This is a genomic window from Streptomyces sp. NBC_01451 (assembly GCF_036227485.1).
In the GTDB taxonomy this organism is placed as follows: domain Bacteria; phylum Actinomycetota; class Actinomycetes; order Streptomycetales; family Streptomycetaceae; genus Streptomyces.
This window is the reverse complement of sequence record NZ_CP109479.1, coordinates 6876015-6991357: the sequence shown is the minus strand read 5'-3', so window position 1 is coordinate 6991357 and position 115343 is coordinate 6876015. Positions and strand designations below refer to the sequence as shown.

At 70.4% G+C, this 115343-nt stretch carries 97 protein-coding genes, 1 tRNA gene and 1 pseudogene (2 of these 99 cut by a window edge); 57 read left to right on the top strand and 42 right to left on the bottom strand.

What is annotated here, in order from left to right; genetic code table 11:
• The 4 genes from OG595_RS30685 to OG595_RS30670 all read left to right on the top strand — a co-directional run.
• Nucleotides 1-983: the 3' portion of a LacI family DNA-binding transcriptional regulator gene (locus tag OG595_RS30685; RefSeq protein ID WP_329277592.1), read on the top strand. 19 nt of this gene lie to the left of the window's left edge; 983 of the gene's 1002 nt are visible here — the last part of the coding sequence; the start codon falls outside the window, past its left edge; its stop codon occupies nucleotides 981-983.
• A complete protein-coding gene (locus tag OG595_RS30680; RefSeq protein WP_329277590.1) occupies nucleotides 980-1882 on the top strand; it encodes an ATP-binding cassette domain-containing protein in 903 nt (300 codons plus the stop codon). The genes OG595_RS30685 and OG595_RS30680 overlap by 4 nt, the downstream gene beginning before the upstream one ends.
• A complete protein-coding gene (locus tag OG595_RS30675) occupies nucleotides 1879-2928 on the top strand; it encodes an ABC transporter permease (RefSeq protein WP_329277588.1) in 1050 nt (349 codons plus the stop codon). Before OG595_RS30680 ends, OG595_RS30675 begins: the two co-directional genes overlap by 4 nt.
• An 88-nt stretch (nucleotides 2929-3016) precedes the next feature.
• Nucleotides 3017-4000 carry an ABC transporter substrate-binding protein gene (locus OG595_RS30670; RefSeq protein WP_329277586.1) on the top strand — a complete coding sequence of 328 codons (984 nt, stop codon included), beginning with the start codon at nucleotides 3017-3019 and terminating at the stop codon, nucleotides 3998-4000.
• 81 nt (nucleotides 4001-4081) lie between these two features.
• On the opposite strand, the gene OG595_RS30665 is transcribed toward OG595_RS30670, so the two are convergent.
• Both OG595_RS30665 and OG595_RS30660 read right to left on the bottom strand, forming a co-directional pair.
• The gene (locus OG595_RS30665) at nucleotides 4082-5905 is read right to left on the bottom strand and encodes a protein kinase domain-containing protein (protein ID WP_329277584.1); all 1824 of its coding nucleotides are present in this window, start codon (nucleotides 5903-5905) and stop codon (nucleotides 4082-4084) included.
• A gap of 403 nt (nucleotides 5906-6308) precedes the next feature.
• Entirely contained in the window at nucleotides 6309-7478 is a 1170-nt protein-coding gene (locus OG595_RS30660) for a steroid 3-ketoacyl-CoA thiolase (protein ID WP_329277582.1), read from the bottom strand.
• Between the two features lie 286 nt (nucleotides 7479-7764).
• Between OG595_RS30660 and OG595_RS30655 the strand changes: the two genes are divergently transcribed.
• The 5 genes from OG595_RS30655 (at nucleotide 7765) to OG595_RS30635 (ending at nucleotide 13840) form a co-directional block, all read left to right on the top strand.
• A complete protein-coding gene (locus OG595_RS30655; RefSeq protein WP_329277581.1) occupies nucleotides 7765-8985 on the top strand; it encodes a cytochrome P450 in 1221 nt (406 codons plus the stop codon).
• Between the two features lie 202 nt (nucleotides 8986-9187).
• Entirely contained in the window at nucleotides 9188-10078 is an 891-nt protein-coding gene (locus OG595_RS30650) for a phytoene/squalene synthase family protein (protein WP_329277580.1), read from the top strand.
• 116 nt (nucleotides 10079-10194) lie between these two features.
• Nucleotides 10195-11244: a helix-turn-helix domain-containing protein gene (locus OG595_RS30645; protein WP_329277578.1), complete on the top strand. Its 1050-nt coding sequence runs from the start codon at nucleotides 10195-10197 to the stop codon at nucleotides 11242-11244.
• A 38-nt stretch (nucleotides 11245-11282) separates the two neighbouring features.
• Nucleotides 11283-11720, top strand: a complete 438-nt coding sequence (locus tag OG595_RS30640) for a hypothetical protein (RefSeq protein ID WP_329277576.1) — start codon at nucleotides 11283-11285, stop codon at nucleotides 11718-11720.
• Nucleotides 11717-13840, top strand: coding sequence for a hypothetical protein (locus tag OG595_RS30635; protein WP_329277574.1), 2124 nt, complete (start codon nucleotides 11717-11719; stop codon nucleotides 13838-13840). Before OG595_RS30640 ends, OG595_RS30635 begins: the two co-directional genes overlap by 4 nt.
• A 21-nt stretch (nucleotides 13841-13861) precedes the next feature.
• Here the strand turns inward: OG595_RS30635 and OG595_RS30630 are convergent, their stop codons facing one another.
• The gene (locus tag OG595_RS30630; RefSeq protein WP_329277572.1) at nucleotides 13862-15916 is read right to left on the bottom strand and encodes a bifunctional glycosyltransferase 87/phosphatase PAP2 family protein; all 2055 of its coding nucleotides are present in this window, start codon (nucleotides 15914-15916) and stop codon (nucleotides 13862-13864) included.
• A 320-nt stretch (nucleotides 15917-16236) separates the two neighbouring features.
• Between OG595_RS30630 and OG595_RS30625 the strand changes: the two genes are divergently transcribed.
• Together OG595_RS30625 and OG595_RS30620 are read left to right on the top strand one after the other, a co-directional pair.
• On the top strand, nucleotides 16237-17118 hold the full coding sequence (locus OG595_RS30625; RefSeq protein WP_329277570.1) for a metallophosphoesterase family protein: 882 nt from the start codon (nucleotides 16237-16239) through the stop codon (nucleotides 17116-17118).
• 72 nt (nucleotides 17119-17190) lie between these two features.
• Complete coding sequence (locus OG595_RS30620) at nucleotides 17191-17862, top strand: O-methyltransferase (protein ID WP_329277568.1); 672 nt, start codon at nucleotides 17191-17193, stop codon at nucleotides 17860-17862.
• Between the two features lie 36 nt (nucleotides 17863-17898).
• Here the strand turns inward: OG595_RS30620 and OG595_RS30615 are convergent, their stop codons facing one another.
• Nucleotides 17899-18291 carry a hypothetical protein gene (locus OG595_RS30615; protein ID WP_329277566.1) on the bottom strand — a complete coding sequence of 131 codons (393 nt, stop codon included), beginning with the start codon at nucleotides 18289-18291 and terminating at the stop codon, nucleotides 17899-17901.
• A gap of 156 nt (nucleotides 18292-18447) precedes the next feature.
• On the opposite strand from OG595_RS30615, the gene OG595_RS30610 reads away from it, so the two are divergent.
• The gene (locus OG595_RS30610) at nucleotides 18448-18861 is read left to right on the top strand and encodes a J-domain-containing protein (protein ID WP_329277563.1); all 414 of its coding nucleotides are present in this window, start codon (nucleotides 18448-18450) and stop codon (nucleotides 18859-18861) included.
• 41 nt (nucleotides 18862-18902) lie between these two features.
• Here the strand turns inward: OG595_RS30610 and OG595_RS30605 are convergent, their stop codons facing one another.
• Nucleotides 18903-19685 (bottom strand): hypothetical protein, encoded by a 783-nt coding sequence (locus OG595_RS30605; protein WP_329277562.1) that lies wholly within the window; start codon nucleotides 19683-19685, stop codon nucleotides 18903-18905.
• A gap of 5 nt (nucleotides 19686-19690) precedes the next feature.
• Nucleotides 19691-20290 carry a hypothetical protein gene (locus OG595_RS30600; protein WP_329277560.1) on the bottom strand — a complete coding sequence of 200 codons (600 nt, stop codon included), beginning with the start codon at nucleotides 20288-20290 and terminating at the stop codon, nucleotides 19691-19693.
• A 175-nt stretch (nucleotides 20291-20465) separates the two neighbouring features.
• Here OG595_RS30600 and OG595_RS30595 point away from each other — a divergent pair, with 175 nt between their 5' ends.
• Complete coding sequence (locus tag OG595_RS30595) at nucleotides 20466-21017, top strand: GNAT family N-acetyltransferase (protein WP_329277558.1); 552 nt, start codon at nucleotides 20466-20468, stop codon at nucleotides 21015-21017.
• Here the strand turns inward: OG595_RS30595 and OG595_RS30590 are convergent.
• Nucleotides 21010-23067, bottom strand: a complete 2058-nt coding sequence (locus tag OG595_RS30590) for an MDR family MFS transporter (protein WP_329277556.1) — start codon at nucleotides 23065-23067, stop codon at nucleotides 21010-21012. The genes OG595_RS30595 and OG595_RS30590 overlap by 8 nt on opposite strands.
• Nucleotides 23068-23252: 185 nt before the next feature.
• On the opposite strand from OG595_RS30590, the gene OG595_RS30585 reads away from it, so the two are divergent.
• Complete coding sequence (locus tag OG595_RS30585; RefSeq protein WP_329277554.1) at nucleotides 23253-24311, top strand: peptidoglycan-binding domain-containing protein; 1059 nt, start codon at nucleotides 23253-23255, stop codon at nucleotides 24309-24311.
• A gap of 107 nt (nucleotides 24312-24418) precedes the next feature.
• On the opposite strand, the gene OG595_RS30580 is transcribed toward OG595_RS30585, so the two are convergent.
• Together OG595_RS30580 and OG595_RS30575 are read right to left on the bottom strand one after the other, a co-directional pair.
• Nucleotides 24419-25126, bottom strand: coding sequence for an HAD family hydrolase (locus OG595_RS30580; RefSeq protein WP_443073188.1), 708 nt, complete (start codon nucleotides 25124-25126; stop codon nucleotides 24419-24421).
• A 179-nt stretch (nucleotides 25127-25305) separates the two neighbouring features.
• Complete coding sequence (locus OG595_RS30575; RefSeq protein WP_329277553.1) at nucleotides 25306-25887, bottom strand: TMEM165/GDT1 family protein; 582 nt, start codon at nucleotides 25885-25887, stop codon at nucleotides 25306-25308.
• Nucleotides 25888-26224: 337 nt separating this feature from the next.
• Here OG595_RS30575 and OG595_RS30570 point away from each other — a divergent pair, with 337 nt between their 5' ends.
• From OG595_RS30570 to OG595_RS30545, 6 genes are all read left to right on the top strand, one after another.
• Nucleotides 26225-26869 (top strand): HNH endonuclease family protein, encoded by a 645-nt coding sequence (locus tag OG595_RS30570; RefSeq protein WP_329277551.1) that lies wholly within the window; start codon nucleotides 26225-26227, stop codon nucleotides 26867-26869.
• A gap of 124 nt (nucleotides 26870-26993) precedes the next feature.
• Entirely contained in the window at nucleotides 26994-28649 is a 1656-nt protein-coding gene (locus OG595_RS30565; protein WP_329277549.1) for an alkaline phosphatase D family protein, read from the top strand.
• A gap of 137 nt (nucleotides 28650-28786) precedes the next feature.
• A complete protein-coding gene (locus OG595_RS30560) occupies nucleotides 28787-30889 on the top strand; it encodes an FAD/NAD(P)-binding protein (RefSeq protein ID WP_329277547.1) in 2103 nt (700 codons plus the stop codon).
• A 101-nt stretch (nucleotides 30890-30990) separates the two neighbouring features.
• Entirely contained in the window at nucleotides 30991-31431 is a 441-nt protein-coding gene (locus tag OG595_RS30555; protein WP_329277545.1) for a DoxX family protein, read from the top strand.
• A 226-nt stretch (nucleotides 31432-31657) separates the two neighbouring features.
• Complete coding sequence (locus tag OG595_RS30550) at nucleotides 31658-32284, top strand: DedA family protein (protein ID WP_329277543.1); 627 nt, start codon at nucleotides 31658-31660, stop codon at nucleotides 32282-32284.
• Between the two features lie 355 nt (nucleotides 32285-32639).
• Nucleotides 32640-34625, top strand: coding sequence for an RICIN domain-containing protein (locus OG595_RS30545; RefSeq protein WP_329277541.1), 1986 nt, complete (start codon nucleotides 32640-32642; stop codon nucleotides 34623-34625).
• Between the two features lie 256 nt (nucleotides 34626-34881).
• Here the strand turns inward: OG595_RS30545 and OG595_RS30540 are convergent, their stop codons facing one another.
• Complete coding sequence (locus tag OG595_RS30540) at nucleotides 34882-35127, bottom strand: DUF2277 domain-containing protein (RefSeq protein ID WP_329277539.1); 246 nt, start codon at nucleotides 35125-35127, stop codon at nucleotides 34882-34884.
• A 138-nt stretch (nucleotides 35128-35265) separates the two neighbouring features.
• Here OG595_RS30540 and OG595_RS30535 point away from each other — a divergent pair, with 138 nt between their 5' ends.
• Both OG595_RS30535 and OG595_RS30530 read left to right on the top strand, forming a co-directional pair.
• Nucleotides 35266-36228, top strand: a complete 963-nt coding sequence (locus tag OG595_RS30535; RefSeq protein ID WP_329277537.1) for a ketopantoate reductase family protein — start codon at nucleotides 35266-35268, stop codon at nucleotides 36226-36228.
• A 98-nt stretch (nucleotides 36229-36326) separates the two neighbouring features.
• The gene (locus OG595_RS30530) at nucleotides 36327-36674 is read left to right on the top strand and encodes a hypothetical protein (RefSeq protein WP_329277535.1); all 348 of its coding nucleotides are present in this window, start codon (nucleotides 36327-36329) and stop codon (nucleotides 36672-36674) included.
• Between the two features lie 50 nt (nucleotides 36675-36724).
• Here OG595_RS30530 and OG595_RS30525 read toward each other — a convergent pair whose 3' ends face one another.
• The 3 genes from OG595_RS30525 to OG595_RS30515 all read right to left on the bottom strand — a co-directional run bounded on the left by OG595_RS30525 (nucleotide 36725) and on the right by OG595_RS30515 (nucleotide 39706).
• Nucleotides 36725-38296 carry a serine/threonine-protein kinase gene (locus OG595_RS30525; RefSeq protein ID WP_329283352.1) on the bottom strand — a complete coding sequence of 524 codons (1572 nt, stop codon included), beginning with the start codon at nucleotides 38294-38296 and terminating at the stop codon, nucleotides 36725-36727.
• 150 nt (nucleotides 38297-38446) lie between these two features.
• A complete protein-coding gene (locus OG595_RS30520; protein WP_329277532.1) occupies nucleotides 38447-39481 on the bottom strand; it encodes a DUF6215 domain-containing protein in 1035 nt (344 codons plus the stop codon).
• Nucleotides 39482-39631: 150 nt separating this feature from the next.
• Nucleotides 39632-39706, bottom strand: a tRNA-Val gene (locus OG595_RS30515).
• Nucleotides 39707-39928: 222 nt separating this feature from the next.
• Between OG595_RS30515 and OG595_RS30510 the strand changes: the two genes are divergently transcribed.
• Nucleotides 39929-40726, top strand: coding sequence for a DUF4097 family beta strand repeat-containing protein (locus OG595_RS30510; RefSeq protein ID WP_329277531.1), 798 nt, complete (start codon nucleotides 39929-39931; stop codon nucleotides 40724-40726).
• Between the two features lie 156 nt (nucleotides 40727-40882).
• Nucleotides 40883-42325, top strand: a complete 1443-nt coding sequence (locus OG595_RS30505; protein ID WP_329277529.1) for a hypothetical protein — start codon at nucleotides 40883-40885, stop codon at nucleotides 42323-42325.
• A gap of 111 nt (nucleotides 42326-42436) precedes the next feature.
• Here the strand turns inward: OG595_RS30505 and OG595_RS30500 are convergent, their stop codons facing one another.
• From OG595_RS30500 to OG595_RS30490, 3 genes are all read right to left on the bottom strand, one after another.
• Nucleotides 42437-43630 carry an amidase domain-containing protein gene (locus tag OG595_RS30500; protein ID WP_329277527.1) on the bottom strand — a complete coding sequence of 398 codons (1194 nt, stop codon included), beginning with the start codon at nucleotides 43628-43630 and terminating at the stop codon, nucleotides 42437-42439.
• Nucleotides 43631-43788: 158 nt separating this feature from the next.
• The gene (locus OG595_RS30495) at nucleotides 43789-45084 is read right to left on the bottom strand and encodes a hypothetical protein (protein WP_329277525.1); all 1296 of its coding nucleotides are present in this window, start codon (nucleotides 45082-45084) and stop codon (nucleotides 43789-43791) included.
• A gap of 44 nt (nucleotides 45085-45128) precedes the next feature.
• Complete coding sequence (locus OG595_RS30490; RefSeq protein ID WP_329277523.1) at nucleotides 45129-47270, bottom strand: transglycosylase domain-containing protein; 2142 nt, start codon at nucleotides 47268-47270, stop codon at nucleotides 45129-45131.
• A gap of 176 nt (nucleotides 47271-47446) precedes the next feature.
• On the opposite strand from OG595_RS30490, the gene OG595_RS30485 reads away from it, so the two are divergent.
• Together OG595_RS30485 and OG595_RS30480 are read left to right on the top strand one after the other, a co-directional pair.
• Nucleotides 47447-47677: an FmdB family zinc ribbon protein gene (locus OG595_RS30485; protein ID WP_329277520.1), complete on the top strand. Its 231-nt coding sequence runs from the start codon at nucleotides 47447-47449 to the stop codon at nucleotides 47675-47677.
• Nucleotides 47678-47747: 70 nt separating this feature from the next.
• Nucleotides 47748-48530, top strand: coding sequence for a DedA family protein (locus OG595_RS30480; RefSeq protein WP_329277518.1), 783 nt, complete (start codon nucleotides 47748-47750; stop codon nucleotides 48528-48530).
• Here the strand turns inward: OG595_RS30480 and OG595_RS30475 are convergent.
• The 3 genes from OG595_RS30475 to OG595_RS30465 all read right to left on the bottom strand — a co-directional run bounded on the left by OG595_RS30475 (nucleotide 48457) and on the right by OG595_RS30465 (nucleotide 52985).
• On the bottom strand, nucleotides 48457-49263 hold the full coding sequence (locus tag OG595_RS30475; protein WP_329277516.1) for an HAD family hydrolase: 807 nt from the start codon (nucleotides 49261-49263) through the stop codon (nucleotides 48457-48459). The two genes, OG595_RS30480 and OG595_RS30475, sit on opposite strands and share 74 nt — an antisense overlap.
• On the bottom strand, nucleotides 49260-51740 hold the full coding sequence (locus OG595_RS30470; protein WP_329277514.1) for a phosphoribosyltransferase: 2481 nt from the start codon (nucleotides 51738-51740) through the stop codon (nucleotides 49260-49262). The genes OG595_RS30475 and OG595_RS30470 overlap by 4 nt, the downstream gene beginning before the upstream one ends.
• Nucleotides 51741-51812: 72 nt before the next feature.
• Nucleotides 51813-52985, bottom strand: coding sequence for an HpcH/HpaI aldolase/citrate lyase family protein (locus tag OG595_RS30465; protein WP_329277512.1), 1173 nt, complete (start codon nucleotides 52983-52985; stop codon nucleotides 51813-51815).
• Nucleotides 52986-53180: 195 nt separating this feature from the next.
• On the opposite strand from OG595_RS30465, the gene OG595_RS30460 reads away from it, so the two are divergent.
• Nucleotides 53181-53960, top strand: coding sequence for a TerD family protein (locus OG595_RS30460; RefSeq protein ID WP_329277511.1), 780 nt, complete (start codon nucleotides 53181-53183; stop codon nucleotides 53958-53960).
• A gap of 110 nt (nucleotides 53961-54070) precedes the next feature.
• On the opposite strand, the gene OG595_RS30455 is transcribed toward OG595_RS30460, so the two are convergent.
• From OG595_RS30455 to OG595_RS30430, 6 genes are all read right to left on the bottom strand, one after another.
• Nucleotides 54071-54808, bottom strand: a complete 738-nt coding sequence (locus tag OG595_RS30455; RefSeq protein ID WP_329277510.1) for a TerD family protein — start codon at nucleotides 54806-54808, stop codon at nucleotides 54071-54073.
• A gap of 132 nt (nucleotides 54809-54940) precedes the next feature.
• The gene (locus OG595_RS30450; protein ID WP_329277509.1) at nucleotides 54941-56089 is read right to left on the bottom strand and encodes a DUF475 domain-containing protein; all 1149 of its coding nucleotides are present in this window, start codon (nucleotides 56087-56089) and stop codon (nucleotides 54941-54943) included.
• Between the two features lie 50 nt (nucleotides 56090-56139).
• On the bottom strand, nucleotides 56140-56715 hold the full coding sequence (locus tag OG595_RS30445) for a TerD family protein (RefSeq protein ID WP_327694567.1): 576 nt from the start codon (nucleotides 56713-56715) through the stop codon (nucleotides 56140-56142).
• 101 nt (nucleotides 56716-56816) lie between these two features.
• The gene (locus OG595_RS30440) at nucleotides 56817-57392 is read right to left on the bottom strand and encodes a TerD family protein (protein WP_329277505.1); all 576 of its coding nucleotides are present in this window, start codon (nucleotides 57390-57392) and stop codon (nucleotides 56817-56819) included.
• Nucleotides 57393-57514: 122 nt separating this feature from the next.
• On the bottom strand, nucleotides 57515-57973 hold the full coding sequence (locus OG595_RS30435) for a peroxiredoxin (RefSeq protein WP_329277503.1): 459 nt from the start codon (nucleotides 57971-57973) through the stop codon (nucleotides 57515-57517).
• Between the two features lie 171 nt (nucleotides 57974-58144).
• Complete coding sequence (locus OG595_RS30430; protein WP_006374702.1) at nucleotides 58145-58582, bottom strand: DUF3052 domain-containing protein; 438 nt, start codon at nucleotides 58580-58582, stop codon at nucleotides 58145-58147.
• Nucleotides 58583-59049: 467 nt separating this feature from the next.
• Here OG595_RS30430 and aceE point away from each other — a divergent pair, with 467 nt between their 5' ends.
• Nucleotides 59050-61782, top strand: a complete 2733-nt coding sequence (aceE, locus tag OG595_RS30425) for a pyruvate dehydrogenase (acetyl-transferring), homodimeric type (protein ID WP_329277500.1) — start codon at nucleotides 59050-59052, stop codon at nucleotides 61780-61782.
• Between the two features lie 142 nt (nucleotides 61783-61924).
• On the top strand, nucleotides 61925-62680 hold the full coding sequence (locus tag OG595_RS30420) for a potassium channel family protein (protein ID WP_329277498.1): 756 nt from the start codon (nucleotides 61925-61927) through the stop codon (nucleotides 62678-62680).
• Between the two features lie 70 nt (nucleotides 62681-62750).
• Here OG595_RS30420 and OG595_RS30415 read toward each other — a convergent pair whose 3' ends face one another.
• Nucleotides 62751-63062 (bottom strand): small hydrophobic protein, encoded by a 312-nt coding sequence (locus OG595_RS30415; RefSeq protein ID WP_329277497.1) that lies wholly within the window; start codon nucleotides 63060-63062, stop codon nucleotides 62751-62753.
• Between the two features lie 303 nt (nucleotides 63063-63365).
• Nucleotides 63366-64982 carry an MFS transporter gene (locus OG595_RS30410; protein ID WP_329277495.1) on the bottom strand — a complete coding sequence of 539 codons (1617 nt, stop codon included), beginning with the start codon at nucleotides 64980-64982 and terminating at the stop codon, nucleotides 63366-63368.
• Nucleotides 64983-65129: 147 nt separating this feature from the next.
• Here OG595_RS30410 and OG595_RS30405 point away from each other — a divergent pair, with 147 nt between their 5' ends.
• The 3 genes from OG595_RS30405 to OG595_RS30395 all read left to right on the top strand — a co-directional run bounded on the left by OG595_RS30405 (nucleotide 65130) and on the right by OG595_RS30395 (nucleotide 68064).
• Complete coding sequence (locus tag OG595_RS30405) at nucleotides 65130-65798, top strand: TetR family transcriptional regulator (protein WP_329277493.1); 669 nt, start codon at nucleotides 65130-65132, stop codon at nucleotides 65796-65798.
• Nucleotides 65799-65910: 112 nt separating this feature from the next.
• Nucleotides 65911-67155, top strand: a complete 1245-nt coding sequence (locus OG595_RS30400) for an alpha/beta hydrolase (protein ID WP_329277490.1) — start codon at nucleotides 65911-65913, stop codon at nucleotides 67153-67155.
• Between the two features lie 57 nt (nucleotides 67156-67212).
• Complete coding sequence (locus OG595_RS30395; protein WP_329277488.1) at nucleotides 67213-68064, top strand: DUF4429 domain-containing protein; 852 nt, start codon at nucleotides 67213-67215, stop codon at nucleotides 68062-68064.
• Between the two features lie 78 nt (nucleotides 68065-68142).
• Here OG595_RS30395 and OG595_RS30390 read toward each other — a convergent pair whose 3' ends face one another.
• Both OG595_RS30390 and OG595_RS30385 read right to left on the bottom strand, forming a co-directional pair.
• The gene (locus OG595_RS30390) at nucleotides 68143-69177 is read right to left on the bottom strand and encodes an aldo/keto reductase (protein ID WP_329277486.1); all 1035 of its coding nucleotides are present in this window, start codon (nucleotides 69175-69177) and stop codon (nucleotides 68143-68145) included.
• Complete coding sequence (locus OG595_RS30385) at nucleotides 69174-69695, bottom strand: MerR family transcriptional regulator (RefSeq protein WP_329277484.1); 522 nt, start codon at nucleotides 69693-69695, stop codon at nucleotides 69174-69176. The genes OG595_RS30390 and OG595_RS30385 overlap by 4 nt, the downstream gene beginning before the upstream one ends.
• A gap of 95 nt (nucleotides 69696-69790) precedes the next feature.
• On the opposite strand from OG595_RS30385, the gene OG595_RS30380 reads away from it, so the two are divergent.
• The gene (locus tag OG595_RS30380) at nucleotides 69791-70261 is read left to right on the top strand and encodes a GNAT family N-acetyltransferase (RefSeq protein WP_329277482.1); all 471 of its coding nucleotides are present in this window, start codon (nucleotides 69791-69793) and stop codon (nucleotides 70259-70261) included.
• Between the two features lie 19 nt (nucleotides 70262-70280).
• Nucleotides 70281-71111, top strand: coding sequence for a serine hydrolase domain-containing protein (locus OG595_RS30375; protein ID WP_329277480.1), 831 nt, complete (start codon nucleotides 70281-70283; stop codon nucleotides 71109-71111).
• Between the two features lie 55 nt (nucleotides 71112-71166).
• Here OG595_RS30375 and OG595_RS30370 read toward each other — a convergent pair whose 3' ends face one another.
• Nucleotides 71167-71820: a pirin family protein gene (locus OG595_RS30370; RefSeq protein WP_329283350.1), complete on the bottom strand. Its 654-nt coding sequence runs from the start codon at nucleotides 71818-71820 to the stop codon at nucleotides 71167-71169.
• 60 nt (nucleotides 71821-71880) lie between these two features.
• On the opposite strand from OG595_RS30370, the gene OG595_RS30365 reads away from it, so the two are divergent.
• From OG595_RS30365 to fabF, 5 genes are all read left to right on the top strand, one after another.
• A complete protein-coding gene (locus tag OG595_RS30365) occupies nucleotides 71881-73086 on the top strand; it encodes a PucR family transcriptional regulator (RefSeq protein WP_329277479.1) in 1206 nt (401 codons plus the stop codon).
• An 89-nt stretch (nucleotides 73087-73175) separates the two neighbouring features.
• Nucleotides 73176-74132 carry an ACP S-malonyltransferase gene (locus OG595_RS30360; protein WP_329283348.1) on the top strand — a complete coding sequence of 319 codons (957 nt, stop codon included), beginning with the start codon at nucleotides 73176-73178 and terminating at the stop codon, nucleotides 74130-74132.
• Between the two features lie 15 nt (nucleotides 74133-74147).
• Nucleotides 74148-75143: a ketoacyl-ACP synthase III gene (locus OG595_RS30355; RefSeq protein WP_329277477.1), complete on the top strand. Its 996-nt coding sequence runs from the start codon at nucleotides 74148-74150 to the stop codon at nucleotides 75141-75143.
• Between the two features lie 89 nt (nucleotides 75144-75232).
• A complete protein-coding gene (locus OG595_RS30350) occupies nucleotides 75233-75481 on the top strand; it encodes an acyl carrier protein (RefSeq protein WP_055525601.1) in 249 nt (82 codons plus the stop codon).
• A gap of 113 nt (nucleotides 75482-75594) precedes the next feature.
• A complete protein-coding gene (fabF, locus tag OG595_RS30345; RefSeq protein WP_329277471.1) occupies nucleotides 75595-76860 on the top strand; it encodes a beta-ketoacyl-ACP synthase II in 1266 nt (421 codons plus the stop codon).
• A gap of 85 nt (nucleotides 76861-76945) precedes the next feature.
• On the opposite strand, the gene OG595_RS30340 is transcribed toward fabF, so the two are convergent.
• Both OG595_RS30340 and OG595_RS30335 read right to left on the bottom strand, forming a co-directional pair.
• Nucleotides 76946-78151: an IS30 family transposase gene (locus OG595_RS30340; protein WP_329273683.1), complete on the bottom strand. Its 1206-nt coding sequence runs from the start codon at nucleotides 78149-78151 to the stop codon at nucleotides 76946-76948.
• Nucleotides 78152-78227: 76 nt separating this feature from the next.
• Nucleotides 78228-78722, bottom strand: coding sequence for a DUF3145 domain-containing protein (locus OG595_RS30335; protein ID WP_006374635.1), 495 nt, complete (start codon nucleotides 78720-78722; stop codon nucleotides 78228-78230).
• Nucleotides 78723-78993: 271 nt separating this feature from the next.
• Between OG595_RS30335 and OG595_RS30330 the strand changes: the two genes are divergently transcribed.
• Both OG595_RS30330 and OG595_RS30325 read left to right on the top strand, forming a co-directional pair.
• The gene (locus OG595_RS30330; protein ID WP_329277467.1) at nucleotides 78994-79896 is read left to right on the top strand and encodes an SGNH/GDSL hydrolase family protein; all 903 of its coding nucleotides are present in this window, start codon (nucleotides 78994-78996) and stop codon (nucleotides 79894-79896) included.
• Between the two features lie 19 nt (nucleotides 79897-79915).
• Nucleotides 79916-80893: an aldose epimerase family protein gene (locus OG595_RS30325; RefSeq protein ID WP_329283345.1), complete on the top strand. Its 978-nt coding sequence runs from the start codon at nucleotides 79916-79918 to the stop codon at nucleotides 80891-80893.
• 130 nt (nucleotides 80894-81023) lie between these two features.
• Here the strand turns inward: OG595_RS30325 and OG595_RS30320 are convergent, their stop codons facing one another.
• A complete protein-coding gene (locus OG595_RS30320) occupies nucleotides 81024-83492 on the bottom strand; it encodes a beta-glucosidase (RefSeq protein ID WP_329277466.1) in 2469 nt (822 codons plus the stop codon).
• Nucleotides 83493-83630: 138 nt separating this feature from the next.
• Here OG595_RS30320 and OG595_RS30315 point away from each other — a divergent pair, with 138 nt between their 5' ends.
• Nucleotides 83631-84917, top strand: a complete 1287-nt coding sequence (locus tag OG595_RS30315) for a pyroglutamyl-peptidase I family protein (protein ID WP_329277464.1) — start codon at nucleotides 83631-83633, stop codon at nucleotides 84915-84917.
• Here OG595_RS30315 and OG595_RS30310 read toward each other — a convergent pair.
• A complete protein-coding gene (locus OG595_RS30310) occupies nucleotides 84890-85705 on the bottom strand; it encodes an EI24 domain-containing protein (protein WP_329277462.1) in 816 nt (271 codons plus the stop codon). The two genes, OG595_RS30315 and OG595_RS30310, sit on opposite strands and share 28 nt — an antisense overlap.
• A 161-nt stretch (nucleotides 85706-85866) precedes the next feature.
• On the opposite strand from OG595_RS30310, the gene OG595_RS30305 reads away from it, so the two are divergent.
• On the top strand, nucleotides 85867-88485 hold the full coding sequence (locus OG595_RS30305) for a M14 family zinc carboxypeptidase (RefSeq protein ID WP_329277460.1): 2619 nt from the start codon (nucleotides 85867-85869) through the stop codon (nucleotides 88483-88485).
• An 8-nt stretch (nucleotides 88486-88493) separates the two neighbouring features.
• Nucleotides 88494-89693, top strand: coding sequence for a serine hydrolase domain-containing protein (locus tag OG595_RS30300; protein WP_329283343.1), 1200 nt, complete (start codon nucleotides 88494-88496; stop codon nucleotides 89691-89693).
• A gap of 119 nt (nucleotides 89694-89812) precedes the next feature.
• Here the strand turns inward: OG595_RS30300 and OG595_RS30295 are convergent, their stop codons facing one another.
• Nucleotides 89813-90841 (bottom strand): NADP-dependent oxidoreductase, encoded by a 1029-nt coding sequence (locus OG595_RS30295; protein WP_329277458.1) that lies wholly within the window; start codon nucleotides 90839-90841, stop codon nucleotides 89813-89815.
• Between the two features lie 112 nt (nucleotides 90842-90953).
• Here OG595_RS30295 and OG595_RS30290 point away from each other — a divergent pair, with 112 nt between their 5' ends.
• Together OG595_RS30290 and OG595_RS30285 are read left to right on the top strand one after the other, a co-directional pair.
• Entirely contained in the window at nucleotides 90954-91403 is a 450-nt protein-coding gene (locus tag OG595_RS30290; protein WP_329277456.1) for a MarR family winged helix-turn-helix transcriptional regulator, read from the top strand.
• A 213-nt stretch (nucleotides 91404-91616) separates the two neighbouring features.
• Complete coding sequence (locus tag OG595_RS30285) at nucleotides 91617-93158, top strand: subtype B tannase (RefSeq protein ID WP_443073371.1); 1542 nt, start codon at nucleotides 91617-91619, stop codon at nucleotides 93156-93158.
• A 184-nt stretch (nucleotides 93159-93342) separates the two neighbouring features.
• On the opposite strand, the gene OG595_RS30280 is transcribed toward OG595_RS30285, so the two are convergent.
• From OG595_RS30280 to OG595_RS30255, 6 genes are all read right to left on the bottom strand, one after another.
• Nucleotides 93343-94200, bottom strand: coding sequence for an SCO2400 family protein (locus OG595_RS30280; RefSeq protein WP_443073182.1), 858 nt, complete (start codon nucleotides 94198-94200; stop codon nucleotides 93343-93345).
• A 159-nt stretch (nucleotides 94201-94359) separates the two neighbouring features.
• Nucleotides 94360-95409 carry a galactofuranose ABC transporter, permease protein YjfF gene (gene yjfF / locus OG595_RS30275; protein WP_329277450.1) on the bottom strand — a complete coding sequence of 350 codons (1050 nt, stop codon included), beginning with the start codon at nucleotides 95407-95409 and terminating at the stop codon, nucleotides 94360-94362.
• A complete protein-coding gene (locus OG595_RS30270; RefSeq protein WP_329277448.1) occupies nucleotides 95409-96530 on the bottom strand; it encodes an ABC transporter permease in 1122 nt (373 codons plus the stop codon). The genes yjfF and OG595_RS30270 overlap by 1 nt, the downstream gene beginning before the upstream one ends.
• Entirely contained in the window at nucleotides 96527-98065 is a 1539-nt protein-coding gene (locus OG595_RS30265; protein ID WP_329277446.1) for a sugar ABC transporter ATP-binding protein, read from the bottom strand. The genes OG595_RS30270 and OG595_RS30265 overlap by 4 nt, the downstream gene beginning before the upstream one ends.
• A 148-nt stretch (nucleotides 98066-98213) precedes the next feature.
• Complete coding sequence (locus OG595_RS30260) at nucleotides 98214-99215, bottom strand: ABC transporter substrate-binding protein (protein WP_329277444.1); 1002 nt, start codon at nucleotides 99213-99215, stop codon at nucleotides 98214-98216.
• A 214-nt stretch (nucleotides 99216-99429) separates the two neighbouring features.
• Nucleotides 99430-100446 (bottom strand): LacI family DNA-binding transcriptional regulator, encoded by a 1017-nt coding sequence (locus OG595_RS30255; RefSeq protein WP_329283341.1) that lies wholly within the window; start codon nucleotides 100444-100446, stop codon nucleotides 99430-99432.
• Between the two features lie 505 nt (nucleotides 100447-100951).
• Between OG595_RS30255 and OG595_RS30250 the strand changes: the two genes are divergently transcribed.
• The 8 genes and pseudogenes from OG595_RS30250 (at nucleotide 100952) to OG595_RS30215 (ending at nucleotide 111338) form a co-directional block, all read left to right on the top strand.
• The gene (locus tag OG595_RS30250) at nucleotides 100952-102109 is read left to right on the top strand and encodes a mandelate racemase/muconate lactonizing enzyme family protein (protein ID WP_329277442.1); all 1158 of its coding nucleotides are present in this window, start codon (nucleotides 100952-100954) and stop codon (nucleotides 102107-102109) included.
• Complete coding sequence (locus OG595_RS30245; RefSeq protein ID WP_329277440.1) at nucleotides 102106-103110, top strand: zinc-dependent alcohol dehydrogenase; 1005 nt, start codon at nucleotides 102106-102108, stop codon at nucleotides 103108-103110. The genes OG595_RS30250 and OG595_RS30245 overlap by 4 nt, the downstream gene beginning before the upstream one ends.
• Nucleotides 103111-103267: 157 nt before the next feature.
• A complete protein-coding gene (locus OG595_RS30240) occupies nucleotides 103268-104236 on the top strand; it encodes a hypothetical protein (protein ID WP_329277439.1) in 969 nt (322 codons plus the stop codon).
• A gap of 141 nt (nucleotides 104237-104377) precedes the next feature.
• Complete coding sequence (gene chvE, locus OG595_RS30235; protein WP_443073181.1) at nucleotides 104378-105490, top strand: multiple monosaccharide ABC transporter substrate-binding protein; 1113 nt, start codon at nucleotides 104378-104380, stop codon at nucleotides 105488-105490.
• A 32-nt stretch (nucleotides 105491-105522) separates the two neighbouring features.
• Nucleotides 105523-107073, top strand: coding sequence for a multiple monosaccharide ABC transporter ATP-binding protein (gene mmsA / locus OG595_RS30230; protein ID WP_329277435.1), 1551 nt, complete (start codon nucleotides 105523-105525; stop codon nucleotides 107071-107073).
• Nucleotides 107070-108314: a multiple monosaccharide ABC transporter permease gene (gene mmsB / locus OG595_RS30225; protein WP_329277434.1), complete on the top strand. Its 1245-nt coding sequence runs from the start codon at nucleotides 107070-107072 to the stop codon at nucleotides 108312-108314. Before mmsA ends, mmsB begins: the two co-directional genes overlap by 4 nt.
• Before the next feature lie 85 nt (nucleotides 108315-108399).
• Nucleotides 108400-109461, top strand: a pseudogene (locus tag OG595_RS30220) (aldose epimerase family protein); the annotation flags it as partial.
• A gap of 188 nt (nucleotides 109462-109649) precedes the next feature.
• Entirely contained in the window at nucleotides 109650-111338 is a 1689-nt protein-coding gene (locus tag OG595_RS30215; RefSeq protein ID WP_329277431.1) for a pyridoxal phosphate-dependent aminotransferase, read from the top strand.
• Nucleotides 111339-111367: 29 nt separating this feature from the next.
• Here the strand turns inward: OG595_RS30215 and OG595_RS30210 are convergent, their stop codons facing one another.
• Nucleotides 111368-112702, bottom strand: coding sequence for a DUF3500 domain-containing protein (locus OG595_RS30210; RefSeq protein ID WP_329277429.1), 1335 nt, complete (start codon nucleotides 112700-112702; stop codon nucleotides 111368-111370).
• Nucleotides 112703-112961: 259 nt separating this feature from the next.
• On the opposite strand from OG595_RS30210, the gene OG595_RS30205 reads away from it, so the two are divergent.
• The 3 genes from OG595_RS30205 to OG595_RS30195 form a co-directional block, all read left to right on the top strand.
• Complete coding sequence (locus OG595_RS30205; protein ID WP_329277427.1) at nucleotides 112962-113573, top strand: hypothetical protein; 612 nt, start codon at nucleotides 112962-112964, stop codon at nucleotides 113571-113573.
• A gap of 192 nt (nucleotides 113574-113765) precedes the next feature.
• Nucleotides 113766-114683 (top strand): hypothetical protein, encoded by a 918-nt coding sequence (locus OG595_RS30200; protein ID WP_329277425.1) that lies wholly within the window; start codon nucleotides 113766-113768, stop codon nucleotides 114681-114683.
• 155 nt (nucleotides 114684-114838) lie between these two features.
• On the top strand, nucleotides 114839-115343 hold the 5' portion of the coding sequence (locus OG595_RS30195) for an intradiol ring-cleavage dioxygenase (RefSeq protein ID WP_329277423.1). It continues 266 nt past the right edge of the window; 505 of the gene's 771 nt are visible here — the first part of the coding sequence; the start codon lies at nucleotides 114839-114841; its stop codon lies beyond the right edge, outside the window.

Genomic DNA, 115343 nt, shown 5'->3' with positions numbered 1-115343 from the left:
GGGAGGTCGCCGCCCTTGCCGGGGTGTCGATCAAGACCGTCTCCCGGTTCGTCAACGGTGACGAGACGGTCTCCCCCGCGATCGCGGAGCGGGTGCGCGCTGCCATAGACGAGACCGGCTACCGCCGTAACGACCTCGCCCGGAGCCTGCGCCCCGGCCAGCGCAGCACCACGCTCGCGCTGCTGGTCGGCGACCTGACCAACCCCTTCTACGGCTCGATCGCCAACGGCGTCATGGGCGTGGCCCGCGCCCACGGCCACAACGTCGTGCTGGCCAGCTCCGACGAGGACCCCGAGGCCGAGCGCCGGGGCATCGACGACCTGCTCGGGCAGCGCGTCGCCGGGCTGCTGATCGTGCCGGGCGCGATGGACTACGGCTATCTCGGCCGCGAGGTCGCCCAGGGCACCCCGGTGGTCTTCCTGGACCGGCCCGCGCTGGGCCTGGACGCGGACACCGTGCTGCTGGACAACCACGGGGGCGCCCGGAAGGCCACCGAGCATCTGATCGCCGCCGGCCACCGGCGGATCGGGGTTCTCGTGGCCGCCAGCTACTACACCACCGGCCGCCGTCTCGACGGCTACCTGGACGCCGTACGCGCCGCCTTCGGCGAGGTCGACGAGGCCCTGGTCGCGAGGCTGGAGCACGGCACCCGGGCGGAGGCCGAGCAGGCCGCCGCCGAACTGCTGGCGCTGCCCCCGGACCGGCGCCCCACGGCGCTGTTCACCACCACCAACTTCCTGACCCACGGCGCCCTGCGCGCCATGGGCCCGGGGCAGGGCCTGGCCCTGGTCGGCTTCGACGACTTCCCGTTCGCCGACCTGCTGCCGACCCCCGTGACGGTCGTGTCCGGGGACGCCTACGAGATGGGCCGCGAGGCCGCCCGACTGCTGCTGGCCCGGATCGCGGGCGAGAGCGGACCACCCCGCCGGGTCGAGCTCGGCACCGTACTGACCCCCCGTGGAAGCGGAGAGCAGAAGCCATGAGCACCCCCACTCCGGCCACCCCGACCCCGGCCACCCCCGCTCCGGGGTACGCCGGCCCGACACCGCACGGGGCGACCGCCGCCGCCACCCCGGTCCTCGAACTGTCCGGCATCGTCAAGAGCTACGGCCAGGTGCAGGCGCTGCGCGGCGCCGCGCTCACCGTCTATCCGGGCGAGGTGGTCGCCCTGGTCGGTGACAACGGCGCCGGCAAGAGCACCACGATCAAGGTCATCTCCGGGGTGATCCAGCCCGACGCGGGCGAGATCAGGGTCGACGGCAAACCGGTGACCATCCCCGACCCGATCGCCGCCCGCCGCCTGGGCATCGAGACCGTCTACCAGGACCTGGCCCTCGCGCCCGACCTGGACCCGGCCGAGAACCTGTTCCTGGGCCGGGAGATCATGCGCCCCGGTCTGCTCGGCAGGCTCGGCTTCCTGGACCGGAAGGCCATGCGGGCCAAGGCCGACGAGGCGTTCGGCTCGCTCGGCGTCGGCATCCAGGACACGGCCGCGCAGGTCGTCACGATGTCCGGCGGCCAGCGCCAGGGCATCGCGGTCGGCCGGGCGGTGAACTGGGCGGACCGGGTGCTGCTGATGGACGAACCGACGGCGGCACTGGGCGTCGTACAGACGGAACGGGTCGGACAGCTGATCCAGCGGGTCCGGGCGTCGGGCGTGGCGGTGGTGCTGATCAGCCACAACCTGCCGTTCGTCTTCGAGTACGCGGACCGGATCGAGGTGCTGCGGCTCGGACAGCGGGTGGCCCGCCTGTCCGGCGCGACGGCCACCAGCGAGAACGTGCTCGGCGCCATGACGGGCGCACTCACCTTCGAGGACGCCTCGGACCCCGCCCTCGACCCGGCAGACAGCTACCCGGCAGACAGCGAGGACCAGTCATGACTCCCACGACCGAGGTGAAGTCCACCGCCGCCGGACCGGACGAGGAGAGCCCCCGCTCCCTGCGGTCGGCGGCCCTCGCCGCCGCCTGGCGCAACATGAAGGGCACCCGGAGCCTGGCCCTGGTGGTCCTGCTGGTGCTGCTGGCGGTGTTCGGCGCGGCCTACCCCGACAACTTCCTCACCGCGTACAACCTGCGCAGCGTCGCCATCGAGGCCGCCTCCTACTGTGTGCTGGCCATCGGGATGACGTTCGTGATGACCACCGGGGGCATCGACCTGTCGGTCGGCTCGGTGCTGATCTTCTCCGGCGTCGTGGGCGTGAAGGTGATGTCGGCACTGGGCGGCGAAGGCCCGCTGACCCTGCTGGCAGGCCTGGTGACAACGATGGCGACGGGCCTCGCCTGGGGTGTCCTGAACGGCCTCCTCGTCACCAAGGCGAAACTCCCGCCGCTGATCGCCACGCTGGCCACCCTCTCGGCGGCCGGCGGCGGCGCCCTGGTCCTCACCAACGGCCTGGACCTGCGCGGAGTCCCCGACTCCCTGGTCAGCGGCCTCGGCTTCGGCCGTTTCCTGGGCATCCCGTACACGGTGTGGCTGGCCATCGGCCTGACCATCGGCGGTGCGGTCGTCCTGGGCCTGACCCGCTTCGGCACCTACACCCGCACGATCGGCTCCAACGTCGAGGCCGCCCGCCGCGCCGGAGTCGCCGTCGACCGCCACCTCATCAAGGTGTACGCACTGTGCGGACTCCTCGCCGGAATCGCCGCGTACGTCAACCTGGCCCGCTTCTCCACCACCACCGTCGGCGGCCACACCGGGGACAACCTCCAGGCGATCGTCGCCACCGTGCTCGGCGGCACCAGCCTCTTCGGCGGGGTGGGCAGCGTCCTGGGCACCGCCTTCGGCTCCCTCATCCCGGCCGTGCTGAGCAACGGCCTGGTCATCATCGGCCTCCAGCCGTTCTGGCAGCAGGTCGCGGTCGGCGCGGTCCTGGCGGGGGTCGTGTACGTCGACCACGTCAACCGGCGCCGCCGCACGCTGCGTTAGCCCCGCCGCCGCCCTGCCGCCGCCCTCTCGAACGCCCCCCGCTGAACGCCCCCCGCCCAACGTCCCGTCGCACCAATGGAGTTGCACCATGAAGACCGCCCACCTCGCCCTCAGAGGCGCCGCCCTGGCCACCGTCGTCGTCCTCGGCGCCACCGCCTGCGGGTCAGGCGATTCCTCGTCGTCCACCGCGAACCCGAAGGTGACCGTCATCCTCGGCACCGCGTCCGACTCCTTCTACAACACCCTCGGCTGCGGGGCGAAGGCCGAGGGCAAGAAGCTCGGCGCCACCGTGGACGTCCAGGGCGCGACGACCTTCGACCCGGCCACCCAGACGCCGATCCTGACCAGCACGGTGGCCAAGAAGCCGAACGCCATCGTGATCGCGCCGACGGACTCGAAGGCGCTGGGCACGCCGCTGAAGCAGGCCAACGAGGCCGGCATCAAGATCGTGACGGCGGACACGGGCCTCGACGACACGAGCTTCGTCTCCTCGGCCGTCTCCTCCAACAACGTGGAGGGCGGCGCCGAGGCGGCCCGTACGCTGGCCGAGCTCGTCGGCGAGAAGGGCAAGGTCGTCATCATCGGCGGCACCCCGGGTGTCACCACGGCCGACCAGCGGATCAAGGGCTTCGAGGACGAGATCAAGAAGTACCCGAACATCTCCTTCGTGGGCGTCCAGCCCTCCACCCCGAGCGGCGGCGTCGTCGAGGCCGCCCGCCTCACCGCCGCGTCCCTGTCCAAGGACCCCGACCTGGCGGGCATCTTCTCCATCAGCACCCCGGCCAGCGACGGCGCCAACAACGCCATCAAGGACGCCGGCAAGGTCGGCAAGGTCAAGGTCGTCGGGTTCGACGCGGGCCCCGCGCAGGTCGAACAGCTGAAGAAGGGCACGGTCCAGGCACTGATCGCCCAGAAGGCCGAGGAGATCGGCGCACAGGCGGTACGGGAGGCGGTGAACGCGGTCCAGGGGAAGAAGGTGACGAAGTCGATCGGCACGTCGTTCGTGTCGATCACGGCGGCCAACCTGGGCGACGCGAACGTGAGCAAGTACGTCTACCGGTCTACCTGCTGACGTCTCGTCACGTCACGTCAGATCCGTGTCGTGTTCCGGCGCCAACTGCCGGGTGACTCCGTTCCCGTTGTCGGGGCGGAGTCACTTCGACGCCCTCAGGTTGTCCCAGGTCACCCGCTTCACGATGCCGTCGACGGTCAGTCCCTTGTCCGACTGGAAGTTCTTCATCGCGGTCTCCAGTCCCTCCCCGAACACGCCGTCCACGCCGGTGCCGCCGATGTCGTACCCGCGCAGCATGAGGATGCACTGGACCTGCTTGACGCGCTTCCCGGTGTCGCCGAGGGCCGTGCGGGCCTTGCCCGCGTAGTACGTGCAGTCGGTGGTCCAGGGCGCCGCCGCGGGCTCGGTCGTGGAGGTGACCGGGGAGGGCGTGGGGGTGGGAGTGGTGGCGGTGCCGCCGTCCGTTCCGGGATCGGGGTCGGTGCCGGGGTCGGTGCCCGTGCCCGCGGTCGTGCCCGTCGAGGTGCCGGGGTCCGTGGGGTCGTTCCCGGCGCCGCCGGCACCGTCGTCGTCAGTGCCGTCGGAGACCTGTGAAGGGTCGGCGGGGCCGTCGGCCGTCTCGGTGCCGTTGCCGGACGTGCTCGGGAGCGACTTCCCGTCCGAGGTGCCCGGCTTCGGCAGGGCGTGGCCCGCTTCCGCGTCGGTCTCGGCGGAGGCCGTCGTGCCGGGACCGGGCGGCGCGGCGGTCGCGTCGGTCGCCGGGCGGGCGAGTACGAAGACCAGCGCGGCCAGGGCGCCGAGGGCGAGGCCCGCCGCGGCGGCCGGTACGGGTCTTCTGCGCGCCCAGGCGAGAGCTCCCGTCGGACGCCGCTGCCCCGGGGACGTCTCGTCGGACGCCATGGCCGGGACCGCCGACCCGGCTGCGGGGACGGGCGCCCCGTCCTTCGCCGGCACCGGCAGCGCCGGGTTCGGGCGGTGGCCCTGCGAGCGCAGTTCGGCCGCCCGTGCGACGGGGACGCGGTACAGGACGTCGTACGCCCGCTGCCGCTCCAGCACCCTGCCGAGCAGCGGTTCCGGCCACCTGGAGGCCTCCGCGGACTCGCCGGCACACTCGCGCGCCGCCTGGACCAGCGCCCTCGGCGTCGGCCGCAGCTCGGGTTCCTTGGAGAGGCAGGCGGCCAGCAGTGCGCCGAGCGCCGGGTCGGTTGCCGTGATCTCGCCGATCACCTCGGCGTCGGGCTCCTCGAAGGCGACCCGGTGCATCACGTCGACACCGGTGCCGTCGCCGAAGGGGGCCCGGCCGACCGCCGCGTAGATCAGTGTCCCGGCGAGCGAGAACACGTCGGACGTGGCGTCGCAGTGGCCGGTCCGCAGGTACTCCGGGGACATGTAGGCGGGTGTGCCGACCCGGTTGCCGGTGCCGGTGATCGCGCTCGCGTCGGCGGCCTTGGAGATGCCGAAGTCGATGACGTGGGCGCCCCGGAGCGACAGCAGCACGTTGGACGGCTTCAGGTCCCGGTGCACGATCCCCGTGGCGGCGAGGTCGGCGAGCGCCTGCCCCAGCTCCGCGACCAACCGCCAGACGACGCCCGACTCCAGGGCACCGTCCTCCCGTACGGCTTCCGTGAGGTCGAGCGCGGCGAGGTACTCCGTGGCCATCCACAGCAGTTCGTCCTGGAACCCCGTGCCGCACAGCCTCGGCGCACGCGGCGAACGGACCCGGCCGTGCACCAGCGCCTCCTGCTCGAAGCGGCGCCGGAACGTCGGGTCCTCGGCGTACTCGGGACGGATCACCTTGACCGCGAACAGGCCGGGACCGTCGTCCGACGGGCGCGCCAGATAGACCCGCCCCATGCCACCGCTGCCCAGCAACGCCAACGGGACGTAGGGCCCGATGTGTTCAGGGTCGGCGGGGCGCAGGGGGGCGGCGCCGGCCTGCCGCAGTGCGGCAGCTTCGTCCGTCACAAAACCCCCGAAGTGATGTTCCACGTACGCCAGTTCGCCTCACTGGCAGAACGAGGCTAACGCAGCACACGCGTACGTACAGGGTTTCGATCACTTCCGCAGGGTAGTTGTGAAAATTCGCATGGGCGCCGACGGGAACATCGGAGCGCGACCGCGGGGGTTCCCCGAGTCACGGACGGGCACGACGGGGAGCTGCCTGCGCCTTCGAGGCCCGTACCGAATCGCGCGCACGTTCGATTCTCTGGCGAACCGCCGGCTCGGCTGCCGACTGCGGCTCGTCGTCGTACGAACGCCGGACGACCCCCTCTACGGGTGAGCCGCAGCCACCACCGCCCCCGGAACCGCTTCGACAACCGCTCCGGCAACCTCTCAACCTCTGCCACGGCGGCCGCCACGGCGGCTCTCAGAGCCGCTGGATGATCGTCCCTGTCGCCAGTGCCCCGCCCGCGCACATGGTGATCAGCGCGAACTCCTTGTCCACCCGCTCCAGTTCGTGCAGTGCCGTGGCGATCAGCCGCGCCCCGGTCGCGCCGACCGGGTGCCCGAGGGCGATGGCCCCGCCGTTCACGTTGACCTTGTCCAGGTCCTGCTCGAAGACCTGCGACCAGCTCAACACCACCGAGGCGAAGGCCTCGTTGATCTCGATCAGGTCGATGTCCTTGAGCGTCATGCCCGCCTTGCCGAGCACCGCCCGGGTCGCGTCGATGGGGCCGTCGAGGTGGAAGTGCGGGTCGGAGCCCACCAGCGCCTGGGCCACGATCCGCGCCCTCGGGCGCAGCTTCAGCGCCCGCGCCATCCGCTTCGACGCCCACAGCAGCGCCGCCGAACCGTCGCTGATCTGGGAGGAGTTGCCCGCCGTGTGGACAGCGGTCGGCATGATCGGCTTCAGGGCCGCCAGGGCGTCGGCCGAGGTGTCGCGCAGCCCCTCGTCCCGGTCGACGAGGCGCCACATGCCCTGCCCGGCGCCCTGCTCCTCCTCCGTCGTGGGCACCTGCACGGCGAACGTCTCCCGCTTGAACCGCTCCTCCGCCCAGGCGACCGCCGCCCGCTCCTGCGAGAGAAGCCCCAGCGCGTCCACGTTCTCCCTGGTCAGTCCGCGGTGCCGGGCGATCCGCTCGGCCGCCTCGAACTGGTTGGGCAGGTCCACGTTCCACTCCTCCGGGAACGGTTTCCCGGGGCCGTGCTTGGACGCCGAGCCCAGCGGCACCCGCGACATCGCCTCGACCCCGCAGCTGATGCCGACGTCGATGACGCCCGCCGAGATCATGTTGGCGACCATGTGCGAGGCCTGCTGGGAGGAGCCGCACTGGGCGTTGACAGTGGTCGCCGCGGTCTCGTACGGCAGGCCCATGGTCAGCCAGGCGGTGCGGGCGGGGTTGGCGGACTGTTCGCCGGCCTGGGTGACCGCGCCGCCGACGATCTGTTCGACACAGTCGGCGGGGATGCCGGTGCGGCCCAGGAGCTCGCGGTAGGTCTCGCCCAGCAGGTAGGCGGGGTGCAGGTTGGCGAGCGCGCCGCCGCGCCTGCCGATGGGGGTGCGTACGGCTTCGACGATCACGGGTTCCGCGGCCATGATGGGGAGTTCCTCTCCTCAGGTCACCCGCGCGGCGCGGGCGTCCCGGCCACCCGCCACGCAGAACTAGTACGCGTTCTAGTTCTGCTTGCAGTCTGCTGACGGCCCGTCCGACACCGCAACCCCCTTGCAGCGCCCGATAGCACAAGCTGTGCCCGGAATTGGTGACGTCGCACCCCTTGCCTCTTCTAGAACCCGTTACTACCTTCGCGACACCCACTCATTCCTGATGGACCGTCAGATACTGGTCAGATGACGGGAGTTTCCGATGGCGTCCTGTCCCGCGATGCCCGAAGGGTTCGACTTCACCGACCCCGACCTGCTCCAACACCGCGTACCTCTCCCGGAGTTCGCCGAGCTGCGCGCCACCGAGCCGGTCCACTGGGTGCCCCAGCACCCCGGCATCGCGGGCTTCGCCGACGAGGGCTACTGGGCCGTCACCCGGCACGCGGACGTCAAGTACGTTTCCACGCACCCGGAGTTGTTCTCGTCCACCACGAACACTGCGATCATCCGCTTCAACGAGCGCATCGAGCGCGACGCGATCGACGCCCAGCGGCTGATCCTGCTCAACATGGACCCGCCCGAGCACACCCGCGTCCGCCAGATCGTGCAGCGCGGCTTCACCCCGCGCGCGATCCGCGCCCTGGAGGACAACCTGCGCAGCCGCGCGCTCGCCATCGCCGCGAACGCCGCCGCCCGCAGCGGCCCCTTCGACTTCGTCACCGAGGTCGCCTGCGAACTGCCCCTCCAGGCCATCGCCGAGCTGATCGGGATCCCCCAGGAGGACCGCCTCAGGATCTTCGAGTGGTCCAACCGGATGATCTCGTACGACGATCCGGAGGTCGCGATCACGGAGGAGATCGGCCAGGAGTCGGCCATGGAACTCATCTCGTACGCCATGAACATGTCCGCCGACCGCAAGCAGTGCCCGGCGAAGGACATCGTCACCACGCTGGTGGCGGCGGAGGACGAGGGCAACCTCGCCTCGGACGAGTTCGGCTTCTTCGTGCTGATGCTGGCCGTCGCGGGCAACGAGACGACCCGCAACGCCATCACCCATGGCATGCACGCCTTCCTCACCCACCCGGACCAGTGGGAGCTGTACAAACGCGAACGCCCGGAAACCACCGCCGAGGAGATCGTGCGCTGGGCGACCCCCATCGTCTCCTTCCAGCGAACGGCCACCCAGGACACGGAGCTGGGCGGCCAGAAGATCAAGGAGGGCGACCGCGTCGGCCTGTTCTACTCCTCCGCCAACCGCGACCCCGAGGTCTTCGACTCCCCGGACGTCTTCGACATCACCCGCGACCCCAATCCGCACCTCGGCTTCGGCGGCGGCGGCCCGCACTTCTGCCTCGGCAAGTCCCTGGCCGTCATGGAGATCAACCTGATCTTCAACGCCCTCGCCGACGCCATGCCGGGCCTCACCCTGGTCGGCGACCCGCGACGGCTGCGCTCGGCCTGGGTCAACGGCGTCAAGGAACTCCAGGTGAGCGCGGGCTAGCCGGAGGCGCGCGAGAAGGCCGCGATACTCGGGCCGGCGGCATCCCGGCGTCGCCGGCCCGTCCCGACGTGAGGCAGGGGCGCACCCCTACGCCCCGCCCCTGCCTCCGCCCACCGCCGGTCGTAGACTGCGAGGGCAAACGCAACTACGACGGTGAGGCGTGCCGGTGCGATCCTGGCAACGTTGTCTGGACGCGGCGGGAGTGACCAGCGGCACCGACCGCGCCGCCTATCTGAAGGCCAAGCAGTTCATGCTGAGCCGGGAACCCGCCGGCCATGTGGCGGTGCGGCTGCTGATGCCCGCCCGCCTCCAGCCCCACATCCTCGCCGGATACGCGTTCGCGTCGTTCACCGACGACCTGTGCGACCGGGGCACGGTGGAGGAGCGGACGCGCCGCTACGAGGGCTGGGCCGAGCAGGTGCGCACGGCACTGGACACCGGAACCGCCCGGCATCCCCTGCTGCGGGCCTTCCTGCACACCGCCGAGGCTCGTGAACTGCCGCGCTCCTGGGTGGACTCGTATCTCGTCGGGGCCGAAATCGACCTGGACTTCGGCGGGTTCACGACCGAGGACGACTACCAGGCGTACATCGACAAGCTCACCTGGCCGTTCCTCATGATCACCTCGGGTCTGTCGATGCCGGGCGGCGGCAGCCGGGCCTACGCGGACAGTTGCCGGCTGCTCGCCGACGCCTGCCAGCGCACCGACTTCCTCACCGACCTGGCCGAGGACCTGCGCGACGGACGCCTCTACCTCCCCACCGACCACCTGGAGAAGCACGGCGTCGTACGGGCCGACCTGGAACACGGCCGGGACCTCCCCGGCGTCCGTTCCCTGCTCTCCGCCACGGCGGCGACGGCCCACGCCACGCTCCGCGAGGCCACCCGGATCATCGCCGAACTCCCCTCCGAGCAGCAGACGTTGACCCGCTTCGTCATCCTCCTGCACGACCAGCGGCTGCGCCGCGCGGCCACCATGGGCGCCGCGGTCACCCGCCGCCCCGTCCGCGACAACCCGGCCGTCTGTCTGCGCCTGCTGGCCCGCTCGCACCGCCCGGACCTCGGCCTGTCGGCGCTACGAGCCGGTTCCTAGTCCGGCACACGCTCTGAACTACGCTTCCGCCCAGACACGTTGAAGCCTGCCGGGTCTCTGTCACCGGGTTCGTGGCGGGCACGGTCCAGCCGGACGGTGACGGGGGTGCGCGCACGATGATCGGAACGGTGTTCCGGAGTGAGGACGTGGCGGCGGAGGACCGGTTCGACCACTGGCGGGAGTTGGTCGGCCGGACCCACGCGCCCAGCGACATGAGCAGCGAGTACGCGGCCGACTTCTGGGCGGAGCAGCGGCTGCTGCCGCTGGGGCCGGTGACGGTGTGGCCGGGGTCGTTCCGGCCGATGCGGTTCCGGCGGTCCGCGCGGATGGTGCGGCAGTCGGACCCGGAGTTCTACCACGTCTCGCTGGTGCTCGCCGGCGGACTGGGGGTCGACCAGGCCGGGCGGGCCGACACCCACGGCCCGCAGGACCTGTACGTGATCGACACCTCGCAGCCGTACGACATACGGCCCCCGGCGGACCAGGAGCGTTGCGTGGTGACGGGGGTGGGTGTCGAGTTCCCCAAGGTGCTGGTGCCGGTGTCACCGGACCGGGTCGGGGACCTGCTGGCCAGACGGCTGTCGGCGCAGGAGGGAGTGGGCGCCCTGCTGTCCGGTTTCCTCACCGGCGTGGTCCGGCAGGCCGACTCCCTCCAGCCGTCCGACGCGCCACGTCTGGGCAACGTGGTGCTCGACCTGCTGCTGGCCTGGTTCGCCCAGGAACTCGGCACCGAGTCGGCCCTGCCCCCGGAGAACCGGCATCGCACCCTGACCGCACACGTCCGGGCCTTCATCCGCCGCAACCTCCACGACCCGGACCTCACCCCGCCCGTGATCGCCGCCGCACACCACATCTCCGTCAGCTACCTGCACCGCGTCTTCCAGGAGCAGACACACGGTGAGACCGTCGCCGCCTGGATCCGCGGCCAACGGCTGGAGGGTGCCCGCCGCGACCTGGCGGACCCGGCCCTGCGCTCCACGCCCGTCCATGTCATCGCCACCCGCTGGGGTCTTCGCCGCCCCGCCGAGTTCAGCCGGGCCTTCCGCAGCGCCTACGGCGTACCGCCCACCGAATACCGGCTCAGGGCGGCGGCGTCGCCAGCGCCGCAGGACATCGTGACGGAGTCCGCCGGGGGACGGGTGGTCCGAGTGCCGAGCGGGAAATAGGGTCTGGTCATCGGCTTGAGGCGAGGGAGCGACCGGGGATGCTGGCAGAGGCGATGGTCGCGGCTGCCGCCGCGGCGGGCACGACGGTTGTGCAGAGCGCGAGTTCGGATCTGTGGGCGGCCTTCCGGGACCGGTGCGCCCGGCTCGTCGGCCGTGGGGATCCCGCGCGGGAGAACGACGCGCTGGAACGGCTCGACCGGACCGCCGCCGTGCTGGACGCCGCCGGCGAGGACGAGGCCGGGCAGGTCCGGGACCTGCAGATCGGCCTCTGGCAGGGGCGGTTCGAGGCGCTGCTGGAGAGCCTGGAGCAACCGGAACGCGACCGCTTCGTCGCCGAACTCCGCGCGCTGGCCGAGGAGTCGACGGCTGAGCAGGCCGGCCGGGGCGTGGTGTCCGGCAACACCTTCCACGGCCCCACGGCGGTCCAGGTCGGCGACCACAACCACCAGGACGTCCACTTCGGACCCACCGGATGACCGGCACCGGCCCGGACGGACCGACCGAAACACCCGACAAGCCGGACAGCCCGGGCGAATCAAGCGAGTTGACGGGCAACGTCTTCCACGGCCCCACCGCCCTCCAGGTCGGCACCGGCAACACCATGAACGTCCGGTACGACGTCACCGCGCCCTCCCCCCTCGACGCGACGGCGGACGAACTGGCCGCCACCGTGCGCCGCCAGTGGGAGCGGGAAGCCGGACTCCGCCGCCTCCTCGAACCCGCCCCGCTGCCCGTGCGCTGGCAGGTGAGCGACCGCAGGATGACCGGCCGGGTCAGCGGCGCCACCGCCGAGGGCGCCCGCGCCCGCTTCGCCCCGCTGCCGGGGCTCGTCCCGACGACCCGTGACGGGCTGCGCGGGGGCGGCGGTCCGGTCGAACTGCACGCCGTCTACGGCGGGTTGGCCTCCGGACGGCTCCTCCTGGTCGGCCCGCCCGCGGCCGGCAAGACGGCCGCCGCCGTGCTCCTGCTCCTCGACGCGCTCCGGTACCGCGCGAACACCGCCGCGCCCGGGCTCCGTCGCCTCGTCCCCGTGCCGGTGATGCTGTCGCTGCACGGCTGGGACCCGGCCGCCGAGAGCCCCGCCGACTGGGCGGCGGGCCGGCTGTCCCGCGAGTACACCCTGTTCCGGGGCCGCAACGGCCGCGCCCGCGCGCTCGAACTGCTGGAGTCCGGCCGCGTCGCGCTGTTCCTGGACGCCCTGGACGAGGTCGGCGGCAAGCTGCGTACGGCCATGCTGAGCGCGCTGGAGTCCGCCGACTTCCGCCTCGTGCTCGTGTCCCGCTCGAAGGAAGCCGTTCTCACCTCCCGGCGGGCCCGGCTGAGCGGTGCCGTGGCGCTGGAGATCCTCCCCGTGCGCCCCGCCGACGCCGCCGCCTACCTCCTCGGCCCGTTGCCCGAACCGTCCCCGCCCGCCTGGGAGTTGCTCGCCCGCACGCTCCTGGACACACCCGACAGCGCCGTCGCCCGCGCCCTCGCCGGCCCGCTCGCCGTCGGCCTCCTGCGTGACGTCTACGGCGACGCCGACCCGGTCGACGAACTCCTCGACCCCGTCCGCTTCCCCACCCCGCGTGCCGTGGAGGACCACCTCCTCGACCACGCCGTCACCGCCGCGTACACCGCCCGGCCGGGACGGCCACGCCCCCGGCACTCCCCCGAGGCCGCCGACCGGGCCCTGCGCCATCTGGCCGTCCGCCTCACCGAGCAGGGCACGCGCGACCTGGCCTGGTGGCACATCCCCAGCTGGGCGGACCGCCGGCCCCGGGCGGTCGCCGTCGGAGCCGTCATCGGTCTGCTGTACGGCGTGAGCTGCTTCTTCCTGATCCTGCGACTGTCCGGTCCGGTGTGGGCGGGCGTGCTGGGGCCGGTCTCCGCGATCGGGGCCGGGTTCGCGGCCGGGTGGCTGAACGTCCGCAGCGGCGATCCTCAGCCGTTGCCGAGCGCCGGATGGCGGGACATCTTCAGCCGGTCGGCCGTACGGACCGGCGTCGTCCAGTGGCTGGTGACGGCGGTCGCCGTCTGGCTGCTCTTCGGGCTCGGGCCGCTGATGGACCCCGGCCTGCCCGCCTGGCTCTGCTTCCTCTCCACGATTCCGGCCGGCTTCGGCACGACCCTCGTCTACGGCCGCGGCTACGAACTCGTCGCCGGAACCTTCATCGGCCACGGCTCGGGGCGCTGGTTCGACGGGGTCAGGGAGGAGCACTCCAACCCGCCCGTGGCGGACAGCCGGTCCGTCGGCCCCCGGGACGTCTGGCTGCACCACATCAGGCTGCGGCTCCTGCTCGGCCTCCTGGTCGGCCTCGCGGTCGCCCTGCTCATCGTGCCCGCCGCGACCTGGCAGCACGGTTTCTGGACCGGAGCCCCGCTCGGCCTCGGCGCGGGCCTGTGGGCCGGGCTCGCGGCGGGTCCCGTGACCAACCTGGGAGTCGCCACGGCCATGACCGCCGTACAGCTCTCCGCCGCCGAGGGCACCCCCGTACGCCTGATGTCCTTCCTGGAGGACGCCCGCCGCCGCAACCTGCTGCGGGCGACGGGCCCGGTGTACCAGTTCCGCCATGCCAGGCTCCAGGAACGGCTGGCCCGGCCGCGCGCCCGGTGACACCGGGGCACCTGTGCCCGGTCAGGTGCGGCTCTTCGCCGCCCAGGCGGGCCGCGGCCGGCCGTCGTCGTCCGCCGCTGCCGCCACGGCCGGACGGGCACGCGGGCCCATGAGCACGTACGACAGTCCGAACCCGGCGAGGACCACCGCCGCCCCGCCCACCGCGTCCAGCACCCAGTGGTTGCCGGTCGCGACGATCGCGGAGACGGTGAAGAACGGATGCAGCATCCCCAGCGCCTTCATCCACCACTTCGGGGCGACGATCGCGATGACGAGCCCGCACCACAGGGACCACCCGAAGTGCAGCGAGGGCATCGCCGCGTACTGGTTGGTCAGGGCCGTGAGCGTGCCGTAGTCCGGCTTGGAGAAGTCCTGGACGCCGTGCACGGTGTCGATGATGCCGAGGCCCGGCATCAGACGCGGCGGGGCCAGCGGGTAGAGCCAGAAGCCGACGAGGGCGAGCAGGGTGGCGAAGCCGAGGGAGGCGCGGGCCCAGCGGTAGTCGACCGGGCGGCGCCAGTAGAGGACGCCGAGGACGGTCAGCGGCACGAAGAAGTGGAACGACGTGTAGTAGAAGTCGAAGAAGTCCCGCATCCAGCCGATCTTCACGACCGTGTGGTTGACCCAGTGCTCGATGTCGATGTGCAGGAACTTCTCGATGTCGTGGATCTGGTGGCCGTGCGCCTCGGCGGTGGTCCGGCCGCCCGTGGTCGTCCCGCCGGTCGCGGCCAGCCGGACCTTCTGGTACGCGGCGTACGTGACGCGGATCAGCAGCAGTTCGAGGAGCAGGTTCGGGCGGGTGAGCACCCGGCGCAGGAAGGGGAGGAGCGGGACCCGGCCGAAGCGGGCGGGGACCGGTGCCGCGAAGTCCGTCGGGACCGGTGAGCGGTAGAACTCCGAGGTCCGGGACAGGAACGGTACGACGGTGGCGGCGGCGACCGCGGCGAGCAGCACGATGTTGTCGCGGACCGGGTAGAGGGCGCCCATGTTCGGGATGACCATCTTGGCGGGCAGCGTCATCACGATGATCACGGCGACCGGCCACATGTAGCGGTCGGAGGCGCGCCTGCCGACGCGGCCGACGACGGCGAGGAGCAGCCACAGCAGCTGGTGCTGCCAGGTCGTGGGGGAAACGGCGATGGCCGCACACCCCGTGATGGCGACCGCCAGCAGCAGTTGGCCGTCCTGGGCGTAGCGCACCGCCCGGCGCAGGCCGAGGACGGCGACGGCCGCGCCGAGCACCAGGAACAGGGTGATTTCGAGGGGTCCCTCGACGCCCAGCCGCAGCAGGGCGCCGTGCAGGGACTGGTTGGCGAGGTCGTCGGCGGCGCCGCCGAGCCCCGCCCCGCCCAGGTGGTGGACCCAGTAGGTGTAGGAGTCGTCCGCCATCGCGGCCCAGGCGAGCGCGGTGCAGGCGACGAAGGTGATCCCGGCCGAGACGGCGGCCCGGCGGCGCCCGGTGAACCAGAGCAGCGGCGCGAACAGCAGCACGGTGGGCTGGAGGGCCGCGGCGAGACCGATCAGGGCGCCGGCGGCCCGTTCCTCGCGTGCGACGAAGCAGCCGAGCAGGACCAGCAGGACGGGAATGATGCTGGTCTGGCCGAGGTAGAGGGTGTTGCGCACGGGCAGCGACAGCATCAGCAGGCTGATCGCGACGGGCGCGGCGAGCAGCGAGGTGCGGCGGCTCACGGGTGCGGGCAGGGCGCGGGCGGCGACCACGCCGAGCGCGACGACCAGCAGCAGCGTGCCGAAGGTCCAGCCCCAGCCGAGGGCCTGCTCGGCGGCCCGGGTGAGCGGCTTGAGGACGAGTCCGCCGAAGGGCGTGCCGGTGAACTGCGTCGAGTCGTAGAGCGAGCCGTTCACATGCAGGACGCCGTCGGGACCCACCCAGGTCTCCAGGTCGGTCAGCCGGTCCGCCTTCGGGGTGCCGAGGACGACGGCCACCTGTCTGACCGCGAGGACGGCGACAACGAGCCAGAGCGCCACACGGGCCAGTCTCAGCCGTGCCTGCGCCGTCCCGGCGGCGCCCGCTCCGAAGGCACCTCCTGCTCCACCACCGTGCTCTGCGTTCGCCACGCCGCGCAGGCCTCCCGCCCGATCCGTCTCATACGCACCATGGGCACCATTTGCCCCACGCGTATCATCCTGTACGAATCCCCAGAGGATCGCACCGCCCCTGATGTGAGACGCGAGCAACCCCCGCTTCACCTGAGGGACCCCGGCCATTCGTCCGGCCTTCTGTCCGGTCGACGATAGTCGGCCCGGGGTACGGATCCGTCCCCCGGTCGCGACGCGGACCGCGCGGAGGCGGGAAACCGGCCGCTTTCGCGCCGGATCGGACAAGGTGCTCCCGAACACGGCCTTGGCCCGTCAGGGCCCGGGGTAGCGTCGCCGGGATGCGGATCCTCCATCTCTCCGACACCCACATCAATCACGCCGGCGCACCCAACCGCCACGGCGTCGACACCACCGGGTCACTGCGCGGGATGCTCGGCGCCGTCCGGCATCTCAGGGGCCTCGGGGCCGTCGTCGTCAGCGGTGACCTCGCGGACAGCGGGGCGCCCGAGGAGTACGCGGTCGTACGGGACCTCGTGGGCGCGTTCGCCCGGGAGCGGGGCATCCCGGTGTTCTGCACCACCGGCAACCACGACGAGCGCGGCGCCTTCGCGAAGGCCCTCGGCAGCGGGCACCTGGACCCGGCGGGCGGCGACCGCGCCGACTCCCGGCTCACGTCCGCCGAAGGCGAGCTGGCGGCGTCGAGCGTGGTCGACGGGCATCGGATCGTCACGCTCGACTCGCTCGTGCCGGGCAAGGTGTACGGCTACCTCGGCGCCGCCCAGCTGGACTGGCTGCGCGAGCTGTTGCGCACCCCGGCACCGCACGGCACGACGGTCGTCCTGCACCACCCGCCGGTCACCCTCGACAACGCGCTCCAGCGGGCGCTGGGGCTGGGCAACCCGGCGGACCTGGCCGACACGGTCCGCGGCAGCGACGTACGGCTGATCCTGTGCGGCCACTTCCACCTCCAGATCATGGGGTTCCTGGAGTCGGTGCCGGTGTGGGTGACGCCGGGGGTGTTCAACCGGATCGACCTGACCGGCCCGGCGGGCACGGAACGGGCGGTGCGCGGGGCCTCGGCGACACTCGTCGACCTGGGCTCGCCGCACGGTCCGCTCTTCCACACACTGCACGCCCGCGATCCCCGGGCCGGCGAGACGGTCTACGACATCGACGAGGCACGGATCACGGACGTCATCGCCCGGGAGGGCTACAAATAACCACGGCAGACCCCCGCACCCCGACACCCGAACACCCGAACACCCAGGTCACGAACGGAAGGTACGGCCCCCATGAGCGAGTCCCAGCGCTGGGAAGACGTCGACGACTACTTCACCACCCTCCTGGCTCCGGCCGACGAGGCCCTGGAGGCGGCGCTGCGCGACAGCGACGCGGAGGGGCTGCCGCGCATCAACGTCGCCCCGAACCAGGGCAAGCTGCTCCAGCTCCTCGCCCAGATCCAGGGCGCCCGCCGCATCCTGGAGATCGGCACGCTCGGCGGCTACAGCACGATCTGGCTGGGCCGCGCGCTCCCGGCCGACGGCCGGCTGATCACCCTGGAGTACGACGCGAAGCACGCCGACGTCGCCCGCCGCAACCTCGCCCGGGCCGGCCTCGACGGCATCACCGAGGTACGGACCGGCCCCGCCCTGGAGACGCTGCCCAAGCTGGCCGACGAGAACCCCGAGCCCTTCGACCTGGTCTTCGTCGACGCCGACAAGGCCAACAACCCGCACTACGTGGAGTGGGCCCTGCGGCTGACCACCACGGGCAGCCTGATCATCGTCGACAACGTGGTGCGCGGGGGCGCGGTGACCGACGCGGACTCCACCGACCCGAGCATCCTGGGCACCCGCGCCGCCCTCCGGCTCATCGCCGAGCATCCGCGGCTGAACGGCACGGCGGTGCAGACGGTGGGCAGCAAGGGGTACGACGGCTTCGCGCTGGCGAGGGTCGTGGCGTAGCGCCGGGAGCCCCGGCCGCCGGACCCCTGGCGGGCCTCAACCCTCGTGGTAGAAGCCCACGTTGACGCTGCGTGGCCCGGTGCGGTCCTGGATGATGATCTCGCCGGAACCGCCCCGGGGCAGCGGCACGCTCCCTCCGTACGGCACGGTCTGGGCGTACTCGCCGACCACCAGCCGGACCTCGGAGGACGGGTCGGGCTGGGAGCCCTGCAACCAGGAGAGGTGCCAGGTGCTGTCGGGGCCGCACAGGAACTCCAGGTGGACCCGTGAGACGAACAGCCAGTCGTCGGGGGTCACGAGACGGCACACCGCCTTGTCCCGGCCCACCCGCATGATGGCCCCCGGTTCGCTGGGCGCCTCGGCCATGAGCATGCCGGCCGTGGCGCCGGCGTCCGTCCCGGAGACGGTGGCCATGGTGAGTTCGAGCACGTGCGCTCCTTCTGAACGGTCACCGAGGGTGACCCGACCGGTCCTCGCGGAACAGTCGTTGCTGAACAGTCCCTGTACGGCAGCCATGTTGCCGTACGACGCCGCATGATAAATCGCCCCATCGTCGGGCAGGGCGAGGTCCGGCACAATGGACACATGACCGAACGCAAGCCGCCCGGGGTGAGTTTCGAGTCCTGGGTCGACCGGCAGATCCGCGAGGCGGAGGCGCGCGGGGAGTTCGCCGCGCTTCCCGGCGCGGGCAAGCCGTTGCCCGACGGTACCGACACGTCGTACGACGAACTGTGGTGGGTCAAGCAGAAGATGGCCCGCGAGGGGCTGTCGTTCCTGCCGCCGACGCTGGCCCTGCGCAAGGAGGCGGAGGACGCGCTGGCGGCGGCGCGCAGGGCCCCCTCCGAGGGGGCGGTCCGCCGGATCGTGACGGAGATCAACGTCAAGATCCGCGACATGATGTTCAGGCCGCCGCCCGGCCCCCCGCTGGGTCTCAAGCCGTACGACGTCGACGAGGTCGTACGGGAGTGGCGGGAGGCGCGGGCGGACCGGGCGGAGTAGACGGGCGGTGCGTGCGCAGGCCTCGGCGGTGTGCCGGGGCCTCAGCTGCGCAGCAGTCGTTCCGCCAGTTCGCGGTAGTCCCGCATGGCGAGACGGAGCCGCTCGGTTTCGCCGCCGGTGTCGTTGGCGCCGGTGGACTGCAGGGTCGCGCGCACGGTACGGCGGCTGCGCGCCACCGCCTCCGTGAACCGCTCGGTGACCTCCTCCAGTACGCGGTCGGCCTCCTCGACGGACTCCTGGGGGCCGTCCACGAACCCGGTGACGGCATGCTGGAGCCGCAGCGTGAGCTTGTCCCGCTCGTCCTGCGCGAGCAGCGCGACCCCGTGGGACGACTGCCCCTCGGGGGCGCGGGTGGGAGCGGGTGCGGAGCCGGGCGGCCGTACGGCGGCGCCGTCGACCGGATTCCTGCTGTCCTGCCGCTCGGTGGCCGGCCGTTCACCGGCCGACTTCCTGACGTCGGACCTGTCGGTGGCCGACCGGTCGCCGGCCTGCCTGTCACCGGTCAGCCCCTCGCGGCCCGCCCTCTCGCCGGTCAGCCTTCCGCCGTTCGCCTTCTCGGCCGCGGACCTCTCACCGGTCGGCCTCTCGCCGGTCGCACTCGTGGTGCCCGGCCTCTCGGTGGCCGACCGTTCGCCGACCGGCCTCTCGCCGGTCGCACTCTCGGTGCCCGGCCTGTCGGCGCCCGGCCTGTCGCCGGTCGCCTTCTCCCCTGCCGCCCGCGCGGCGGCCGACCTCTCCGCGGCCGACTTCTCCGCAGCAGACTTCTCCGGGTCCAGCCTGTCGGTGTCCGGCTTCGTCGTGTCCCGGTTGCCGTTGTCCGTCATGTGCGTCAACTTCCCTTCAGTTGAAGCTTGTTGAGTCGTGACTTCGACTTCGGCCGGTGCTGCTCCGCTTCGCCGACCAGGTCGTCGAAGAAGGCGCGGGCCTCGATCATCGCCGTGCGCATCTCCTCGGTGTCGGCCCGTTCCTCGTGGGCCGCGCTGTGCACGCGCCGGTAGCCGTGCACGTGCTCGGCGTGGTGCACCGAGAGAGCGGCGAACTGCTCCTCGTACTCGCCGCCGGCGGGGAAGCCACGGGCGCCGGCCAGCTCGCTGAGGAGCAGGTCCGCGTCGGCGACCGCCTGGTGCGGCGACTCGACGAACTGTTCCTGGGCGGCGGCCCAACGGGCCGTGAACCGTTCGCGCTCGGCGGGCTCCAACGGCTTTTCCCGCAGGTCACCGTGGCGTTGGACGCGCTCGGCGAGTTCGTGGTCGGCTGCCTTGGTGTCCCCGTCGTGACGGGAGACGACCCGGTCGTACTCGGGTCCGAAGTGCCGTTTCAGGTTGCGTGGGCCGTGGGTGCCGGCGGCCCGCCGGTTCAGGGCGACCGCGCCTATGACGACGGCCGCGACAATGAGCACGATCAGAACGATGAGCACTCCTGTGGACATGAATGCCTTCCGGATTTCTCGACCGACTTGTCGACCGACCCGACCGACGGTCCGAACAGGGCGGTCACAGTCCCGAGTTGCCCCGATGCCGCTCCCCAAACAGGCTGGTGCGGGACTCGCAGGTCACGCATGTCCGGTTGCGCACCCGCCGGGCCGGTTCCCGAGAATGGCGGTCATGACCTGGACCATCGCCCCGGAGCCCTTCGACTCCCCTGTCGCCGCCGCCCTCTGGCGGGCGTACTACACGGAGGTCAGTGACCGCTGGTACCTCCTGCACCAGGGCCGGCGCACGGAGCCCGGCGAGCTGGAGCGCGGGGTCGCGGCCGGTCCGGGTGCCGAACTGGCCCCGCCGGGAGGGCAGTTGCTCGTCGCCCGGTACGACGGTGAACCGGCCGGCAGCGCGGGCGTACGGCTCCTCGACGCCACGACCGGTGAGCTGACCCGGGTCTTCGTGCACGAGGGGATGCGGGGCCGGGGCGGCGCCGCGCTCCTCGTGGCCGCCGCGGAGGACGCCGCACGGGCCCTCGGTGCCCGGCACCTGGTCCTCGACACTCGCTCCGACCTGGTCGAGGCACGCGCCCTGTACACGCGCCTGGGCTACTCGGAGACCGCACCCCACAACGACGACACCTACGCCGAGCACTGGTTCCGCAAGAGCCTGGACGACGACCAGGAGAGGCACGGCCAGAAAGGGGGCGATCAGGAGAAGTCTGAACGCGTCAACTGAGCCTGTCCGCCGAGCCGTTGTGCGGCTGTTCCGCGTCCGAGCCGCACAGCTCCTCGTTCAGCAGCTTCACCAGCTGGACCAGGTCGGTGGGCCGGTCCGGGCCCCACCAGTCGCCCAGCAGCTCGGCCAGGGACTCCTCGCGGGCCCGCGCCAGCCGTTCCGCGGCCTCGCGGCCCTCGCCGGTGAGGATCATGTCGAGGCCCTCGCGTACGACGAGCCGGCGTTCCTCCACCTGCCGGGCGGCCTTGATGATCACGGCCGGCGGTACGAGGCTGCGTTCGGCCAGCACCGCGGGCTCCGCCCAGCCGTACCGCCGGATGCGCAGCAGCAGCCAGCTCGCCGCCGGGTACAGGTCGAGGCCGGCCCGTGCGGTGATCGTCCGGTAGATCTCGCGGCGCCCCTCCCGGGTGCCGAGCACGGACAGCGCACGGCACACCTCGTCGTACGACGACCGCTGGACCGGGTTGCTGGCCAGGGTCTCCGTGACGTCGGGCGCGGTCACCGAGCCGCGCAGCCGGTCCTCGCGCAGGAACCAGGCGAGGACGAAGCCGAGAAGGGCGACCGGGGCGGCGTACAGGAAGACGTCGGTGATGGCGGACGCGTAGGCGTGCAGCGCGGGCGGGCGCAGGGCCTCGGGGAGGGCGGCGATGCCGCGCGGGTCGGACTCCAGCGCGTCCGCCGAGACCCCGGCGGGCAGTCGTACTCCCCGGAAGGCGTCCGTGAGCTTGTCGCCGAGGCGGCCGGCGAAGACCGTACCGAAGACGGCCACGCCGAAGGAGGCGCCGATGGAGCGGAAGAAGGTGGCGCCGGAGGTGGCGACGCCCAGATCCTCGTACGAGACCGCGTTCTGCACGATCAGCACCAGGACCTGCATGACCAGGCCGAGGCCCAGGCCGAAGACGAGGAAGCAGGCGCTCATCCCGCCGGTGGAGCTGTGCTCGTCCAGCCGGTGGAGCAGGAGGAGGCCGAGGGCGGTGACGCCGGTGCCCGCGATGGGGAACACCTTCCAGCGGCCGGTGCGGCTGACGATCTGGCCCGACACCGTGGAGGCGAGGAGCAGGCCGAACACCATCGGCAGCATGTGGACGCCGGACATGGTCGGGGAGACGCCCTGGACGACCTGGAGGAACGTCGGCAGATAGGTCATCGCGCCGAACATGGCGAAGCCGACGATGAAGCTGATGACGGCGGTGAGGGTGAAGGTGCGCAGCCGGAACAGCTTGAGCGGGAGGACGGGTTCGGCCGCCCGTCGCTCGACGTGGACGAAGGCGACGGCCAGCACGACACCGAGCACGGCGAGGCCCACGATCCGCGCCGAGCCCCAGCCCCAGGACGAGCCGAGGGAGGTGACGAGGATCAGACAGGTGGCGACGGAGGCGATGAGGAGGGTGCCCAGGTAGTCGATGACGTGCCGTGCGGACCGGCGCGGGATGCGCAGGACGGTCGCGATCACGGCGAGTGCGACGGCGCCGACGGGGAGGTTGACGTAGAACACCCAGCGCCAGCTGAGGTGTTCGGTGAAGAGCCCGCCGAGCAGTGGCCCGAGCACGCTGGTCGCGCCGAAGACGGCACCGAACAGGCCCTGGTAGCGGCCTCGTTCACGCGGCGGGACCAGATCTCCCACGATCGCCATCGACAGCACCATCAGCCCGCCGCCGCCGAGCCCCTGCAACGCCCGGAATCCGATCAGCTGGGGCATGTTCTGCGCCATACCGCACAGCGCGGAGCCGATCAGGAAGATCACGATCGCGGCCTGGAACAGCCGCTTGCGGCCGTACTGGTCGCCGAGCTTGCCCCACAGGGGGGTCGCTGCGGTCGACGCCAGCAGATAGGCGGTGACCACCCACGACAGGTGATCCATTCCGCCGAGATCGCTGACGATGGTCGGCAGCGCGGTCGACACGATGGTCTGGTCGAGGGCGGCGAGCAGCATGCCGAGCAGCAGCGCGCCGATGGAGACGAGAACGTTCCCGGGTACGTGTCCGGGCCCCGGAGCCGCCGATCGCCCGGCCGCGGCATCCCCCGTCCTGCCGTGCGCTTCCCCGGCCATGAAGTCCTCCTGTGACTCTTGCGACACCCCCATCGTGGTCGGTGTGACCGGTTATGGCCTGTCGAGTCCTCACGAGATTCGAGGGAATCCCGGATTCCGGGGGCGTCCGGGAGAAGGTGTGAAGAGGCTTTGGATAATCTCTGAGATTCGTACGGGGGTTCGTACGTGGAAGGAACCGACGCGCAGTGAACGATCCGAAGGGACACGTGTGTCCGGAGTGCGGCGCGCCCCGGGGAGCCGACAACACGCCCTCCTGCGCCTGCGCCGAACGCGCCGCCGACGCCCACCTCGAAGCACGCTCGGCGGAGGCAGCGGCGGCGGAGGACTTCGACCCTCTGCGCATACGCCCGTACGTGGAACTGACACCGGAAACACCCGCGTCGTCCGGGCATCCGTCCCCCGACCAGGGGGCTCTTGACCAGGCAGCCCTCGGCCAGGCGGCCTTCGACCAGGGCGCCCCTGAGCAGGGGCCCCCTGAGCAGGCGGCCGAGGCCACGATGCCGATGCCGGCGGTCCAGGAGACCGGCTGGGGGGCCGACGAGGCCGCGACCACCGCGATCCCGGCCCTGCCCCGGTCCACCGACGACCCCGCCCGCGCCACCCACCCCGGATACTCCGCCGAGGACGAGCAGCCGAGCGTTTCGGGCCGACGGCCCCGGGTCCTTCTCCTCGGCGCCGCCGGAGCAGTCGTCGTCGTACTGGCGGCGGGCGGACTCGCGGGCGGGATGTTCACGTACGACAAACCGGACCGGAACAACACGGCCGCCCAGGACGTCCGGGAGAGCGTGCCCGCGGCGACGACCAGCGCGGCGTCCCCGACCCCGTCCGACAGTCCTACGCCCTCCGCGTCGGCGTCACCCAGTCCCACCCCGTCCCGCAGCGCGAGCGCGACCCCCTCGCCCACACCGACGGCCCCCTCCTCGGCCCCGTCCCGGTCGGCCACCCCGACCCAGGCACCGACGACCGCCCAGGCAACGGGCACGATCACACCGGCCCCCGGCGGCGACGACAAGGACACCGCCCCGGTGCTGCGGCCCGGCGACCGGGGCGACGAGGTCCTCGAACTCCAGCTGCGGTTACGCCAGTTGGCCATCTACCTGAACGACACCGACGGCGTCTACGACGACAACGTCGAGACCTCGGTGACCACCTACCAGACAACACGCGGCATCGACGCGGCCGAACCGGGCGTGTACGACCGCACTACGCGCGAACGGCTGGAGTCGGAAACGACAGAGCCCTAGGACTGCGCGGGCTCGGTGAAGGGTTGCGCAGGCTCGGCGGGGCATCCGGCACCGGTATCGGTGTGGACGCGGCGGGGGCCGCGCCCCCCAGAGCCTCGCATCGGCCCTCAAGGGGCCTCGCCCTCAGGCGCCGGACGGGCCGAGTGGCCCGGTCCGGCCCCGAAACCCAGCCGCAGCTCCCCGTCCCCCACATGCTCGACCCGCACGCCCGCCAGGTCCGGCACCACCACGTCCGGCCGGTGCCAGTGGGCCCGCGGCCCAACGCCCACCACGCGCATCCCCGCCGCGCGTCCCGCCGAGATCCCGGCCCCGGAGTCCTCGAAGACGACGCAGTCGGCGGGGTCGATCCCCAGCTCGGCCGCACCCTTGAGGAACCCCTCGGGATCCGGCTTGCTCGCGCCGACGGACTCCGCGGTGACGCGCACATCGGGCAGTTCCAGCCCCGCCGCACCCATCCGCGCGGTCGACAGCGCGACGTCGGCAGAGGTCACCAGCGCGTGCGGAAGCCCCCGCAGGGACGCCAGGAACTCGAAGGCGCCCGGTATCGCGACGACACCGTCCAGGTCAGCGGTCTCCTCCGCGAGCAGCCGTGCGTTGTCGGCGTGGTTCTGCTCCATCGGCCGTCCGGGCAGGAGTACGGCCATGGAGGCGTACCCCTGGCGTCCGTGCACCACCTTCATGACCTCGTCACCGTCCAGCCCGTGCCGGTCGGCCCAGCGCCGCCAGACGCGCTCGACGACGGCATCCGAGTTGACGAGGGTTCCGTCCATGTCGAGAAGGAGGGCACGGGCGGTGAACACGGGGGTGGCCGTCATCGGCAGGCTCCAAGGAACAGGTACGGGACCAAGGCGGCCCCGCCCGCCGGTCAGGGAAAACGGGCGGGAGCCACTTTGTTCCTACACGGTACAAAAGAAACCGTGCCTCCCGCTACCGCCCTGGCCGATCGTTCACCGACCGGACACCTCCAGGGACACCCCGGCTCCGGTGGCCAGACCTACCCGGCCACCGCCTCCCAGAGGCTCCACACCCCGAGCGCCAGCATCAGTACCGCCGCGATCCTGGTGATCAGCGCCAGCGGCACCCGCTTCATCAGCGCCCGGCCGCCCACGATCCCGAGCCCGGCCACCGCCCACAGCGCGAGCACCGCACCGAGGCCGACGGAGAGCGGATCGTCGTAGCGGGCGGCGAGGTTGGCCGTCATGATCTGCGTGAGATCGCCGAACTCGGCGACGAGGATGAGCATGAAGCCCGCGCCCGCGACCTTCCAGAAGGACTGGTCCTCGGGACGCCGGACCTCCGCCTCGCCCTCACCCTTCCTCATCAGCAGCACGGCGCCGCCCCCGAGGAACAGCACGCCGGTCAGCGCGTGCACGATCTGCTGCGGCAGGAGTGTGAGGACGCTGCCCGCCGCGACCGCGAGCGCGACATGCAGCGCGAACGCGGCGGCGACCCCGGCGAAGACGTACGAGGCGCGGTAGCGCGTGCCGAGGACGAGCCCGGCGAGGGCGGTCTTGTCCGGGAGTTCGGCAAGGAAGACGACGCCGAAGACGACCGCCGTCACGGTGAAGCTGATCAAGATTCCTCAATCGGTCGGGGCTGCCCCACCGAGAGTGTTACCGCGAAACGACACCTCGGCACGGCAGCGCACAGTCAGTGCACTACTGGCCGAAGGTCTCGCTGGCGGATCACACGCGATCCGCCTCCGGGCGCCGGCTCAGACGAGCTGAGCAGTATGTCGACGGTCCGGCGAAGAGCTACTCCCCTTCTGCACCAACCACGATAACCGACCCCGAAGGGTTGTTATGTCATGCCCACGTCACTAACTTCTTACCGATCGCACATCTCACGGCAATCAAGCGACGCGACGATTCACTCGCTCGCGCTCAACACCCCCATCCCCCGAGGGAGTTCGCATGCCGAAGTTCTACGCGCGTCGACGGCTCAGCATACTCGCGGCGCTCACCGGACTCATAGCCTCGGTCGGCCTTTTCAACGGTCCGACCGCCTCCGCCGCCCTCCCCACCCCGGTCAGCGCCGCCACCGCCCGCACCTACCTCGCCTCGCTCACCGTGGCGACCGAGGACCGCACCGGCTACGACCGCGACCTGTTCCCGCACTGGATCACCATCTCCGGCACCTGCAACACCCGTGAGACGGTCCTGAAGCGGGACGGCACGAACGTCGTCACCAGCTCCGCCTGCGCCGCCACCAGCGGCAGCTGGTACTCCGTCTACGACGGCGCCACCTGGACCGCCGCCTCCGACCTCGACATCGACCACCTCGTCCCGCTCGCCGAGGCCTGGGACTCGGGCGCCAGCGGCTGGACCACCGCCCAGCGCCAGGCGTTCGCCAACGACCTCACCCGGCCCCAGCTCATCGCCGTCACGGACAACGTGAACCAGGCGAAGAGCGACCAGGACCCGGCCGAGTGGATGCCCCCGGTCGCCTCGTACGCCTGCACGTACGTCCGCGCCTGGGTCCAGGTGAAGTACTACTACGACCTCTCGGTCGACTCCGCCGAGAAGACCAAGCTGAGCTCGGTCCTCAGCGGCTGCTGACCGACTGCACCATGCATGGAACCTCCCCGCCGTCCGCCGTCGTTCCGTACCGTACGGGGCGACGTCGGATGGCGGGCCGGAGCGGCCCGCCCGACCATGGAAATGGAAAGGGCCGGGAGATCACGTGGCGAAACTTCGCCTGGGACCGCTGCTGAGGTACGCCGACAGTTCGTCCGCGACCGTCTGGGTCGAGGCGAGCCGCCCCTGCCTCGCCGAGGCGCGCTGCGCGGACGGCGTCGGCGGTGAGACCCGCACCTTCCAGGTCGCGGGCCACCACTACGCGCTGATTCCGGTGACCGGCCTCACCCCGGGCACGACGACTCCGTACGAAGTACTGCTGGACGGCGTCCGCGTGTGGCCGCTGCCCGACTCGCCCTTCCCGCCCTCCGTCATCCGCACCCCCGAGGAGGAAGCGGGCGAAGGAGGGAGCGACGCGTTCCGGGTCGCCTTCGGGTCCTGCCGCTGGGCGGCACCGGCCGCCGGTGACAAGGACCCGGTGGGCGCGGACGCCCTGGACACCCTGGCGGCGCGTATCGCGGCCGACCCCACGGCCGAACGCCCGGACGTCCTGCTCCTGTTGGGCGACCAGGTGTACGCCGACGAGGTGTCCGACGCGACCCGCGACTGGCTGGCCGCCCGCCGCGACCTGTCCGAACCGCCGGGCGCCGAGGTCGCGGACTACGAGGAGTACACACACCTCTACTACGAGTCCTGGCTCGACCCCGAGGTCCGCTGGCTCCTCTCCACCGTCCCCAGCTGCATGATCTTCGACGACCACGACGTCATCGACGACTGGAACACCAGCGCCGCCTGGCTGGCCGACATGCGGGAGACCCCCTGGTGGCGCGAGCGGCTGCTGAGCGGCCTGATGTCGTACTGGGTGCACCAGCACCTGGGCAACCTCGCCCCGTCCGAGCTCGCCACCGACCCGCTGTACGCGGCCGTACGCGAGAGTGCCGACGGCACGGACGCCGTGCGCGCCTTCGCCTCCCGGGCGGACGCCGACCCCGCCTCGGTCCGCTGGAGCTACCGGCGCGACTTCGGCCGTGTACGTCTGCTGATGGTGGACAGCAGGGCGGCCCGGGTCCTCGACGAGGACGAGCGCGCGATGCTGGACCCGGGCGAGGAGGCCTGGGTGCGGGAACAGGCGCTGGCCGATCCCGGCAGTTACGACCACCTCCTCATCGGCACCTCGCTCCCCTGGCTGCTGCCGCACCTCGTGCACGGCGCCGAGGCGTGGGACGAGGCCCTGTGCCGGGGCGAACGGGGCGCGCGCTGGGCCCGGTTCGGGGAGAAGCTGCGCCGCGGGGCCGACCTCGAACACTGGGCGGCCTTCAGCACCTCGTTCACCGCCCTGGCCGATCTGATCGCGGAGGCCGGCTCGGGCCCCGGGGCCCCGGCGACGGTGCTGGTCCTGTCGGGAGACGTCCACCACGCGTACGCGGCCGAGGCCACCTGGCCCGAAGCGGCCCGCCCGGACGCCCGCGTTCTCCAGCTGACCTGCTCCCCGGTCCACAACGCCATCCCCCGCTACATCAAGGTCGGCTTCCGCCTGGGCTGGAGCGGCCTGGGCCGCGCCCTGGGCCGCCGCCTCGCCCGGCACGGCCGGGTCCCGCGCCCACCGGTCGTCTGGCGCAAGACGGACGGCCCCTGGTTCGGCAACATGCTGATGACCCTGACCCTGCACGGCCGTTCGGCCCGGCTGCGACTGGAGCGGACGCGGGGGCAGAAGAACAGCGCCCGGCTGGAGACGGTCATGGAGTCGAAGCTGAGCGGGTGAGGCATCCCACACCGGCGGCGAGCCCCGTCCCCGGTGCTCGGTTCGTGTGGCCGCCGACGGCATGATGAGGCGGACCGTCTGCTTCCGGTTGACGGTCAGCTGCCAACGCGCCCCACACGCCCGGGAGTTCCCCCACCATGTCGCCAACGCCCGTCGAGCCGCCGAGGGCCGCCTCGGAGACAACCCCGGAGACCGCCTCAAGGACCACGTCCGGCTCCCTCTCCGGGTCCGTCGCCCTGGTCGGTGCCGGGCCGCGCGGCACCAGCGTGCTGGAACGCCTCTGCGCCTCCGCTGCCGAACTCCTGCCGCCCGGCGCCCGGTTGACCGTCCACGTCGTCGACCCGGCGGCGCCGGGCGCCGGCCAGGTCTGGCGCACCTCGCAGTCGCCCCGGCTGCTGATGAACACCGTGGCCTCCCAGGTGACCCTCTTCACCGACGACAGCGTGGACTGCTCCGGCCCGGTCCGGCCGGGCCCCAGCCTGTACGAGTGGGCCCACAACTCGCCGGACACAGAGGGCGAGTTGAGGCCGGACGACTATCCGACCCGCGCCCACTACGGGCGTTACCTGGAGTGGGTGTTCGCGAAGGTCGTGCGCGAGGCGCCGCCCGCCGTACGCGTCCGGACGCACCGGGCACGCGCGACCCGCCTCGAAGACGCCCCCGACGGCAGCCAGACCCTCACCCTCTCGGACGGCCGCACCCTGTCCGGCCTGTCCGCCGTCGTCCTCGCCCAGGGCCATCTCCCCCTCGTCCCGGACGACGAGCAGCGACGCCTCGCCTCGTACGCCGGCCACCGCGGTCTGTGCCACATCCCGCCCGCCAACCCGGCCGACGTCGACCTCTCCCCGCTCGCCCCCGGCGAACCGGTCCTGCTGCGCGGCCTCGGCCTCAACTTCTTCGACCATCTGACCCTCCTGACCACGGGCCGCGGCGGCCGTTTCGTCCGCGACGCGCCCAACTCCGGTGCGGGCGGCCTGCGTTATCTGCCCTCCGGGCGCGAGCCGCGGCTCTACGCGGGTTCGCGGCGCGGCATCCCGTACCAGGCGCGCGGCGACAACGCGAAGGGCCCGTACGGCCGGCACACCCCGCTCGTCCTCACCGACGAGGTGATCGCCCGCTTCCGCAAACGCGCCGACTCCGGCGAGGCGCCCGACTTCCGCACGGAGATATGGCCGCTGGTGGCGAAGGAGGTCGAGACGGTCTACTACGAAACCCTCCTACGGACACGGGAGTTGACGGACCGCCCCCTCGGCGCCTTCCGGGACCGCTTCCTCGCCGCCCCGCACCGCGATCCCCAAGAAGCGGCCGTACTCGACGAGTTCGGCGTGCCGGAGGTCGACCGCTGGTCCTGGGACCGGATGTCACGGCCGTACACCGGACAGGTCTTCCCCGACGCCGCCGCCTGGCGGAGCTGGCTGCTCACCCACCTCCAGGAGGACGCCGCCCAGGCCGCGCTGGGCAACGTCGACGGGCCCGTGAAGGCGGCTCAGGACGTACTGCGCGACCTGCGCAACGAGTTGCGGCTGATCGTCGACCACGGCGGGCTGCCGGGCGGCTCGCGCCGGGACCACCTGGACCGCTGGTACACCCCGCTGAACGCCTTCCTGTCCATCGGGCCGCCCCGGCGTCGCGTCGAGGAGCTGGCGGCGCTGGTGACGGCCGGCGTGGTGGAGATGGTCGGGCCCCGGCTCGAAGTACGGGCCGAGGACGGGGCCTGGGTCGCGCGCTCCCCCGATGTGCCGGGCTCCGCCGTACGCGTGACGTCGCTCATAGAGGCACGTCTGCCGGAGCCCGACCTCCGCCGCACGGCCGACCCGCTCCTCGCCCGACTGCTGAGGACGGGCGAGGCGAGGCCCCACGTGAGCGACGGTTACGAAACCGGCGGACTGGACGTGACACCACGCCCGTATTTGCTGATGGACCGTCAAGGCAGGCCGCACGCGAGAAGGCTGGCGTTCGGTGTGCCCACGGAGGGCGTGCACTGGGTGACGGCGGCCGGGGCTCGCCCTGGCGTGGATTCGGTCACGCTTTCGGACGCGGATGCGGTCGCACGGGCGGTGCTGCGACTGGCCCCGACAGCCTCTCCACGTGCGGGAACCGGTGAATCGGCACGGCAGATGGAAGCCCACCCGCAAGCAAAGCCGTGGCCAAATGTTGAACTTGCAAGCGTTGATCGGGCGCCCCTACGGTGGACTACCCGCTCGGTTCCGCCCCCCGGACCGATCCGTCCGCAGTTCTGAATTCCTGGAGTACTTGGGTTCCTGAGTTCTGAGGTTCTGAATTTCCACAGCTCTGAGGAGTTTTCGGACGGAACGATCCCGACCGAAGGAGACATCCCCACATGTCCGCTCGCCTCAACAACGCTCAGCCCTACGCCATCGGCCTCTTCCGGATCGTGGTCGGCCTGCTCTTCGCCTGCCACGGCGCCCGTTCGCTCTTCGGCGTCCTCGGCGGCGAGGAGACCGTCGCGGCCGGCACCTGGCCCGGCTGGTACGCGGCCGTGATCGAGCTGGTCGGCGGCACCCTGGTCCTGCTGGGCCTCGGCACCCGCGCCGCCTCGTTCATCGCCTCGGGCGCGATGGCGTACGCGTACTTCGACGTCCACCAGCCGAGCGCCCTCATGCCGATCCAGAACCAGGGCGAACTGGCCGCCGCCTTCTGCTGGGCGTTCTTCCTGCTCGTCTTCACCGGCTCCGGCGCCTTCGGCCTCGACCGGTTCCTCGCGAAGCGCTCGTCGGGCGCGACGAAGCCGTCGCGGGACAAGTCCCCGGTAGCGGCCTGATCCAGCTGATCCACCGCTCGTTCGTACGCCGGTGCCCATCCCCGCATCCCGGGGATGGGCACCGGCGTACGTCAGGGTGAACATCCTGTGCCGAACACATGCGCCCCCCGTGGATCTCCTGCCGGACCCGCCGCGTACGCTGTATGGCTGTCACAGGCCGCCCGCCGCTCCCCCGCGAGGTAGCGGCAACGGATCGGTCCGACGGGGGAGTTTCGGGGAGTCTGCGGTGCTTGAGAGTGTGGGGTCCTTGACCGGGACCCCGTGGATCTACGCCCTGGTGGGTGTGTCCGTCCTGTTCGACGTCCTGGTGCCGGTGCTGCCGAGCGGCGTCCTGGTCATCACGGCCGCCACGGCAGCCGCCGCCGGTTCGGGCGCGGCCACCGGGCAGGTGCCGCAGGAGGTGCCCGACATCCTCGCGCTCACCCTGTGCGCGGCCACCGCGTCGGTCCTCGGCGACCTGGTGGCGTACCGGCTCGCCTGGCACGGCGGGGCCCGCCTGGACCGCGCGATCGCCCGCTCCCGGCGCCTGACCAACGCGCAGGAACGTCTCGGCCAGGCCCTCGCGCACAGCGGCGGCATCCTGGTCGTCGTCGCCCGCTTCGCCCCGGCCGGCCGCTCGGTCGTCTCCCTCGGCGCGGGCGCCGCCCACCGCCGGGTCGGCGAGTTCCTCCCCTGGTCCATCGTGGCCGGGCTGGCCTGGGCCGCGTACAGCGTCGCCCTCGGCTACTTCGGCGGCCAGTGGCTCGGCGCGACCTGGCTGGCGACGGGCGTATCCGTGGCCGCCCTCTTCGGAGCCGGCGCGGGCGCGGCCTTCCTGATGCGCCGCCCACGGGTGACGGGCGCGCACGGGTAACGGGGCGTGCACGCGTAACGGGCGTGCACGGGCAGGTTGTGCCGTGCACGAGGGAGCCTGCCAACAGGCGCCGCGGAGACGCGCCCCCCATAAGGGGCGCGGGGAACTGCGCGACAAGCCACAGCGCACCCGCACCCGCACCCGCACCCGCCGCACAACAGCACCCCGAGCTCATGAGCGCCCCAACCCCCGCCCGAAATCCCCCGGTTGGGAACCCCACTCCTGCCACACCCGTTGACTTAACCCTCCGGTCGCTCTAATTTCAGCCCGCCCCCTCGTTCGGTTCGCCGATCGCGGTTCGAAATATCGACCAACTCTCCGGGAATCGCAACGCCGCGCCCCGGAAAGGAGCCGCATGTACCCCCCGCCGCGCCCATCCCTCTTCAGACGCACCGCCATCCGCGCCCTCGCCCTGGCCACCGCGGCAACCGCCGCCCTCCTCTTCGCCCAGCCGCAGGCCGAAGAAGCCGCCACCCTCGACAGCACCGCGCCTGTCGCCGCCTCCACGCGCCAGATACCGGTCCCCACCGCCCCCATGGGCTGGGCCTCGTGGAACAGCTTCGCGGCGGTCATCGACTACAGCGTGATCAAGGGTCAGGTCGACGCGTTCGTCGCCTCCGGACTGCCCGAGGCCGGCTACAAGTACATCAACATCGACGAGGGCTGGTGGCAGGGCACCCGGGACAGTGCCGGCAACATCACGGTCGACGAGTCCGAGTGGCCCGGCGGTATGAAGGCCATCGCCGACTACATCCACAGCAAGGGCCTCAAGGCCGGCATCTACACCGACGCCGGCAAGGACGGCTGCGGCTACTACTTCCCGACCGGCCGCCCCGCCGCCCCGGGCAGCGGCAGCGAGGGCCACTACGCCCAGGACATGCTCCAGTTCTCCACGTGGGGCTTCGACTTCGTCAAGGTCGACTGGTGCGGCGGTGACGTCGAAGGGCTCGACGCGGCGACCACGTACAAGTCGATCAGCGACGCGGTGGCGACCGCGTCCGCCACCACCGGACGCCCGCTCACCCTCTCCATCTGCAACTGGGGCTACCAGAACACCTGGAACTGGGCCCCGGGCCTCGCTCCCCTGTTCCGGACCAGCACCGACATCGTCTACTGGGGCAACAACCCGTCGATGTCGAACATGCTGTCCAACTACGACCAGGGCCTGCACCCCACCGCCCAGCACACCGGCTACTACAACGACCCGGACATGCTGATGGTCGGCATGACCGGCCTCACCGCCGCCCAGAACCGCACCCACATGGCACTGTGGGCCATCTCCGGCGCCCCACTGCTCGCCGGCAACAACCTCTCGACGATGACCGCCGAGTCCGCCGCGATCCTCAAGAACCCCGAGGTCATCGCAGTGGACCAGGACCCTCGCGGTCTCCAGGGCGTCAAGGTCGCCGAGGACGTCACGGGCGCACAGGTGTACGGGAAGGTGCTGTCCGGCACCGGCAAGCGTGCCGCCGTGCTCCTCAACCGCACCTCCTCCACCCAGAACATCACCGTCCGCTGGGCCGACCTCGGTCTGACGAGCGCGTCCGCGACCGTCCGTGACCTGTGGAACCGCGCCAACATCGGCTCGTACGCCACGAGTTACACCGCCAGCGTCCCGGCAGGCGGCTCGGTCATGCTCTCGATCACCGGCGGTACGGAGGCTGCCGGCAGCGCGTACGAGCCCGACTCGTCCGCCAGTTACACCGGCGTGAGCGCGGCGAACACGGGTCTCGCGGTCGCCGACTTCACGTACACGAACAACACGAGCACCGCCCGCACGGCGACCCTCAAGGTCAACGGCCAGACGGCGACCACGGTTTCCTTCCCGCCGACCGGCTCGACCCCGGGCACGATCTCCGTCCAGGTCGCCCTGTCCAAGGGCTCCGCCAACACACTCGCGGTCACGAACGGCCCGACCCTGGGCACGCTGACCGTCCAGCCGGTCCCCGGCACGAACGGCAACCTGATCGTCGGCAAGCAGTCCGGGCGCTGCCTTGACCTCTTCAACAGCACGATCACCAACGGCACCCAGGCCGAACTGTGGGACTGCAACGGCGGCTCCAACCAGGCGTGGACGTACACCTCCCGCAAGGAACTCGTGGTGTACGGCAACAAGTGCCTGGACGCCTACGACAGCGGCAGGACCAACGGCACGAAGGTCGTCATCTGGGACTGCCACGGCGGCAACAACCAGAAGTGGAACGTCAACACCGACGGCACGATCACGAACGTCAACGCGGGCCTCTGCCTGGACGCGTACGGCGCGGCCACGACCAACGGCACCCAGATCGTGCTGTGGGCCTGCGGCACGGGCGACAACCAGAAGTGGACGGTCAGTTAGTCAGCAGTCAGGGGTTCAGCGGCTCGGTGGGTCGCTGGGCCGGAGGGCCACTGGCTGACTGACCTAGAGGCTCGGTGGTCCAGTGGCCCGGTGGGTCACTGGACCACCAGCTGACTGGCTGACTGGCTGACTGGCTGACTGGCCCAGAGGCTCACTGGGCTAAAGGTCTGGTGGCCCGGTGGTCCAGTGGCCTTGTGGCTCAGTGGCTCAGTGGCTCAGTGGCTCAGCCAACAACCTCGCAGCCCGGCGCGCGTTCTCAGGACGCGTGCCGGGCTGTCGTCGTGCTGCCACCCCCGCCGCGCACCTCGATGCCGGCGAGCAGCTCGGCCGTGGCCGCCGCGATGACATCCACGGCGTGTTCGAAAACCGCACGGTTGTGGGCGGCCGGCGCCCGGAAGCCGGAGACCTTGCGGACGTACTGAAGGGCGGCGGCACGGATGTCCTCCTCGGTGGCCTCTTCGGGGAGCACGGGCGGACGAAGGGTCTTGATGCTGCGGCACATACCTCCAGTCTCGCGCGTACCCGGCGATCCGCGCCGCCCGCATGGTGAACGGGGACTGCCTTTCGTCCGCACCGGCTGCGATCATGCTCCGCGAAGCGGCCACCGTCAGGGGCCGACCGACGAGAGGTTCGATCAGTCATGCAGACGACCACCCCCGCAGCCGTGAGCAAGGACGCGCTCACGTTCGCCGTACTCGGCCCCGGAGGCGTCGGCGGCCTCCTCGCCGCCCTGCTTTCCCGGGCCGGCCACCGCGTGATCTGCCTGGCCGGGGACGACACCGCGCGGACGCTCCGAGAGAGCGGAATCCACGTCCGCAGCGGCCGGTTCGGCGAGTTCACGGCGAAGGTGGCCGCGACGGCCGAACTGCCGGAGACATCGGGCCCCGCAGACACCGCAGACACCACAGCCGCCGTGGACGCCGTTCTCGTAGCCGTCAAGCACACGAACCTCGACGCGGCGCTGGCCCGCGTCCCGGCGAAGGCGCTGGGCGACGCCCTGGTCGTACCGTTCCTGAACGGTGTCGAGCACCCGGCCGCACTGCGCGCCCGCTACGGCGACGACCGCGTCGCCCCGGCCGTGATCCGCGTCGAGTCGACCCGTACGGCACCCGGCATGATCGAACACGCGAGCCCCTTCGTGGAGATCGACCTGGCCGGCGACCCGGTACCGCGCGAGCGCCTCGCCGCACTGTCCGCCGCCTTCACGGCCGCCGGACCGGCCACTCGCGTCCTGCCCGACGAGACGGCGGCGCTGTGGGCGAAGATGTCGTTCCTCGCCCCCTTCGCCCTGCTGACCACGCTGTACGGGCTCCCGCTGGGCGACATCCGCACCCGCCACCGTGCCGAACTGACCGCCCTGGTCGAGGAGACGGCCGCGGTGAGCCTGGCCTGCGGCGGCCCGGCCGACCCCGGCCAGGCCCTGGCCCGCTACGACACCTTCCCCCCGGCCACCAGGTCGTCGATGCAGCGCGACGCCGAGGCGGGCCGCCCGCTGGAGCTGGACGCGATCGGCGGAGCCCTGCTGCGCGCGGCCGAGCGGCACGGTGTGGACGTACCGGTGGCCACGCGGGTGGTGCGGGAGCTGGCAGCCGGGGACCGCTGACCGCTCTCCCCCGGCACGGTCACTCGTTCGCGTGAAGACAGGGAGGAAGTCCCCGGAGGAACTCGCATCTCAAAATCGAACAGGCGTACCATTACCGCGTGGCGACGACCTATGACTTCCCGAGTGACCTCCTGGCCGGTCAGGAGGAGCTGCATCAGGTCCGGGCCGAGCTGTCCGCCCTCCTGAAGCGGCTCCCCTGGTCGGTCGAGCCGCTGGACGGTTTCAGTGACACCGGCGGCTGGCGCAAGGTGGAGCGCCCCGCGTCACCGGGCTGGTCGGCCGACGAACAGGCCGAGGTGGAGAAACTGCGGCGCCGGGAGCACGAGCTCGCGGTGTTCGTGAGCGGCCACCGCTTCTGGGCCGAGGTCACGGGCCCGGACCGGGTGGACGCACGTACGCGGCTCAAGCACGCGCACGAAGACACGGACGAGGCATCCGAGGCCTGAGGCCCGCGCCGCCCCGGGGCCTCCGTCGTCCTGAGGCCCGCGCCCCGGCCTCAGGAGGTGGGCGTGATGCGGAAACCCTCCCGCACCCGGTCGAAGACCGGCCGGTAGGTGTCCCACGTCGCCTCGGGCGCGGAGACATAGATGTCGTACTCCCGGCCGCCCTCCTGCCCGAAGCCGAGGTTGATGGCGTGGAAGACACGCACCCGGCCCTCGAAGGTGAACTCCCAGACGGCGGCCCTCTGACCCCGGTAGGTCGTCCGCTGGAGGTAGAGCCTGCGGTACTTGTCCCCGGGATAGTTGACCTTCGTGTTCGCCTCGATCTGCCTGAAGTGCGCCAGGGGATCGCCCGCGGGGTCCACCATGCCGATGGTGATGCCGGCCAGCCCGGCCTCGTCGACGTAGACGACCCCGTCGGACTTCCGCTTGTCCAGCTTCCAGCCGTCCGGCACCGGGAAGGCGATGCCGAGCGCCTTCTCCGTGACCAGGTGGTAGCCGACGGGGACGGGCGAGGGCGCGTACGTCGTCGGGGTGGGGCTCGTCGCCGAACCGGCGCTGTGCGTGTCCTCGCCGGACGAGTTCACGTAGTAGAGCCCGCCGGCCGTGCCCCCGGCGACCAGGATCACCGCGACCGCGCTCCACAGGACGGTACGGCGCCCACCCCCGCCGCGGGACGGTACGGGAGCCGCCTTCCCGGTGCCGGTCCTCCTCCGCGTACCGCCGGTCCGGTCGGGATCGGGGACCCTTCCCGGTCCCGACAACGGCACGGACGCCGTCCACGCGCGCGGCTCCGTGTCCTCGGTCACCGACCGCAGCGCCAGTTCCGTCTCCTCCGCCGAGGGCCGCTCGGCGGGGTCCTTGGCCAGCAGGGCCGTGATCAGCGGCTCCAGCGGGCCGGCCTGCTTCATCGGCTCCAGGGGCGCGGTGACGATGGAGTACGCCGTCTCGACCGGCGTGAGCCTGCGGAACGGCGGCTGTCCCTCCACCGCCTGGTAGAGGGTCGCGCCGAGCGCCCAGAGGTCGGAGGCGGGGCCGGGGGTGTCGCCCTGGACGCGCTCCGGTGCCATGAAGTCGATGGAGCCGACGATCTCGCCGGTCCGGGTGAGCGTGCTGGTACCGGTCGCCGTGGCGATGCCGAAGTCGGTGAGGACGACCCGGCCGCCCTCGCCGAGCAGGACGTTGCCCGGCTTGACGTCACGGTGCAGCACGCCGGCCTCGTGGGCGGCCCGCAGCGCGCCGACCATGCCCCGGCCGACACGGGCGGCCTCCTCGGGAGAAACGGTTCCGCTGCTCTTGAGCAGCGCCCCCAGCGTGGTGGAGGGCACGTACTCCATGACGATGCACGGCAGCCCGTCGTCCTCGACGACGTCATGGACGACGACCACGTTCGGGTGCGCGATCCGGGCCGCACTCTGCGCCTCCCGGCGGGTGCGCTCGTACATCAGCGCCAGTTCGTCGTCGGCGAACCGGGAGTCCTCGTGCAGACGCTTGACCGCGACCCGCCGGTTGAGCATCTCGTCGGCGGCCAGCCAGACCGTCCCCATGCCGCCACGGCCGATCTGCTCGGTCAGCCGGTACCGCCCGGCAATGAGCCGCCCCTCGTCCGACACCGCAGACCTCTCCATCCCACCGGCAAGCTGTGGCACACGATATCCGGCGCACATGTGGGGCCGAGCCGAAGGTCGCGCTCACCACACCTCGTCACACCAGGTGACCACACGAAGTGGCCCCTCGGCCAAACCGCCGGGGGCCCGCTCGTCCGGTCCTGCGGTGTCTTATCGAACAGCCCGTTCGGGGAGCGTCGGAAGAACCTTCTCGGCGATGTCGCGGAGAGCGCTGTCGTCCGGGATGGCTCCGGTGTCGCTCCACACGGTGATGTCGTAGTAGCCGCCCCCGTCGGCACGGTCGAGAGCCACGGTCAGTGTCCTGGCCAGGGGGCCGTTCTCGACCGGTCTGGCGGAGTTGCCGCCCCCGAGGTTGAACTCGATCTTCATCGTGTGATCCGAGTAGAGGACCGCGGGCCGACCGAGAACCGTGAGGGTCTCGATGTCCTGCTCACTCCCGTACTTCATCAGCTTCACGTACTGCTCGGTCGTCATGTCGTTGTACGTGGCCAGGAGATTCACGGTGTACGTGTCGAACGCGACCTCGGCCTCCGGCGCGGCGACCTTCTCATCCGTCAGGGGAGCGGTGTTGTTGCCGGCGGAAGCGTTGATCACGGTCTCCTCGGGGGTTCCGAGGAGCGTGGCCAGGTCCGGCCGATTGAGCGCCTCGCACAGCTCCTCGCCGGTCGCGGGCCGGGGCGTCTCCTTGTAGACCTTCGGCAGCTCCTCGCGTTCTCCGTCCGAACACGAGGCGGGCTGTGCGGTGTTGTTGGCGTTGTCGGACGGGAGAACGTGGGGGCTCACCCACACTACGGCGGCGATCAACCCGAACACGGCCACGGCCGCGACGGCCTGACCCCACTCACTGGGCTGCTTCTCCGGAGTGCCCGGACGGGGAGACGGCCCGGCCGGAGCCGGGGCCGAGACCGGAGCAGAGGCCGAGGCCTGGACCTGGGCGACGGCAGCGACCACCGTCCCCGGCGCGGAGACCGCCGGACTCGGGTCGCGGCGTGCGCGCAGGGCCCTGACCACCCTGTAGACGCTGATCGCGGCGACCAGGAGGAACACCGCGCCGATACCGGCTGCGGCCAGATCCTGATCACGGACAGCGACGTACATGATGCGCACGCCGAAGACGAACCCGATCACGACGAGCAGGGGCTCGCGGACCCAGAAGGGCAGGCGGCGGATGAGGAAACCGAGCATCCCGTGATCACACCATGACAAGTGCACGTTGACCATGTGGAAGCCACGGTTCCGTGGGGTGGTCGTGCGACCGGCCCCGGACGCGTAGTCCGGGGCCGGTCCAAGCAGGAAGCCGAATCCTCGACCGCCGGCCAGATGTGCCGGCAATCCTGGTGGGCGCGGACGGTTTCGAACCGCCGACATCCGCCTTGTAAGGGCGGCGCTCTACCACTGAGCTACGCGCCCAGGACGAGTCGTCAGCCTACATTGCCCGGGGCACTGCCTCGCAAACCCGTATCCGCCCCGGAGACCACCGGCCCCGGATCCGGGGGTTTTCCCCACCTTCGATCGGGGAGCGTCCCGGATGCCCCGGCGGGCGCCCGCTCCGTACGGTCGAAGAGTGTCGCAGGGCCGGCTCCACCGATCACCGATCACCGGTCCCGTGTTCGCCTCAGGGGGATTAGGACCATGGCCCGCTCAGCATTTCCGCGCACCCGTACCGGCGCTCGTGCCCGTGTCGTCGCCGTCACCGGCGCGGTGGTCGCACTCGTCGCCACCGCTTCGGCCTGCGCCTCCGCCGGGGACGACAAGGATCCGGAGCAGCGTTCCTTCGCCCTGCAGGGGCGCACGCTCACCGTCGAATCGAACGAGTCGGCGCTCGACATCGTCGCGGTGGACTCCGCCAGGTCGGGCCGGATCGAGGTCACCCGCTGGTTCCAGGGCTCCGTCACCATGGGCAAGGATCCCAAGGTGACCTGGTCCATGGAGGACGACCGGCTCAAGCTGCGCGTGAAGTGCTCGGGCGTGGTCGCCGACTGCTCGGCCAAGCACCGGATCGAGGTACCGCGCGGAGTCTCCGTCGTCGTGCGGAACGGGGACGGGAAGGTCACCGCGCACGGCTTCGACCAGTCCCTCGACATCCGGTCCGAGGACGGCTCCGTCACCGTCAAGGACTCCACCGGCCCGCTGAAGCTGTACACGGACGACGGTTCGATCCGCGCCCTCGGTGTCCGCTCCCGGCAGGTGCGGGCGCACTCCGAGGACGGCTCGGTGCGGCTCGAACTCGCCTCCGTGCCGGACCTGGTCGAGTCGAGCAGTGACGACGGCTCGCTCACGATCGAGCTGCCCAGGGAGACGTACCGCGTGACGGCGGACTCCGACGACGGCTCCGTGAAGGTGTCCGTGCCGCGCGCCGAGAGCAGTACGCATGTGGTGTCGGCGAAGACGCAGGACGGGAGCATACGGGTGCGGGTCGCCGGGGAGTGAGCCTCGTGGTGGCCCGGTGTGCGCCCGGTCCGCGGCCGGATTCATGACCGGATTCGTGACCGGGTACGCGCAGCGCGAACCGACCGGGCCGTGTGTTCGTCCTCAACCGGTGGGAGAATGAACCGGGCAGGGCAGATCACAGCACGGGAGAGGGATGTGACGGCGACCAATTCTGAGCCGTACACGCCGATTGCGCCGCGCGCGCACCAGTCGCCCCGTCCCCGGGAGAACACCGCCCCGCACCGCCCGCCAGGAGCCCCCCGCGCCGGCGCCCGCGCCGCCGCCCGGGACGCGCTGACGCTCGTACTGCTCCCGTTGCCGCTGCTCCTCGCCCTGCCGGCCGCCTTCGCCGGTGGGGGTACGCGGCGGTGGTTCGGCGGGCGGGCCGAGAGCCAGCGTGCCGAGGCGCAGGCCGCGAAGGACGCCGCCGCCGCTGCCTTCTACGAACTGGACACCGCCCAGCGGGATCTGCGGATCTCGATAGAGACCATCAAGGCCGTCGACGACACCCCCGCGGCCCGGCGCGCCGTCGCCGACTTCGAGGGGCTCGGGCGCCGGATCGACGAGGTCAGCGGCCAGTACATCACCGCCATCGACGCCCACGACCTCGACCGCGACGACCTGGAGGCGTCGGCCGCCACCCACGCCCGGTCCGAGCTGACCCGGGCCAGGGAGGAGCTGGGGCGGGTCAAGCAGGAGCTGGACCGCTTCGCGGACGGGCTCGGGCCGCTGCTCGGCAAGGCCGAGACGCAGTTGGCCCGGCTCGCGCCCTCCGTGGAGCGGGCCCGTCAGTCGCTGCTGGCCGCGTCGAACGCCCTGGACGCGGTGCGGGGGTCGGGGCTGCGGGCGGACGACCTGGCCGCCCGGCTCGCCGCCCTGGGGCCCGAGCTGACCCGGCTCAACCAGGGGGCGGGGCAGCACGGTGTGCCGGAGACCCTGGAGCGGGCCGACCGGGTCGCGCGTGAGGCGGAGGCGGTGCGGGCGGAGGCGGCGCGGCTGCCCGAGCGGGCCGCGGAGATCGATCACCGGCTGGTGTCGCTGCGTACCCGCGCCGAGGCGCTGACCACCCGGTCGGGGCAGGTGGAGCCGCTGCTGAGCGAGCTGCGCCGGCGGTTCTCGGCGGCGTGCTGGCAGGACCTCCAGCACGTACCGGAGCAGGCGACGGACCATGTGCGGCAGGCCGAGGCCAAGCTGAAGGAGGCGCAGGCCGCTCGGGACGCCCAGCGCTGGCCGGACGCGACGGCGCTGCTGTCCACGGTGCGGGCGCTGCTGAACACCACCGACGAGGCGGTGTCGGCGGCCGGGGACCGGCTGCGGCGGCTGAACGCGGTGCAGAAGGACCCGCGGGCCGAGATCGACCGGACACGCTTCGCGATCCGGGACGCGCAGCGGCTGGCCATGTCGGGGCGCAACACCCCGGATCCGCGGGACGCGCGCCCGCTGGACGAGTCGGTGGCCCGGCTGGACCGCGCGATCGCCGGGCTGGAGGGCCGCCACCCCGACTACTGGCACTTCCTGACGGAGGCGGAGGCCGTGCGGCGGACCGTGGCCGGTGTGGTGAGCCGTATCCGCGAGGAGCGCGGTACGACCGCCCACTGAGCGCACCCGGTTGTGGGGTGCCCTATGCCTACGAGGCACGGAGCTGCCGGACCACGACGGGTGCCGCCGTCCCGGCCCTGGTGAGGGGCCGGGGCGGCGGGACCGGGGTGATCAGGTGCGGTAGGCGTAGTAGTAGGCGTTCGGTTCCGACGCGATGATGCTCGCCACCGACCTGCGGTAGGTGTTGGCGGAGTGGTAGGTCAGGTACGGCACGCCCTGGGCGCTGCGGTACGTGACGATCATCGTGTGGTCCTTGGACCCGTCCTTGTTGAAGTCCATCTGGAGCACGTCACCGACGTCGAGCTGGTAGACGTACGCGAGGCTGGTGGTGCGCTTCGAGTTCTGGGCGAACCAGGACCACTCGTTGACGCCGACGAAGGAGTCCGACTGGATGTCGGCGGTGCCGAACCACTTGGTGTAGTCGTAGACGTAGCCGGGGGCGTGCTTCCAGCCGCCGGCCTTCAGGGACTGGCTGACGAAGTTGGTGCAGTCGCCGCCGGCGCCGTGCCCGTTGAAGTTCGGGTAGGCCTTGTTGTAGGTGCTCCAGTACTTCTCCGCGTACGTGGCCATGGCCTTGTAGTTGAAGGCGCCGGTGGTGAGGTTCTTGGCCTTGGCCGGTGCCGTGCGGGTGGTGGCCGCGCGGGGGGCGTTGGGCGTGGCGCCGGCCTTGGCCGTGCGGACCGTGGCAGTGGCGGACGGCTCGGCCGGCTGGTTCACCGCGACGTCGGCCGCCGCGTCGGTGTTCCGGATGCCGGTCAGCTGCCAGTGGCCGCGCGCGTCGGCGGTGAACGTCAGCGCGTGGTGGGCCTGGAAGCCGGTGGTCCCCGGTTCGTCGCCGCGGACCTTCCGGTAGGTCAGGGTCGTGGTCTCGGTGACCGCGACCTCGGCCCTGGCACCCTGGACGCGGGTGCTGTTCAGGGTGACGGCGGTGTTGGCGCTGCTGTACTTCTCGCCGAGCGCCGCGAGGCGGTCCTTGCGCCGGTCCAGCGAGGTCAGTGCGGCCTTCTCGCTGCGGGCCAGTGCGGCGGACAGCCTGACGTCGCCGGAGAAGCCGTCGGTCAGCGGCTTCTTCCGGTGGCCCGGCGCGCTGTCGACCAGCGCGTCCGTACGGTCGGTGAGGACCGCGTCGGCCAGGCGCTGGAAGGTGGCCCTGGTCTGCTGGTCCACGACCGGAGCGGCCGGGCGCGCGGTCGCCGCGCTCGCGCTTCCGATCGGCAGCAGCGCCGCTCCCGCGGCGACCGAGGCAGCCGCCGCGACGACTATGGCTGCGCGGCCGCGCGTACGGCCCGTGTTGCTTGACTTCACGAATGTTTCCCCTCTTGCCCCGGCGATGGGGGATGCCGGGTTGTGGAATTTTCGCATGCCATGTGGAGCTCCCGTGAACGGGGATCCCCTTTACTGGCAAGGAAGTTGACGAACCGTCAGATACCGGCGGTCGGTCCGGGACGGTTACTTCGCGGCGGTCACTTCACGACCGTCGACCAGTCCGGCGACTGCGCCGGATCCAGGCCGCGCAGCCGCTCCAGCGTCGCCGGGGTCTGTACGTCGAGCCAGTCGGCGAGTTCCTTGAAGGAGACGCACTTGACGTCCTTCTTCACGCACATGGTCGCCATGACCTCGTCGACGGCCTTCATGTAGATGCCGCCGTTCCAGTCCTCGAAGTGGTTGCCGATGAACAGCGGGGCGCGACTGCCGTAGTAGACCCGGTCGAAGCCGGCCATGTAGGCGTCGACGGTCTCCTGCTGCCAGCGGGGGTAGTTGGCCGGAGCGCCGTCGGTCTCGCCCTCGGACTGGTTGTAGAGGAAGTTGAAGTCCATGGACAGGCCCTGGTAGTCGCCGCCCTCGTACGGGAGCATCTGGAGCGGGAAGTCCCACATGCCGTTCTTCTTCGTCGGCCAGATCTGGAAGTCGCCCGCGGAACTCGCGTCGTAGCGCCAGCCGTAGCTCTCGGCGGCCTTCAGCAGGTTCGCCTGGCCCTCCAGACAGGGGGCGCGCCCGCCGGTGACCTCCTCCTTGATGTCGAACGGCAGCGGGGCGAGGTCGGTGTACCCGGTGTTGGTCTTCCATTTCTGCACGAAGTCGAAGAACTGGTCGATCTCGCTCTTCCACTCGGCGACGCTCCAGTCGTCGCCGCCCTTCTCACCGCAGAAGTGGCCGTTGAAGTGGGTGCCGATCTCGTTGCCCTCCTGCCACGCCCTGCTGAGCTGTTCGAGGGTGGTGCGGATGTGTTCGTCGGTGGCGTAGCTGATGGCCGCCGACCCCTCGGGGTGCTGCGGGGGCTGGTACAGGTTCGCCTTGCTCTTGGGCAGCAGGTAGATGCCCGTGAGGAAGTACGTCATGTGGGCGTTGTACTTCTCCGACATCTCCAGGTAGTGCGCGAAGAGTTCGTCGTCGCCCGCCAGCGCGCCGTCCCAGGAGAAGACGACGAACTGGGGCGGTTTCTCACCGGGCTTGAGCGGTTCCGCCTTCAACCGGCCCTGCTGCGGGCCGGTGTACGAGGTGGAGCCGTCGCCCAGGACCTTGGTCCTGCCGTCCCAGTTAGGTTCGCCGGTCGCCCGCGCGGGGGCTTTCACGGTTTCCCCGGATCCCACGGAGGCTGTCGGTGCAGTGCGGTCGGGGCGGCCCAGCGTCAGGTATCCGGCGGTCAGGGACGCCATGGCCAGGGACGCGACGACGAGGTACGCCGCGATCCGCGGGCGGGTGGTGGCGGGTGGACGCGTTGCCGGGGCCTTGCGGCGGCGGCCCGACGCTTGTCTCATGTGGTGCTCATTTCGAGGGGGGTGGGCTGTGCCCCGTCCGGTGGTCAGCCGAGCGGGCTCATGGCACCCGACCAGATGCCGTACGGAACGCTGTCGTCGGCGGTGCCGGCGAGGCCCTTCAACGGCAGCGGTTCGAGGCTCCTGGTCAGGTCGATGCGGTAGACGACGACGGCCGTGGACACGAACCTGTGCGTGCCGACGAACCAGGAGGCGGTGTCGTCCTGGGTGGTGCCCGCCTTCCCGGCCACGTTCCCGTCGGCGGACGCGGCGGCGTCGGGGTGGGCGGTGCTGAAGGCGTCGGTGAGCGCCGAGGTGACCTCCTCGGCCACGTCGGCGCCGATCGCGCGGGTCGGGGCGGGGGTGTCCAGGACGACGCCGAGGCCGTTGCGGGTGATCTTGCGCACCGAGTACGGCTCGGTTCGCTTGCCGCCGGCGATGAACGTGGTGTAGCCGCCGGCCATGCGGATCGCGCTGGGGGTGGAGGTGCCCGTCGACAGGGCGGGCACCTGCGCCCCGATGCTGGCGGGCAGGAGTCCGGCGGCCTCGGCGGTCGCGCGGACGTTGTCCAGGCCGGTGTCCATGCCGAGCTGCATGAACGGCGTGTTCACGGACAGCTCCAGTGCCCGGTGCAGGGAGATCTGCCCGTAGGACAGGTCGCCGTCGTTGCTGGCGGACACCTTCTTGCCGCTGCGGTCCCAGTAGGGCCCCTCGGGCGTGGTCACCGGCACGTCGTCGTTGCCGTTGTACAAGGTCTCCCCCGTGACACGTGTCGCCTCGTCGTCGCGGCTCTCGTGGACGCCGTGCTCCAGGCCGGCGGCGTAGACGAACGGCAGGAAGGCCGAACCGGCGGGGACGGTGGTGGAGTTGGACTCGTTGTAGCCCTGGGTACGGTGGTCGGGGCCGCCGTAGACGGCGAGGATCCGGCCGTCGGCGGTCACCGAGGCGGCGCCGTAGTGGGCGGTCCTCGCGGCGTTCGGATCGTCCTTCAGGGCCTGCTTGCGGGCCTTGGCCACGGCGTCGGCGAGCCTGCGTTCCCGGGTGCGGTCGAACGTCGTGTAGACCTGGTAGCCGCCGAGGTCGAAGTCCTTGTCGGAGATTCCCCCGGCCTTCCTGGCGTACTGCGAGGCCACCTCCACCAGGTAGTCGGTCTGCTCACCGGTGTCGTACAGCGGGTTGCTCTTCAGCGGCTCGGGGAACTTCGTGTACGTGGCCCGCTCGGCCTTCGTCAGTCTGCCGATGTCGACCATCCGGTCGAGGGTCCAGGACCAGCGCTCCACCGCGCGGGCCCGGTTGGCGCTGCTCAGCGTCGGGTCGTACAGGCCCGCGCCCTTGAGGAGGGAGGCGAGGAACGCGCCCTCGCCGGCGTCGAGCTGGCTGACGTCCTTGCCGTAGTAGGCCTGGGCGGCGCGCTGGATGCCGTAGCAGCCGCGGCCGAACCAGCTGGTGTTGAGGTAACCCTCAAGGATGTCGTCCTTGCTCATCCGGTTGTCGAGTTTGAGGGCGATCATCGCCTCGGTGAACTTACGGCTGATCGTCTGGTTCTGGGTGAGATAGACGTTTTTGACGTACTGCTGGGTGATGGTGGATCCGCCCTGGGTGTCACCCTGGCCGAGAGTACGGAAAAGGGCGCGGCTGATGCCCTTGACGGAAATGCCGGAATCGCTGTAGAAACTCGCGTTCTCGGCGGCGAGGACCGCCCAGCGGACATCCTCCGGAATCTCCTTCAGCGGCATCGCCTGCCGTTGGACCCAGCCGGTCCGGGCCATGGGTGTGCCGTCGGCCCAGAAGTACACGTTGTCCTGCTGGGTGGCGTACGTGTTCAGGTTCTCGGGGATGTCGGTGGCCGCGTAGGCGATGCCCAGGAGCAGGGAACTCAGCCCGAGGGACGACAGCGCGCCGCCCAGCCACTGGCGCCAGGAGGGTGTCCAGCGCCGCCAGCCGGTGCGGCCGGGCCGCGGGTACCTCGGCGCGTGGGACGCGACGAGGGGCCCGATCCGGGCCAGGAGCAACGGGAGGGACGCCCGGCGGGTTTTGCGGGCTAATCGGGCCTTGCGCCTATTTCCCGGTGCGATGTCTGTGGGCGCCACGGTTCCCGGCGCGGGCGATTCTTTCCCGCCGCCAGGAATGTCCAGATCCGATATCCGCAAATGCAGAGTCGCGTCCGATTCATCCGGTTTCTGGGTCACGACACACCCCTCCGCACTCCGTGCAATCCCTGAATTCCCCGACCTCACGGCTCATCGCGGCGTACACAAATTACCAGCGACCTTCGCAGGTTCTCCACATGGGGAATGAAGGAAAAGGATCACCATCGAAACCTTCGGGCTCCGCACGGCGAGCAATTGGGGACTAATCTGTCCGCATGCCTCGCTACGAGTACCGCTGCCGCACCTGCGGCGACACCTTCGAACTGAGCCGCCCGATGGCCGAGTCGGCCGCCCCCGCGGACTGCCCCGCCGGTCATGACGACACCGTGAAGCTCCTGTCGACGGTCGCCGTCGGCGGCTCCGCGTCCGCACCGGCGTCCGCACCGCGCGCGAGCGGCGGTGGCGGCGGCGGAGGCGGTTGCTGCGGCGGGGGCTGCTGCGGCTGAGAGCCCGCACCGCCGGACGGTTCGGGGGGCCTTCAGGCTGGGTTCAGGTTCGGTTTCCTAGCGTGGCCGTATGACAGCCACGACGGCCGCACCCCCATGGGTCTCCGACCTCATGGACACCCTGGGCGCCCCCGGCGCGGGCCTCGCCATCGCGCTGGAGAACCTCTTCCCGCCACTGCCGAGCGAGGTGATCCTGCCGCTCGCCGGTTTCGCGGCGAGCACCGGGCAGATGAGCCTGCTCGCCGCGCTGCTGTGGACCACGGCGGGCTCGGTCGTCGGCGCGCTCGCCCTGTACGGGGTCGGCGCGCTGCTCGGCCGCGACCGCACCGTCGCCCTCGCCGCCCGGCTGCCGCTGGTCAAGGCTGCGGACGTCGAGAGGACCGAGGCGTGGTTCCTGCGGCACGGCACGAAGGCGGTGTTCTTCGGGCGGATGATCCCCGTCTTCCGCAGCCTGATCTCCGTACCGGCCGGCGTCGAACGCATGCCCCTGCCGGTGTTCCTCGGCCTCACCACCCTCGGCAGCGCCCTGTGGAACACCGCCTTCGTGTGCGCGGGCTATCTGCTGGGCGACAACTGGGCCGAGGTCACGACCGTCGTCTCCGCGTACTCGAAGGTGGTGCTCGCCGGGGCGGCCGTGGCACTGGCCGCCTTCGTCGCCGTACGAATCGTCCGACCGGCACGGCAGCGTCCCGAAGGGGCGCGGGGAACCGCGCGACCGGCCACGACGGCGCCACGGCGACCCGACAACCCCTCACCGCGACGCCACCCCCGGCGGAGCGCTAGCGCGTCTCCCGCAGGAACTCCCGCAGGATCCGCTCCCCCGCCGCGACCCCCCGTTCGGGAAGCGCCGTGACCGTGTCGGCCACCCACCCCGCCTCCGCCAGCTCGCCGTGGCCCGGGCGCCAGCCCCGGTCGGCGGCGAGGAGCAGATCGGCGTCGAGGAGGGAGTCACCGGCGGCGAGAGTGAGCGTCGCGCCGGTGCGGCGCGCGACCTCGCGCATGGCCGCGCTCTTGGTGAGCGGCTTCGGCACGGCGTAGATCTTGCGGCCCTGGAGGGAGATGGTCCAGCCGCGGACCTCCGCCCAGACCGCCAGTTCCTTCACCCACTCCTCGGGGAGCAGTTCTCGCTCGACGACGAGGTAGGCGAAGAAGTCCTCGGCGATCCGGTGCTTGCGCACCCAGAGCGGGTCGGTGGTGGCCGCGAGATGGTCCCGGACCTCGTCCAGGGGCGCGCACTCGTCCGCGAGCCGTGTCTGCACCCGGTCGTGCCAGTCCTGGTCGGCGACACCGTCGACGAGGAGGTGACCGCCGTTCGCGCAGATCGCGTACTTGGGTGCCGGGCCCGGCAGGTTGATGCGCAGGTACTGCTTACGGGTCCGGGTGGTCGTCGGCACGAAGACGGCGGTGTCGCCGAGTTCGGTGAGCAGTCCGGCGGCCACCTCCGTCATGTACGACAGCGGCCGGGCCTCGTGCACCTCGACGCAGAGCAGCCGGGGCGCGCGGGCGTCCGGCATGGTCAGCGCGAGGGCCGCGGCGGAGTAGATGAGCGTACGGTCGAGATCGCTGGCGACCAGGACGGGACTCATGCCGACACCGCCCTGCCGTCGGCGCCGGTCGCGCCCCGCGTGTACTTGGGGTGGATCAACCCGACGCAGGTGTACGGGAGTTCGGCCACCTCCTCGACGGGTACGCCCCGCTGCTCGGCGAGCAGGCGTACGTGGTCGAGGTCGGCGCCCGCTCCGGCCCGGGCCAGGATCTTCCAGGGGACGCGGCGCAGCAGCACCCGGGTGGTCTCGCCGACGCCGGGCTTGACGAGGTTCACGTCGTGGATCTCGTACTCCTCGCTGATCCGCTCGACGGCCGCCCAGCCCTCCCAGGTCGGTTCCCGGTCCGCGGCCAGCAGCTCCTTGACCGAGGTGCCGACGGCGTCCGCGACCTCGGGGAAGCGGGCGGCGACGGCGTCGAGGAAGTCCACCGAGACGTCGGCGCCGGCGAGTTCGCGGTAGAACTTGGCGCCGTGGAAGTCGTTCGGGCCGACCAGGTCAGCGCGCAGGACGGTCCGCGAAATCAGGCCGGACACCGTGGAGTTGAGGCAGGCGGAGGGGATGAGGAAGTCCTCGCGGGTGCCGTACGTCCGGACGCAGGAGCCCGGGTCGGCCAGGACCGCGATCTCCGGGTCGAAGCCGGTGATGCCGTCGGAAGCCTCGAACTCCTCGATGGCGTCGGCGAGTTCGCGGGTGATGGCGCCCTTGCCGGTCCAGCCGTCGACGAACACGACGTCGGCGGGGTCGTGGTGGGCTGCCAGCCAGCGCAGCGCGTTGGCGTCGATGCCCCGGCCCCGGACGATCGACACGGCGTAGTGGGGCAGTTCGAGCCCGTGGCGGTGCTGGGCCCAGCGCCGCATGAGGACCCCGACGGGTGTTCCGGCCCGCGCCAGCGAGACGAGCACCGGACGCGGTGAGCGCTCGGCGAGCACCAACTCGGTGACCGCGCCCACGGCTTGGGCGATACGGGCGGCGGAGGTGTCGAGGGCGGCGCGGAACAGCTCCTGGTACTGGTCGCTGGGCTGGTACTCGACCGGCAGCGACTCGGCGTAGTGGGCGCCGCCCGCCTGGATCGCCTCCTCCCGCTCCTCGGTGGGCGCCTCCAGGCTCACGTCCGAGAGATCCCGCAGCAGCCAGCCGACCTCGTCCGGTGGATACGAGGAGAACGCGGGACCGCGGAGGGGCTCGGGCAGCATGCGGGGCCTTTCGGGTACGTGCGGACGTGCGGGTACGTACGAGGGGACGACGGCGAGCACGACGTTCGGCGTGTGCGCGGCGAGCGTGGCCAACAGGCCGTCGGGGGCGTGCAGTTCGGGTGTGTCGGCGGTGGAGTCCACGACCGCGACGACGGCGTCGAAGCCGGCGCCGGCCACGTTGTAGGCGTAGCGGTCGCCGGGCCCGTCGGCCGGGTCGTCGTGGGCCGGGAAGACGAGGCGGCTGCGGATCGCGTACCCCGGGTCGTCCACGGCGAGGACGGGTGACCTGGTGGTCGTCGAGTAGCGGACCTCGGCGCCCTCCAGCACCCGCTCCAGCTCCTGGGCGAGGCGCAGCGGGGCGTACATCAGCTCCTCGAAGCCGAGGACGAGGACGCGGCGGGCGTCTGCGGGGAGGCTCTCGGCGAGCCTCGCCGCCATCGCGGGCAGCGCGGCCTCCATGCGTATTCGGTGCCCGGGCGTGAAGCCGTGGCGGGCGCCGTCCGGGATGCCTCGGGGCCAGCGCAGTTCGACTCGGGTGTGCCGGTTGTGTGACGGCTGCGGTCCGGTGGGGGCCGTTCGCGCGGTTCCCCGCGCCCCCGGGGGGTTCTCGTAACGCTCGACGAGTTCCTGCCCCTTCTCCAGCACGCCCTCCGGCAGGCGAACCGTTCCGTCCGCCGTGGTGACCAGGTCGACGCGGGCGCCGATCTCGTCGGCGAACTCGTCCAGGCGGCCGGTGTCGGCGGCGGAGCGCATGTCGACGAGGGCGACTATGACGTACCGCTCGCGCGGGTAGCGCTCGTGCAGCGCGCGGATGGTGTTGAGGACGGTGTTGCCGGTGGAGAACTCGTCGTCGACGAGGACCAGCGGGCCGGGGCCGGCCAGCAGCGCGGGGTTCTCGGGGAGGAGGAGGTGGGAGGTGGCGTGCGAGTGTGCCTCCTCGAAGCCGCCCGCGCGGTCGACGCCGTCGACCGGGCGCCGGGTGGAGTGGAGGTAGGGCGCGAGGCCCACGCCGTCGGCGACGCAGTGGCCGAGCCCGGTGGCCGTCTCGGCGTACCCGACGACGACCGCGCGCCGCGACTCGTGGGCGCCCAGCAGCTCGCGGACGCGCTCGCCGAGGGCGAAGCCGTGGCCGTAGACGACGGCGGGTGACTGCGGGACATGCTTGCCGAGTACGTTCGACACCAGCAGGTGCGCCCGCTTGGGGTTGCGGCGCAGGGCGAGGCCGAGCAGCTCGCGCAGGTCGTCGCCGCCGACCAGCTCGACCCCGAGCCGCTCGGCGACCCAGGTGCCGGACCAGACCCCGTTGTGCACAGCGTTGTTCATGAATCCCTATGTGTGTTCGTCGGGGGGTGCCAGGTCGGTGGTGTCGGCCGCCCAGGCGATCGAGAGCGGATGTCAGTCGGGGATACCGGCGGTGAGCAGCTCCACGAAGCCGATGTCCTCGTTGGCGACGCCGAAGACCTCGGCGCGCAGCAGGGTCCGCTCGGCCCAGGCGCGGTGCGGCTTCACCTCGTTCATCTTGTTCGTGTACGCCGACCGCAGGACGCCTCCGCCGCAGCGCTCGGGCCGCAGGATGTCCTGGGCGTCACTGAACTCCTCGTGACTGACCACGGACAGTGTGTGCACGGGCAGTACGTGCGAGGGGTGGATGCAGGTCTTGCCGAGCAGCCCGTTGGCCTGGTCGAGGCTGATCTCGCGGAGCAGCCCGTCCATGGCGTGCTCGATCAGCGTCTCACGCAGTTCCTCGGCCTGGCCGTCCAGGAAGGGGCTGCGGCGCAGCTGTGGCTTGAACATGCGCTCCTGGACCCGGAAGTACTCCCAGACGGGCCCGGTGACGGTGAACCCGGTGCCGTCGGCCCGTCCCATCATGTTGACGACGTCGGCGATGACGGAGGCGACGACGTGGACGTCGTACGCGGTCATATCCGGGGCTCTGCGCAGCCCGTACGAGGAGCAGAAGTCGGTGACGCCGAGGCGCAGGGCGAGGACGCGGTCGCGGTACTTGTCGACGGCGCGGGAGATGCCCTCCAGGGTCTCCACCCGCGTCTCCCGGTACATCAGCTCGGGCGATTCGAGCACGGGCATGCCGAACAGCCGTCGGCCGCTGGCGGCCTCGGCGTCGGCGAGTGCCTCCAGGAACGGCATCCCGCGTTCCTCGGTGAACTTCGGCATCACGAACCCGGAGAGCAGCCTGGCGGTCGGCCCGAGGCGGCGTACGAGGTCGGGGATCTGTTCCGGCGTACGGACCCGGATGAACAGCAGCGGCAGCCCGGTGGTGGCGTCGGGGCGCTCGTCGAGCACGCCGAACTCCCGCACCAGGTTCTCCTCGGCGTCGGCGACCTCCGAGTCGTCGATGGAGTCCTCCAGGCACAGCACCATCGAGACGACACCGCGGGCGACCTGCTTGACGATGGCGTCGGCGAGGCGCGGGCGGGTGGCCGGGCTGTACAGGGTGGCCCCCAGGGCCGTGGCGAGCAGCCGGGCCGGGGAGTCGGCGGTGAACTCGCACGGCTCCTGGTGGAACAGGCGCTGCCGTACCTCAGGCGCGATGTGCCCGAAATGACGCATGAAATTCCCCCGTGGCGGCTGGACGGCCGGTCGAGTGGTGATCGGGTGTCGGTCGAGTGTTGATGGGTGGCCGGTAATAGTACGTAGGGATCCATGTCGGGGGTTCCCACTGAGAATGAAGTTCAGGTAACGCGGACACGCAGAACCGATGCCCCCGCGTTGTCGTGACCAGGACCGAGAAGGCAGGATGACCGCATGACGCACGCGATGCTGAAGGGGTCGAACGTCCCGCTCGAAGCGACGACGGTGCGCGCCGTCCTGCGCTGGACGCCCGGGCAGGGGGTTCCGGATGTCGACGCCTCGGCGCTGCTCCTCGGCCCCGACGGTCGTGTGCGCTCCGACGAGGACTTCGTCTTCTACAACCAACCCCGCCACCCCTCGGGCAAGGTCTGGCGCCTCGGCAAGAAACGGGTGGCCGAGGGCCTGACCGACACGATCCAGACGGATCTGACCGGTGTCGAGTCAGCGGTCGGCCAGATTATGCTGATCGCCTCGGCGGACGGCGTGACCTTCGACCGCGTACGGTCTCTGCGCATCCTGCTGTACGACGGTGCCGTCGCGGACGGCGAACCGCTGGCGTACTTCGACGTCAAACCGGAGACGGGCGAGGAAACGGCGCTGATCTGCGGCGAGCTGTACCGGCGCGGCGACGGCTGGAAGTTCCGCGCCCTGGGTGAGGGCTATTCGAACGGCCTGGAGGGCCTGGCGACGGACTTCGGCATCTCGGTGGAGGACCCGCCGGCCGAGGAGCCGTTCCCGGACACCACCAACGCCCCGCCCACGGACACCTCGGCGGTCACCACGGTCCAGCATCCGCCCACTCTCCCTCCGCAGCCGACCTACGGCTACCCGCAGCCCACGAGCCCGAACGCGAACCAGCCGGCGTACGGGTACCCCCAACCGGTGGGAGCATCCCCGAACCCGTCCCCGGACTTCCGCCTGCCGCCCCAGGGCCCACAGTTCATCAGCCGGTAGGACAGGCGCCCCTGAGGGGCGCGGGGAACTGCGCGATCAACCACACACAGCCCGCAGCCGCCACTCCACAGAACCCCCCGAGCTCCAGGGCGCCCCGCCAAGACCAAGCGTCAGCGCTCAGCCTTGGTCTTGTATCCCCTGCCCCACTGCAGCCCCCACCCGTACAACCGGTCGAGCTCCGCCTGGAACCCGTAGACGAACTTCACTTCCCGCCGGACGATCAGCTCGTTCTTCACGTTCTCGATCAGCACCACCGCACAGGACCGGGCCTGCGAGTGCCGCTCGTCGAGGCCGATCTCGATGCGCGGCCCGTTGCTGGGGTAGAGCGTCACGATCGCGTGGGTCCGGTCGAACGCCGGCGTCTGGTCGTAGATGTACACGAACACCAGCAGCCGCTTGATCTCGTCCCGGTGGTCGAGATTGACGTACGCCGTCTCCCCGGACGCCGACCCGAACCGGTCGTCCCCGCTGAGCTTGACGTACGGCGGCACGTTCGTGTCGCCGAGGAACCCGCCCAGGGGCTGTACGACCCCTTTGGTGCCGTCCGTCAGCTCGTACAGGATGCCCAGGTCGAGGTCGACGTTCACCATGCTCTGGGTGTGGCCCTTGACCTCCTCCGGCCGCAGGGCCTGGAAGGGGTGTCGCCACAGGCTCTGCCGCTTGGGGCCGCCGATGTCCGACGTACGCATCCGCCAGGACAGATTGATGCGCAGGTGGCCGGTCGCGGCGCCCTGCCTCGTGAGCGATACCCGTTGGTGCCGCTTGGTCAGCTCGATGGAGTTGCTCGCCGCGCTGCCGGCGTCGAAGTCCGTCGTACGGCCGCGCCACAGGTCGTCCCAGAAACTCATCCCGCCCCCACCCGTCCAGCCCCCGCACATTCGTCCATGCCGTCAGTCGGCCGCCCGCAAGACCGCGGGGCGGCCGACGAGGACGATTCCTCGTAGCCGCCCCGCTCAGAGCGTTCCTCACACCGGAGGTTGTCACACCCCGGACGAGACCTCAGTCTTCTCGTCCGAGCCCGCCGCTTTTCCCTCGGCCGCCGCCAGTTTGGTGTTGCGGCGCACGGAGGACCAGAAGGACCAGGCGATCAGGACGACGCCCACCAGGCCGGTGATGACCTCGTGGATCTCGTACTGGATGGTGACGAGCAGGATGGCGGCGAGGGCGCCGATCGCGTAGTGCGCGCCGTGCTCCAGGTAGACGTAGTCGTCGAGGGTGCCCTGGCGGACCAGGTAGACCGTGAGCGACCGGACGTACATGGCGCCGATACCGAGGCCCAGGGCCATCAGCACGATGTCGTTGGTGACGGCGAAGGCGCCGATCACACCGTCGAAGGAGAAGGACGCGTCCAGCACTTCGAGGTAGAGGAACATGAAGAACGCGGCCTGGCCGGCGAGAACGACGGCCGGCCTCTTCTTGCCGGTGCGCTCGGCCTCCTCGTCGGCCTCGTGCTCGCGCTCCTCCTCTTCCTCCAGCTTGTCCTCGAAGTAGCCGGAGAGCCCGCCGACGATCATGTACGTGATCAGACCGGCGATACCGGAGATGAGCACCGTCTGCGCCTTGTCGACGTGGGCGCCACCGTGCTGGTGGGCGTTGGTCGCGAACGTCATGGCGGAGATCATGAGCACGATCAGGGCGATGCAGACCGACAGCATGTCGACCTTGCCGAGCTTGGCGAGCGGGCGTTCCAGCCAGCCGAGCCACTTGATGTCCCGGTCCTCGAAGATGAAGTCGAGGAAGATCATCAACAGGAACATGCCACCGAAGGCGGCGATCGCCGGGTGGGCGTCGGTGACCAGCTGCTGGTACTGGTCCTTGTTGTTGAGAGCGAGGTCGACCGCGTCGATCGGACCGATCTTGGCGCTGATGGCCACAATCACGACGGGGAAGACGAGCCGCATACCGAAGACGGCGATGAGGACACCGACCGTGAGGAAGATCTTCTGCCAGAAGGCACTCATCTTCTTCAGGATTCCGGCGTTGACCACCGCGTTGTCGAAGGACAGCGAGATCTCGAGGATGGAGAGGATCGCCACGATGCCGAAGCCGGTCCACCCCCCGTAGAAGACCGCCGCGACCAGGCCGAGCGCGGTGACCGCGAACGACCAGCCGAAGGTTTTCAGAATCACTGGCTACCCAATCGTGTGTTTACGGGTCTCCCCCGCTGCCGTACTCGGCTTTACGAAACGTTGACTCCGAAGTCTAGAGCGATGCCCTTCAGACCCGACGCGTACCCCTGTCCAACTGCACGGAACTTCCACTCGCCCTGGTAGCGGTACAACTCACCGAAGATCATGGCGGTCTCCGTCGAAGCGTCCTCACTCAGGTCGTAACGCGCCAGTTCCTGGCCGTCGGCCTGGTTGACGACCCGGATGAAGGCGTTGCCGACCTGGCCGAAGGTCTGGCCGCGGTTGTCCGCGTCGTGGATCGAGACCGGAAAGATGATCTTGTCGCAGGCGGCCGGCACCCTGGGCAGGTCGACGATCAGCGACTCGTCGTCGCCCTCGCCCTCACCGGTGAGGTTGTCGCCGGTGTGCTCCACAGAGCCGTCGGGGCTCGTGAGCTGGTTGTAGAAGATGAACCACTCGTCGCCGAGCACCCTTCCACCGCCGCACAGCAGGGCACTGGCGTCGAGGTCGAAGGGCGCGCCGGTGGTGGAACGCGCGTCCCAGCCGAGCCCGACCAACACCTGGGTGAGGTTCGGTGCGGCTTTGGAGAGGGAGACATTGCCCCCCTTGGCAAGCGTGACGCCCATAGTGCTGGTCCTCCCCGAGGTGATGCGAACAGATGTACCGAGCGCGTCCGGCGCCGCACCGGGAGTGCGACGCCGGACGACGGAACCGGAGGAAGTCCGGCTCAGACGTTCACGCCGAAGTCCTGCGCGATGCCGCGCAGACCGGACGCGTATCCCTGGCCGATGGCGCGGAACTTCCACTCCGTGCCGTGCCGGTACAGCTCGCCGAAGACCATGGCGGTCTCCGTCGAGGCGTCCTCGGAGAGGTCGTAGCGCGCGAGCTCCGCCTCGCCCGCCTGGTTCACGACGCGGATGAACGCGTTGCGCACCTGGCCGAAGGACTGCTGACGGCTCTCGGCTTCGTAGATCGAGACCGGGAACACGATCTTGTCGACGTCGGCCGGGACCGCCGCGAGATTGACCTTGATCTGCTCGTCGTCGCCCTCGCCCTCACCGGTGATGTTGTCGCCGGTGTGTTCGACGGAGCCGTCCGGGCTCTTGAGGTTGTTGAAGAACACGAAGTTGGCGTCGGAACTGACCTTGCCGTCCGCGTTCGTCAGGATCGCGCTGGCGTCGAGGTCGAAGTCGGTGCCGGTGGTGGAACGCGCGTCCCATCCCAGACCAACGATGACCGCGGTGAGACCCGGGGCCTCCTTGGTCAGCGATACGTTGCCGCCCTTGCTGAGGCTGACTCCCACGAGTCCTCCATTTGTGTCTCGTCTGCTTCCGGGTGCGGTGTGCCCCGTCGTGCGCCGTTATCGGATCAACGTGTCGATCCTAGTGACGGGTTCCCGCCCCACGCAGGGGTGGAACCGAAGAATCACAGGGTGTCGAGGGCCTTCACGTACTCGTTCAGGTCACGCGCGTCCGGCAGTCCGTTGACCACGGTCCACCGCACGACGCCCTCCTTGTCGATGATGAAGGTCCCGCGCACCGCACAACCCTTGTCCTCGTCGAAGACTCCGTACGCGCGCGAAGTGTTGCCGTGCGGCCAGAAGTCGGACAGCAGGGGGTAGTCGAAGCCCTCCTGCTCGCCGAAGACGCGCAGGGTGTGGATGGAGTCGTTGGAGACGGCGAGCACCTGGGTGTCCCGGTCGGAGAACCTCGGCAGGTTGTCCCGCAGGTCGCAGAGTTCACCGGTGCACACACCGGTGAAGGCGAAGGGGTAGAAGAGGAGCACCACGTTCTTCGCGCCGCGGAAGTCCGAGAGCCGCACGGTGGCGCCGTGGTTGTCCTTGAGCTCGAAGTCCGGGGCCTTGTCGCCGACCTCGATCGCCATGATCCTGCATCCCTTCGGTGGGCTGTTCGGGTGAGAACACCCTAGTGAGCACCGACCGCAGGGGCAGTGGCAGGCCGCGGTACCTGTGAGGACGTGGCCCGTTCAGGGCCGAAGCGGGGGTCCAGGGGCGGCAACCCCCAGCAGACGGCCCGCTTCGGCCACGGTCACTGCCTACTTCTTCGACTTCGCCGCCTTGGGCGTCGCCAGACGGCTGCCACTCCAGTCCTTGCCCACGCTGACGCTCTTGGTCGCCGACAGACCCGCCGTCGTCGCGGCTTCAGAGATGTCGCTCGGCTCCACGTAGCCTTCACGGCCCGTCTTGGGCGTGAGGAGCAGGATCGCGCCGCCTTCTTCGATGTACGTGGTGGCATCCACCAGCGAATCGGTCAGGTCGCCGTCGTCGTCGCGGAACCAGAGCACCACGGCATCTGCGACGTCGTCGTACTCCTCGTCAACGAGATCGCTGCCGATGACTTCCTCAATGGCCTCGCGGAGCTCCTGGTCGACGTCGTCGTCGTAGCCGATCTCCTGGACCACCTGCTCGGGCTGGAACCCCAGCCTTGCGGCAGGGTTAGTCCGCTCCTCCGCGTGGTCCGCGGTCGCGCTCACGGGTTGCCTCCTGATCATGTTTCGAGAATTGTCCAGCCACGCGCGTGCGCGAAGCATTGGCCGTAGTCCACACGGGCGGGGCGGATCGCGCAAGTACCCAGCCGTCGAGACCGCCGAAACGGTGACGATCCCGGCGGTGTCGCCGCAACTTCAGACAGCGACTCCCGAGAACCAGTGACGCACACCACACCATTCTGCCCGCTTTGCGGTTTTGCTGCTCCCGAGTGACTCCCGAACCTCTCATACATGCGTGCGAGATCCGAATCGCTTTACGGAACACGTCACGGACTGGGCGTATCGTTGCGATTTGGCTGCGGACACCCCGCCCGGCGATCTTCACCGGGACTACTTCTGAGTAGAGGTGACGTACCCGGCCTCGGGGTACACGATGGGGCCAGTGCATTCGCAGCCCCGGGGCGCGCTCGTGGCGTGTCCCGGATCAAGCCCTCCGAGAGCGAAGGAACAGCGTGGCTTCCGGATCAGATCGCAACCCGATCATCATTGGCGGCCTTCCGAGTCAGGTTCCTGACTTCGATCCCGAAGAAACCCAGGAATGGCTCGACTCGCTCGACGCCGCCGTTGACGAGCGCGGCCGGGAGCGGGCGCGCTATCTGATGCTGCGGCTGATCGAGCGGGCCCGCGAGAAGCGCGTGGCCGTGCCCGAGATGCGGAGCACGGACTACGTCAACACGATCGCGACGAAGGACGAGCCCTTCTTCCCCGGCAACGAGGAGATCGAGCGCCGCATCCTCAACGCGACCCGCTGGAACGCGGCCGTGATGGTGTCGCGCGCCCAGCGGCCCGGCATCGGCGTCGGCGGCCACATCGCGACCTTCGCCTCCTCCGCCTCCCTCTACGACGTGGGCTTCAACCACTTCTTCCGGGGCAAGGACGAGGGCGACGGCGGCGACCAGATCTTCTTCCAGGGGCACGCCTCCCCCGGTATCTACGCCCGCGCGTTCCTTCTCGACCGGCTCAGCGAGCAGCAGCTCGACGCGTTCCGCCAGGAGAAGTCGAAGGCGCCGTACGGTCTGTCCTCGTACCCGCACCCGCGGCTGATGCCGGACTTCTGGGAGTTCCCGACCGTCTCGATGGGCCTCGGCCCGCTCGGCGCGATCTTCCAGGCGCGGATGAACCGCTACATGGAGGCGCGCGGTATCGCGGACACCTCCAAGTCGCACGTGTGGGCGTTCCTCGGGGACGGCGAGATGGACGAGCCGGAGTCGCTCGGCCAGCTGTCGATCGCCGCGCGCGAGGGCCTCGACAACCTGACCTTCGTCGTCAACTGCAACCTCCAGCGGCTCGACGGCCCGGTGCGCGGCAACGGCAAGATCATCCAGGAGCTGGAGTCGCAGTTCCGGGGCGCCGGCTGGAACGTCGTCAAGCTGGTGTGGGACCGCAGCTGGGACCCGCTGCTCGCGCAGGACCGGGACGGCGTGCTGGTCAACAAGATGAACACGACCCCGGACGGTCAGTTCCAGACGTACGCCACCGAGACCGGCGAGTACATCCGCGACCACTTCTTCGGGGACGACACCCGGCTGCGCGCGATGGTCGAGAACATGACCGACGACCAGGTCCTGCACCTGGGCCGCGGCGGCCACGACCACAAGAAGATCTTCGCGGCGTTCGCGGCGGCCAAGGCGCACAAGGGCCAGCCGACGGTCATCCTCGCCAAGACCGTCAAGGGCTGGACGCTCGGACCCAACTTCGAGGGCCGCAACGCCACGCACCAGATGAAGAAGCTGACGGCGGCCGACCTCAAGGGCTTCCGCGACCGGCTTCACCTGCCCATCTCCGACAAGGAGCTGGAGGGCGGCGCGCCGCCGTACTTCCACCCGGGCCGGAACTCGGAAGAGATCCAGTACATGCACGACCGCCGCAAGTCGCTCGGCGGTTACGTCCCGACCCGCGTCGTCCGCGCCAAGCCGCTGGCCCTGCCGCCGGAGAAGACGTACGCGAGTGTGAAGAAGGGTTCGGGTCAGCAGTCGATCGCCACGACCATGGCGTTCGTCCGGCTGCTCAAGGACCTCATGCGGGACAAGGAGATCGGCAAGCGTTTCGTGCTGATCGCGCCGGACGAGTACCGCACGTTCGGCATGGACTCGTTCTTCCCGAGCGCGAAGATCTACAACCCGCTCGGCCAGCAGTACGAGTCGGTCGACCGGGAGCTGCTGCTCGCGTACAAGGAGTCCCCGACCGGCCAGATGCTGCACGACGGCATCTCGGAGGCGGGCTGCACCGCCTCGCTGATCGCGGCGGGTTCGGCGTACGCCACGCACGGCGAGCCGCTGATCCCCGTCTACGTCTTCTACTCGATGTTCGGTTTCCAGCGCACCGGCGACCAGTTCTGGCAGATGGCGGACCAGTTGGCGCGCGGTTTCGTGCTGGGCGCGACCGCCGGCCGTACGACTCTGACCGGTGAGGGGCTTCAGCACGCCGACGGCCACTCGCAGCTGCTGGCCTCGACGAACCCGGGCTGTGTGGCGTACGACCCGGCGTACTCGTACGAGATCGCGTACATCGTGCAGGACGGTCTGCGCCGGATGTACGGGCCCGACAGTGAGGACGTCTTCTACTACCTCACCGTCTACAACGAGCCGATCCAGCACCCGGCCGAGCCCGAGAACGTCGACGTCGACGGCATCCTCAAGGGCATCCACCGGGTGGGCCAAGCGACTTCGGGCACCATTCCGGCCCAGGTCATCGCGTCCGGTGTCGCGGTGCCGTGGGCTCTGGAGGCGCAGCGGATCCTCGCCGAGGACTGGGACGTGAAGGCGGACGTCTGGTCGGCGACCTCCTGGAACGAGCTGCGGCGCGAGGCGGTCGCGGTGGAGCAGCACAACCTGCTGCACCCGGAGGAGGAGCAGCGCGTCCCGTACGTGACGCGGAAGCTGAGCGGTGCCGAGGGTCCGTTCGTGGCCGTGTCCGACTGGATGCGCTCGGTTCCCGACCAGATCTCGCGGTGGGTCCCGGGGACGTACCAGTCGCTGGGCGCGGACGGCTTCGGCTTCGCGGACACGCGGGGCGCGGCCCGGCGGTTCTTCCACATCGACGCGCAGTCGATCGTGGTGGGGGTACTGACCGAGCTGGCACGGGAGGGCAAGGTCGACCGTTCGGTGCTGAAGCAGGCGATCGACCGTTACCAGCTGCTCGACGTGACGGCGGCGGACCCGGGCGCCGCGGGCGGAGACGCGTAGCGCTCCGCGTCGCGCTCCGCGGGAAGGCGGTAGTTCGTCTGCGGGGCCGTCGCGGCTGGTCGCGCAGTTCCCCGCGCCCCTGTAAGGCGGTCCCCTTCGAGGGCGCCTTACAGGGGCGTTCCCGACCCCTACGATGCGAGGCATGAAGGAACCATCGGCACAGGCCCGCTGGGAACGGCACACCCAGCGGCCTCTGATGGGGCTCGCGGTCGTGTTCACCGTCGCCTACGCGGTGCCGATCGTGGACAGCCCCGCGAGCCGGTCCGTGTCGGTCGCCTGCACGATCACGGAGTGGATGGTGTGGGGCGCGTTCGCGGTCGACTATCTCGTCCGGATCGCTCTCGCCGACCGGCGCCGGGAGTACGTACGACGGCACTGGCTGGACCTGTTCGCCGTGCTGCTGCCGCTGCTCCAGCCGCTGCGGCTGCTGCGGGTCGTCTCCACGCTGATGCTGGTGGGCCGGCGGGCCCAGATGGCGTCCCAGGTCCGGCTGACGACGTATGTCGGCGGGGCCGTGGTGGGGCTGCTGATGTTCGGTTCGCTGGCCGTGCTGTCGGTGGAACGCGCGTCACCGGAAGGGAACATCCGCACGCTGGATGACGCGCTGTGGTGGTCGTTCACGACGATGACGACAGTGGGGTACGGGGACCACGCGCCGACGACCGGAGTGGGCCGGATGCTCGCGGTCGGGCTGATGCTGTCCGGGATCGCGCTGCTCGGTCTCGTCACCGCGAACATCGCCGCCTGGTTCATCTCCCGGTTCGAGATGGACGACGTGGAGGAGAGGCGCCAGACGGCGGCGATCGCGGCACTGACGGACGAGGTACGGGCGCTGCGGGCGGAGGTCGCGGCTCTGACCGTCACGAGGGAGCGGGTCGGCGAGGACCCTTCCCGTTAGCGGGCCCTCGCCGGCCGGACGGACGGGCAGAAGGACAGACAGAGAGACATACAGAGGGACTGACGGACGGTCAGAAGAAGCCGGTTGTCGGGCCTGTGGCGCTCACCAGCCAGATGACGGCCAGGAGGGTGTCGATCGCACCGAGGACCACGGCCACCAGGGGCGGTATCGGGTGCGGGCCCTTCCAGGTCCGGCCCATCGCCAGCCATCCGCAGATGACGGCCACGGGGCCCAGGACGATGCCGAGGACGAAGAAGCCCGCGACGGCGCAGATGAGCCCGATGATTCCGAGCGTCGCGCCGTCCGGGGTGGTGCGCTGCCGGCTCCTGCCGCGCGCGCCGGGATGCCTGCTGGTGGGGTGCTGCCGTCCGAAGGCCGCCATGTCTCATCAACTCCCTGGAACTTGTCGGTAGTTCGGGGTCGATGAGGCGGGTACCCCCGCCGCGCGGTTCCAGCCGTCCCGCTCTTCGGCGGGCCCGCCGGCGCGCTGTCCCCCTCCGGCAGCGCGCCGCGGCCCGGCCGTCCTCCCGCCACGTACGAACCATGTCGTACAGACCATGTCGTGCGGAGGACTTGACTAACTGTGACCTGCCTCGTGGGCGGAAGGGGAGGAATCTTTAGGGGAGTCACCCTGATAGGGGAACTCCCCCGCCAAGACCGTAGATATATGCGCGATATATGCGCCTCAGATGTGCGCTGCCCCCGCACCCGCCTCCACGTTCTCGCCACGCTTCGTCAGGAGCGCGACCAGGATCGCGGCCACGGCGACGCCCGCCGCCACCAGACAGGCCAGGCTCATGCCGGAGATGAACGTGTCGTGGGCGACCTTGGTGATCTGGGCGACGACCGTCTCCGGCGTCCCCTCGGCCACCGGCGGCACGCCGACCTGGACCGCTTCCGAGGCCTGCGCCTGCTGTTCCGGGGTGAGTTCCGGGAGGCCCGCGGCCGTCCAGTTGCCCGCGAGGTCGTTGTCGACCTTGGAGGCCATGACCGCGCCCAGTACCGCCGTACCGAGGCTGCCGCCGATCTGCATCGCCGCCTGCTGGAGACCGCCGGCGACACCGGAGAGCTCCATCGGGGCGTTGCCGACGATGACCTCCGTCGCACCGACCATGACCGGGGCGAGGCCGAGGCCGAGCAGGGCGAACCAGACCGACATGATGCCGCTGCCGGTGTCCGTCTCCAGCGTGGACATGCCGAACATGGCGATCGCGACGCACGCCATACCGCCCGCGAGCGGGATACGCGGCCCCGTCCTGCTGATCATGGCGCCGGCCAGGGGCGAGCCGACGATCATCATCCCGGTGAGTGGGAGCAGGTGCAGACCCGCGTCGATCGGGCTCATACCGTGCACGTTCTGCAGATAGAAGGTGACGAAGAAGAGGCCGCCCATGAAGGCGATGGCCATCAGGACCATCAGCACCACGCCCGCCGAGAGCGGGACCGACCGGAACAGGCCGAGCGGGATGAGCGGCTCCTTGACCCGCTGCTCCCAGAGGGCGAAGAAGGCGAAGCCGGCCACCGCCAGGACGAGGAACAGCCAGGTCCTGCCGTCGCCCCAGCCCCACGCCGGAGCCTTGATGAGCGCCCACACCAGGCAGAACATCGCGCCGGAGAGCAGGGCGATACCGAGGACGTCGAAGGAGCGCGGGGCGTTCTCGGCGCGGTGGTCGACCAGGATCACCAGGCCGATGACGAGCGCCAGGATGCCCACCGGCACGTTGATGAAGAACACCGACTGCCAGCTGACGTGCTCGACGAGCAGTCCGCCGAGGATCGGGCCGCCCGCGGTGGACGCGCCGATGACCATGCCCCAGATGCCGATGGCCATGTTCAGCTTGTCGGCGGGGAACGTGGCCCGCAGCAGACCGAGCGCGGCCGGCATCAGCAGCGCGCCGAACAGTCCCTGGAACACCCGGAAGGTGACGACCAGGGCGATACTGCTGGACAGGCCGATGGCCGCCGACGCGGTCGCGAAGCCGACGATGCCGATGAGGAAGGTCTGCCGGTGCCCGAACCGGTCACCGAGCTTGCCCGCGGTGATCAGCGTGACCGCGAGCGCGAGGAAGTAGCCGTTGGTGATCCACTGGACGTCGGCGAAACTCGCGCCCAGGTCCTTCTGGATGGCCGGGTTGGCGATGGCCACGATGGTGCCGTCCAGGGCCACCATCATGACCCCGACGGCCACGGATATCAGGGTCAGCCACGGATGGCCGCGCAACCCCTTGGCAGGCGTGTGGTCCGACGGAGCGGCCGGCGTCCCGTCCCCCGGCTCCGTCGTGTCGATGGTCTGACTAGTCATGCGTTCGAGGCTAGTGACAGCCACTGACAATTGACAAACCAGTTCACAAGTCGGTAACTGACACGTCACTCACCGAGAAGAAGCCCGACGAGCGTGAAGCAACGAGAAGTGCGAGAAGCACGAGAAGAAGGGAGAGGCCCGATCGTCATGAGCGCCGCCGAAACCGAGGTGGTCCCGGGCTCCGGACCCGGCCTGCGCGAGCGCAAGAAGCAGCGCACCCGGGACGCGCTGCTGCGCGCCGCCCTCACCCTGTTCACCAGCAACGGGTACGAGAGCACGACCGTCGACGAGATCGCCGAGGCGGTCGAGGTCTCGCAGCGCACCTTCTTCCGCTACTTCGCCGGCAAGGAGGACGCCGCCTTCGCCGTGCACCGCATCGCCGAGGAGCACTTCATCCAGGCGGTACGCGACCGCCCGCCGCACGAGGCCCCGCTGGAGGCGCTGCGCCAGGCCGTGCTGGAGGGCTGGCACACCATTCACGAGGCCGTGGAGTCCGTCGTTCCGGCGGAGTTGCAGATGCGCATCTTCCACCTGGTCGAGTCGACGCCGACACTGCTCGCCGCGCACATGCGCCGCTCCGCGGAGACGGAGGAGGCGGTGGCACGGCTGATCGCCGAGCGCGAGGGCGTCGACGTGGACCGCGACCTCCGGCCGCGGGTCGTGGTGGCCCTGTTCAGCGGGCTGATGCGGCTGGCGGAACGGCGGTGGGGCGCGGGCTCGGACATGAGCGTGGCGGCGATGCGGGAGCTGACCAGCACATATCTCGACGCGATGGGGCCGGCGCTGGCGGGGAACTGGCGCACGGAGCAGCCGTGACACCTCGTATCGGCGTGCGTACGGAGTGACTTGCCCGGCGCCGGTTATCGAAACGTGATCCCCGTCACTCGGTTAACGCGAGACCCTCTCGTTCTCCTAGTGTGTCCTTTCAGTGACTTCCTTCGACACCTCCCCGCAACTGAACGTCTGGCGCGCACTGCTCGCGCTGGCCGTGGTCTTCGTGATGCTCGCGACGACCGGCTGGACCGCGGTCCGCAGTCATCGCACGCCGTCGCCGCTCCAGGCGTCGCTCTCCGCGTGGGAGCACGGACGGATCGGCGGCCACGCGCTGCCCGACCCGGACGAGACCCCCGCCCGGCTGGCCCGGTTCTTCACCTCGCTCACCGACCGCCAGCGCGACCGGCTCGTCCGGCGCTACCCGCTGGCGCTCGGCAACATGAACGGCGCGCCCGTCGTACTGCGCTACCGCGCCAACCGCGTCGCGCTGTACACCGCCCGCGAGACCGAGCGGACGCGCATGCACGACGACCGGCTGTCGGCCGTCGGCCAGTACGCGGCGGGGCGTCGCATGCACCGCTACGAAGCGCTGCTGGAGAACGGCCGCCAGATCCTGGCGTTCGACCCCGAGGGCTCGGGCCGCGTCGCCGAGGTCTTCGGCGACCTCGACAAGGCGCAGCGCGTCTCGGTCGTGGTCCCCGGCGTGGACACCGACCTGCTCACCTTCCAGCGCACCAACCGCAAGTACTCGGCGCCCGTCGGCATGGCCTCGGCGCTGTACCGCGCCGAGTGGGAGACGAGCCCCACGACCCGTACGGCAGTGATCGCCTGGGCCGACTACACCGCGCCCAGCGGGCTCGGCATGGACGCGGCGACGGCGATGCGCGCCAACTCCGGTGCGCTGCGGCTGAACGCGCTGGTGCGCGGGCTGCCCGGCCGGGCACCGGTCGCGCTGTACTGCCACAGCTACGGCTCGGTGGTGTGCGGCGTCGCCGCGCACGCGCTGCCGCGCCGGGTGACCGACATCGCGGTGGCCGGCAGCCCCGGCATGCGGGCCGAGAACTCCGCGGGGCTGCGCACCCACGCCCGGGTGTGGGCGATGCGGGACGCCGACGACTGGATCCAGGACGTGCCGTACCTGGAGGTCGGCGGTCTCGGACACGGCGCCGATCCGGTGTCGGCGGCGTTCGGCGCACGCGTGCTGTCCGCGCGGGGCGCGAAAGGGCACGGCGGCTATTTCGAGCCGGGTACGGAGAGTCTGCACAACTTCGCGGAGATCGGCGTCGGCGCGTATCGCGCCGTGCGGTGCGCTCAGCGGGATCAGAACGATCAGCGGAACCGCAAGGATGACGTGTGTCTGAAGGGTTTGCCCGACGGGGCTATGGCCGGACGCGCGTAGAGGACGCAGAATTCACGGTGTGCCCGGGGAGGGACTATGAAGCTCGCGCCGCATACGATGAGCCGCATGGGTGACGTACTGGCCGGATTTCATGCCGCCTGGGAGTTCGAGTCCGACTCCGTGCTCATCCGCTTCGAACGGGGCATCCGCACGCCGAAGCTGTTCCAGGCGCTCGGCGAACGCCGTATCCCGTTGGAGGCGATCGCGGGGGTGACACTGACCCCGGGCAAGCGCGGAACGGTGATCCTGCGTGCCGAACCCCGCCCGGGCGCCGACCCGTTGATGGAGGCGGCCGACGGCCAGCTCAAGGAGGCCTGCGACCCGTACCGGCTGGTGCTGCCCGCCGAGCGGGAGACGCTCGCCGAGTACTACGCGGACGAGCTGCGGGCCCAGCTGACCCAACAGGGGCCTGCTGAAAGGTTCCTGGTGGATGCGCCCGAGGTGCCGCGGGCGTTCAAGGCGTACGACGCGAAGGCGTCCTTCGACGGGCGCGCCGTGTCCTTCCGGTGGTTCTGGACGGGCGCGTCGTCGGCGAAGTGGAAGGCCGGCGACCAGACGTTTCCGGTCGCCGACCTGATCGGAGTGGAGTGGCGGTCCCCCGAGGTGTTCGAGGGCCATCTGCGGCTGCTGAGGCGTACCGATTCTGTCGCGCCGGTCGACCAGGACCCCGCCTCGGTGGTGTTCGGGCTGGGATACGGGCCTGTGCACGAGTCGTTGCCCTTCGCGGCGGCGGTGCTGGCCGCCGTTCGCTCCGCGGGTGGGGCGGCGGCGGTTCAGCTGAACTCCGGTCGGCGTGATCCCGCGGATGTCGCCGAACGGATCCGGCATCTCGGGGAGTTGCACGAGGCCGGGTTGGTCACCGATGAGGAGTTCTCGGTGAAGAAGGCCGAGTTGTTGGCGGAGTTGTAGCCCGCCCAACGGGGTGGGGAGTTCTGTGGGTTCGCGGGTGCCCGTCCGACGTGGCTTGTCGCGCAGTTCCCCGCGCCCCTAGGGGGTTTCCCTGGCCGCCGATGTGAAGGTCATGTCGGCGTAGCGGGCTCCCGTGACCTGGGCCGCGATGGGTTCCAGCAGGGCCAGATCCTTCTCGCCCAGGACGATGCGGGTCGCCGCCGTGTTCTCCTCCACCCTCGAACGGCTGCGCGTGCCCGGGATCGGCACGACCGGGAGGTCGTGGACGGTCGCCTGCTGCTGGACCCAGGCCAGGGCGATCTGGCCGAGGGAGGCGCCGTGGGCTTCCGCGACCGTCCTGACGGGGGCCAGCAGTGCGGCGTTCGCCGAGGCGTTGGTACCCGTGAAGCGGGGCTGCGTGCGGCGGTAGTCGTCCGCGGTCAGTTCCTGGTCGGCGTCGGTGAACGAGCCGGTCAGGAAGCCCCGGCCGAGCGGGGAGTACGGGACCAGGGTGACGCCCAGTTCGCGGGCCGCCGGGACCACGCCCGCCTCGATGTCCCGGCTGAACAGGGACCACTCCGACTGGAGGGCGGCGATCGGGTGCACGGCCTGGGCCGCGCGCAGCTCCGGGCCCGTGACCTCGCTCAGGCCCAGCTGCTTGACCTTGCCCTCGCGCACCAGCTCGGCCATGACCCCGACCGACTCCTCGATCGGGACGTTCACATCGCGCCGGTGCATGTAGTAGAGGTCGATGACATCGAGGTCGAGGCGCTTGAGGCTGGCCTCGACGGCCTGGCGTATGTAGGGCGCGTCGTTGCGGATGATCCGCCGGGTCGGCTCGCCGGGCGGGATCGCCAGGGCGAACTTCGTCGCGACGACGACCTCGTCGCGGTGGGCCCGGAAGAACGGGGACAGGAATCGTTCGTTCTCCCCGTCGGCGTAGGCGTCGGCCGTGTCGTAGAGGGTCACGCCCAGTTCGAGCGCGCGTTCGAGCGTGGCGCGGGCCTCGCCGGCGTCGGTGGGGCCGTACGCGAAGCTCATGCCCATGCAGCCGAGGCCCTGTACGCCGACCTCGGGGCCGCCGGTGCCCAGCGGGGCCGTGGGGAGCCTGCCGGCGGTGTCGTCGTTCGTCATCGAACCCTCTCCATCTCACGGACGACGCGGACAAGGCCCGCGTCCTGGTCCGCCTCCGCGTAGAAACTGATCTTCCGGTCGAGTACCGCGAGCGTGTCCTGGAGTTCGGCGATCCGGTCCAGGACGGCCCTGCGGGTCGATTCGAGCAGTTCGAACCGCTCGCCGTACGTGTGGTCGCCCTCGCGCACGAGTTCGGCGTAGCGCACCATGTCCGCGACCGGCATACCGGTGAGCCGGAGCTTGCCGACGAGGTCGAGCCAGTCGAGGTCGCGGTTGCTGTAGCGGCGCTGGCCGGTGTGCGAACGGTCGATGTGCGGCATCAGCCCGATGCGCTCGTACCAGCGCAGGGTGTGCGCGGTCAGTCCGGTGAAGAGGACGACCTCGCTGATCGTGTACCGGTCCTGTCCGTCCGGGCGCCGGTCGGGCCGTCTCGGCACCGCACAACTGTCGGCCGCGGCGGGGACCGCGAGGGCTGTCGGGGTGTCCGTGGTGGGGTCTGTGGTCTCCAGCACCGTCATGACCCCCACGCTAAAACCCTGGAGTGCACTCCAAGCAAGCGGATACCGCGATATTGCAGAGACTTGGCCGGTCCGGGCTCATTACCGTACGGATCATGACTCTCGTACGCCGTGCCACACCCGGGGACGCCGCGGAGCTGCTGCGACTGCGCCAGGTGATGATCGACTCGATGCCCGGGGCGAACACCGACGCCGGCTGGCAGTCCGCGTCCCTGCCGACGGTGACCGGCAGGCTGGCCGACCCGGCGGGCGGCTTCGCCGCGTTCGTCGTCGACCATCCGGAGCGGCCCGGTTCACTGGCCGCGCTGGTCGCGGGGACCGTCGAGTACCGGATCGGGCGGGCGGGCAATCCGCACGGGCGGATCGGCTACGTCTTCAGCGTCGCAACCGATCCGGACGCGCGCCGCCGAGGGTACGCGCGGGCCTGCATGGAGGCGCTGGTCGGCTGGTTCCGGGAGCAGGACGTCGGCCAGATCGACCTCACCGCCTCCGCGGACGCGGTCCCGCTGTACGCGTCGCTGGGCTTCGTCCGGCAACCCGACCCCTTCATGCGGCTGCGGTTCTGAGCCTCCTAAGCTCGACGTCATGTCGTCGAAGTCGTTGCAGAGCCTCGCGCTGATCGAGAACTGGCCCGTGCCCACCGCCGCCGCTGCCGTCGTACGGGCGGACGGTGCCGTTCTCGGCGGCCACGGCCCCCTCGACCACCGGTTCCCCCTCGCCTCGGTCACCAAGCCGCTCGCCGCCTACGCGGCCCTTGTCGCGTACGAGGAGGGGGCCGTCGAGCTCGACGAGCCGGCCGGGCCGCCCGGATCGACGGTCCGCCATCTCCTCGCGCACACCTCGGGGCTCGCCTTCGACGAGCACCGGGTGACGGCTCCGCCCGGGGAGCGGCGGCTGTACTCCAACGCCGGGTTCGAGGTGCTGGGGGATCACGTGGCGAAGGCGGCGGAGATGCCGTTCGCGGAGTACGTGCGGCAGGCGGTGCTGGAGCCGCTCGGGATGACGTCGACCGGGGTGGAGGGGTCGCCCGCGAAGGACGGCGTGTCGACCGTCGGGGATCTGCTGCGGTTCGCCGCCGAGGTGCAGGCTCCCCGGCTGCTCGATCCGCGTACGGTCGCGGAGGCGATGACCGTGCAGTACCCGGGGACGAAGGGCGTCCTGCCCGGGTACGGGCACCAGAACCCCAACGACTGGGGGCTCGGGTTCGAGATCCGGGGGGCGAAGTCGCCGCACTGGACGGGGAGTTCGTCGTCGGCCCGGACGTTCGGGCATTTCGGGCAGTCCGGTACGTTCCTGTGGGTCGACCCGGTGGCGGGGGTGGCGTGCGTCGCGCTGACCGACCGGGCGTTCGGGGCGTGGGCGGTGGAGGTGTGGCCGGGGTTCACGGACGCGGTGCTGGCGGAGGTGCGGGGCTGAGGCCGCCCCGAACGGGCCTCGCCCTCAGCCGCCGGACGGGCCGAAACGCCCCAGTTCAGGGCCCCATCTCCCACAGCAGCAGCTCCGCCTGTGTCACCCCTACCGCCTCCACGCCCTCCGCCTCCGTGATCCGTGCCGCGTCGCCCGGGCCCAGCTTTTCCGGGCCCAGGCGCACCTCGCCCCGTACGACATGGACGTACACGTACGCCGCGTCCGGTACCGCCGTGCGCTCCCCCGCCGTCAGCCTGCGTATGTGCAGCATCGCGCCCGCCTCGGGGACGGCGTACGGCGTGGAGTCCGCGATGCCGTGGACCGTCTCGTAGGACGGGGTGCCGCCGGGGGTGAGCGGGGCCAGCCAGGTCTGGACGAAGGTCAGGGGGGTGGCCCCCTCGTTGCGCTCGACGTGGCGCACGCCCGCCGCCGCGCTCAGGCGTTGCACGTCCCCCGGGAGCACCACCGTCTCGTGGCCCGTCGAGTCGCGGTGGGTGAGCGCCCCCTCCGTCACCCACGTCACGATCTCCGTGTGGCTGTGCGGGTGTTCGTCGAAACCGGCGCCGGGCGCGAGGCGTTCCTCGTTGCAGGCGATCATCGCGCCGAAACGGAGGTTGCCGGGGTCGTAGTGCGGGCCGAAGGAGAAGGCGTGCCGGGATTCGATGCCCGCCGCCCGGTCGCCCCCTGGATAGCGCTCGTGCGCGCGCCGTACGTCCATCACCCACCCACCGTAGACCCGAGGCCGCACGCCGCCGTCCGGATAAGGCAGTCTTGTTCCGTGCCCGAACCCGAATCCCACCGCCCCGAGCCCACCGCACGTCCCGAGCACCCGCACCCGGCGACCCTGAGGCGGCTGGAGAAGTCGTCCGGGAGTCTCGCCGCGCAGGCGATCACGCGCATGGACGAGACGCTGTCGTGGTACCGGGCCATGCCCCCGGAGAACCGTTCCTGGATCGGGCTGGTCGCCCAGGCCGGTATCGCCGCCTTCACCGAGTGGTTTCGGCATCCTGATGCCCCACAGGCCATCTCCACCGATGTCTTCGGCACCGCTCCCCGTGAGCTGACCAGGGCGATCACCCTGCGCCAGACCGTCGAGATGGTCCGTACGACCATCGAGGTCATGGAGAGCGCCATCGACGAGGTGGCCGCTCCCGGTGACGAGTCCGTGCTGCGCGAGGCGCTGCTCGTCTACGCACGTGAGATCGCCTTCGCCACCGCACAGGTGTACGCACAGGCCGCCGAGGCACGGGGTGCCTGGGACGCCCGGCTGGAGTCGCTCGTCGTCAACGCCGTGCTCAGCGGTGAGGCCGACGAGGGGGCGGTCTCGCGGGCCGCCGCGCTCGGCTGGAACTCGCCCGAGCACGTCTGCGTGGTGCTGGGGACCGCGCCCGACGGCGACAGTGAACTGACCGTCGAGGCGATCCGGCGGGCCGCCCGGCACGCCAAGCTGCAGGTACTGACGGGTGTGCTGGGCGATCGGCTCGTCGTCATCGCGGGGGGCGACGACAATCCGCTCGCCGTCGCCAAGTCGCTGATCGGCCCCTATGCCGCCGGGCCCGTGGTCGCGGGGCCGATCGTGCCCGATCTGCTCGCCGCCACCCGGTCCGCGCAGGCCGCCGCCGCGGGGCTCAAGGCGTGTTCCGCCTGGCAGGACGCACCGCGTCCGGTGCTGTCGGACGATCTCCTTCCGGAGCGCGCGATCGCCGGTGACCCGGGGGCGCGCGACCAGTTGGTGGAGGAGATCTACAGACCGCTGGAGGAGGCCGGATCCGCGCTCCTTGAGACCCTCGCCGTCTATCTCGAACAGGCGAGCAGTCTGGAGGGTGCGGCGCGCATGTTGTTCGTTCACCCCAACACCGTGCGCTACCGGCTTCGACGTGTGACTGACGTCACCGGTTGGTCACCTTCAGATGTACGATCCGCATTCACACTTCGGATCGCGCTGATCCTGGGGCGCCTGGCCGATGGGGATCACCAGCCCTAGGGTTTTGTCGGGGTCCAACAAAACCCCCTCCTGTTCTTCGTCCCTGTCCCCACGGGCGGCCGTGCCCGTACCCAAGAGAGAGTGTGAGAGTGCTCGTACTCGTCGCTCCCGGCCAAGGCGCTCAGACGCCCGGCTTCCTGACTCCCTGGCTCGAACTGCCCGGTGCCGCCGAGCGCGTCGCCGCGTGGTCCGACGTCATCGGGCTCGACCTCGCCCACTACGGCACCGAGGCCGACGCCGACGCGATCCGCGACACCGCCGTCGCCCAGCCGCTGCTGGTCGCGGCCGGGATACTGTCCGCCTCGGCACTGGGTGCCATGGGCGGTGGCTTCACACCGGGCGCCGTCGCCGGACACAGCGTCGGTGAGATCACCGCCGCCGCCTTCGCGGGCGTGCTCGACGACACGGCCGCCCTGGCCCTCGTACGCACGCGCGGTCTGGCCATGGCCGAGGCCGCCGCCGTCACCAGGACCGGGATGGCGGCGCTCCTCGGCGGTGACCCCGAGGTGACCGTGCCGCACCTGGAGAAGCTGGGGCTGACCCCGGCGAACGTGAACGGCGCCGGGCAGATCGTCGCCGCGGGCACGGTCGAGCAGATCGAGGCACTCGTCGAGGACAGGCCCGAAGGGGTGCGCAAGGTCGTCAAGCTGCAGGTGGCCGGTGCCTTCCACACGCACCACATGGCTCCCGCCGTCGACGCCCTCGCGTCGGCCGCCGCGTCGCTGACGCCCGGCGACCCGGCCGTCACGTACGTCTCGAACAAGGACGGACAGACGGTCGCGGACGGCTCCGAGGTGCTCGCCCGGCTGGTCGGGCAGGTCGCCAACCCGGTGCGCTGGGACCTGTGCATGGAGACGTTCAAGAAGCTGGGCGTGACCGCGTTCGTCGAGGTGTGCCCGGGCGGCACCCTCACCGGTCTCGCCAAGCGCGCGCTGCCCGGTGTGAAGACGCTGGCCCTGAAGACCCCCGCCGACCTCGACGCCGCTCGTGAGCTCATCGCCGAGTCGTTGACCTCGACCTCTGCCGCTGACGCGGCGGGCGCCTGAAAGGAGCCCCGAGCAATGTCGAAGATCAAGCCCAGTAAGGGTGCCCCGTACGCGCGCATCCTGGGGGTGGGCGGGTACCGGCCGGTCCGGGTCGTGCCCAACGAGGTGATCCTGGAGACGATCGACTCGTCCGACGAGTGGATCCGCTCGCGCTCCGGCATCGAGACCCGGCACTGGGCCTCGGACGAGGAGACCGTCGCCGCGATGTCCATCGAGGCGTCCGGCAAGGCGATCGCCGACGCGGGGATCAGCGCCGAGCAGATCGGCGGCGTGGTCGTCGCCACCGTCTCGCACTTCAAGCAGACCCCGGCCGTGGCCACCGAGATCGCCGACCGGCTCGGCACGGCCAAGGCCGCCGCGTTCGACATCTCGGCCGGCTGCGCGGGCTTCGGCTACGGCCTGACCCTGGCCAAGGGGATGATCGTCGACGGGTCGGCGGAGTACGTCCTCGTCATCGGCGTCGAACGGCTGTCCGACCTGACCGACCTGGAGGACCGCGCGACCGCCTTCCTGTTCGGTGACGGCGCGGGCGCGGTCGTCGTGGGCCCCTCCCAGGAACCGCACATCGGTCCGACCGTGTGGGGCTCCGAGGGTGACAAGTCGGACACGATCAAACAGACCGTACCGTGGAACGAGTACGACAGTTCCGGCAAGTTTCCTGCGATCACGCAGGAGGGCCAGGCGGTGTTCCGCTGGGCCGTGTTCGAGATGGCGAAGGTCGCCCAGCAGGCGCTGGACGCGGCCGGGATCACCCCGGACGACCTGGACGTCTTCATTCCCCACCAGGCCAACGAGCGGATCATCGACTCGATGGTGAAGACACTCAAACTGCCGGAGCACGTCACGGTCGCACGCGACGTGCGCACCACCGGCAACACGTCGGCAGCCTCGATCCCGCTCGCGATGGAGCGGCTCCTGGCGACCGGCGAGGCGAAGAGCGGCGACACCGCGCTCGTCATCGGCTTCGGGGCGGGTCTCGTGTACGCCGCGACGGTCGTTACCCTCCCCTAGGCACCCCGCGCCGGATCCGGATCCCCGGAACCGGAACGGGGACAACTGCCAACCCTCTCTGGATAGATACACAAGAAGGAGCGCCTGCCATGGCCGCCACTCAGGAAGAGATCGTCGCCGGTCTCGCCGACATCGTGAACGAGATCGCCGGCATCCCGGTTGAGGACGTCCAGCTGGACAAGTCCTTCACCGACGACCTGGACGTCGACTCGCTGTCCATGGTCGAGGTCGTCGTCGCCGCCGAAGAGCGTTTCGACGTCAAGATCCCCGACGAGGACGTCAAGAACCTCAAGACGGTCGGCGACGCCACCGAGTACATCCTCAAGAACCAGGCCTGACCGCCGGGGCCGGCTCCTCGGCCGGCCCCCTCAGCCCCGCCACCCGGCGGTGGCGCCGTTCTCCCCGCCTGTGCGGGGGTTGTCCTCCCGTATCCGTTGGAGAAGGAATTCCCGTGAGCCCGACCAATCGCACCGTGGTCGTCACCGGTATCGGCGCAACCACACCGTTGGGTGGCGACGCGGCCTCTACCTGGGAGGGTCTGGTCGCCGGCAAGTCCGGTGTCCGTCCCCTGGAGCAGGAGTGGGCGGCCGAGCAGGCCGTCCGGATCGCCGCGCAGATCGCCGTGGAACCGTCCGAGGTCATCCCGCGGCCCCAGGCCCGCCGGCTGGACCGGTCGGCGCAGTTCGCGCTGATCGCCGCCAAGGAGGCGTGGGCCGACGCGGGCTTCACCGACCGCGCCGGCGAGGACCCGGCTGTCGACCCGGACCGGCTCGGCGCGGTCATCGCGTCGGGCATCGGCGGGGTCACGACCCTGCTCGACCAGTACGACGTGATGAAGGAGAAGGGCGTACGCCGCGTCTCCCCGCACACCGTCCCGATGCTGATGCCCAACAGCCCCTCCGCCAACGTGGGTCTGCTCGTCGGTGCCCGCGCCGGCGTGCACACCCCGGTCTCCGCCTGCGCGTCGGGCGCCGAGGCCATCGGCTACGCCATCGAGATGATCCGCACCGGCCGCGCCGACGTCGTCATCGCCGGTGGCACCGAGGCGGCCATCCACCCGCTGCCCATCGCCGCGTTCGGCAACATGATGGCGATGTCCAAGAACAACGAGAACCCGCAGGGCGCGTCCCGCCCCTACGACACGGGCCGCGACGGCTTCGTGATGGGCGAGGGCTCCGGTGTGGTCGTCCTGGAGTCCGCCGAGCACGCCGCCGCACGCGGTGCGCGGGTCTACGCCGAGGCGATCGGCCAGGGCATCTCGGCCGACGGCCACGACATCGTGCAGCCGGAGCCGGAGGGGCGCGGTATCTCGGCGGCCCTGCGGAACCTGCTGGCCAACAACGACCTGGACCCGGCGGAGATCGTGCACGTCAACGCGCACGCGACGTCGACTCCTGCGGGCGATGTGGCCGAACTCAAGGCGCTGCGCAATGTGTTCGGCGCGGACGTCGACCACATGGCCGTGTCCGCGACCAAGTCGATGACCGGGCATCTGCTCGGTGGGGCCGGCGGGGTCGAGACGGTGGCGACGGTGCTCGCGCTGTATCACCGGGTCGCGCCGCCGACGATCAACGTCGAGAACCTCGACCCCGAGGCCGACGCGGACATCGTGCGTGGGGAGGCTCGCAAGTTGCCTGTCGACGGGCGTATCGCCGCGCTCAACGACTCGTTCGGATTCGGCGGGCACAACGTGGTGCTGGCGTTCAGGTCGGTCTGACGGACACCGGCACATACATGAGTACGCGAAGGCCCCCACCGGATTTGGCGGATTCGAGGGGTCGTTGCAACACGTGGTCGGTTGATCAGGCCGCGAGCAGTTTATGCAGGCGCTCGGCTGGGGTTTCCCAGTCGAGTGTTTTGCGTGGGCGGCCGTTGAGCTCGGCGGCAACGGCGTCCAGGCGTTCGCGGGTGTGGACCGCAAGGTCGGTGCCTTTGGGGAAGTACTGCCGCAGCAGGCCGTTGGTGTTCTCGTTCGAACCGCGCTGCCAGGGGCTGGCCGGGTCGCAGAAGTAGACCGGGATGTCGGTGGCCAGGGTGAAGGAGGCGTGGGCGGCCATCTCGGAGCCCTGGTCCCAGGTCAGTGACCGCACCAGGTGGGCGGGCAGGGTCTGGGCGGTTTCGACCAGGGCGTCGCGGACATGTTCGGCGGTTCGGCCGTCGGGCAGGTGCAGCAGCATCACGTAGCGGGTGGCGCGCTCGACCAGCGTGCCGATGGCGGAGGCGCCGTCCTTGCCGATGATCAGGTCGCCTTCCCAGTGGCCGGGAACGGCCCGGTCCTCGGCTTCGGCGGGGCGTTCACTGATCATGACCATGGGGGTGGAGAACCGCGGCTGGCGCTGCTGGGGTTTGCGGCGGGTGCGGCCCGAGCGGAGGGCTTTGGCCAGTTCGCGGCGGAGTTCGCCGCGTCCTTGGACGTAGAGGGCCTGGTAGACCGTCTCGTGGACCACGTGCATCTCCGGCCGCCGGGGGAACTGTGCCCGCAGAGCCTGGCAGATCTGCTCCGGGCTCCACCGTATGTCCAGGTGGTTCTGGATGAAGTCCCGCAACTGCGGGTTCTGGCCGATCTTGCCGGTTTTGGGCCGGGGCCGGCGGGAGTCGGCGCGGGCCTGGGCGGCGAAGGGCCGGTACTGGCCGTTGCCGGGGTGCCGGTTGCGGCAGATCTCCCGGCTGATGGTGGACGGGCTGCGACCCAGCTCGGCGGCGATCGTGCGGACCGTGGCCTTCTCCCGCAGCCGGTCGGCGATGTGGATCCGGTCGGCCTCACGCAGATACCGGGACGGACCGGGAGACGGCGCCACCGCTTTGACCGGTGGCGCCGCCTTGTGCCTGCCCGACGGGTTGCGGCCGTTGCGCCACCGCTTGCCCGTCCGGATATTGATCCCGACGCGTCGGCAGGCTTCCAAGCTGCTCAGGCCCTGATCCATGAGCCGGAAGTATTCCTCCCGCTCACGGACCAGCTGCCTACGCCCTTGCGCCACCGTCCGCACCTTGCGGATCTCGAACTCCATCGCACCCCTTGAGCTGGGGTGTTGCGACGACTCCTAGAACCCAAGTGCCCTCGGTGGGGGCCTTCGCGTACGGAGATCACACCACCTGGTGCAGCCATCTCACCGGGGCACCCTCGCCCGCGTATCTGAACGGCTCCAGTTCGTCGTCCCAGGGTTTGCCCAGAAGCTTGGCCAGTTCGGCCTCCAGGTCCGTCTCGCCCCGCTGGGAACGGGTGAGGGCGGCGCGGAGGCGGTCCTCGGGGATGAGGATGTCGCCGTGGATGCCGGTGACGGCGTGGTAGATGCCGAGGTCGGGGGTGCAGCTATAGCGCTCGCCCTCGGCGGTGGCACAGGGTTCCGCGGTGACCTCGAAGCGGAGCAGCTGCCAGCCGCGCAGGGCCGACGCGAGCTTGGACGCGGTGCCGACCTGGCCCTTCCAGGAGAACTCGGAGCGCCAGGTGCCCGGTGCGGCGGGCTGGCGGATCCAGTCGAGGCTGACGCGTGTGCCGAGCACTCCGGCGACGGCCCACTCGACGTGCGGGCACAGCGCGCGCGGCGCGGAGTGCACGTACAGAACTCCACGTGTCGTCACTGCAACCTCCGGACAGAGCGGGACATCTTGCGGACTGGCTGAGCAGCGCCGACGGGCAGCCGCGTTGATGGCGAGGCTACCGTGCGACGGCGCAAGGAGTGTGACGTACCGTCGGTCCCGATGCCATGAAACGCCTGCCATTCACCCAGGGGGACGCTTGTACGGGTGTGCGACGTTGCGATGTCTGGTGCATTAGTTGTTTTCGGTTCGGGAACTGTCGTGCGTTGTTAAGGGCGAGAGCCATTGCACGCCGACCGAGGGGACCCGAAGGATGCGGAAACGAAGTCACCGTTCGCGGGCCGTCGTCGCCGTGGTGTCGGCGGCCCTGCTGGGCGTCGCCGGGTGTGACGCCGCCGGTGGCACGTCTCCGGCTCCGGACGGCACGCGGGCGCAGGCGAAGCCGTCCGCCACCCCGACGCCGGGCTGGGACACCGGCCCGGCTTCCATAGCCGCCGTTGGCGACTCCATCACGCGCGGTTTCGACGCCTGTTCGGTGCTGTCCGACTGCCCCGAGGCGTCCTGGGCGACCGGCAGCGACAAGGAAGTGAACAGTCTGGCCGTACGGCTGCTGGGGGCGTCCGGGGCTGCCTCGCGCAGCTGGAACTACGCGGTCAGCGGGTCCCGGATGGCCGGTCTGCCCGCCCAGATGACGCAGGCCGCCGCCCGGAAGCCGGCGCTGGTGACGGTCATGACGGGGGCCAACGACGCGTGCCGGGCGTCGGTGGCGGAGATGACGCCGGTGGCCGCCTTCCGGTCCTCGTTCGAGGAGGCGTTGCGGACCCTGCGTACGGCCGCGCCCAGGAGCCAGGTGTATGTGGCGAGCGTGCCGGATCTGAAGCGGCTCTGGTCGCAGGGGCGGACCAGTGCGACGGGCAAGGCGGTGTGGAAGCTGGGGATCTGTCAGTCGATGCTCGCCGACCCGGACGCCGTCGACGCGGCGGCGACCGCGCGGCGGGACGAGGTGCGGGCGCGGGTGGAGGCGTACAACTCGGCGCTGAAAGAGGTGTGCGCCACGGATCGGCTGTGCCGGTTCGACGGCGGCGCGGTCTTCGACTTCGACTTCGGCGTACGACAGCTGAGTCCCTGGGACTGGTTCCATCCGAGCCGCGACGGGCAGGCGCGGCTGGCCGAGTTGGCGTACCGCGGGGTCACCGGCGAGAAGGCGGTGACCTAGGGTTTTCCGCATGGCCCACATGAACGAACTCTTCGGCACACTTTCCGACGGCACCCCCGTCCACCGCTGGACGCTGGAGCGTTCCGGGGTCCGGGTGCGCGTGCTGTCGTACGGCGGGATCGTGCAGTCGGTCGAGGTTCCGGACCGGGCCGGGCGGCTCGTGGACGTGGTGCTGGGCTTCCCGGACCTGGACGGTTATCTGGCGCACCCGGAGCCGTACTTCGGCGCGCTGGTGGGTCGGTACGCGAACCGCATCGCGGGCGGCGCCTTCGCGCTGGACGGCCGGACGTACCGGCTCGCGCGCAACAACGCGCCCAACTGCCTGCACGGGGGCGTCCACGGTTTCGACAAGCGGGTGTGGGACGCGGAGCCGGTCGAGCACGGGGTGCGGCTGTCCCGGGTGAGCCCGGACGGCGAGGAGGGGTTCCCGGGGCGCCTGGAGCTGTCGGCGACGTACACGCTGGACGCGGCCGGGGCGCTGCGGATCGGGTACGAGGCGGTCACGGACGCGCCGACGGTGATCAACCTGACGAACCACACGTACTGGAACGTGGCGGGGCATGCCTCCGGCAGCGCGGCCGGGCACGCACTGCGCATCGACGCCTCGCGGTACACCCCGGTCGACGCGGACCTGATCCCGACGGGAGTCGAGCCGGTGGCGGGTACCCGCTTCGACTTCCGTGGGGAGCGGGAGGTGGGTGCCTGGTACGACCACAACTTCGTCCTCGACAAGGGGCGGACGGCTGACGCGGTCGCGGTCGCCGAGCTCCACGACCCGGCCTCGGGGCGGTTCCTGACCGTGGCGACGACGGAGCCCGGCCTTCAGCTCTACACCGCCGACCACTTGGGCGAGCCGTTCGGCCCCAGGCGCGGCATCGCCCTGGAGACGCAGCACTTCCCCGACTCGCCGAACCGGCCCGATTTCCCGAGCACGGAACTGCGGCCGGGTGACACGTTCCGCTCGGAGACGGTGTTCGGGTTCGGGGTACGGGACTGAGAGCGAGGTACGGGGTGCGGCGCGCGGCTTTTGGGGTGCGCGGTCCATTGCCCGCACCGGCCGCCGGCGAGCCCCGGTCCGGGGGTCAGGTCCCGGGCCGGGGCCGGCTGGTGGGGCGGACTGCCCTCGGTTAGACCGTAATCGGCGCGGTGAGCCTGCGGTCGGTGATCGAGCGACCCACCTGGATTTCGTACGAACCCTTCACAAAGGCCCAGGCGTCGGCGGACTCGTCCCAGATCTCGAAGGCGCGGCGCTGGAGTTCGAGGACCGCTTCCACCGTTTCGCCCGGCCCGGCCTCGATCCCGGCGAAGGCGGCGAGCCAGCGGGCCGGGCGGTCGGGGTCCGGAGCGACCGGTGCGAGGTACGCCTGGACGACCTCCCGGCCGGCGCGCGCACCCGAGTTGGTGACCCGGACGGTGACCGTCACGCCGTCCTCCCGGCTCGCCTCCGCCTCGGCCGTCCCGTACGTCCAGTCGGTGTAGCCGAGGCCGTGGCCGAAGGGGTACGAGGGTGTCCTGCCCTCCTTCTCCCAGGCGCGGTAGCCGATGAACACGCCCTCGCTGTAAGGGAGTTCGCCATCGGTCGGGGTCACCCGGGTGACCGGGGCGTCGGTGAGCGCGCCCCAGGTGGTGGGGAGCCGGCCGCCGGGTTCCCGGTCGCCGGTGAGTACGTCCGCCAGGGCCGCGCCGCCCTCCTGGCCGGGGAACCAGCTCAGCAGCACGGCGGCGACCTCGTCGCGCCAGGGCAGCTCCACCGGGGAGCCGGAGTTGACGACCACGACGGTGTTCGGGTTGGCGGCGGCGACGGCGCGCACCAGGTCGTCCTGGTGGCCCGGGAGCCGGAGGTCGGCGCGGTCGAAGCCCTCCGACTCGACGCGGTCGGTGGTGGCGACCACGACGACGGCGGTGTCCGCGGCGCGGGCGGCCTCGGCGGCCTCGGCGATCAGTTCGTCGGGGTCGCGCCGCGGTTCCTGGTGGCACAGGCTGAAGCCGACGGACTTCATCGCGGCGTCGGCGGGGAAGACGACGGCGTGGGTGAGGGACACCTCGACCGGTGTGTCCGCGGTGAGTCGGACCTCGGCGCGGGGCTCGGGGTCGCCGAAGAACGAGATGAAGGGGTCGTCGCTGTCGGTGGTCTGGACGTCGTCGTAGTACGTCGTGCCGTCGACGGTGAAGGTGAAGGCGCCGAGGCCCTTGATGCCGAAGGTGTGCGGGCCGGTGGCGCGCGGGGTGAAGGTGCCGGTGAGTTCGACGGTGTGGAGCCGGTCGTGGGTGACGCCGTCGGGGAGGTCCGCGCCCATCCAGTTGATCTGGCCGCTGGGCGCGGAACCGGTGCCGAGGACCGTGCCGGCGGTGTCGCGGCAGACGGCGCGCAGCGCGAACCCCTTGTCGGCGACGGCGAGTTCGGTGTTCGGGTCGGCGCCGACGGCGTAGGTCAGGGTGCCTTCGGGGAGGGCGGCGGTGAGGCCGTCGAGCGGGGAGACGACACGGGCCGGGAAGACGGTGGCGGAGCCGCCGCCGAGGACGCGGGCGTCGCGGGCGGCGGCGCCGATGAGGGCGACCGTTCGCCCTTCGGGCAGCGGGAGGGCGCCCTGGTTGCGGACCAGGACGAAGGAGCGGTGGGCGATCTCGCGGGCCAGGGCCTCCCCGTCGACCGGCGCGGGGAGGCCGGTGTCGGCGACGGCCGGTTCGGCGCCCGCCAGGATGCCGACGCGGGCGGCGAGGCGCAGCACGTTGCGTACGGCCCCGTCGAGGGTGGCCTCGGCCACGCGTCCGTCCCGTACGGCCCGGGCGAGGGGGGCTCCGTACACCGTCCTCGGGCCGGGCATGGCGACGTCGAGGCCGCCGTCGATGGCGCCGGTGGTCGAGCGGGCGGCCATCCAGTCGGAGACGTTGTAGCCGTCGAAGCCCCATTCGCCGCGCAGGACCTCGTTGACCAGGTAGCGGTGCTCACTCATCGTCGTGCCGTTGACCGTGTTGTAGGCGGTCATGATGCCCCAGGGGTGGGCGTTCTCGACGATGGCCTCGAAGGGGGCCAGGTAGAGCTCGCGCAGGGCGCGGGCGGAGACCTGGTTGTCCACGGTGAAGCGGTCGGTCTCGGCGTCGTTGGCGACGAAGTGCTTGACGGTGGTGGCGACGCCGCCGGACTGGACGCCGTTCACATAGCCGGCGCCGATCCGCCCGGTGAGGTACGGGTCCTCGCTGTACGCCTCGAAGTGCCGGCCGCCGAGCGGGGAGCGGTGCAGGTTGACGGTGGGCGCGAGGAGCACGTGGACGCCCTTGCGGCGGGCCTCCTGGGCCAGCAGAACGCCTGCCCTGTGGGCGAGTTCGGGGTCCCAGGTGGCGGCGAGGGCGGTCGGGGAGGGCAGCGCGACGGAAGGGTCGTCGGCGGTCCAGCGGGTACCGCGGACACCGATCGGGCCGTCGGACATGACCAGGGACCGCAGTCCGATCCCGGGCAGCTCGGGCAGCGACCACATGTCCTGCCCGGCCAGCAGCCGGGCCTTGTCGTCCAGGTCGAGCCTGCCGAGAGCAGCCTCGACGGCCGCCTCACGTGCCTTGTCGCTCGGTGCCTGCGATCCCTGCGGTGTCTCCGTCACGTGGGCGCCTCCTCGTCGAAGTGCATGAACGTCTCCCCGGCTCCCACTATGGCGTAGACCACTTCCGCCACGCGATACTGCGGCCGTCCGGCAGCACCCCACTGCTGTGTCCCCACGACGACGGAAGGCTGAACTCCCTTGGATTCCCCACGTGTTCGGATCGGCATACTCGGACTCGCACTGCTGGCGGGGCTCTCCGCGCCCGCCACGGCCTCGGCGGCGGACACCTCGGCCGCACCACCCACGGTCGAGGAGCGGCGGCTCGACGGGGCGGCGCCGCAGGAGATCCTCAGGCGTTCCGGGTTCGACGCCGTGGCCCCGGCGTTCGCCCGGGCGCTCGGCGGCGCGCGCTCGTACGCGCAGGCCCGCGGACTGGTCGTACGCCAGGGAGCGGCGCTGTGGCAGCGGGCCGTCGACCGGGCGCAGGGACGCGGGCCGGCCGATGGCGGATTGAGCCGGGACGACGACCGGCCGCTGTACTGGGCGCGGCTCGCCATGATTCGTGAACTGCGGCTTTGGGAGCCGTCGTTCGGGCTCAGTGACGCTCAACGGGCTTCGCTGTCGACCGAGTTGGAGCGGAACTCGCGCGGGCAGACGTCGGTCCGGTATCCGTGCGGCGGGGCGCTGAAGCGGGTGCTCGTCACCGGGTTCGATCCGTTCACGCTCGACCGGGACATACGGATCTCCAACCCGTCCGGTGCCACCGCGCTCGCCCTCGACGGCACGGTGATCGAGACCGCGGAGGGCCGGGTCAGGATCGAGACCGTCGTGTTCCCGGTGCGCTGGCAGGACTTCGCGGAGGGCACGGTGGAGCGGGCGCTGAAGCCGGTCCTGCCGAAGGTCGATCTGTTCGCCACCGTGAGTCAGGGGCGGGTCGGGCGGTTCGACGTGGAGCGGACCAACGGGGCCTGGCGGGGCGGCTTCCCGGACAACGAGAACATCGGCCGGACGGAGACCGTTCCGGTCGGCGACCCGGCCTCGCAGCCGCAGTGGACGTCGACGACCCTGCCCTACAAGGCGATTGTCGCCGCGAACACCGGGCGGTTCCCCGTGTACGACAACACGAGCGTGACCGAGATACCGGCCGGCGGCACCGATCCCGTCGTCCGGGCCGACGGGCCCACCGACGGGTCGACGGCTCGGGCCGGGGGCGGCGGGAACTACCTGTCCAACGAGATCGCCTACCGGGCGACCCTGTTGCGCGACCGGCTCGGTCTGGGCGCCACGCTGCCCGGCGGACATGTGCACACGCCGGTGCTTCAGTTCGGGACGGGCAACACCGACCCGGCGACCGGGGCCGTGACCGACCCCGAGTTCGTGCGGAACCGGCTGGACATCATCGCCCAGGTCCGGTCGATCCTGACCGTGGCGGTGGACGCCTCCGGTGACTCCGCCGGTCAGGAGGACGAGGCCGACGTCTCCTGATCGTCGGCGTCCTCGTCGTCCTCGGCGTCCGAGGACTCCCGGGTCTCCTCGCCGAGCAGGTCGCGGGCCATCATCGTGGCGCCCGCGACCGCGCCCGGCATCAGGAAGACGGCGACGAAGGGCACCACGAAGGCCAGGGCGAGCGGCGTGCCGAAGCCCCACACGAGCAGCCTGCGGGAGCGCAACAGGGCCAGGCGCTCACGGAGTTCGACCCTGCGGCGCTGGAGGGCGACGCCGGTCAGCTCCTCGGTGAGGAAGAAGCCGGTGACCATGAAGCCGAGCACGGGGACGACGGTCTGCCCGGCGACCGGGACGAAGCCGAGGGCGAAGAGGAGCAGGGCCCAGCACAGGGCCCGTACGAGGACCCGGAGGCTGTCGCGGGCCGAGATCCACAACTCCCTGAGCAGCGGCAGGCCCGACTCGGGGGCCGTGCCGTCGGGTGACACGTCCCGGTCGACCTTCTCGGAGAGGTTCTCGTAGAAGGGCTGGCCTATGAGGAGGGTCATCGCGGTGAAGGTGAGGACCGAGAGGAGCAGGGCGAGGGCGAAGAGGAGGGCGGTGAGGAAGCCGCGGAAGAGGCCGAGCCAGGGGCTCGGCCAGCCGTCGGCGAAGGGGGTGGCCCAGGCGGTGAGATCGGTGCCGTAGAGGGCGAGGGCGGTCAGGGCGGCGAGGTAGAGGACGAGCGTGAGGAGGCCGGGGAGCAGCCCGAATCCGTACTGCCTGCCGTGTCGGGCGACCCAGCGCTGGCCCTTCAGGAGGTAGCGGAAACCTGCCGCGAGATCGCTCATGGGGGAACTCTATCGGGGACCCTTCCGGCCCCCTCCGCATCCGCCGTCCGGGGCATCCGTGGCGCGGAGACCCTCTTGTTGGCGTTGAGTCGAGAGGGTACATCTCGCCGTACCGATCTCAGGAAGCACAGGACGTTCAGGAAGCATGGGAGAAGGTACGCGTGCGTCGCACAAGACCCGTTCCACCGAGCCCTGTTCTGCTCACCGTCCTCGCCGTCACCACGGCGGGTTCACTCCTGCTCACCCCCCACAGCGCCACCGCCGACCGCAGGCCCGTCACCCGTGAGGGGGTGGAGGGCGCCGGCACGGAGGCGGAGGCCGCGCGGTCCGCGGACGGCCCGCGCGCCGCGAGGACCCCCGCCGGGGCCGCCGTCCGCGCCCTCACCGCCCCCGTCACCGACCTCTCCGACAGGGGGCGCGGCTACCCCCGCGAGCAGACCCTGTCCCCCGACCCGGAGAACCCGGCGGACAGGTCCATCAAGCTGGGCCTGACCCCGTACCACGCCATCGCGCCGAAGCTGAACGCCCTCCAGAAGCTGGGCGACCGGGTGAGCGTCGAGGTCGCGGGCCGTTCCGCGGGCGGGCACCGGCTGTATCTCGTCACGGTCACCGCGCCGGAGAGCGCGGCGCAGACGCGCGCCCAGGAGGACATGCGCGAGCTGATCGAGAACGCGCCCTCGGCCGCCGCCAGGAGCCAGGCGGTGAAGCGGAGTTACAAGGCACCCGTCTTCGTCAACAACAACATCCACGGCAACGAGTGGGAGGGCACCGACGCCTCCCTGAAGCTCGTCGAGCGGCTCGCGACGGCCACCGACGCCGGGACGCGGGACCTGCTGGCGCACAGCCGGCTCTACTTCAACATCACCGCCAACCCGGACGGCCGTATCGCGGGCACCCGTGCCAACGCCAACGGGTTCGATCTGAACCGGGACTTCGTCACCTCCTCGCAGCCCGAGGGGCGGGCGATGCGGCAGATCGAGATCGACAAGCAGCCGACCGTGATGCTCGATCTGCACGGGTACGTCAACGGCACCCTCATCGAGCCCACCACTCCCCCGCACGGCGAGAACTACGAGTACGACCTCTTCCTGAAGAACACCTACGCCAACGCCCTCGGGATGGAGGCAGCGGTCAACGGCCTCGGCTACACGCCGGCGAAGGACGGCGTCGAGCCCGCCCAGATCCCGTTCCGTGACCAGGAGGAGGGCTGGGACGACTGGCCGCCGATCTTCACCCCGCAGTACGCGGCCTTCCACGGCACGGTCGCCGCGCACACCGTCGAGATCCCCATGACGGTCAACAACCGGGCCTACGACACCCTGCCGGTGGAGGAGCTGCGCCGCCGCAGCGCGATCAACGTCGCCGTGGCCGGCGCGGCCATCACGGCGACCCTCGACTACGTGCGGGAGCACCGGACTTCGCTCGTCGCCGACCAGATCGAGGTCTTCCGGCGCGGCGCTTCGGGGGCCGCGCAGGTGCCGGTGTCGGCGGCGACCGTCCCCGGGGTGCCGGGGATCGGGCCGGAGGACGTCTACACGACCGCCTTCCCCCGTGCGTACGTCATTCCGGCCGGCGCCACGGCCCAGCGCTCCGGGCCCGCCGCCGCCCGGCTGGTGGACCACCTGCTCGCCAACGACGTCCGGGTCACCCGCGCGAGCCATGCGTTCCGGCTCGGCGGACGGACGTACGCGAAGGGCTCGTACGTCGTCGACATGCGCCAGCCGAAGCGCGGGCTCGCGAACGTGCTGCTCGCCGACGGGCGGGACATCAGCGACAAGGTGTCGGTGATGTACGACATCTCGGGCTGGAGTCTCGGCCGGTTGTGGGGCGCGACCGTCCAACCGGTCGACGGGGTCAGCCTGTCGGGCGTTCCCCTGCGGGCGGTCACCGCTGCCGCGCGGGTCGGTTATGTCGCTCCGCAGGGGAGACTCCGGCTGCGGCTGGACGACCCGCGTGCGATCGCCGCCCTCAACTCCCTTCTCCGGGACGGGGTTTCGGTACAGCGGGCAGCGGACGGCAGTGCGATCGTCCCGGCGTCGGCGCGCGGGAGGGCGGTCGCGCTGGCCCGCAGGTACGACGTGGCCTTCGACGCGACGAAGGCGACCGGTACGGCGGCCCTGCGACGCACCCGGGTCGCCGCGGCCGTCACGCCCGGGGAGCTGTTCGCGCTGCGCGAGATGGACTTCGAGGTCACGCCGGTGTCGACGGCCGTCCTCAACGCCGGTTTCGACTGGTCGGCGGTGGATGTGCTGTTCGTGTCGCAGGGTGTGGCGTACGAGGGTCTGAATCCGGCCGCCCGTACGGCGCTCGACGCCTTCCTCGGCTCCCGGGGGCTGGTCGGCCGGGGTGCCGACGGAGCCGCGCTGAACTCCGCCGCCGGGCTGCTGGCCGTCAGGCCGGTCGAGGGCAACGGGGACGCCAACGGCGTTGTCCGGGTGGTGAATTCGGGCCGGAGCCCGGTCACCGGCGGGGCGCCGGACCACGGGTTCGTCTACGCGCCCGTCTGGTTCACGGACCTGGGACCCGGCGTGCGGGTCGACCAGTCGTACGCGGCGGGGAACCCTCTCGTCGCCGGGCACTGGCGGCCGTTGGCGGACGGGTCCGGGGGGCCGGCGGCAGCGGCGGGACAGGCGTCGGTGGTCAGCGGGCCGCACGCGGTGCTGTTCGGTACCGAGCCGCTGTTCCGGGACCATCCCAAGGGGGAGTTCGCGCAGGTGGCACGTGCTCTGCTGAGCGTGCCGACCGCGCCGACCGGTACGACGAGCAAGGAGAGCCGATGACACAGGGGATGACGCAGGAGACCACCGGGGCCGCAGGACGACTCGTCCGGGGCACGGTCGCCGAGGGCTTCGAGGCGGTGCGGGAGGAGTTCGCCGCCTTCGTCGCCGGTGAACTGCCGGACTATGAAGGCCAGTTGTGCGCGTATGTGCACGGCCGGCGGGTCGTCGACCTGTGGGCGGCCCCGGACTCCGGGCCGGACACCGAACCGGGCCCGGGGCCGGACAGCCTCTACGGCGTGTACTCGTCGACGAAGGGCGCCGCCCACCTCGTGGTCGCCCTGCTGGTCCAGGAGGGCACGCTGGAACTGGATCGCAAAGTCACCTACTACTGGCCGGAGTTCGCCGCCGAGGGCAAGGCCGCGCTGACCCTGCGCGACCTGCTCGCGCACCGGGCCGGTCTGGTCGGCGCGGACGCCGGTTTCACCCTGGAGGAGCTGGCCTGCGACCGGCTGATCGCCGAACGCCTCGCGGACCAGCGCCCGTTCTGGCGCCCGGGCACCGCCTTCGGCTACCACGCCCTGGTCATCGGCGCGTTGACCGGCGAGATCGTACGGCGCGCCACGGGCCGTACGCTCCAGGAGGTCCACGAGGAGCGGGTGCGCGCCCCTTACGGCCTCGACTTCCACCTGGGGCTGCCGGAGGCACTGGAGCCGCGCTTCCGTACCGTCCAGCCGATGCTGCCGACGCCGGAGGAACGGGAGTTGCTGGACTCGCTGCCCTCCGGACCGCACACGCTCGCGTCGGTCGCCTTCAACCGCAACGGGGTCGAGCCCACCGACATCGAATCGCTCCCCAACCACCGGGTGGTCCGCGCCAAGGGTCCGGCGTCCGTCGGCGGGGTGGCGTCGGCGCGTGGGCTGGCCGGGCTGTACGCGGCGGCGATCAGTGAGGTGGGCGAGCACGCGCCGCTGCTGAAGCCGGACACGGTGGCGGAGTTCGGCCAGTTCCACTCGGCCGGCTACGACCTGGTGGCCCGGACCCACAAGTCGTTCGGCCTGGGCTTCCAGAAGACCGCCGACGTCGCCTACCCGTTCCTGGGCGCGGGGACGATCGGTCACAGCGGCGCGGGCGGCTCCCAGGCCTTCGCCGACCCGCACAGCGGTCTGGCCTACGGCTACACCCGCCGCCGCTACGCCTTCCCGGGCGGAGCGGCGCCGGAGAACGAGCGGTTCGTACGGGCCGCGCACACAGCGGCGCTGCGCGGCTGACCCGTTCTCCCGTCCGGCGGCGGAGGCCGCACCCCACGTCCAGGGGTGCGGCCTCGGTCATACCGTCAGGAAGGCCGCGCAGACGGCCGTCAAGAAGGCCGTGCAGAAGGGCTGTCGGCTCAGAACTTGACGATCATCTTGCCGGTGTTGTCGCCGCGCAGCACCCCGAAGAACGCCTCCAGGTTGTTCTCGATGCCCTCGACGACCGTCTCGCGGTACTTGAGCTCGCCGGAGCGGACCCAGGCGCCGACCTCCTCGACGAACTGGGCCTGGAGGTCGTAGTGGTCGCCCACGAGGAGGCCCTCGATGCGGCCACGGGTGGCGATGAGGCGGGCGAGGTTCCTCGGGCCGGGGGCGGGCTCCGTGTTGTTGTAGACGGAGATCATGCCGCAGATGGCGATACGGCCGGCGTGCTTGAGGGAACCGATGGCCGCCTCCAGGTGGTCGCCGCCCACGTTGTCGAAGTACACGTCGATGCCGTCGGGAGCGGCCTCGCGCAGCTGCGAACCGACCGGCCCGTCCTTGTAGTTGAAGGCGGCGTCGAAGCCGTACTCCTCCACCAGCAGCTTGACCTTCTCGGCGGAGCCGGCGGAGCCGATGACCCGGGAGGCGCCCTTCAGCTTGGCGATCTGGCCGACCTGGCCGCCCACGGCACCGGCCGCGCCGGACACGAACACCACGTCGCCCTCCTTGAAGGAGGCGGTGCGCAGGAGGCCCGCGTAGGCGGTGAGGCCGGTCATGCCGAGAACACCGAGGTACGCGGACAGCGGCGCGGCCTCGGGGTCGACCTTGACGGCGTCCTTCGCGTTCACGGCCGCGTACTCGCGCCAGCCGAGGAAGTGCAGGACGTGGTCGCCGACGGACAGGCCCTCGGCGTTGGATTCGACGACCACGCCGACGGCCCCGCCCTGCATGACCTTGCCCAGCTCGAAGGGGGCGACGTACGACTTGGCGTCACTCATCCGGCCGCGCATGTAGGGGTCCACGGACACGTACAGGTTCCGCACCAGCACCTGGCCCTCGCGGGGCTGCGGGACCTCGGCCTCGACGAGGGCGAAGTCCTCGGCCTTGGGCACGCCGACCGGACGGCTGAGCAGGTGCCATTCGCGGTTGACGGCGGGGAGGGCGGGGGCGGGGGCGTCGGACATGAGGGGGGCCTTCCGGTGCGGCTCAGATGTTCAGGCTCACTTGTTTCACTACCTGAAACAATGATGCTCCTGAATATTTCATGATGTCAAGTAAAAGGGTAGTGTGGAGAGCATGGCCACACCGGAGAAGACCCGCCGCCGCGACCCCCTGACCCTGGAGGTCATCGACCTCATCGGCGCGGTCGTGGCCCGCTATCACGAGGAGTACGAGGAGGCGGCCACCCAGCACTCCCTCACCGGAGCACAGGCCCGCCTGCTGAGCCTGCTCTCGCTGGGGCCACTGCCGATGCGGCAGCTGGCACGGAAGCTGCGGTGCGAGCCGTCGAACGTCACCGGGATCGTGGACCGGCTGGAGTCCCGGGACCTGGTCGAGCGCCGCCCCGACCCCTCGGACCGCCGGGTGAAACTGGCCGCCTGCACGGACGAGGGACTCCGGGTCGCACGGAGCCTGCGCGACTCGCTGGACTTCGCCCGGGAGCCACTGGCCGGGCTGTCCGACGAGGAACGGGTGCTGTTGCGGGGCCTGTTGCTGCGGATGACGGAGGCGCGACCCCAGGCCTAGCCACCGGCACGGGCGCGGGACGGCTTTACGTTCCATGAGGGGCAGCTGTGCGTCGGTGATGAGTTCGACGAAATTGTTGACGATTTCGCCGCCACCAAAATACGTTCGCATGCGCAGACACCCCCCTCACGGACCCGAGGAGACATCGTGAAGCGCAGGACCGTAATCGGAGGACTCGGCGCGGCCGTCGCAGTCCCGGCGATCGCCACCTTCATGAGCAACGAGGCCATGGCGACCGGGACGTCCACGTCGTCGGCCTCCTCGTCGGGCGCGCTCGCCTTCGACAAGGACGCGTACACCGAGCTGACCACGACGATCACCACGGACGCCGGCGACAAGTCGGTGAAGTACCACTTCTACAAGGCGATCACGTACGTCACGAACCCGGTGGACGAGAAGTACCAGAGCCTGAACGTCAGCGTCCCCGTCGAGATCGACGGCACGGCGGTCGACGCGACCCGCGCGCCCATCCTGTTCGCCAACTCGGTGGGCGGATACATGCCGTCGTCGGTTGCGGACGCGACCGGAGTGGGCGGCGCCGAGATGACCGGCACGCCCGGAGGCGGCGCCCCCACGGCGTCCCCCTCCGCCTCGGCCTCGACCGGATCGGGCGAGGTGGAGTCCGGCGGCAACGCCCAGGTGGACGGCCAGGGCGAAATGGTGAGCAACGCCAAACTGGGACTGGCCGCGGGATACGTGGTCGTGGAACCGGGGGCACGCGGCCGTACGCTCGTCGACTCGTCCGGCACCTACTACGGCACCGCGCCCGCCGCGATCGTCGACCTCAAGGCCGCCGTACGCTACGTCCGCTTCAACAAGGGCCGCATCCCGGGCAACACCGACCGGATCGTCTCCTCCGGCACGAGCGCAGGCGGCGCTCTGTCCGCACTGCTCGGGGCGTCCGGCGACAGCCCGCTGTACGCCAAGTACCTGAAGGCGCTGGGCGCGGCGGACGCGAGCGACGCGATCTTCGCCAGCGGCGACTGGTGCCCGATCACCGACCTCGAACACGCGGACATGGCGTACGAGTGGAACTGGGGCGCCAACAAGCTGAGTTCGGGTTCGCTGGTGGACCAGACGGTGTCGAAGGAACTGAGCACGGCGTTCACCGAGTACCAGGCGTCGCTCAAGCTCCGGGCACGGGGGTTCGGCGCGCTGACGGCACGCAACCTGGACGACTACCTGCTGCGGACCTTCCTCCAGCCGGCCGCCACCAAGTACCTCAAGTCCCTTTCGGAGACGGCGCGTTCGACATATCTGGCGGCGAACACCTTCATTACGTGGTCCGGCGGGAAGGCCACCTTCACGTGGGCCGACTTCCTGACGCATGTGGGGGCACGGAAGAAGGACACGCCGGCGTTCGACGCGTTCGACCTGTCCTCGGGCGAGAACAACCTCTTCGGGACGGGGACGACGAAGGCCCGCCACTTCACGCTGTACAGCCTGCGGCACGAGGGCAGCAGCAGTGCGCGACTGGACAGCGACCTGCCCGAGAAGCTGACGCTGATGAACCCGATGCCGTTCCTTGCGAAGCGGAATCCGTCGCGGGCGAAGCACTGGTGGATCCGGGTCGGCACGAAGGACAGCGACACGTCGCTGTCGGTGGTGGGCAACCTCGCGGCGAGCCTTGAGGGGCTGGGCGACGACGTGAACGCGGCCATGTACTGGGACTCGGGGCACGGGGCGAACGACGACGCGGCGGACTTCATCACGTGGATCGCGAAGGTGACGGGGTACAGGACCAAGTCCGAGTAGCCCACCGCCCGTCCCGCGAGGACGCGGCACCGGTTCTTCCCGTCCCGGTGTCCGCGGTCGTGGTGCCGAGCCCCTTCTCTGTCAGGCTCGGCACCACGGCCTTCATCACGGTCCCCCGGCGCCCCTGCCCCTGCCCCTGCCCCTGCCCCTGCCCCTGCCCCTGCCCCTGCCCCTGACGACAGACCTAGCCGCACCCCAGGAGAATGTCCACGCACGTGTCCGAGGGGGACGGTTCCGGAGTCGGGTCCGCCGTCGTCCCGTCCGGGGACGGGGTCGTCGAGTCAGTCGGGGTGGTCGAGGACTCGGCCCTGGTCGGCTCGGGCGCCGTGACGTCCGGTGCCGGCTGCGGGCCCGTGCTTCTGCTCGACGAGGCCGAGGGGGACGGCGATCCCGTGCCCTCCGGCGCGGACCGTGACGTCGATGTGTCCGCGGACGCCGAGTCCGGCGCCTGGCTGTCGGCCGAGGCCGACTCCTCGGACCCGGGGGACTCCGTGTCGTCGGCCTCCGCCTTCGCCTTGCCGTCCGACGCCTCGCCGGTCACCGTCGCGGGCTCCGGGGTCGACCCCGGAGCGTCCGTACCCAGCTCGGCAAGGCTCAGTCCGCCCGCCGCGAGCACGAACCCCGCGAGGACGAACAGCGTCCGCCGCCGTCGCCGTCGATGCGCTGCGGCTTTGCGGTCGCGCCTGCTGGCGCCGACCCGGCCGGTGCCCTCCACGCCCTCCGAGCCCTCGACGCCCTCGGTGTCCTGGGCGTCGTGTGCGCCCTGGGCGTCTTCGGCGTCCTGGGCTTCCTCGGTGTCCTGAGCCATGGCCCGCGTACGGCCGCGGCCACGGCCACGAGCACGGCCGCGTCCGCGGTTCCGGGCAGCCGCCCGCCCAAGGGGGCGCGGCTCATCCGAACCGTCCTCGTCCGCCTCAGCCCCCGCTTCCGAGCGCACGCGGTCCTCCTCCCCGTGGGTGCGGAGGGGTTCGTCCGACGCGCCGCACTCCGGGCAGGCAAGTGCCTTGTCGAGGTGCCGTTGGCAGGTGTGGCAGTAGTCCATGACGCGCGAAGAGTAGGTTCCGCACAGGGACCATTCCTAGAGACTCCTGTGAAGGTTCTGTGCAGAACCGCTCTTTCGGGTTTGGCCGGTCGAGGTCAAGCCCGACCATTACACGTCATCTCCTGACACGCCGTTCCGGCACGAACGTCCCTTCGCGGCTCAGGTTTTCTTACGGGCCGTCATGGCCCGCTGGATCAGGATGAACGCGCACAGCAGCACACCGGTGGCGATCTTCGTCCACCAGGAGCTGAGCGTGCCCTCGAACTGGATGATGCTCTTGATCAGGCCCAGGACGAGGACGCCGAACAGGGTGCCCAGGACATAGCCCGAGCCGCCCGTCAGCAGCGTGCCGCCGATGACGACCGCGGCGATCGCGTCGAGCTCCATGCCGGTCGCGTGCAGCGGGTCGCCGGACTGGATGTACAGGGTGAAGAGCAGACCCGCCAGGGCGGAGCAGAAACCGCTCACCGTGTACACCGCGATCTTGGTGCCGCCCTGCGGGAGGCCCATCAGCATGGCCGAGTGCTCGTTGCCGCCGATGGCGTACACCCGGCGGCCGAAGCGGGTGTAATGCAGGACGTAGAAGGCGACGGCCAGCACCACCAGCGCGATGATCGCGCCGATCGACAGGAAGCCCACGCCCAGTTGTGCCTGCGCCTGCGCCATGCTGCTCACCGAGGAGTCGTCGATGGCGATCGACTCCTTGCTGATGACCAGGCACAGGCCCCGGAAGAGGAAGAGGCCGGCGAGGGTCACGATGAAGGGCTGGATCTCGAAGTTGTGGATCACATAGCCCATCAGGAAGCCGCCGAAGGCTCCCACGCCCAGCGCGATGGGGATGACGACCACGATGGGCAGCCCCTGCTTCTCGACCAGCCAGGCCGTGAGCATGGTCGTGAAACCGATCACGGACCCCACGGAGAGGTCGATGCCGCCCGAGAGGATGACGAAGGTGGCGCCCACCGCGGCGACCAGCAGGTAGCCGTTGTCGATGAACAGGTTGAGGAAGACCTGCGGTTCGCCGAAACCGAAGTTCTGGTAGCGGCCGAGGCCAACGAGGTACATCACGAGGAAGAGCGTGGCGGTCACCACGACGGGCAGCCGCCGGTCGCCGAGCAGCCGAGCGGCCTTCGACGCCGTCGACCCGTTGGTGCCCGTGGTCGTCTTACGGCTGTTCTGGGCCTGGGGGGGCTGGGCGGTCGTGCTCATCACGACACCTCCATCTTCGGGGCTGCCGCGGTCGTGGGGGCGGTGTCCGCCGGGGTGGCGGCCGAGGTGCCGCCGCCCTTCGCGCCGGACCCGGAGCCGAACTTCCCGCCGAACTTCCCGCCGAAGACCTTGGTGCGGAACTTCGGGGACTGGAGCAGGCAGACCACGATGACGACGGCCGCCTTGAAGACCAGGTTGGTCTGGGTCGGCACACCGATGGTGTAGATCGTGGTGGTCAGGGTCTGGATGACGAGGGCGCCCACCACCGTGCCGCCGATGGAGAACCGGCCGCCCAGGAGTGAGGTGCCGCCGATCACCACGGCGAGGATCGCGTCGAGTTCGATCCACAGGCCGGCGTTGTTGCCGTCCGCGGCGGAGGTGTTGGAGCTGATCATCAGGCCCGCGATGCCGGCGCACAGGGCGCAGAACACGTACACCATGATCTTGATGCGCAGGGACCTGATGCCGACCAGACGGCTGGCCTCGGCGTTGCCGCCGACCGACTCGACGAGCAGGCCGAGGGCGGTGCGGCGGGTCAGGGCCACGGTGACGGCCACGACCGCGGCCACCACGAAGATGGAGAAGGGCAGCGTCAGCCAGTAGCCGCCGCCGATCAGCTTGTACGGCTCGCTGTTGATCGTGATGATCTGGCCGTCGGTGATCAGCTGGGCGACGCCTCGGCCCGCGACCATGATGATGAGGGTCGCGATGATCGGCTGGATGCCCATCCGGGCCACCAGGAAGCCGTTCCACAGACCGCACACGACCGCTGCCACCAGGCCGATGCCCATGGCCAGGAAGACTCCGGACAGGGAGTCCTGGTCGGCCTGGTCACTGATGTACGAGCAGGTCAGGGCGCCGGTGATGGCGACGACCGCGCCCACGGAGAGGTCGATGCCGCCGGTCGCGATGACCAGGGTCATGCCGACCGCCACCAGGATGAGCGGCGAGCCGAACAGCACGATCGAGACGAGGCTGCCGTAGAGGTGGCCGTCCGTCATCTTGATCGAGAAGAAGCCGGGGGTGAAGGGAACGTTGATCAGCAGCAGGACGATGAGCACGGCCACCGGCCAGAACAGGTGATGCTGCGTCAGCGCCCGCCAACGGGGAGTGGTGGTCACTGGTGCTCTCCGCTCGCGATGGTCTCCAGGATCCGGGTGGGGGTGATCTCGGGCCCGTTGGCGATCTGGGCGACCAGCTTGCGGTCGCGCAGTACGCCGATGGTGTGGCTGAGCCGGAGCACCTCCTCCAGTTCGGCCGCGATGTACAGCACGGACATGCCTTCCTCGGAGAGAGAGACCACGAGTTTCTGGATCTCCGCCTTCGCGCCGACGTCGATGCCACGCGTCGGTTCGTCCAGGATCAGCAGTTTCGGCTGGGTGATGAGCCAGCGGGCGAGCAGCACCTTCTGCTGGTTGCCACCGCTGAGCCGGCCGACCCGGGCCTCCGGGTTGGCGGGGCGGATGTCCAGAGCCTTGATGTACTTGGCGACGAGCTCGTCACGCTGGGCGGCCGGGATGGGCCGGGTCCAGCCGCGGGCCGCCTGGAGGGCCAGGATGATGTTCTCCCGTACCGTCAGGTCGGGTACCAGGCCCTCGGTCTTGCGGTTCTCGGAGCAGAACGCGACCCCGGCGCCGATGGCGGCGTTCGGGGCGCTCATCGAGACCTGCTTGCCGTTGATGGTGACCTTGCCGCTGTCGGGCTGGTCGGCGCCGAAGAGCAGCCGGGCGAGTTCGGTGCGGCCGGAGCCGAGGAGACCGGCCAGGCCCACGACCTCGCCCTTCTTGATCTCCAGGTCGAAGGGGGCGACTCCGCCCGTCCTGCCGACGCCTTCCGCGTGGAGCAGCGTCTCGCCGACCTCGGCGTGCAGCTGGTGCTCGTGGAGCCCCTCCAGCTGGTCCATGGCCTTGCCGATCATGAGCTGGATCAGCCCGACCTGGTCGAGCTCGCTGACCAGGTGCTCGCCGACGAGGGTGCCGTTGCGCAGGACGGTCATGCGGTCGCAGATCTCGTAGATCTGGTCGAGGAAGTGCGAGACGAACAGGATCGCGACGCCCTCGTCCCTCAACTGCCGCATCAGGCGGAACAGTTCGAGGACCTCGTCGCGGTCGAGGCTGGACGTCGGCTCGTCCAGGACCAGCACCTTGGTGCCGGTTCCGGCGCCGTCGCTGTCGCCGGTGCCCACCGCCCGTACGATCGCGACCAGTTGCTGCACGGCCAGCGGGTACGAGGACAGGGGCGCGGTGACGTCGAGGTCGAGGCCGAGCCGGTCGACCAGTTCCGCCGCGTCCTTGCGCATGCGCGACCACTGGATCTGGCCGAAGCGGATGGGTTCCCGTCCGATGAAGATGTTCTCCGCCACCGACAGGTTGGGGCAGAGGTTCACCTCCTGGTAGACGGTGCTGATGCCGGCCTGCTGTGCCTGGAACGGGCTGTCGATCCGCACGGGCCGGCCATCGAGGGTGATCTTGCCGTCGTCGAGCGGGTAGACGCCGGTCAGCACCTTGATGAGGGTGGACTTACCGGCTCCGTTCTCGCCCATCAGGGCGTGTATCTCGCCGGGGAAGAGCCGGAAGTCGACACCCGACAGAGCCCGTACCCCCGGAAACTCCTTGACTATGCCCGTCATTTCCAGGACGGGCCGCGGCTCTGCCATGGCAGCGCTCCTCTTTGAATCTTGTTCAGGCCCACGGTTGTTTGGGTTGGGCCCGCGATTTCGCTCAGGCCCGCAGGGAGCCCCCAGGGCCGCCCTCCGTACGGAGGGCCGGTCGGGGCGGAGGCTCCCTGCCGATGGGTGCGGTCGGTCAGTACTTGCGGGTGGGGAGTGCGGCGGCAGCCTGGTCCTGCATGAAGTCGCCCTCCTTGGTCTTGATCCAGCGCTCGACCGTCTCGCCGTCCTTGACCTTCTTCACGACCTCCATCAGCTGGGGGCCGAGCAGCGGGTTGCACTCGACGATGGCGTTGATCTTGCCCTCGGACATGGCCACGAAGCCGTCCTTCACGCCGTCGATCGAGACGATCAGGATGTCCTTGCCGGGCTTCTTGCCGGCCGCCTCGATGGACTGGATGGCGCCGATGGCCATGTCGTCGTTGTGCGCGAACAGGACGTTGATGTCCGGGTTGGACTGGAGGAAGGCGGCCATGACCTGCTTGCCGCCGGCGCGGGTGAAGTCACCGGTCTGGCTGACGACGATCTTCCAGTCGGAGGCGTGGTCGGCGTCCAGGATCTCCTTGAAGCCCTTGGCGCGCTCGATCGCGGGGGCGGCACCGGTGGTGCCCTCCAGCTGGGCGATCTTCACGGCGCCCTTGTGGCCGGCCTTCTCCAGAACCTTCTCCAGGATCTTGCCGGCGCGGCGGCCCTCGTCCGTGAAGTCGGAGCCGACGAGGGTGACGTACAGGGATTCGTCGGAGGTCTCGACGGAGCGGTCGGTGAGGACCACGGGGATCTTCTTGGCCTTGGCCTCCTTCAGCACCGCGTCCCAGCCGGTGACGACCACCGGGGAGAACGCGATGACGTCCACGCCCTGGGTGATGTAGCTGCGGATCGCGGAGATCTGGTTCTCCTGCTTCTGCTGCGCGTCGGAGAACTTCAGGGTGTAGCCGGCCTCCTTGGCCGCCGCCTTCACCGAGTCGGTGTTGGCGCTGCGCCAGCCGCTCTCCGAGCCGACCTGGGAGAAGCCGAGAACGATCTTGCCGTCGCCGCCGGCGCTGGTGGAGCCGCCGTCGTCCTCCTTGGCGCAGGCCGCCAGGCCCGTCGCAGCCGCCACGCCGACCGCCGCAGTGAGGAAGTTTCGTCTGTTGAGCATGTGTCTTCTCCTTTGAAGAGCCGGCCCGGTGATGGGCCCGCTGTTACTCGTGGTGCTCGTTGGTACTCGTGGGGCTTCTGGTGGTGCTGGTGATGCCTTTGGTTCTTGTGGGGCTCTGTGCGACAGGTTGCGATACGTCCAACCTGTCGATCATTGTTCGAGATATCGACCACGCTGGTGGGGCGGGAACGATCGTCGAACCGGTCGGTCCCCCTCAGCCGGGAGCGGTCGCCGGCTGAGGGGCGTAGGGGAAAGTACTGGCGCGGACGAGGAGTTGGGGTTCGATGGCGACCTGGGAGGTGCCGGAGGGAGGCCGGCCCTCGATGAGGTCCAGCAGCAGGGCGATGCTCTGCTTGCCGACCGCCGAGAAGTCCTGCCGGACGGTGGTGAGCGGCGGAGCGAAGAACTCCGACTCCGGGATGTCGTCGAAGCCGACCACCGCGACGTCCTGGGGAGTGCGCACGCCCGCCTCACGCAGCGCCCACAACACCCCCAGCGCCATCTGGTCGTTGGCGACGAAGACGGCGGTCAGGCCCCGGCCCACCCAGCCGGCCAGTTCCTGGCCCGCACGATAACCCGACAGCGGACTCCAGTCCCCCCGCAGCGGCGCCGGCGGTTCGACGCCGGCCTCTTCGAGGGTCTCCCGCCAGCCGTCGGCGCGGTCCACCGCCTCCTGCCAGTTCTCGGGTCCGGCGAGGTGCCAGACCGTGCGGTGGCCGGTGGCCAGCAGATGACCGGTGGCCAGCCGCGCGCCCAGTCGCTGGTCCACGTTGACGCTGGGGATCTCCACACCGGAGCCGGTACCCACGGCCACCACCGGGAAGGGGTGGCGCAGTTCGGTGAGGGCCTCGACCGCCGACCGCTGCGGGGCGAGGGCGATCACTCCCTCCACACCGCCCTCACTGAGCCGGTGCATGGCCTCGGACAGTGTCTCGACCGTCAGTTCGCGCAGGCTGACCGTCGAGACGAGGTACCCCTCGGCACGAGCCGCCTCCTCCAGCGCGAACAGCGTGCTGGCCGGCCCGTAGAGCGTGGTGTTGGAGGCGACCACACCCAGGGTGAGGGTGCGCCGGGTCGCCAGCGCCCGTGCGGAGGAGTTGCGGCGGTAGCCCATCTCCTCGATGGCCTGGAGCACCCTGGCCCGTGTCTCCTCGCGCACATTGGGGTGGTCCCCCAGGACACGGGACACGGTCTGGTGGGACACGCCGGCCTGGCGTGCCACGTCGGCCATGGTGGGCGGCCGGACCTGCGACTGGATCGGCGAGTGTGTCACGGCTGCACCTCCCTGGCGTCTGCCTGCGGACGGGTTCTGTAAGTCCTGTAAGCCCTGTGGTGCGGGCGGTCGGCTCCGCGCCGCCGGCCTCACTCCGGGCTTCCGGAAAGCCCCGAAGCGCCGGGCGGGTAAGCAGGTTGGGGCACTGCCGACATGACGCTCGTACCTCCCTCGATGCCCTGGGGCGACGACTGGTGAATGCGGAGGTCATTGTGAGCGCTAACAATCGACGGCGGTCAAGAGGGCTGCGTCAGGGAGGTCGTCACGGTTGGATAACGCGGCAGTCGGCGGGCAGCGGGGGTGTCGGTGCGGCAATGTGGGACCGGACGGCGGCAGTCCAAAACGCGGCAAGGGTTGTTTGTTCGACCCATTGACACTCCGCCCGAAGCATCCTTACTGTCGCGACAGCATTTCGAACAAGTGACGAAATCTCGAACAGGCCACACAGGACTTAGGGAGTACCGTGCGCATCACGGGAATCAGCACGCACGTGGTCGGGACGCCGTGGCGGAACCTGACCTACGTCCAGGTGCACACCGACGAGGGACTCACCGGCGTCGGCGAGACCCGCATGCTGGGCCACACCGACGCGCTGCTCGGCTATCTGCGCGAGGCCGAGGTCAACCACATTCTCGGGTCGGACCCGTTCGCTGTCGAGGATCTGACCCGCCGCATGAAGTACGGCGACTACGGCCGCGCCGGCGAGATCGTGATGTCCGGCATCGCCGTCATCGAGATGGCGTGCTGGGACATCAAGGGCAAGGCCCTCGGGGTGCCGGTGTGGCAGCTTCTCGGCGGCAAGGTCACCGACAAGGTCAAGGCGTACGCCAACGGCTGGTACACCACCGAGCGCACGCCGGAGGCGTACCACAAGGCGGCGCAGGGCGTCATGGAGCGCGGTTACAAGGCGCTCAAGATCGACCCCTTCGGGACCGGCCACTTCGAGCTGGACCACGAGCAGAGCATGTACGCGGTCTCCCTGATCGAGGCCGTGCGGGACGCCATCGGGCCGGACTCCGAGCTGATGCTGGAGATGCACGGGCGCTTCTCCCCCGCCACCGCCATCCGCCTCGCCAACGAGCTGGCGCCCTTCAAGCCCGCGTGGCTGGAGGAGCCCTGCCCGCCGGAGAACCTGAAGGCGCTGGAGAAGGTCGCCGCCAAGGTCGACATCCCGGTGGCCACGGGTGAGCGCATCCACGACCGGATCGAGTTCCGGGAGCTCTTCGAGAGCCAGGCCGTGGACATCATCCAGCCCGACGTCGGTCACATCGGCGGCATCTGGGAGACCCGCAAGCTGGCCGCGACCGCCGAGGCGCACTACGTGCTGGTCGCGCCGCACAACGTGGGCGGGCCGGTGCTGACCGCCGCCTCGCTCCAGGTCGGGTTCACCTCGCCCAACTTCAAGATCCTCGAACACTTCAACGACTTCGCGGACGCGGACATCAAGAAGGTCGTCTCGGGCGCCCCGGAGGTCGTGGACGGCTACTTCCACCTCTCCGACAAGCCCGGCCTCGGTGTCGAGCTGGACGTGGACGCGGCGGCGGAGTTCCCGCAGCAGCAGGCCCGCTTCGACCTGTGGGCCGAGGGCTGGGAGCAGCGCAAGCCCAAGGGGACCGAGTGAGCAGCGCGGTAGTGATCGAGGCTCCGGGCGAGCACCGTCTGGTGGCGCACGAGCCTCGTCAGCCGGAGGCGGGCGAGGCCCTCGTCCGGGTCCACGCCGTCGGCATCTGCGGCAGCGACCGCGAGGTCTACCAGGGCAACCGGCCCGAGGGGTACGTCCGTTACCCCCTCACACCGGGCCACGAGTGGTCCGGGACGGTGACCGCCGTCGGGGCCGGGGTTCCTTCAACTCTCGTAGGCAGCAAGGTGGTTGGCGAGGGTTTTCGCAACTGCCAGGTGTGCGACCGCTGTCACGCGGGCGAGACCACGCTGTGCTCGGCCGGGTACGAGGAGACCGGGTTCACCGAGCCCGGCGCGATGGCCACCACGCTGACGCTGCCCGCCCGTCTGCTGCACGTTCTGCCGGACGACGCGGATCTCACGGCGGCGGCGCTGCTGGAGCCGGCCGCGTGCATCGCCGCCGCCGCGCTCAAGGCGAACGCCGTTCCGGGTGAGCGGGTCGCCGTCGTGGGCACGGGCACGCTCGGGATGTTCGCCGTTCAGTTCCTGAAGGCGGGCTCGCCGTCCGAGCTGCTCGTCGTGGGGACGCGTCCGGACCGGGCCGAGCTGTCGAAGAGGTTCGGCGCCACGGACTTCCGTACCAAGGATCAGGAACTCCCCGGCGACTTCGACGTCGTCATCGAGACCGCCGGGTCCGCGGACGCGGCGGTCACCGCCGCCGCCCTGCTGCGGCGCGGCGGCCGGCTGATCCTTACGGGGATCCCGGCGGCGGGTGCGGACGGGCTGGACCCGACGGATCTCGTCGTACGGCAGCTGGAGGTGCACACCGTGTTCGGTGCGGCGCCGGATGCCTGGGCGCACACCGTGCGGGTCTTCGGGGCCGGGCTCCTCGACCCGCTGCCGCTCGTCACGCACGAGCTGCCGCTGGAGGAGTTTCCGCAGGCCATCGAGTTGGTGGGATCCGGCGATCCGAAGGTCGGGAAGGTCCTGCTGCGGCCATGACACACCCCTGAGCCGTACGCCGGTACGGGGTACCTGACGACTCCGTACCGGCGTACACCCAAAGCCTTGTGCACCCAGAGCCGCGAACCTTGTCCGAAATACCGAACCTGCCGGACCTCGCGAACCCGCCGGACCTGCCGATCCTGAAGGACAGATTGTGACCGACACCACCGCCTCCGCAGCCCGCCGCCCCGGAGAGCAGGCGCTCGCCGCGCTCGGCCTGGACGCGCCCGCCCTCGACCCCGCCGACGCCTCTCCGCACACCTTCCCGGGTGGCGGACGCTGGCGTACCGAGGTCCCCTCCGTCGAGGGGCCCGAGGCGCTCGGCGTGGTCCTCAAGGAGTCCTCGCGGCTCGATGTGCCGATCCACCGGGTCAGCCAGGGCAGCGGTGTCTGGATGCTGACCGACGCCGAGATCACCGAGATGGTGGAGGCGACGGCCGAGCGCGACATCGAGCTCTGCCTGTTCACCGGTCCGCGCGGCACCTGGGACATCGGCGGCTCCACCCGTACCGACTCCCGGGGCGGCGGTCTGCGTGCCCGCGGTCACGACGCGGTCGCCGGGTGCGTCGAGGACGCCGTGCGCGCGACCGAGCTGGGTGTGCAGTGCCTGCTCGTCGCCGACGAGGGCGTGCTGTGGAGCCTGCACCGGGCGCGGCTGGCCGGGATCATCCCGGCGGAGACGACGCTCAAGGTGTCGGCGCTGATCGGGCCGGTGAACCCGGCCGCGTACGCCGTGTACGAGAACCTCGGCGGCGACTCGATCAACGTGCCGAGCGATCTGACGCTCGATCACCTCACCGAGATCCGGCGGGTTTCCGCCGCCCCCATGGACATGTACATCGAGGCCCCCGACGATCTCGGCGGCTACATCCGGATGTACGAGGTCGCCGAGCTGATCCGGCGCGGCGCACCGCTCTATCTGAAGTTCGGCCTGTCGAAGGCTCCCGGGATCTACCCCTACGGGAACCACATGCGTGATCTCACCCTGAACACGGCCAAGGAGCGGGTGCGGCGCGGCCGGCTCGCTCTGGACCTGCTCGCGCGGCACGGGGCGGATGGCGACATGGCGCCGCTCGGCTCGCGGCTGCCGGGCGATCTGAAGCGGTTCGAAACGCCTGCATAACGTTACGGACAACGCCCCTTCACAAAACACGACGCAGTCGAACAGACTCCGACACGACTCCTTCGGGTTCCTTACGCACCGCCGACAGGGCGCCCGAACCGCCAGACCGCTCCTGGCCTCACGACATCAAGGATGATGATCATGCGTACTCGCAGAGCCGCACTCTCCGCCATAGCCACCTCGGCCGTCCTCGCCCTCTCCCTCTCCGCCTGCGGTCAGGACAGTGAGGGTGGCAGCGACGCCGGCGGAGACAGCGCCAAGGGCGGCACCATCGGCATCGCGATGCCCACCAAGTCCTCGGAGCGCTGGATCGCCGACGGCGCCAACGTGGTCAAGGACCTGAAGGCGAAGGGCTACAAGACCACGCTGGTCTACGGCGAGGACGACCCCGACCAGCAGGTGTCGCAGATCGAGAACCTGATCACGCAGGGCGTGAAGGCGCTGATCATCGCGGCCATCGACAACAAGTCGCTGAACAACGTGCTTCAGCAGGCCGCCGACGCCAAGATCCCGGTCATCTCCTACGACCGGCTGATCCTCGGCACGAAGAACGTCGACTACTACGCGTCCTTCGACAACGAGAAGGTCGGCGAGCTCCAGGGCAACTACATCCTGGAGAAGCTCGGCCTCGCGGACGGCTCGAAGAAGGGCCCGTTCAACATCGAGCTGTTCGCCGGCTCGAACGACGACAACAACACGAAGTACTTCTTCGGCGGCGCGATGAAGGTCCTTCAGCCGTACATCGACAAGAAGCAGCTCGTCGTCAGGTCCGGCCAGACCGCGCTGACCCAGGTCACCACGCTCCGCTGGGACGGCGGCACCGCGCAGAAGCGCATGGACGACATCCTGACCGCGGCCTACAAGACCGAGCGGGTCGACGCGGTGCTCTCGCCGTACGACGGCATCTCCATCGGCATCCTGTCCTCGCTGAAGTCGGACGACTACGGCTCCAAGAACAAGCCGCTGCCGATCGTCACCGGCCAGGACGCCGAGGTCGCCTCGGTGAAGTCGATCATCGCCGACGAGCAGTCGATGACCGTCTACAAGGACACCCGCGAACTCGCCAAGGTGGCCTCGAACATGGTCGACTCGGCGCTCACCGGCAAGACCCCGGAGACCAACGACACCAAGACGTACGACAACGGTTCGAAGGTCGTCCCCGCCTACCTGCTGGTCCCGGTGAGCGTCGACAAGACGAACTACCAGAAGGTTGTCGTCGACTCGGGTTACATCAAGGAAAGCGACCTCAAGTAACCCCCGCACACCAGAGATTGGCAGGCACGACCATGGCGGGACCCGTCCTGGAAATGCGCTCTATCGTCAAGACCTTTCCCGGCGTAAAAGCGCTGTCGGACGTCACCCTGACCGTCCGTCAGGGCGAGGTCCACGCCATCTGCGGGGAGAACGGCGCCGGCAAGTCGACCTTGATGAAGGTCCTCTCCGGCGTCCACCCGCACGGAACCTACGAGGGGGACATCCTCTTCGAGGGGGAGGTCGTCTCCTTCAAGGACATCAGGGCCAGTGAGCACCGCGGCATCGTGATCATCCATCAGGAACTGGCCCTGGTGCCGTACATGTCCATCGCGGAGAACATCTTCCTCGGCAACGAGCAGGCCAGCGGTGGCGTCATCAGCTGGAACGAGACGCTGAAGCACGCGACCCGGCTGATGCGCCGGGTCGGTCTCGACGACCATCCGCAGACCCGGGTGGCCGACATCGGTGTCGGCAAGCAGCAGCTCGTGGAGATCGCGAAGGCGCTGTCGAAGGAGGTGAAGCTGCTCGTCCTGGACGAGCCGACGGCCGCCCTGAACGACGAGGACAGCGGCAAACTCGTCGACCTGATCCTGGAGTTGAAGGAACAGGGCATCACCTCCATCATCATCTCCCACAAGCTGAACGAGATCCGGAAGGTCGCCGACTCGGTGACGATCCTCCGCGACGGCCGGACCATCGAGACGCTCGATGTGAAGGCCGCGGAGACCACCGAGGAGCGGATCATCAACGGGATGATCGGCCGGGACCTCGACCACCGCTTCCCCGAGCGCACCCCGCACGACGCGGTGGCGGGCGAGGCACCGGCCCTGGAGATCCGCAACTGGACGGTCCATCACCCGATCGACCAGCAGCGCAAAGTGGTTGACGATGTGTCAATTTCCGTGCGGCGCGGGGAGATCGTGGGTATCGCGGGCCTCATGGGCGCCGGCCGCACCGAACTCGCGATGAGCGTCTTCGGGCGGACGTACGGCCGGTACGCGGGCGGCACGGTCCACAAGGACGGTGAGGAGATCCGTACGAAGACCGTCCCGCAGGCGGTCGCGCACGGCATCGCGTACGTCACCGAGGACCGTAAGCACTACGGGCTCAACCTCGACGACACCGTGGGCCGCAACATCTCGCTCAGCGCGCTGGGCAAGGTGTCCAAGCGGGGCGTCGTCGACAGCCACGAAGAGCGCAAGGTCGCCGAGGGCTTCCGCAAGTCCATGAACATCAAGGCGCCCAACGTCTTCGAAACCGTGGGCAGGCTGTCCGGCGGCAACCAGCAGAAGGTCGTCCTCAGCAAGTGGATCTTCACGGGTCCGGACGTGCTGATCATGGACGAACCGACGCGCGGTATCGACGTGGGCGCCAAGTTCGAGATCTACACGGTCATCGACAAGCTGGCCGCCGAGGGCAAGGCGGTCGTATTCATCTCCTCCGAGCTGCCGGAACTGCTCGGCATGTGCGACCGCATCTACACCATGGCCGCAGGGCGGCTGACCGGTGAGTTCTCGCGGGCGGAAGCCTCGCAGGAATCGCTGATGCGTCAGATGACGAAGGACAAAGAGGTAACGCGATGAGCACGGATGTGACCGCCAAGACGCCGGCCCCCGCGCCGGCGGGAAAGAGCGGAAGCGCCGCCGCCGACGGCCTGCTGCGGCTGCTGTTCGACGGTATGCGCCGCAACATGCGCCAGTACGGCATGCTGATCGCCCTCGGCGTGATCGTGGCCCTGTTCGCGGTGTGGACCGACGGCGACCTCCTGCTGCCGCGCAACGTCTCCAACCTGGTGCTGCAGAACAGCTACATCCTGATCCTGGCGATCGGCATGATGATCGTCATCATCGCGGGTCACATCGACCTGTCGGTCGGCTCGATCACCGCCTTCATCGGGGGTGTGGCGGCGGTACTGATGGTCAAGAACGACATTCCCTGGCCGCTCGCCGTGCTGCTGTGCCTGGCCATGGGCGCCGCCGCGGGCGCGGCACAGGGGTTCCTGATCGCCTACGCGGGCATGCCGTCGTTCATCGTGACCCTCGCCGGCATGCTGATCTTCCGCGGTCTGACCGAGGTGTTCCTGGAGGGCCAGACGCTCGGCCCGTTCCCGGAGGGCCTGCAGAAGACCGCCAACGGCTTCCTGCCCGAGGTCGGCCCGGACACCAACTATCACAACCTCACGCTGCTGCTCGGTCTCGCACTGTGCGGCTTCGTGATCCTCCAGGAGGTACGCGACCGCAAGCGGCAGTCGGAGTACTCGCTGGAGGTGCTGCCGGCCAAGCTGTTCGCGGTGAAGCTGGCGGCGCTCAGCGCGGCCGTCCTGACCTTCACGATGCTCCTGGCCAGCTACAAGGGCGCCCCGGTCGTCCTGCTCATCCTGGGCGTGCTGCTGGTCGGCTTCGGCTACATCATGCGCAACGGGGTCATCGGCCGCCACGTCTACGCCATCGGCGGCAACCTCCCGGCGGCCAAGCTGTCCGGCGTGAAGGACAAGAAGGTCACCTTCCTGGTCTTCGTGAACATGGGCATGCTCGCCGCGCTGGCGGGTCTGGTCTTCGCGGCCCGCTTCAACGCGGCCTCGCCGAAGGCCGGCCTGAACTTCGAGCTGGAGGCGATCGCGGCCTCGTTCATCGGCGGCGCGTCGATGAGCGGCGGTGTGGGCACCGTCCTCGGCGCGATCATCGGTGGTCTGGTCCTGGGCGTGCTGAACAACGGCATGAACCTCGTCGGCGTCGGCACCGACTGGCAGCAGGTCATCAAGGGCCTGGTGCTGCTGGCGGCGGTCGGGTTCGACGTCTGGAACAAGCGCAAGGTCGGTTCGTAGGCACAGCTGGTCGTGGGTCCCGCGGACAACCGTCCGCGGGACCCTTCGGCTTTTGTACGTTGTCCCGGTTTTTGTACGGTGTTGTGGGAGGCAGGAACCCGTGAAGGAACTCTTCGGCAAACTCGCCGACGGTACGGAGATCCACCGCTGGTCGCTGGAGAACGGCGGCACCCGTCTGAAGGTCCTGTCGTACGGCGGGATCGTGCAGTCCCTGGAGATCCCGGACGGCGAGGGCCGGTACGCCAACGTCTCCCTGGGCTTCGACACGGTCGAGGACTACGTCGCATCGAGCCCCTACTTCGGCGCCCTGATCGGCCGGTACGGCAACCGCATCGGCGGGGGCCGGTTCACGCTGGACGGCACGTCGTACCAACTGTCCGTCAACGACGGCGGGAACAGCCTGCACGGCGGCAGTGAGGGCTTCGACAAGGCCGTCTGGGACGTCGAGCCGTTCGCCCGGGGCACGGACGTCGGCCTGGTCCTCCGGCACACCGGCGCCGACGGCGAGATGGGCTTCCCCGGCACGCTGCGGACGAAGGTCACCTACACCCTCACCGAGGACGGCGACTGGCGCATCGACTACGAGGCGACCACCGACAAGGTCACGGTCGTCAACCTCACCAGTCACGTCTACTGGAACCTCGCCGGCGAGAACAGCGGCTCGATCAACGACCACGTGCTGGAGATCGCCGCCGCCCGCTACACCCCCGTCGACGCCGGCCTCATCCCCGCCGGTGAACCGGCCGGGGTCGCGGGCACCCCCTTCGACTTCCGGGCGGCCAAGACGGTCGGCGCGGATCTCCGGGCCGCCCACCAACAGCTGCTGTACGCCAAGGGTTTCGACCACAACTGGGTGCTCGACAAGGGCGTCACGGCCGAACCCGAGCACGTGGCCACCCTCAGGGACCCGGCGTCCGGCCGCACGCTGCGGATCGCGACCACCGAGCCCGGACTCCAGTTCTACTCGGGCAACTTCCTCGACGGCACCCTCGTCGGCACCGGCGGTGCCGTCCACCGTCAGGGCGACGCGCTGTGCCTGGAGACCCAGCACCACCCGGACTCGCCGAACCGGCCGGACTTCCCGTCCACGGTGCTGCGTCCGGGCGAGACCTACCGCACGACGACGATCCACTCGTTCGACGCGTAGCCGGTGTCACCGAGGGTCACATCAGCGACCGGGTTCACAGGAGCTTCACAATTTTCCACCGAAACCACAGCCGTTGAACAGCGCCCCACAGCCATCCGTATTCAGGGACGGCCCGTGCTCCCCCGCGCGGGCCACCCAGAGCCGGAGGACCCGTCCTCCCCAACGGGTCCGCCACATACGGAGGTTCCATGGCCGACAACGTCACCTCGCTCTTTCGCAGCACGGCGGCGCACAGCCCCTCGATGGCTGCGCTCGCGCGAGAGAGCGACGGGACCGGCCCGGTCGACTTCTGTATCCCGTGCAACCCGTACTTCCCCACCCCCGCCATGATGGACACCATGTCGGCGCGGCTGCGTGACATCATCACGTTCTACCCGAGCAGCGCCGACACGATCACCGCCGAGCTGTGCAACCTGCTCCAACTGCCGCCGCAGGCAGTGGCGATGGGCAACGGCTCGACCGAACTGATCACGTGGATCGACCACTTGCTGGTCCGCGAATCCCTCGCCGTCCCCGTCCCCACCTTCGGCCGCTGGACCGACCAGCCCATGGAGACCGGCAAGCGGGTCGACATGTTCCCGCTCCAGGAGTCCAGCGGCTTCAACCTCGACCTCGCCCAGTACGCCGAGTTCATCCGCGCGCGCGGCACCCGTGTCGCCGTCATCTGCAACCCCAACAACCCCGACGGCGGCTTCCTGCACAAGCACGCACTCGTGCAGTTCATGGACGCGATGGCCGACCTCGATCTGATCATCATCGACGAGTCGTTCCTGGAGTTCGCCGACGCGGAGGCGGAACCGAGCGTCGTGCAGGAGGCGATGATCCGCCCCAACGTGATCGTCCTGCGCAGCCTCGGCAAGAACTTCGGCCTGCACGGCATCCGCTTCGGCTACATGGTCGCCAACCCGTCGCTCGCGGGCCGCGTCCGTTCCATGCTGCCGAAGTGGAACCTCAACGCCTTCGCCGAGTACGTGGTGTTCATGCTCAAGGAGCACGGCCAGGAGTACATGCAGAGTCTCCACCAGGTGCGCCGTGACCGCCTCGACATGGCCAGCCAGCTCTCCGCGCTGCCCGGTCTGACGGTCTATCCGTCGCAGGGCAACTTCCTCTTCGTGCGCCTCCCCGTCGGCGCCGAGGGCACCGTGGTCCGGGACCGGATGCTCACCGAGCACCGCATCCTGATCCGCGAGTGCGGCAACAAGATCGGCTCGTCCAGCCGCTTCGTGCGTCTCGTGGTGCGCCCCCAGGTGGACGTACGTCGCCTGGTGTCCGGCCTGGAACAGGTGCTCTACGGGACCAGGAGGGGAGCCGCCGTACCCGAGCTGGGTTCAGGGATGAACTACAGCTCGGGCACGGCGGCGGTGGACCGGCTGGTCAGTGCCACCAACGGGGGCGGTATGCCGGGCCTTGCCGCTCAGGCCCTCGGTACCGGTATGCCGGGGCTCGCAGCAGCCGCGGCAGCCGGTACCGGCATGCCGACGCCCATGCAGGCTCCCATGCCGGCGCAGATGCCGGCCGCCATGCAGATGCCGGCGGCGATGTCCGCGCAGAGCTACGGCGGCGCGGGCCAGAGTTACGGCGGTGCGGGCATGCAGATGCAGCAGGCGCCCATGCAGCAGCAGCAACCGCAGCAGGTCCCGCAGCCCCAGATGCAGCAGCCCCAGATGCAGATGCAGCAGCCGCCGGTCCCCCAGCAGCCGCAGCCCCAGCAGATGGGCCAGCAGCAGCCCACCCCCTCCGGTGTCCCGGCCCGCAACGGCCTCACGGCCGCCCAGGTCCGCGGCACCACGGGGCCGGGCCTGGCCCCGGCCCCGGCGACGGGCTGGCCCGCCGCGCAGAGCTGGCCGAACGCGGCGGGCATGGGGCAGGCGGGCTGATCACTCGGGCCACTCCCCGGGGCCGGGGGTCAGTGGTCCTGCTCCAGGTGGAGTTTGAGCAGGTCGACGCCGTAGTCGCCCCCGTTGGGGGTCCGGACGATGGTGTGGATGTGCTGCTGCGTGGGCGTGCCTCCGGGCCCGCCCATGCCACCGCCACCGCCTCCGCTCGATGACTGGTTGCCGTACCCCAGGGGCGACTGGGCGTCGTACTCGATGAGTACGACGGGACTGTGGACCCGGTAGTAGAAAGCTGACGAATCCTTGGTCTCGCCGATCCAGTAGAAGTACGTGTCGTCGAGGTGCTCCTCCACCTCGGACATCCGTACCTCGGCGTGCGCGTCGGCCATGTTGCCGACGTAGACGCGCACCAGGTCGAGCAGCTTCTCGCGCGCGGTGTCGCTGAACCCGGCGGCGGCCAGACCCTGGTAGGCGAGCTTGAGGTTGTCCTGGCCGGCGCCGGCCTTCAGGTTGTCGCCGGCCTTGGTCTCCGAGGAGATCACCTTCGCGCGCTGGGCGTCGGTCAGCGCGCGCAGCGCGGCCAGACCGGCGGCGGTCTCCTTCTTGAAGGTGGTGATCTTCTCGCCGTTGTAGGTCGCCGAGGTCGGTTCGGAGCCCATGAAGGTCGGGGTCATGACGACCTGGTCGCCGAGCACGAAGTAGTTGATGGCGACGTGATGCCCCTCGTACTGGAACCCCCACGGCTTGGTGGTCGAGGGCGTCCCCATGAACGTGAAGAAGTAGGCGCCCTCGGTCAGGGTGTCCCGGCCACCGCCGCTGTAGTCCCCGAGGAACGCGTTGAGCTTCATGATGTTGCGGGTCTGGGTGAGCCCGTCGGCGGACAGCGCGGCACCGAGGAGCGCGTACCCGAGGTCGCGCTGCTTGTCGGTGATGTCGCCCATCCGGACGCCCTGACGCTCGTACCCGTCGACGTTGCTCCACTTCAGCCATTCGTCGTCGTCCACGTCGAACACGCAGGACTTGCGCTGGGTGCTGGACAGCCCGTCGAGGAAGGCCTGCGCGGCCTTGACGACGGCATCCGTGGAGACGTCGGTGGAGTGGATGGAGTAGAGGCCGTCGACGGTCTTCCCGTCGGTGGTGACCCCGGTGAAGTCGGCGTACTTGACCTCACTGGCCCCGGGCCCCATCCCGCCGCCGCCTCCGCCGGGCCCGCCGGAGGGCATGCCGTTCGGGGGTCCGCCGTACGAGGAGGAGGACGACGTGCTCGTACTCGCCGAGTCTGAGGAACCGGAGGAGCAGCCGGTCATGGTCGCCAGGGCGGCGACTCCGCCGGCGAGCAGCGCCTTGTTCATGAACCAGCGGCGGCTGCGCTCGGTTTCGGGGGTGCGGGGGCGGTGTTGTGACATGGGGCCACGGTGGGGGGCGAAGCTGAGGGAAAACTGAAGGCGGCGGGGAGGGTTCGGCGGAGGACCTGGCGGCGGCCGGGCCTGGTCCGATCAGTGGCCGGGCCGGGGGTTCCGGTTATTCTTGGTCCTCGACCTCCCGGATCCCCCACAGCACCGTCGAAGCGGCTGAGTGCGCGCCGCACGTCCTGCTCCGACGGTCACCGGGGCCGGGGCCTGCGCGCACGACCGGGCCGCACCGGCCCAGAAAGCGAGGACCCTGATGGCGGAGGTCTCGGCGGGCAATCCGTGCCCGTTCCTGCGTGCCCTGGTCGCACACGACTACCTGGACGATGGTGTGGTGCCGCTGCCCATGGCGGCCGGCACGATCGTGCGGGTCGCCGCCGCGGGCGAAGGCGAATCCGACCTGCCGGACAAGGCGGTACGGCTGATCGCCCTGCTCGCCAACGGGATCGGCCCCGCCCAACTGGCCCGTAACGCCCGGCAGGGCGTACAGCTGAACGCGCTGCGGGACGGCCCTCTGGACAAGCACGGGGCAGGCTCGCGCATCCTCGATGTGAAGGCCCGGGTCGACGAGAGCGAACTCGACCGGCTGGACACCTTCGCCAGCGACAAGCAACGGCCCGACGGCGGCACCGAGCGCGGCCTCGACCTCGCCGAGATCACCCGCTACATGGAGGCGAACTACGAGCGCGCCCGGGGCCACCGCCGACGCATCGACCGCAAACTCATGAACGGGGAGTTCCCGCAACTCCTGAGGGTGATCGGCCGCGACGGCCCCCAGGGTCGCTATCTGTCCCTCGCCGACGTCCGCCGCCTGTGCGTCGAGCAGAAACTTCCCCAGCGGATGCTGGACCGCCTCGAACAGCGCTGAGGCAGCGGGCGCGGCCCGTCTGCCGGCACTCCGGGACACGGCTTCGACGCCCCGGACCAGGTCCGTGAGCCTCGCGGCCCTGCTCCTCCGGTGACAGCGGGGCCATCGATGTCACCCCCGCGACAGCCCCTTTCGAACGTAAACCGGGTCCGGCGCGTCACAGTCCCGACGGCATCAGCTCCGGGGGGACCCATGCGTACGCACACCACTCGCACCACGAACCGACTCGCCCTCGTTCTCACCCTCACCACCGCCCTGTTCGCGGCCGGTTGCGGCGGTGAGAAGGCGGAGGACGGCAGCAGCGCCCCGAAGCCCACCGCGTCCAAGGACAGCCCCGCACCGTCGGACAGCCGTGCCCGGCAGGTCGCCGACGCCTGGGACGGTTCCAAGGCCGCCGAGGCGTATCGCACCGGCTACTACCCCCTGGGCGAAGCGACTGCGCCGCCCGGCGACGGTTTCCACAGCGACGACGACAAGTCGGCCTACATACTGGAGAACTACGAACTGCGCGGCGAACTCCCCACCAATGCGCCCGCGGAGGGGAAGGTGAAGTGGGCGGGCGGAGAGTCGCTCACCCTGCCCCTTGTGGACGCGAGGCGGGCGTACACCGCCCTGGACCGTGTCGACAGCCCGGAGGATCCTCAACTCACGGTGACCAGCGTTGAGTTGGGTGAGATGTCGATCGCCACCAGTCGTGGCCCGGCGACCGTGCCGGCCTGGCTGTTCACGCTGGAGGGGTACGACGAGCCGCTCAGGCGCGCCGCCTTCGAACCGTCGAAGCTCCCGAAGCCTCCGATCGGGAGGGCGGCGGGGGGCCGGACGACGCGCGACGGACTTGAGGAACTGGGCCGGTTGATCGAGGTGTCCGAGGACGGCCGTTCCGTCACCGTCATGGCATTCCACGGGTCCTGCGAGGACGACCCCGTCGTGGACGCGCTGGAGACCGACGGCAGTGTGGTGCTGTCGGCGTCGAGCGCCGGGGGCACCCCGGGCGAGATCTGTGATGCCGCCCTGCGCGGCGAGCGGGTGACCGTGAAGCTGGACCGTCCCCTGGGTGACCGCGTCCTCCTGGACGCGTTCATGGGCCGACCCCTGTCGAACGAGTGGTAGGGAAACGCACCCCTCGCCCCGCGGACCTCCTGCCCCGCAGCCCCCACGCCTCTCACCTCACTTGTCTCACAAGCGACTTGACGCGTCGTCACTTTGCCGAATTCCCAGCCGATCGACAGCACATCGACAGCAAACCCCACTACCTTGCCGTGTTCATGACAGAGATTTCGGAAACGCCCCCCACTGCGATCGGACGCCGCACCGTACTGATCGCGACCGGTGCCACCGCCGCCACCCTGGCCGTGGCCGCCGCCGTGCCCGAATCCCCGGCCCCCACCGCGGACACGACCGCCCCCGTCGCCGCCGCGGCCGTCTGCACCCTCACGAAGGAGATGACCGAAGGCCCCTACTACCTCGACGGCCAGTACGTCCGCGCCGACATCCGCGAGGACAAGACCGGCATCCCGCTCAAACTCACCCTCACCGTCGTCGACGACGACACCTGCGCGACCATCAGCAACGCGCTCGTGGAGATCTGGCACTGCGACGCCCTCGGCGAGTATTCCGGCTTCGTCGGCAACAACGGCCACAACGAACCGGACAACGGCACCTTCCTGCGCGGCGGCGTGCTGACCAACTCCAGCGGGGTCGCCGCCATCACCACCGTCTACCCCGGCTGGTACCGGGGCCGCTGCGTCCATATCCACCTCAAGGTGCACA

What these genes read in the sequence shown, in the direction of transcription:
- OG595_RS30600 (WP_329277560.1), bottom strand. Translation starts at nt 20,290, where the DNA reads ATGTCCACAGGAGTGCTCATCGTTCTGATCGTGCTCATTGTCGCGGCC.
- OG595_RS30310 (WP_329277462.1), bottom strand. Translation starts at nt 85,705, where the DNA reads ATGAGCGATCTCGCGGCAGGTTTCCGCTACCTCCTGAAGGGCCAGCGC.
- OG595_RS30580 (WP_443073188.1), bottom strand. Translation starts at nt 25,126, where the DNA reads ATGACGGCCACCCCCGTGTTCACCGCCCGTGCCCTCCTTCTCGACATG.
- OG595_RS30485 (WP_329277520.1), top strand. Translation starts at nt 47,447, where the DNA reads ATGCCTCGCTACGAGTACCGCTGCCGCACCTGCGGCGACACCTTCGAA.
- OG595_RS30390 (WP_329277486.1), bottom strand. Translation starts at nt 69,177, where the DNA reads ATGACGAACGACGACACCGCCGGCAGGCTCCCCACGGCCCCGCTGGGC.
- OG595_RS30670 (WP_329277586.1), top strand. Translation starts at nt 3,017, where the DNA reads ATGAAGACCGCCCACCTCGCCCTCAGAGGCGCCGCCCTGGCCACCGTC.
- OG595_RS30330 (WP_329277467.1), top strand. Translation starts at nt 78,994, where the DNA reads ATGCGGAAACGAAGTCACCGTTCGCGGGCCGTCGTCGCCGTGGTGTCG.
- OG595_RS30470 (WP_329277514.1), bottom strand. Translation starts at nt 51,740, where the DNA reads ATGAACAACGCTGTGCACAACGGGGTCTGGTCCGGCACCTGGGTCGCC.
- OG595_RS30205 (WP_329277427.1), top strand. Translation starts at nt 112,962, where the DNA reads ATGGCGGAGGTCTCGGCGGGCAATCCGTGCCCGTTCCTGCGTGCCCTG.
- OG595_RS30455 (WP_329277510.1), bottom strand. Translation starts at nt 54,808, where the DNA reads ATGAGTTTCTGGGACGACCTGTGGCGCGGCCGTACGACGGACTTCGAC.
- OG595_RS30405 (WP_329277493.1), top strand. Translation starts at nt 65,130, where the DNA reads ATGAGCGCCGCCGAAACCGAGGTGGTCCCGGGCTCCGGACCCGGCCTG.
- OG595_RS30285 (WP_443073371.1), top strand. Translation starts at nt 91,617, where the DNA reads ATGAGCAACGAGGCCATGGCGACCGGGACGTCCACGTCGTCGGCCTCC.
- OG595_RS30595 (WP_329277558.1), top strand. Translation starts at nt 20,466, where the DNA reads ATGACCTGGACCATCGCCCCGGAGCCCTTCGACTCCCCTGTCGCCGCC.
- OG595_RS30590 (WP_329277556.1), bottom strand. Translation starts at nt 23,067, where the DNA reads ATGGCCGGGGAAGCGCACGGCAGGACGGGGGATGCCGCGGCCGGGCGA.
- OG595_RS30255 (WP_329283341.1), bottom strand. Translation starts at nt 100,446, where the DNA reads ATGGCCGACGTGGCACGCCAGGCCGGCGTGTCCCACCAGACCGTGTCC.
- OG595_RS30625 (WP_329277570.1), top strand. Translation starts at nt 16,237, where the DNA reads ATGCGGATCCTCCATCTCTCCGACACCCACATCAATCACGCCGGCGCA.
- OG595_RS30540 (WP_329277539.1), bottom strand. Translation starts at nt 35,127, where the DNA reads ATGTGCCGCAGCATCAAGACCCTTCGTCCGCCCGTGCTCCCCGAAGAG.
- OG595_RS30260 (WP_329277444.1), bottom strand. Translation starts at nt 99,215, where the DNA reads ATGCTCAACAGACGAAACTTCCTCACTGCGGCGGTCGGCGTGGCGGCT.
- OG595_RS30675 (WP_329277588.1), top strand. Translation starts at nt 1,879, where the DNA reads ATGACTCCCACGACCGAGGTGAAGTCCACCGCCGCCGGACCGGACGAG.
- mmsA (WP_329277435.1), top strand. Translation starts at nt 105,523, where the DNA reads ATGGCGGGACCCGTCCTGGAAATGCGCTCTATCGTCAAGACCTTTCCC.
- OG595_RS30660 (WP_329277582.1), bottom strand. Translation starts at nt 7,478, where the DNA reads ATGGCCGCGGAACCCGTGATCGTCGAAGCCGTACGCACCCCCATCGGC.
- OG595_RS30410 (WP_329277495.1), bottom strand. Translation starts at nt 64,982, where the DNA reads ATGACTAGTCAGACCATCGACACGACGGAGCCGGGGGACGGGACGCCG.
- OG595_RS30535 (WP_329277537.1), top strand. Translation starts at nt 35,266, where the DNA reads ATGCAGACGACCACCCCCGCAGCCGTGAGCAAGGACGCGCTCACGTTC.
- OG595_RS30290 (WP_329277456.1), top strand. Translation starts at nt 90,954, where the DNA reads ATGGCCACACCGGAGAAGACCCGCCGCCGCGACCCCCTGACCCTGGAG.
- OG595_RS30680 (WP_329277590.1), top strand. Translation starts at nt 980, where the DNA reads ATGAGCACCCCCACTCCGGCCACCCCGACCCCGGCCACCCCCGCTCCG.
- OG595_RS30265 (WP_329277446.1), bottom strand. Translation starts at nt 98,065, where the DNA reads ATGGCAGAGCCGCGGCCCGTCCTGGAAATGACGGGCATAGTCAAGGAG.
- OG595_RS30605 (WP_329277562.1), bottom strand. Translation starts at nt 19,685, where the DNA reads ATGACGGACAACGGCAACCGGGACACGACGAAGCCGGACACCGACAGG.
- OG595_RS30480 (WP_329277518.1), top strand. Translation starts at nt 47,748, where the DNA reads ATGACAGCCACGACGGCCGCACCCCCATGGGTCTCCGACCTCATGGAC.
- OG595_RS30610 (WP_329277563.1), top strand. Translation starts at nt 18,448, where the DNA reads ATGACCGAACGCAAGCCGCCCGGGGTGAGTTTCGAGTCCTGGGTCGAC.
- OG595_RS30295 (WP_329277458.1), bottom strand. Translation starts at nt 90,841, where the DNA reads ATGTCCGACGCCCCCGCCCCCGCCCTCCCCGCCGTCAACCGCGAATGG.
- OG595_RS30395 (WP_329277488.1), top strand. Translation starts at nt 67,213, where the DNA reads ATGAGCCGCATGGGTGACGTACTGGCCGGATTTCATGCCGCCTGGGAG.
- OG595_RS30560 (WP_329277547.1), top strand. Translation starts at nt 28,787, where the DNA reads ATGTCGCCAACGCCCGTCGAGCCGCCGAGGGCCGCCTCGGAGACAACC.
- OG595_RS30545 (WP_329277541.1), top strand. Translation starts at nt 32,640, where the DNA reads ATGTACCCCCCGCCGCGCCCATCCCTCTTCAGACGCACCGCCATCCGC.
- OG595_RS30350 (WP_055525601.1), top strand. Translation starts at nt 75,233, where the DNA reads ATGGCCGCCACTCAGGAAGAGATCGTCGCCGGTCTCGCCGACATCGTG.
- OG595_RS30570 (WP_329277551.1), top strand. Translation starts at nt 26,225, where the DNA reads ATGCCGAAGTTCTACGCGCGTCGACGGCTCAGCATACTCGCGGCGCTC.
- OG595_RS30510 (WP_329277531.1), top strand. Translation starts at nt 39,929, where the DNA reads ATGGCCCGCTCAGCATTTCCGCGCACCCGTACCGGCGCTCGTGCCCGT.
- OG595_RS30445 (WP_327694567.1), bottom strand. Translation starts at nt 56,715, where the DNA reads ATGGGCGTCACGCTTGCCAAGGGGGGCAATGTCTCCCTCTCCAAAGCC.
- OG595_RS30475 (WP_329277516.1), bottom strand. Translation starts at nt 49,263, where the DNA reads ATGAGTCCCGTCCTGGTCGCCAGCGATCTCGACCGTACGCTCATCTAC.
- OG595_RS30380 (WP_329277482.1), top strand. Translation starts at nt 69,791, where the DNA reads ATGACTCTCGTACGCCGTGCCACACCCGGGGACGCCGCGGAGCTGCTG.
- OG595_RS30415 (WP_329277497.1), bottom strand. Translation starts at nt 63,062, where the DNA reads ATGGCGGCCTTCGGACGGCAGCACCCCACCAGCAGGCATCCCGGCGCG.
- OG595_RS30340 (WP_329273683.1), bottom strand. Translation starts at nt 78,151, where the DNA reads ATGGAGTTCGAGATCCGCAAGGTGCGGACGGTGGCGCAAGGGCGTAGG.
- OG595_RS30460 (WP_329277511.1), top strand. Translation starts at nt 53,181, where the DNA reads ATGACGCACGCGATGCTGAAGGGGTCGAACGTCCCGCTCGAAGCGACG.
- mmsB (WP_329277434.1), top strand. Translation starts at nt 107,070, where the DNA reads ATGAGCACGGATGTGACCGCCAAGACGCCGGCCCCCGCGCCGGCGGGA.
- OG595_RS30325 (WP_329283345.1), top strand. Translation starts at nt 79,916, where the DNA reads ATGAACGAACTCTTCGGCACACTTTCCGACGGCACCCCCGTCCACCGC.
- OG595_RS30645 (WP_329277578.1), top strand. Translation starts at nt 10,195, where the DNA reads ATGATCGGAACGGTGTTCCGGAGTGAGGACGTGGCGGCGGAGGACCGG.
- OG595_RS30555 (WP_329277545.1), top strand. Translation starts at nt 30,991, where the DNA reads ATGTCCGCTCGCCTCAACAACGCTCAGCCCTACGCCATCGGCCTCTTC.
- OG595_RS30520 (WP_329277532.1), bottom strand. Translation starts at nt 39,481, where the DNA reads ATGCTCGGTTTCCTCATCCGCCGCCTGCCCTTCTGGGTCCGCGAGCCC.
- OG595_RS30420 (WP_329277498.1), top strand. Translation starts at nt 61,925, where the DNA reads ATGAAGGAACCATCGGCACAGGCCCGCTGGGAACGGCACACCCAGCGG.
- yjfF (WP_329277450.1), bottom strand. Translation starts at nt 95,409, where the DNA reads ATGAGCACGACCGCCCAGCCCCCCCAGGCCCAGAACAGCCGTAAGACG.
- OG595_RS30375 (WP_329277480.1), top strand. Translation starts at nt 70,281, where the DNA reads ATGTCGTCGAAGTCGTTGCAGAGCCTCGCGCTGATCGAGAACTGGCCC.
- OG595_RS30210 (WP_329277429.1), bottom strand. Translation starts at nt 112,702, where the DNA reads ATGTCACAACACCGCCCCCGCACCCCCGAAACCGAGCGCAGCCGCCGC.
- OG595_RS30280 (WP_443073182.1), bottom strand. Translation starts at nt 94,200, where the DNA reads ATGGACTACTGCCACACCTGCCAACGGCACCTCGACAAGGCACTTGCC.
- OG595_RS30215 (WP_329277431.1), top strand. Translation starts at nt 109,650, where the DNA reads ATGGCCGACAACGTCACCTCGCTCTTTCGCAGCACGGCGGCGCACAGC.
- OG595_RS30640 (WP_329277576.1), top strand. Translation starts at nt 11,283, where the DNA reads ATGCTGGCAGAGGCGATGGTCGCGGCTGCCGCCGCGGCGGGCACGACG.
- OG595_RS30465 (WP_329277512.1), bottom strand. Translation starts at nt 52,985, where the DNA reads ATGCGTCATTTCGGGCACATCGCGCCTGAGGTACGGCAGCGCCTGTTC.
- OG595_RS30370 (WP_329283350.1), bottom strand. Translation starts at nt 71,820, where the DNA reads ATGGACGTACGGCGCGCGCACGAGCGCTATCCAGGGGGCGACCGGGCG.
- chvE (WP_443073181.1), top strand. Translation starts at nt 104,378, where the DNA reads ATGCGTACTCGCAGAGCCGCACTCTCCGCCATAGCCACCTCGGCCGTC.
- OG595_RS30655 (WP_329277581.1), top strand. Translation starts at nt 7,765, where the DNA reads ATGCCCGAAGGGTTCGACTTCACCGACCCCGACCTGCTCCAACACCGC.
- OG595_RS30435 (WP_329277503.1), bottom strand. Translation starts at nt 57,973, where the DNA reads ATGGCGATCGAGGTCGGCGACAAGGCCCCGGACTTCGAGCTCAAGGAC.
- OG595_RS30620 (WP_329277568.1), top strand. Translation starts at nt 17,191, where the DNA reads ATGAGCGAGTCCCAGCGCTGGGAAGACGTCGACGACTACTTCACCACC.
- OG595_RS30385 (WP_329277484.1), bottom strand. Translation starts at nt 69,695, where the DNA reads ATGACGGTGCTGGAGACCACAGACCCCACCACGGACACCCCGACAGCC.
- OG595_RS30300 (WP_329283343.1), top strand. Translation starts at nt 88,494, where the DNA reads ATGACGCAGGAGACCACCGGGGCCGCAGGACGACTCGTCCGGGGCACG.
- OG595_RS30525 (WP_329283352.1), bottom strand. Translation starts at nt 38,296, where the DNA reads ATGGAGAGGTCTGCGGTGTCGGACGAGGGGCGGCTCATTGCCGGGCGG.
- OG595_RS30355 (WP_329277477.1), top strand. Translation starts at nt 74,148, where the DNA reads ATGTCGAAGATCAAGCCCAGTAAGGGTGCCCCGTACGCGCGCATCCTG.
- OG595_RS30635 (WP_329277574.1), top strand. Translation starts at nt 11,717, where the DNA reads ATGACCGGCACCGGCCCGGACGGACCGACCGAAACACCCGACAAGCCG.
- OG595_RS30495 (WP_329277525.1), bottom strand. Translation starts at nt 45,084, where the DNA reads ATGAGACAAGCGTCGGGCCGCCGCCGCAAGGCCCCGGCAACGCGTCCA.
- OG595_RS30200 (WP_329277425.1), top strand. Translation starts at nt 113,766, where the DNA reads ATGCGTACGCACACCACTCGCACCACGAACCGACTCGCCCTCGTTCTC.